Below are 115,343 nucleotides of genomic sequence, written 5' to 3'. Positions count from 1 at the left end.
CAGAACGAGAAGCTGCGCAAGGATCACTACATCGGTACCGTCGAAATGGTGGTGAATTTCTTCACCTACGTCGCCGAAGAAACCCGTGAGTGGCTGGCCAAGCTCGGCGTGCGCTCGCTGGAAGAGCTGATCGGTCGCACCGATCTGCTGGAAATCCTCGAAGGCCAGACCGCCAAGCAAAACCACCTGGACCTGACGCCGCTGTTGGGCAGCGATCACATCCCGGCCGACAAACCGCAGTTCTGTGGGGTTGAGCGCAACCCGCCGTTCGACCAGGGCCTGCTGGCCGAGAAAATGGTCGAGATGGCATCGTCGGCGATCAACGACATGAGCGGCGCCGAGTTCGACCTGGACATCTGCAACTGCGACCGTTCGATCGGTGCGCGGATCTCCGGCGAAATCGCCCGCAAGCACGGCAACCAGGGCATGGCGAAAGCGCCGATCACCTTCCGTTTCAAAGGCACGGCCGGTCAGAGCTTCGGCGTGTGGAACGCTGGCGGTCTGAACATGTACCTCGAAGGCGACGCCAACGACTACGTCGGCAAAGGCATGACCGGTGGCAAGCTGACCATCGTGCCGCCCAAGGGCAGCGTCTACAAAACTCAGGAAAGCGCCATCATCGGCAACACCTGCCTGTACGGCGCCACCGGCGGCAAGCTATTCGCCGCTGGCACCGCGGGCGAGCGTTTCGCCGTGCGTAACTCCGGTGCCCACACCGTCGTGGAAGGCACTGGCGATCACTGCTGCGAGTACATGACCGGTGGTTTCGTCTGCGTACTGGGCAAGACCGGTTACAACTTCGGCTCAGGCATGACCGGTGGTTTCGCCTACGTGCTCGATCAGGACAACACCTTCGTTGACCGGGTCAACCACGAACTGGTGGAAATCCAGCGGATCAGCGGCGAGGCGATGGAAGCCTATCGCAGCCACCTGCAGAACGTGCTGAACGAGTACGTCGCCGAAACCGACAGCGAATGGGGTCGTGAACTCGCCGAAAACCTCGATGACTATCTGCGTCGTTTCTGGCTGGTCAAACCTAAGGCGGCGAGTCTGAAATCTCTGCTCTCCAGTACGCGGGCAAGCCCACAGTGAAGCAGCTGCAAGCTTCAAGCGACAAGCTAGAAGCTTGCGCGGTGAGGCGGATTAATTTGATTTTCTTGCAGCTTGAAGCTTGTAGCTTGAAGCTGTCGTGTACGAGGTTTTGAAGATGGCCGAACGTCTCAATAACGACTTCCAATTCATCGATGTCGGGCGCAAGGATCCGAAGAAGAAACTGTTGCGTCAACGCAAGAAAGAGTTCGTCGAAATCTACGAACCGTTCAAACCCCAGCAGTCGGCCGACCAGGCCCACCGCTGCCTGGGTTGCGGCAACCCGTATTGCGAATGGAAGTGCCCGGTGCACAACTTCATTCCCAACTGGCTGAAGCTGGTAGCCGAGGGCAACATCCTTCAGGCCGCCGAGCTGTCGCACCAGACCAACACCCTGCCGGAAGTCTGTGGCCGGGTTTGCCCGCAGGATCGTCTGTGCGAAGGTGCGTGCACCCTCAACGACGGTTTCGGCGCGGTGACCATTGGTTCGGTCGAGAAGTACATCACCGACACCGCGTTCGCCATGGGCTGGCGCCCGGACATGTCCAAGGTCAAACCGACCGGCAAACGTGTCGCGATCATCGGCGCGGGCCCGGCGGGTCTGGGCTGTGCCGACGTGCTGGTGCGTGGTGGCGTGACGCCGGTGGTGTTCGACAAGAACCCGGAAATCGGCGGTCTGCTGACCTTCGGCATCCCCGAGTTCAAGCTGGAAAAGACCGTGCTGAGCAATCGCCGCGAAGTCTTCACCGGCATGGGCATCGAGTTCCGGCTGAATACCGAAGTCGGCACAGACGTGACCATGGAGCAACTGCTCGGCGAATACGATGCGGTGTTCATGGGCATGGGGACCTACACCTACATGAAGGGTGGTTTTGCCGGTGAAGATCTGCCGGGCGTTTACGACGCGCTGGACTTCCTGATTGCCAACGTCAATCGCAACCTGGGCTTTGAAAAGTCGCCGGAAGATTTCGTCGACATGAAAGGCAAAAAAGTCGTGGTTCTCGGCGGCGGCGACACGGCGATGGACTGCAACCGCACCTCGATCCGCCAGGGCGCCAAGTCGGTGACCTGCGCTTATCGTCGTGACGAAGCGAACATGCCCGGCTCGCGCAAAGAGGTGAAGAACGCCAAGGAAGAAGGCGTGAAATTCCTCTACAACCGCCAGCCGATCGCCATCGTTGGTGAAGACAAGGTCGAGGGCGTGAAAGTGGTCGAGACCCGTCTCGGCGAACCGGACGCCCGTGGCCGTCGCAGCCCCGAGCCGATCCCCGGTTCCGAAGAGATCATCCCGGCCGACGCCGTGGTCATCGCCTTCGGCTTCCGTCCGAGCCCGGCGCCGTGGTTCGAACAGTTCGAAATCCAGACCGACAGCCAGGGCCGCGTCGTTGCGCCTGAGCAAGGCCAGTACAAGCACCAGACCAGCAACCCGAAAATCTTTGCGGGTGGCGACATGGTGCGCGGTTCCGACCTGGTGGTGACAGCGATCTTCGAAGGGCGCAATGCGGCTGAAGGGATCCTCGATTACCTGGGCGTCTAAACCCGTCCGGCTGACTGCAATGCAATACCTGTGGGAGCTGGCTTGCCAGCGATAGCATCACCTTGGTTTACCTGACGAACCGAGTTGTCTGCATCGCTGGCAAGCCAGCTCCCACAGTGTTTTGTTGTGTTGCAAAGTCAGTGTTCCAACGCGATAAATTGACCCGATAGACAAAAGGCTGACCCACATCCGTGCCTTTTGCCTCGCGCTCTGAGAAAATGCCCGCACTTTTTTTCCGGATGCCGACATGACTGCCCTGAAGAACGACCGCTTCCTCCGCGCCCTGCTCAAGCAACCCGTTGACGTCACCCCTGTGTGGATGATGCGCCAGGCCGGTCGCTATCTGCCGGAGTACCGCGCCAGCCGCGCCCACGCCGGCGACTTCATGAGCCTGTGCATGAATCCGCAATTCGCCTGCGAAGTCACGATGCAACCGCTCGACCGCTATCCGCAACTGGACGCGGCGATCCTGTTTTCCGACATCCTCACCATCCCCGACGCCATGGGCCAGGGCCTGTACTTCGAGACCGGTGAAGGTCCGCGCTTCAAGAAAGTCGTCAGCACGATGGCCGACATCGAAGCCCTGCCGATCCCTGATCCGCATAAGGATCTTGGCTATGTGATGGACGCGGTCAGCACCATCCGCCGCGAACTCAACGGCCGCGTACCGCTGATCGGCTTCTCCGGCAGCCCGTGGACCCTGGCGACCTACATGGTCGAAGGCGGTTCGTCGAAGGACTTCCGCAAGACCAAAGCGATGCTCTACGACAACCCGCAAGCCATGCACCTGCTGCTGGACAAACTGGCGCAGTCGGTGACCTCGTACCTCAACGGCCAGATCATGGCCGGTGCGCAAGCGGTGCAGATCTTCGATACCTGGGGCGGCAACCTGTCCGCGGCTGCCTATCAGGAATTTTCCCTGGCCTACATGAAGAAAATCGTCAGCGGCCTGATCCGCGAGAACGATGGCCGCAAGGTGCCGGTGATCCTTTTCACCAAAAACGGCGGCCTGTGGCTGGAGAGCATCGCCGAGGCCGGCGCCGACGCCCTCGGTCTGGACTGGACCTGCGACATCGGCAATGCCCGCGCCCGTGTCGGCGACAAGGTCGCGCTGCAAGGCAACATGGACCCGACCGTGCTCTACGCCAAACCGGAAGCGATCCGCACCGAAGTCGGGCGTATCCTGGCCAGCTACGGCAAGGGCAGCGGGCATGTGTTCAACCTTGGCCACGGCATCACGCCAGAGGTTGACCCGGAACATGCCGGCGCATTTTTGCGCGCGGTGCATGAGCTGTCGGCGCAGTATCACGAGTGATCGCGTGCCAATAAAAAACGCCCGGCAGATGCCGGGCGTTTTTGTTTCCGCGATCGTATGTCGAACGCCGATCAAATGTAGGAGTGAGCCTGCTCGCGATAGCGGTGGGTCAGCCAGCACTTTCAACGACTGACTCACCGCTATCGCGAGCAGGCTCACTCCTACAAGGGTTTTGTATCAGGCTTTGACACCGCCCAGCGGCGGCAACTTCGCCAGCTTCAACGCCACCCCAAGCGCAATCAGCAATAGCACTCCAATAAACAACCCGATTCCGCTCCACCCGCCCAAATGCCAGAACACCCCGCCCGCCGTGCCGGCAATGCTCGACCCGGCGTAATAGCTGAACAGGTACAACGACGATGCCTGGCCCTTGGCCTTGGTCGCGCGGCGGCCGATCCAGCTGCTGGCTACCGAGTGCGCGCCGAAGAAGCCGAAGGTGAAGATCAGCATGCCGACGATGATCAACAGCAGCGGTGCGAACATCGTCAGCGCGAGGCCGACGAACATCAGCGCAATTGTTGCCCAGAGCACTTTGCGCCGCCCCAGTTTGTCCGCCAGTGAACCGATCTTCGCCGAGCTGTAGATTCCTGACAGATACACCACCGAGAGCAAACCGACGTACACCTGATCGAGGTGGTACGGCGCCGCCAGCAGGCGATAGCCGATGTAGTTGAACAGCGTGACGAATGCGCCCATCAGTACGAACGCTTCAAGAAACAGCAGCGGCAGCCCGGCGTCGCGAAAGTGCATGGTGAAACCATCGAGCAGGCTGCGCGGGTGCAGTGAGCGTGAGCGGAAGTTGCGCGACTCGGGAAGGATCTTCCAGAACACTGCCGCCGCAATCAGCGCCAGACCGCCGATCACCAGCATCGCCGTGTGCCAGCTGACGAAGTCGATCAGCACCCCGGTAATCAAGCGTCCGCTCATTCCGCCAATCGCGTTGCCGGCGATGTACAAGCCCATCGCCAGACCGATGTGTTGCGGATGAATCTCTTCACTCAAGTAAGTCATCGCCACTGCCGCCAGGCCACTGAGTGACAGGCCGATCAGGGCGCGCATGATCAGAACGCCGTGCCAGCTCGGCATCATCGCGCTGGCCATGGTGCACAGCGCAGCGGCGAACAAGGCGGCGACCATCACTGGTTTGCGCCCGACCCGATCGGAAATCGGCCCGGTGATCAGCAGACCGAAGGCGAGCATGCCGGTAGCCACCGAAAGGATCAGGCTGCTCTGCGCCGCGTTGATCCCGTATTCATGGGACAGCAGCGGCATCATCGGCTGCACGCAATAGAGCAAGGCGAACGTTGCGAAACCACCGCAGAACAGCGCCAACACCGTGCGCATGAACGCCGCTGTGCCTTTTTCGATAAAAATGTCCTGCAGCTCGGCGATGGCATCGTCCGCTGCAGCAGGCGGGACTTCATGGGCTAATGGCGCAACGGCAGTTTTCACTTCAGACCTCGGGGGAGCACAGCCAGGCAGGCAATGAAAAAATCATATAGCTGGCTAATGTTTCTATCCAATATATTGTTCGACCTGTTTGATAGCTTTAACGACCTGATGAGAAATCCATGGAACTGCGCCATCTACGCTACTTCATCGCCGTCGCCGAAGAACTGCATTTCGGCCGTGCGGCACAGGTGCTCGGCATTTCCCAGCCGCCCCTGAGCCAGCAGATTCAGGCGCTGGAGCAAGAGGTGGGCGCGCGCCTGTTTGAGCGGACCAATCGTCGGGTCGAACTCAGCGAAGCCGGGCGGCTGTTTCTACAGGAGGCGCGGTTGGCGCTGGCGCAGGTCGATAAGGCCGCCGATGTCGCGCGCCGCGCGCAATTGGGTGAACTGGGCGAATTGAAGATCGGTTTCACCTCGTCGGCGCCGTTCAACTCGACGATTCCGCAGGCGATCTTTGCCTTTCGCCAGCGTTTCCCGGCGGTGCATCTGAACCTGCGCGAGATGAGCAGCACCATGGTCGCCGACGCATTGGTCGACGAGTCGATCGAGGTCGGCATCATGCGTCCGCTGGGGTTGCCGGATTCGTTGAGCGTGGTTGAATTGATGCGCGAGCCGTTGGTCGCGGTGCTCAGCTCCACGCATCCATTGGCGCAGGGCTCCGAGCAAGGGCTGTTTCTCTCGGCACTGGCGCTGGAACCGTTCGTGTTCTTTCCGCGCAGTTATGGCAGCGGCTTGTACGCACAGCTATTGAGCCTGGCTCGAGACGCCGGGTTCAGCCCGCACTTCGCCCAAGAGGCGGGGGAGGCGATGACCATCATCGGTCTGGTCGCAGCGGGGTTGGGGGTTTCGGTGCTGCCGGCGTCCTATCAGCGGATGCGCATCGACGGCGTGGTCTACCGACCGTTGCTCGATCCGCAAGCGGTGTCTGCGGTGTGGCTGGTGCAGCGCAAGGATCAGAAATCGCCGATGGCCAAGGCGTTCGTAGATTTGCTCACGCGCAAAGTCGACTCTACGTGAAGGCTTCTGGCCTTTTCGCGAGCAGGCTCGCTCCCACAGGGGAACGCATTCCAAGGTGGGAGCGAGTCTGCTCGCGAAGAGGCCAGAAGCAGCGCCAAAGACATCAGAGCGCTGACTAAGGCAACCGCACCAAATCCCCCTTCAGCGCCACCCGCGTCACAAAAATCCCCGCCCGACACTCGTAGGTATTCAAATCTTTGCGCACACGCTGGTCGTAGTAACTGACGATATTGACCACCGCATTCGCCCCGACCCGCTTGGCATCGGCCTGTAACTTGATCAGGTTCGACTGCAACACCCACTCGCAGGAATGGTGATCGCTCTTGTTGAAACCATTGGTCTTCAGATCACTGACCACGCCGCGCCGCAACAACTGCTGAGTGCCCTTCGGCCCGTTGCCGATCAGGTAGAACTTCACACTGCCATCCAGCCGCCCGGCGCGAATTGCATCCGACAGCACGGTTTCGAAGGGCATGTACATCAGGTTGGTCGCGTGGCTGGCTCCAGGCAGCAGCGTGAAAAGCGCAGCGGCGAGCAGGGCTTTCGCTTGCATGGTCATCTCCTTGACGGTGAAAGGGAGCGGCGAGTGCTTGACGAAGCCTTCTGTCCCGGCAGGCTTGAGTCGAGGCCTGTATGAGCGAGTGTAGATGCTGTTTAGAAGCGATCAGGCCTATGAGGCGTTTTACCTACATTTGCGGTTACGAAGTGTTTTAGTGAGTATTTGTTTTCCTGCGCAAAATCGTTTCTTTTCAGAGAGTGCGATGGATGCCGCTTCGATACCAGCCCAAGGAGGGCAGCGTTCTGATTTGCGATTTCAGAGGTTATGAAGTGCCTGAGATGATCAAGGTCCGACCTGTAGTTGTGATACGCAAACACCGGACAAACAGTATGCTGGTGACGGTCGTGCCACTCAGTACAACTGCGCCGGATTGTTTACTTGATCACCATTTCGAACTCCCCAGCCATCTACAAGGCGCTCGTCCGAGATGTTGGGCAAAATGCGATATGGTCGCTACCGTTAGCCTCTCCCGGCTGGACCGGATCAAAAGCAAAGACCGGACAGGAAAACGTGTCTACCTCATTTCACAACTTGCAACAGAAGAGTTCTGCGCGGTTAAAGCTGCGGTCAGACGGGCGCTTGGGCTGTAGTGGCTTTGAGAGTGGCACTGCAAGGCCAAACGCCAGCCGTTGCCCGGGAGCGGCGATTCGAGCAATACTGAGGCCGTTCCCGCAAGGGGCTTGTGAGACTCTGAGGATCCTGGATACCAGCCATCGCGGAGCCAGACAGGTAAGCGGCGATGACAAGCCAACCTGTTTGTGAAAGGGCGCCGAAAGGCGCCCTTTGTCGTTTCTACAATCCACTCAATCCACGTGCGCCAGATCCCCGCGCAACGCTACGCTCGACACCAGTGTCCCGGCACGGCACTGGAATTTTTCGGTGTCTTTGTACAGGTCGCGCTGGTCGACGCTGGCGATGTTGATCACGGCGTTGGCGTCGGCGTTTTTCGCGGCGTTCTGCAGGGTCGCGAGGGCGGATTGCAGAGCCCAGAAGCAGGCGTCTTCGTCGGATTTGTTCGAGCCGTTGGTCTTGCGGCTGCTGCTCACGGTGTCGAGTTTGCGCACTTGCTTGGGTAGGGTTTCGCCGGCCAGATAGAACTTCACGCTGCCATCGAGCAGGCCGGCGTCGGTGGCGCGTTTGACGCCTTCGCGAAAGCTCAGGTAGGTCGGTTCGTCGGCGCCTTGCTTGATGATGCCGAGGTTGTTGACGGCTTCGATGTCCGGGTTGATCGACAGTTCTTTCAGCACGTTGTCGCGCAGGCGGTTGACCCAGCGGTTGTAGTTACCGTGGATCTTCCCGTCCTTGGCATTGAGGCCGTAGCTGCTGCGGTAGTCGATCTCGAACGAGGTCGGGCTGAACGGAATGTCGACTTCGGCGTGATGGCGACCACGCACGGTGATCGCTGCTTTGATCATGCCCGGGCGCACCGATTGCACCACCCATTGCCGATCGTTGAGCGCGGTGACGATCGCGCGGCTCATCTGTTGCTGGGTGAAGCCCAGGTTCGGCGAGAACTCTTCCTTGGCGTTGTACACCGGTTTGCTGGTGCACCCGCCGAGCACCAGGATCAGTGCCAACAAAGCGGCGATGCGGTGAAACTGAGTCATTCCCTTCACTCCAAACGTCTTGCGGTCAGTGCCAGCGGCGGAAAATCAACGAGGTGTTGACGCCACCAAAAGCGAAATTGTTGTTCATCACGTAGTCGTGATGCATCTGGCGGAATTCGCCGCGCAGGTAATCGAGCTTGCCGCAGTGCGGGTCGACCTCGTCGAGGTTGAACGTGTGCACGTACAGGTCGCGGTTGAGCATTTCGATGCTGAACCACGACTCCAGCGCGCCACAGGCGCCAAGGGTGTGGCCGAGAAAACTTTTCTGCGAGCTGATCGGCATGCGTTCGCCGAACAAACTGCTGGTTGCCAGTGTTTCGGCAATGTCGCCCTGTTCTGTAGCGGTGCCGTGACCATTTACATAACCGATCGCATCCGGCGTCAAACCGGCGTCTTCCAGTGCCAGCTCCATCGCGCGGCGCATGGTCACTTGCTCCGGGCGCGTGGTGTGCTGGCCGTCGGCATTGCTGCCGAAACCGACGATCTCGGCGTGTATGCGCGCGCCACGGGCGAGGGCGTGATCCAGTTCTTCAAGAACCAGCATGCCGCCACCCTCACCGATTACCAGACCGTCGCGGCCCTTGTCGTATGGGCGCGGGCTGGTCTGCGGCGCATCGTTTTTCAGGCTGGTGGCGTAGAGCGCATCGAAGACCATGGCTTCAGTCGGGCACAGCTCTTCGGCGCCGCCGGCGAGCATCAGCGGCAGGCGACCGAACTTGATCGCTTCATAGGCGTAGCCGATGCCTTGGCTCCCGCTGGTGCAGGCGCTGGAGGTCGGGATCAAGCGACCGGTGAGGCCGAAGAAGATGCTGATGTTGGCCGCCGTGGTGTGCGGCATCATCCGCACGTAGGAGTTGGCGTTGAGCCCCTCGGCTACCGAGTTGAGCAACATGTTGCCGAACGCCTTGATCTCATCGGTGCTGCCGGTGGACGAGCCGCACGCGACGCCCATGCGGCCGTCCTTGATCGATTCGTTGCCGAGCAGCCCGGCATCGGCCAGCGCTCTTTCCGAGGCACCGACCGCCAGCCGCGACACCCGGCCCATGCTGCGCAGTTGCTTGCGCGTCCAGTGCGCGGGCACTACGAAGTCGTCGATGGGGCCGGCCAGGCGCGTGTTCAGTTCGCTGAAGCGGTCCCACTCGTGCATGCGACGGATGCCGCTGCGGTTGGCGGCGAAGTGGCCGGCGATGGTGTCCCAGTCGCTGCCCAGCGAGGTGATGCCGGCCATGCCGGTGACGACGACGCGCTTCATCAGCACAAGCCTCCGTTGACCGCCAAAACCTGACGGGTGATGTACGAGGCTTCCGCCGACATCAGGAAATTCACCGCAGCGGCCACCTCTTCCGGGGTGCCCATGCGTTGCGCGGGGATCATTTTCATTAGCTCTTCCACCGGCACGTTTTCATCGAGCATCGCCGTGTCGATCAGGCCCGGGGCGACGCAGTTAACGGTGATTTTGCGCTTGCCCAGCTCGATCGCCAATGCCTTTGCCGCGCCGATCACGCCCGCCTTGGAGGCGCTGTAATTGACCTGGCCACGGTTGCCGATCAGCCCGGAAACCGAAGTGATGCAAACAATCCGCCCAGCGGCGCGGCGGCGAATCATCGGCATCATCACCGGGTGCAGGACGTTGTAGAAACCATCCAGGTTGGTGCGCAGGACCATGTCCCAATCGTCATCGCTCAGCGCGGGGAAGGCGCCGTCACGGGTCAGACCGGCATTGAGCACCACGCCGTAATAGGCGCCATGGGTTTCGACGTCGGCTTCAAGAATGGCTTTGCAGGTTTCGCGCTCGGCCACGTCGAATTGCAGGATGCGTGCATTGCGCCCCAGCGCCTGGATTTCAGTCTGAACGGCTTGCGCTTGCGCCAGGCCGCTACGGCAATGCAGGACGATATCGTGCCCGGCTTGCGCCAGGCGCAGGGCAATGGCGCGGCCGATGCCACGGCTGGAGCCGGTGACCAGTACCGATTCAGTCATCGTTCGACTCCTTGGTTTGTTGCAGATATTGAGTGGCCTGCGGCGGACGAAACACATTCAGCCGCGCACTGGCGTGGATGCCGTCGCCGTGGATATGGCATTCGAACACGCCCATGCCGTTGTCGTCTTCCAGCGAGCGCAGGCCGTGGACGGTCAGTTGACTGCCGGCGGGAAAAGCTTCGACGTTGCACTCGAACTTGCGCGTGCCGAGCAGGAAACCCAGCTCGACCGGATTGCCTTTCTGCCGCGCGTGACAGCCGGCGAACGCGGCGACGCTTTGCGCCATCAGCTCGATACCGACCCATGCCGGCAGGCTGCCGTCGGCGAGGCTGAACAGGCCGTCCGGCTGGACCGTGAGGCGGGTGAAAATCTGCTCATCGTCGAAACGCTCGATCGCGTCGATCAGAATCATGTCGCCGGCATGCGGCAACAGTTCGGCGAGCGGCCAGGGGGTCATGGGGCGTCTCCGATAATCAGGCTGACGTTGTTGCCGCCGAAGGCAAACGAATTGCTCATCAGGTAGCGCGGTGCAATGGACGACAGGCGTGTGCTCGCGGTCACCCAGTTCAGCGCAGGCAGAGCAGGATCGGCCGCGCCGTCCCAGACGTGCGGGGGCAAGGCGTGCTTGTGGTTGTCGACGCTCAGGCTCAGCCAGCAAAACGCCGCTTCCAGCGCGCCGGCAGCGCCGAGGGTGTGGCCGGTCAGCGGCTTGGTCGAGGAGCAGGCGACGCCTTCGGCAAACAGCGCCGCGACCGCCATACTTTCCATGGCGTCGTTGTGCTGGGTCGCCGTGCCGTGCAGGTTGAGATAGTTGATTTGCGCTGCTTGCAGCTGCGCGCGGCTCAGGGCTTTCTGCATAGCTTGCAGGGCGCCGCGACCGCTCGGTTCCGGGGCGGAAATATGGTGCGCATCGGAACTGGCGCCAGCACCGAGCAGCGCGATAGCCGGGCCTGCGCCTGGCTGTCTGCTCATCACGAACAGCACCGCCGCTTCACCGATATTGATGCCATTGCGGTTGGCCGAGAACGGATTGCAACGCTCGTCCGACATCGCTTCCAGTGAGGAAAAACCGTTCAGGGTCAGTTTGCACAGGCTGTCGACACCGCCGCACAGCACGGCGTCGCACAGGCCCAGATCGAGCAGGCGCTGAGCGCTCATCAACGCCCGGGCGCTGGAAGTACACGCAGTGGAAATCACATACGCCGGGCCGCTGAGTTGCAGCCACTCGGCGAGAAAATTCGCCGGGGCACCGAGTTCCTGTTGCCGATAATCGTATTCGGCCGGGAAATGCTGCTCACGGATGTAGTGCGCCAGACCCCGGCTGGCCTCGTCGATGCCCGAGGTGCTGGTGCCGAGCACCACGCCGATGCGCTCGTGGCCGTAAGTCTGGATCGCTTGCTCGATGTCGTCGCGGATCTGCAGCGCGGCTTCGAGCAGCAATTGATTGTTGCGCGTGCTGTGCTCGGCCAGTTCCGCCGGGATCGGCGCCAGCTCACCGGGCACGGCGGCCACCGGCAGCGCGCGCTGCGGCACCCAGGCCGATTCACGGCGCAGGCCCGAGCAATCGCCGGCAAACAGCTTGCGCGCGACTTCATGTTTGTCACGGCCCAGCGCGCAGATCACACCGAGGGCATTCAGATAAGCGGTCATGGCGTGGGATCACCGAGCGGGGAAATGCGATAATGCGGGCCTTGCGGCAGATTCAATTCGAAGCTCAACGGTTGTGCATAATCAATGGTCCAGCGCGCTGGCAGGGAGCGTTGCTCGTCCTGTTGCTGCGCGGCGGGGTAGTTGCGCAGCAGTTCGCCGGACGGGGTCAGGGCGAACAGCAGCGCGGCAAACAATTCCCGCGCCTCGGGGTTCGGCGGCAGCAGACCATCGGCCTGCCACTGGCCGTTGATCAATTGCTGACGGGCTTGCGGGATGCCCAGCGGATCCATCATCGACCAGCGGATGCCCGGGCCTTCGCGCTGGATCACCAACAGCCAGTCCTGACGCTGCCCGGCCTGCTGGCGTTCGATGTGCAGTTGCAGCGGCAGGGGCAAAGTCGGGTTGGCCGCGGGCAGCGGCGCCTGACTGGCGCAGGCACTCAACAACAGCATCACGCCGATCACCAACAGTCGCAGCGCTGCGGTCACTGTAGGAGTGAGCCTGCTCGCGATAGCGATCAAATATTCAACACACAGGTTGGCTGACCCGGCGCTATCGCGAGCAGGCTCACTCCTACAGGATAGAGAGTGCATCAGGAAGTCCCTGCCAATGGCTTGCGCGCCACAACATTGACCAAGGTCTCTTCCCGTTGCCCAAACGGCTTCGGCTTGCGCAACCCCAAGCGCTCCAGCAAACCGAAATCCTTCGACCGGCTCCACCACAGGTACGGGTAAGACACATTGCGCTCGGCGAACTCAAAGCCCTGCTCGCGAATCATCTGCAGATACTGCGCTGCGCTTTTTTGCACGTGCATCGGATGACGGAACAGCCAGCGGATCACCCAGGTATCGATGTAAGCCTCGGTGGACTCGGCGAACAGCAGATAGCCGCCCGGTTTCAGTACGCGATAAAACTCGGCGAGGGCTTTTTCCTGCTCGACCAGGTGATGGAACGTCTGGTGGCAGAACAGCAGGTCGACACTGGCGTCCGGCACATTGAGCTTCGCACAGTCGCTGCCGATCAACTCGACGTCCAGCTCCAGACGTGCCGCTTCAGCAGCACTCAGTTCGAGGCTGTGTCGATCGGCGTCGATACCGATCAGGCGCTGCGGGGCGAAGGTCTGGCGCAGATGAGCGAACGACTTGCCCTGGCCGCATCCGGCGTCGAGCAGCACCGGTTTTTGCGGCAGCGCCTCGGAGAACAAACCCCGCAGATCATTGATCGCCACGCGCAGTACATGGTGCTGCCAGGTGTGGCTGCGCAGGAACCAGAAACCGAAGCGGGTTTCCTCGACGTAGCTGTCGCTCAAGTGGTTCATGTGGCGTCCTTTGCACAGAGTTCGGAAATCATGTTCAGGCGTCTGCGCGCTTCGCTGACGAACGGGTTGCGTTCGTCCCAGGCGTAACCGGCAAGAATCGAGCAGATCATCCGGCGGATATCCGCTTGACCATTTTCATAAAAGATCACGTCCTGAAAGGTGCCGGCGTACCAGCCCTCAACGTAGCAGCGGAAGGTGTCGACGCCGCGCTTGAGCGGCTCGGCAAACTCGCTTTGCCAATCGACCGCTTCACCCTGCAACTGACGGTGCAGCACCGCAGCGGCCATGCTCGCCGAGCGCATGGCGATGGTCACGCCGGAGGAAAACACCGGGTCGAGAAATTCCGCGGCATTGCCGAGCAAGGCAAAACCCGGCCCGTGCAGGGTTTTCACATTCGCCGCATAACCGCCGAGGGTTCGTGCCGGGGTATCCCACACGGCATTGTTCAGTACGCGGGCCAGGCTCGGCGTTTCACTGATGAAGCCGCGCAGGCAGTCGTCCAGATCAGCGTCGCGACCTTCGAAGTGTGCAGCTGCCGCCACCACGCCCACCGAGCAACGGCCATTGCTGAACGGAATCGTCCAGAACCACACGTCGCGGTGTTCAGGGTGGGTGGTGACGAGAATTTTCTCGCGGTCGAAGGCTGGGTTGTCGATGTGATCTTCGACATGCGTGAACACTGCCTGACGCACAGGGAAATTCGACGGTGCCTCGAGATCCAGCAAGCGCGACAACACCCGGCCGTAGCCGCTGGCATCCAGCACGAAATCGGCTTCGACGCGGTACTCGCTGCCGTCCTCGCGACGTACATCAAGCTGTGGTCGGGTTCGCTCGAAATCGACGCTGACGATGGCATCGCCGTAGCGGATTTCCGCACCTTGCAGCGCCGCTTGATCGGCCAGCAGTTTGTCGAAATCGGCGCGCTGCACCTGAAAGGTGGTCGGCTTGCCATCGGTGAAGGTGTCGCTGAAATCGAAGGCGCTGTAGCGCTCGCCCCAGGCGAAGGCGGCGCCGGTCTTGCGCTGGAAACCGGCGGCATTCACCGCGTCGAGCATGCCGGCCTCTTCGACGAAATCCAGACAATGGCTAAGCAGGCTTTCACCAATGGAAAATCGTGGGAAATGCTGGCGTTCGATCACCAGCACATCGTGGCCCTTGCGCTTTAGCAGGGCGGCGGCGATGGCACCGGACGGGCCGGCACCGATGATCACTACCTGACGCGATTGCAGTTCAGCGATTGGCACGGGAACTCCGGGGCAAATGAGAGTTGATAGTCAGTGGTGCGCGGTGCAGACCGATCAGCGCCGGCAACAGCGTTGCGATCAGGCCCATCAGCATCAACGCAAAGTACAGCGCCGGGCTGATCAATTGTTGCTGCAACAGCAGATTGAGAAAAACGATTTCGCTCAGGCCGCGAATGTTCAGCAGCACGCTTTCGCGCCAGCGGCTGGCGCCTGCGAACGAAGCTCCGGCCCAGCCCAGGCCGAGCCAGTTGCCAAGCAGTTTACTGGCAATCGGCAACAGCAGCAGCGCCGCCCATTGCAACGCGTCGAGGCTGGCGAACGCGCTGTGCACATCGATCTGGACGATGCCGAAGGTCAGGATCAACGGAATCGCCAGCAACGTCTGCAAACGGTTCATCCACAGCGCGGGCAATGGCAATACCAACGGCACTTTCAATGCGGCCATGCACAGCAGGTAACCGATGCCGAGAATCAGCGCGTTGAGTTTGTAGTGCTCGGCCATCACCAGCAGCGCAAAGAAGCCGAGGCTGAACGTCAGCGGTCGACGTACACCGAACAGGCGCAGCAGCAACGGCACGCCAGCCAGGGCCAGCGGCAGCAGCAGACTGCTCAGGTGCAGACTGCCCTGAGCGAGGCCGAAGAGCGTCCAGCAGGTCAGGTCGATGAGGATGGCGGTCTGTACCAGGCGGCGCGTCGCGGCGGGCGGGTAATCGATATGGCGCAGATACAGATACAGCACCGGGATCGCGGTAATCGCGAACACCAGCCCGATTGCCAGCGAGCTCAGCCACGCTTGTGCCGGCAACAGCCAACAAGCCGCCGCCAGACCCGCAGCAAAAGGCACAGCGAAACTCGGTACGGCGATCTTCAGGCTTTGCCGATCCAGTTTCAGATCGATGACATCGCTGAGAATGTGTCCTAGCAGCAAGGCAAAACTCAAGCTGTACAGGCTCTTCAACCAGTCTGGTGCGATCAGTTGCGCGCCGCTGAGCTGCCAACTCGGCTCGACCCAAAAGTACATCAACAACGGCAGGCCGAAACTGGCCAGCAGCAACTGACTGACAATCGGGATCAGGCCGAAGTGGCGGCCTACGCGAGTCGCCACGGCGAACAAGGCCAGCGCTAACAGCCAGAAAACCGCGATCATCATGCGTGCGGCTCCGTGGCAGTGTCGCTGTGCGCATGGCGTCCGGCCCACGGCGCCAGCATGAAGCTGAACGCCAGACCGAGGCTCACCGACAGACCGAAGTTACTCACCGCCGGGGTGCTGGACACCGCCAGCAGACCGAACGACAGCCAGGTCGTCACCGCTGCCAGCAAGGTGCCAAGCAGGCTCACTGCCGCGCCGCCGACCTGTTCACGCATGAGAATCGCGTAGTCGACGCTGATCGCCGTCACCAGCAGCAGGCCGAACAGACTGAACAGCGTCAGCGGCTGACCGAGCCAGCCGAGGCTGGCCAGGCTGCACAGCGCCGCCAGCAGTGGCAGGGCGACGATGCGCAGCGCGCCACCGAGGCCGAACGGCAGCATCAGCACCAGCACGATCAGCACGCAGGAGGCGAGCTTGAGTTCGGCGGCGCTGATTTGCGTGGCGGCGAAGACTTCATTCAATTCGCCGAGACGGTCGACCAGTCGCACGCCCGGCAAATCCAGCGCCTGCACCCGCAACAGTGCCGGGTTGTTCAGGCCTTGCAGGCTGGTGATCGCCGCGACGCCATCGTCGGTCGGGCCGAGCCACAGCGTGCGGTACGGCTCGCCGAGCGGGCCGGCCAGTGCGGCATCGATGTCCTCGGCAGGCACGGTCTGCAACTGCTGCAGCTCGGCTTGCAACGCCGCGAGCGGCACGCCGAGGTCGAGCAGTGGCTGCCAGTGCTGCGGCAGTTGATTCAGCGCGGCGCGCACCCGCTCTTGCTGAGTTGGGGGGCTGACCAGTTGATCGAGCGCCAGATAGCCTTGCAGCTTGTCGAGATTGACCAGTTGCTGCAGACGCTCGCTGAGCGCCGCCTGACGTTCGAGCAACTGCTCCTGATTGGCAGCGCGAACGAGGAAAAACTGGCTGGTCGGCTGATAACCGGTGATGCGCGCAATGGTCTGGGCTTCATCGGTCAGCTGTTGCGGTGCGCCGACCCACTGGCGGATGTCGTTCTTGCTTTGCAGCTGCATCAGACCGCCGGCGCAGAAGGCAATCAGCAGCGCCAGCAGCACCGGCGTACGGACGCGTTCGAGCAGTCTTTCGCGCAGCGTGACCAAGCGTTCGGCCAGTTGCAGCGGCCATTGCGCCGGGCGCAGTTCGAGGTTGTTCAGCAATGCCGGCAGCAGGCACACGGCGGATAAATAGGCGCCGAACAATCCGGCCGCGGAGAACACGGCAATCTGCGTCAGCGCCGGGAACGGTGTCCACGCCAGCGCCAGATAGCCGATGGCACTGGTCACCAGGCTCAAGGTCAGCCCGGAAAGCGTCAAACGTAGCGCCGGCCAACTGCGCCACGGCTTCAGGCTCCAGCTCTTGGACAGGTAGTGCAACGGATAATCCACCGCCACGCCGATCAGGCTGGAGCCGAGCACCAGGGTCATCACGTGCATGTGGCCGAACAGCGCGACACACGCAACCGCGCCGAAGAGCATGCCGACCAGCACCGGGACGAACGCCAGCAACACCCGCCAGCGGCGGAACGCGAGCAACAGCAGCAACAGGATGCCAACCGTGGCACCGCCGCCAACCCAGGTCATTTCCCGGGTCGCCTGTTGTTGGCCGTTGGCGGCATACAGCAAGCCGCTGGCGGCCAACAGTTTCACGTCGGACTTCGTCGCTTGGGCGCGACTCTGCGCGAGCAGATCGGCGACTTGCAGCGGCAGGTTCATGTCGAAGGCGTTGCCGCGGGTACGCGCCCGCAGCAGTACCCAGCTCTTGCCGTCGGCGTCGGCGATCAACGCGCCGCTGCCGATGTCCAGTTGCACCGCGCCGTGTTGCGGCTGGCTGTTCTGGATGCGCCCGGTCAGGCCCAGCCAGTCCTCTTGACTCGACACCAGACTGAAACCGCTGAACGGGTCGAACAGCGCTTGAACCCGTTGCTGGATAAACGCGTCGGGATGTTCGATCAGCAATTGCCGATCATCGGCCGAGAGCATCGCCAGCCGCCCTTGCAGCAGTTGCGCGCGCAGGGCCGGCAGATCGGCTTGCAGGTTCCACTGCACGGTCTCGAACAGGCCGCTGGCCTGCCATTGCTCGCCGAGCGTCTGCGCCATGGCCACCGCTTGCTGGCGATCGGCGTGGCCGACCAGCACCAGCATCTCGCGGTTGAGCGGTTCCTGCATGCGCTGTTCGGCGCGCTGTTCGAGGGCGTCAGGCTGAGTGCCGGGCACCAGTTCCATGAGGTTCGCCGACAATGGCGGACCGGCGCGCCACTGCCAGCCGGCCAGCGCAACGACCGCCAGCAGCAGGATCAGGAACAGCCACGGCAGCCTGCGTTCACTCGGCAAAGTCATGTTGCTCCGCGTCGCTCAATGGCTGGTCGGCCGTGCTGTCCTGCATGCGCAGCACCGTGCTGTCGCCTTGGGTTTCCAGCAGTTCGATGGTCTGCACCAGCGCGCCGCCGTCGATGTTGATCTGCTTGAATACTTGCTGGAGCAGCAGCGAACGCGGGGTCAGGGTCAGTTGCCAGCGCTGCGCATCGCCGCTCAGGGCCAGCTCGAAATCCCGTTGCAGGCCGCTGCTGTCACCTTGCAACACGGCAAGGAACAAACGGTTCTGCTCGGCACCGGCGCTCTTGTTCGGCAACAATTGCCAGCCCGCGCCGTCACGCCGGGCGATGCCTTTGGCGCTGATGCGGTAGTCCTGCTGCAACGGGGTCTTCAACAGCCACAGCAAACCGTGATTTTTTGCCAGAACGAAGCTGCCCTTGCTGATCAGCGGCTGGGGCAGGGCGCGCAGGTGTTTTTCCTGAACGAACTGGCCGTGGATGACTTCCGGCTTCGCCAGTTGTGCGCTCAGTTGTTGCAGGTCGAAGGCCTGGGCCAGTGACGAGATGAGCAGCAGCGCCAACGCGCTGAGGCTTTTAACCAGAACGTTCATCGCAGCATCCTTTCTACGGCGTCGGTAAAGACTTTCGGCGACACCAGTTGCATCTCGCGGCGGCTGACTTCGACGGCGACTTGCACCGAGCTGGCGCGGGTCAGGCGCTCACCGGTTTGCAGGTCGGTGATCAGGTAGTGGATCTTCAGACGGTTCTCCCACTCGACCAGGCTGGCGCGCACGTTCAGGCGCTGGCCGAACACCGCGCCACGCACGTAGCGCAGTTGCAGGTCGATCACCGGCCAGGCGTAACCGGACTCGACCATGGCCGCGTAGTTGTGGCCGATCTTGTCCAGCAGCGCACAGCGCGCCACTTCCAGGTATTTGACGTAATGCCCGTGCCAGACCACATGCATGGTGTCGACGTCAAAGAACGGCACGAGGATTTCCGTGTCGGCGTGCAGCACTCCGGCGCTACGCATGCAGCCTCCAGTGTTGCGCGGCAATGCGTTGCAGACACAGGCGAAGTTCGCCTTCCAGCGCGCGGTCTTCGATGACCGGCGGGAAGTCTTTGCTCAGCTCTTCATGCATGGCGGCCAGCGCTGGCGGCAGCGGCCGCGCATCGTCAGCTTGTGCGCGCAACCACACGCCCTGGTTGGCGGCGAGCAAGGTGGCGGCGGCGACCTGTTCGGTCAGCTCCAGCACGCGGATCGCATCGCGGGCGGCGATGGTGCCCATGCTCACCTTGTCCTGGTTGTGGCACTCGGTGGAGCGCGAGAACACGCTGGCCGGCATGGTGTTTTTCAGCGCTTCGGCGGTCCATGCGCTGGTGCCGATCTGCACCGCTTTGAAACCGTGATTGATCATCGCCCGATCCGCTGGAGCGCCGGAAAGGTTGCTCGGCAAGCCATGGTTGTAACGCTCGTCGACCAGCAACGCCAACTGTCGATCAAGCAGATCGGCGACGTTCGCCACCAGATTCTTCAGGCTGTCCATGGCGAAGGCGATGTGCCCGCCGTAGAAGTGCCCGCCGTGCAGCACGCGCTCGGCTTCGGCGTCGATGATCGGGTTGTCGTTGGCGCTGTTCAATTCGGTTTCGATGAACGAACGCAGCCAGTTCAGGCTGTCGGCCAGCACGCCGAGCACGTGCGGGGCGCAGCGCAGCGAGTAGCGGTCCTGCAGGCGATGCAGCGGCGGGGTCGGTGCGTCGATCGCCAGATCCTTGCGCAACCACGCGGCCACCTGCATTTGCCCCGGATGTGGTTTGGCCGCGAACAGCCGCTCATCGAAATGCTCGGGATTGCCTTGCAGCGCCACCACGTTGAGCGCGGTGATGCGCGCGGCCAGTTGCAGCAGATAGTCGGCGCGGGCGAAGGCGAGGCAGGCGAGGCCGGTCATCACCGCAGTGCCGTTCATCAGCGCCAGCGCTTCTTTCGGGCGCAGCACCAAAGGTGTCCAGCCGAGTTCGCGGTGCACATCGGCGGCCTGACGGCGCTCGCCACGCAGCAGCACTTCACGCTCCCCGGACAGCGTTGCGGCGACGTACGACAACGGCGTCAGATCACCGCTGGCGCCGACCGAACCCTCTTCAGGAATCAGCGGCAGAATGTCGTGTTCGAGGAACGCTTGCAGACGCTCGAGCAACTCGACCCGTACCCCCGAAACGCCGTGGCACAGCGACTGCAAACGCGCCGCCAGCACCGCGCGGGTGGCTTGCGCGTCGAGCAGTTTGCCCAGGCCGCAGCCGTGGAAGGTGTAGAGGTGACGCGGCAACGCTTCGACGTGATGCAACGGCACCGCTACTACGCAGGAATCGCCATAACCGGTGGTCACGCCGTAGATGACGCCTTCCTTGTCCAGCAGCGAATCGAGAAACCGCGCGCCTTTGGCGATGCGCTCGCGGTAATCGGCATCGTTCTGCAACTGCACGGGCACCTGACGGTTGGCCAGGGCCAGCACGTCTTCGATGCGCAAGGGGCGTTCGCCGAAGGTTACCGGCTCAGGAATTGGCGTGGTCATCGGTTTTCCAGAAAGGGTAGAAATTGAACCATTGCTGCGGCGCTTCGAGGCAATAGTGACTCAGGCGCTGCGCATAAAGACTGGCCCACTGATGAATGACCTGCTCGCGTTCGCGGCGCGTCCACACCACGGCGTCGGCGAACGGTTCGAGGGTCAGGCGATAGTGGCCGTCGGGTTGTTTCAGGCACATCAAAAGATTGACCGGGCACTTCAACAGGCCGGCCAGCAACCACGGCCCTTGCGGGAATGGCGCCGGGTGGCCGAGAAAGTCGACGGTGACGCTGCGCCCGCCATGCAGCGGCACGCGGTCGCCGGCAATCGCCAGCCACTCGCCGCGCTCCAGCCGTTCGTGCAGTTGCAGCATGATCAACGGGTCGAGTTCGCTGACCTGGATCAGTCGCAGATTGGTCGCCCCGGCCTCGCCGAGCAAACGGTTGAACTGCTCGGCGTGCTTGGTGTGCACCAGCACGTTCATGGTGACCTTTTCGCCGATCTCGGCCAGCGCGCGGCAGACCTCGAGGTTGCCCAGGTGCGCGCCGACCAGCAGCTGACCACGACTGCCGCGCAACTGTTTGCGCAACAACGCCGGGTCGATGATTTCGATCTGCTCGATGCGCAGCTTGCCGTTCCACACGTCGAGCTTGTCGAGCAGCGAATCGGCAAACGTCATGAACTGGCTGAAGACGCGCCAGTGGCTCGGGCGCAGATCGTCGCGCTGGCTCCATTCGGCCAAGCGCTGCTGGTACTGCCAGGCGCTGCGCCGGGCGATGCGGCCGAACAGGAAAAAATACAGCACGATGCCATACAGCAACGGGCTGAGCAGGCGACGGCCAAGGACCTTGGCGGCCACCGCGGTGAATTTCATCAGCAGGAAGCTGCCGCGCTCTTCGCGGTCGGCCCAGTGCTTGTTGTCGGCTTCTTCGCTCATGGTTTGCACCGGCGCCAGAGGATCACCGGCAAGCGCAGCAACATGCCGAAGAACAGCCGCGTGTGCATGCTGGAAATCAGCGCGTTGTCATGGAACAGGCGAAAGTGCGACACCCCGTCCAGCGGGTAATGCACGCTGGTTTGCAGCCAGCGCATCGGCTGATTGCGCCACGCCAGACGCACAAGGATGTCGGAATCGAAATCCATGCGCTTGCCGACTTTCGCCGAGTCGATCACCGCCAGCGTCGGCGCCAGCGGATACACGCGAAAGCCGCACATCGAATCGCGGATCTGCAGCGACAGCGTGTTGATCCACACCATCACATGCGTCAGGTAACGCGCATACAAACGGCCCTTGGGCACGCTTTCATCGAACAGCGGATAACCGCAGATCATCGCCTCGGGATGCGCACGGGATTCGGCGACGAACCGGGCGACATCCTGCAAATCGTGCTGACCGTCGGCGTCGACCTGCAGGACATGGCTGAAGCCCAGCCGCGAAGCTTCGCGCAACCCGGTCATCACCGCGCCGCCCTTGCCTTGATTGGCGGTCAGACGCACCAGAAACACGTCGTCACGCTGGGCCAGGCCATCAAGCACGCGCGCGCAGGAAGGTGCGCTGGCGTCGTCGACCAGAATGCACGGCAGGCCCTGGCCGAGGAGGGCGTCGACCACGGTGCCCACCGCGGTTTCATGGTTATAAACGGGGATTACCGCGCAGGGTTTATGCATGCCTGTTCTCCCCTGACCCACCGCAAACCCTGTGGGAGCGAGCCTGCTCGCGATTGAGTGCGCAGCACTCACCGAAATCAACCATGTTCAACACCCAGCAAGATCCGCCCACTGGAACACGTCGCCGTGTCATTGCGATAAGCAAAATACAACTTGCGCCGCTCGGCATCGAAACGCAGGTGCAGCTGAATTTCATCCCCGGGGCGCACCAGTTGCTGGAATTTCAGCACTTCCATGCCGGCGAACGCACCGTCGAGCTTCAGTAACTGACGGCCGAGATTCAGTGCCCATTCCACCTGCACCACACCGGGCAAAACCGGCGCTTTGGGAAAGTGCCCGCTGAAGTAAGCCAGGTCTGGCGGCACGCTGAGTTGCAAGCTCCACTCACCGCCCGTTTCGACTTGTTCCAGCAGTTCAGGCGCTTTCGGGCGCGGCGCAATCAGCAGGGCGTCGACTTCGGCCTGGGGCAGTTTGCCCTGGCTATTGAGCGGTAACTGCCGCAGCAGCCGCCAGCGCCGCGGCAGGGCAAGCACTTCGCAATGTGTCTTGAGGTGTTCGCGCAGTGACTCGGTCAGACCGCGGCGGCCGTGTTCGCGCAGCGCGAACAGGCCGGCGTCGCTCAGCACCAGCAAAGCACCGAGGGACGCGCGATTTTCCTGCACCACGCCCAGACGTGCTTCGGCGACCCACTCGTGGGCAACCAGGGCCTGTTCGAGCATGGGCAGGGAGATGCGTTTTTCTTCGAGTTTGACGATCCGGTCGAGGCGCCCGAGCAGTTCGAAACGCCCATCAGCCGCGATGCGTGCGGCGTCGGCGCTGTGCTCGACATGCCCGGCCGGCAAATAAGGTGAGGCGATCAGCAGCGCGCCGTCGCTGTCCTGGCTCAGCTCGACGGCGGCGAACGGTTGCCACAATGCGTCGCCCTGACGCCAGGCAATACCGCCGGTTTCGGAGCTGCCGAGAATTTCCGTCGGCCATTGCTGCAAGCGTTGCTCGAGGCTTTGCGCGGCCTCAAGCGGCAGCGCGCCGCCGGAGGAAAATACCCGGCGCACCGCGCTCAGTGCTGGCCAGTCGAGGTTGTCGCCCATGCGCTTGAGCAATGCCGGGCTGGCGACCCAGGCGAAGGCCGGATGTTCGCGGCTGGCGCGCTGCATGTCCTCGGGGAATGCCAGTTGTTTGCGCACGAACGGGCGCCCGGCGCACAGCGGCCATAGTACGCGAAACAGCAAGCCGTAGATGTGCTGGGTGGCAACGCTGCCGATAATGCACGCTTCGCCGAGGTCTGCGCCCCACAATTGCTCCAGCGCCTCGACTTCATTGGCCAGTTGCCGCAGGGTCTTGTCGATGCGCTTGGGTTCGCCGCTGGAGCCCGAGGTGCATAGGCTCAGTCGGCATTGATCGAGATCCAACGCGGCGCCCGGCAAGGGTGGCTGCTGAAGTTGATCGAGTCGGGTATCGCCAGGCTGATCGGTCAGCCACAGGTCGACCTCGTCCGCCCAGCGCTGGCGCGTCTGCCCTTGCAGGTCGGCAGGCAACAGCACGCTGACGCCTGCGCGCCAGGCACCCAGCAGCGCGATGGCCAGTTCGGCGGCATCTTCCAGATGCACGGCCAGATGGCGCACGCCTCGTGCCTGCAGCGCGGCGGCGACGCTCAGCGCCTGCTCGCACAGCGCGGCATGATCAAGTGCCGGTGCGTGGCTGACGGCCCGCAGCGGTTGGGCCTTGAGCAGCAGGTGCTCAAGTTTTATCCAGTTCATGTACGGCCTCTTACCCGTTGTCGTATCAGCCATTCAATGGCAAACATCAGGCCGATCAATCCATAGGAGATCAGGCCGGTGTACAACATCCACCAATCCAGCGGCGCCCACAGGGTCAGGAGCGCGGCGCACAAACCGTTGCAGAAGAAAAACACACTCCAGGCCAGCGTGACCTGGCGCGTATAGCGAATCGCCTCGGGTGGCAGATCCGGCTCACGCAAGCGCGCCAGCCGCTCGACCATCGGCATGCCGAACGTCAGGCTCGAGGCGAACAGCACCAGCATGAAGCCGCTGATCAGCACCGGGTACCAGCGCAGCAATTGCGGGCTGTCGAACAGCGCCAGCAACACGCAAAAGGCGATCGCCACGCCGGCCATCCAGACGCTGCCGGGTTTGCGCTCGCCACTCAGCACCCGCGCCAGCCACAGACTGCCCAACAGCAGGCCGAACTGCCACGGCGCGAAGTGCTCCATGCCGAAATACACCGCAAAGGGGTACAGCAGGCCGCCCAGCAGCAGGCCGAGGCCGATCAATCGGCTCATGCGGCCGGTTGAACCAGACGGTAGACCGCCTCGACCACGTCACCGACGGTGCGCACCGACTTGAATTCTTCGGCGGCGATTTTCTTGCCGGTCTGGCGTTTGATGTGATCGATCAGATCGACCGCGTCGATGCTGTCGATTTCCAGATCCTGATACAGATTGGCGTCCATGCTTACGCGGGCCGGATCGAGCTCGAACAGCTCGACCAGGGCATCGCGCAGGGTGTTGAAAATATCGTCACGAGTTTGCATGGTCCGGTCTCAAGCTGCCTGTCTGGCCGTGACAAAAGCCGCAAGGCTCGCCACGTTGGTGAAATGGTTGCGGGTGTCTTTGGCATCGGCGTCGATCTTGATGCCGTATTTTTTCTGAATGGCCAGGCCCAGTTCCAGCGCGTCGACCGAGTCCAGGCCCAGGCCTTCGCCAAACAGGGTCTGCTCGTCACCGATGTCGTCGGGGGCGATGTCTTCGAGACCGAGGGCATCGATGATCAGCTGTTTGATGTCACGGTGCAGATCGCTCATCTTCGGCGAGCTCCTTAATGAAATAGTCATGCAAATAATCGTTGAGCTTGCGCGAGGCCTGCGGGGCAGGCCCTTGCGCGGCGAAGGTCTGTGGGTCTATATCGGCCCCCACGCGAAAACTGAAGTGCACGCGGCGCTTGGGGATGCGGTACCAGGGTTCGGCTTTGGTCAGGGTAGTCGGGCTGACCTTGATGATCACCGGCGTCACCATTTTCGCACCGCGCAGGGCAATCGCAGCGGCCCCCCGATGAAAGGCCGGCGGCTGCCCCGGCTGGGTGCGCGTGCCTTCGGGAAAAATGATCAGGGTCTGGCCGTTTTGCAGGGATTGGGCGGCGGCGTCGAGCATGTCCATGCTGCCGTCATTGCTGATGTATTCGGTGCTGCGCAGCGGGCCACGGGTGAAGGGGTTTTCCCACAGGCTTTTCTTCACCACGCAATTGGCCTGGCGCACCAGACCGATCAGGAACACCACGTCGATCAGCGACGGGTGATTGGCGATGATCATCTGCCCCGGTCGACCGAGGCGCTCGGCGCCCTGTATTTCATAGGTCAACACACCGGTGCGGGCCATGAAACGCACGAAAAACCAGAACAACCGGCTGACGGTTTTGCGCGCACGATGCCGGTGCGCAAGCGCATCGCCGGGCAGGCAGTTGAGCAATGGAAATACCAGCACGCGCAGGCAGAGGCCGCCCAACCCGAACAGGGCGAAGCTTGCGGCGGTGGCCAGCAAGCGCCAGTAATAGGCGTCGCGGTTTTTCTCGCTCACGGGTTGCGTTGCCAGGTCCATACACGATTTTTCCACGCATGTTGGCAATGGGATTGCTGGCCGAGCAGGGTTCGCAGCAGGTTCAGCGCGTGTGGCCAGTGCGCCTTGGACCGTGTTTGCGGGGCGCTGTTCAAGGTCAGCCGCCAGTCGGTACCCGGCGTGAGCAGCAGCCCGAGCGCATAGGGGAACGGCACGTCATCGACCCACGCCGAATAGGCCGCTGGCGGTTGCTCCTCGGTAATCACCAGCAGCACCGCCGGGGCGCCTTCCGCCAGCAGGGCAGCCGCTTCGAGCATGCCGTGTTCAAGACCGTCGCCAGCGGCGGCGAGGGCGGTCATTTCACTGGTTTCGCCGCGCATGATCGACCACAGACCGATGATCGCGTTGTGCACCGAGAGGCTGAACTGGGTGGGCGACAGCGGCTGTTCATTCGCCAGATCGCAAAGGATGTCGAAGGTGCGCGGGGTTTCGCCGTGGCGCGAGACGAACACCAGCGGCAGATTGTCCCGTCCGTCGGCCAGCGGCCAGCCGACGCTGAAGGCCATCCGCGCCAGGCGGCTCAGGCGGCGGCGCTGCATGGCCGGCAAAAACGACACATCGGGCGCGGCATCACTGCTCTGGAGCACGACCGGTTGCCGGCTCCAGGCCTGCCAGGCGTCCACGCTGTCGAGCCCTGGAGCCCACGCGCGCCATTGGGCGATGTTGAAGTTGATCACGGACATTCATCCCGCCCCTGCGGGCAATTGTTGACGCGTTGAATCGCCCAGGCCGCGGCAGACCTGACGTGGCGCTCGGCGCCGGGTGGCGCGCATTATCCCGGTGCGACGGGTGTGTAGCAAATGCTGGTTACATTTTGCCCAACGAAATGTACCGACCGGTTCGCCGGGACGACTGTCATATGGCCATTATCCTGATTCCCACCTGGGTGTCTGTCGGCCTTATCGGCGATCAGTGGCGGTTATCGCGCTTACTGACCGCGGATTTTTGCACCTCTGGTTGTAGTCCGCGTCCGTGAAGGTAGCGAAGCGAGGTCGCGCGCATCTACACTCGGTCATTCTTTGATACACGGAGGTTTTGTCATGCGGCGCGTGGTGTTCAATCAGAAAGGTGGCGTAGGCAAGTCGAGCATTGCCTGCAATCTGGCGGCGGTCAGCGCCAGCGAGGGTTATCGCACACTGTTGGTCGACCTCGATGCCCAGGCCAACTCCACTCAGTATCTGACCGGGCTGACCGGCGATGACATTCCGATGGGCATCGCCGATTTCTTCAAACAGACCCTGTCCTCCGGGCCGTTTTCAAAAAAGAACCAGGCCGACATCTACGAAACCCCGTTCGACAACCTCCATATCATCACCGCCACCGCCGAACTGGCCGACTTGCAGCCCAAGCTCGAAGCCAAACACAAGATCAACAAGCTGCGTAAATTGCTCGATGAACTGGCCGAAGACTACGACCGAATCTACCTCGACACGCCGCCAGCGTTGAACTTTTACGCGGTATCAGCGCTGATCGCCGCTGATCGGGTGCTGATTCCCTTCGACTGCGACAGTTTTTCCCGTCAGGCCCTGTACGGCCTGATCGCCGAAATCGAAGAACTCAAGGATGACCACAACGAAGGCCTGGAAGTCGAAGGCATCGTGGTCAATCAATTCCAGGCCCGGGCCAGCCTGCCGCAGCAGATCCTCGATGAACTGATTGCCGAAGGTCTGCCGGTGCTGCCGGTGTACCTGTCCAGCTCGGTACGCATGCGTGAATCCCATCAGGCGAGCATGCCGCTGATCCACCTCGACCCACGGCACAAGCTGACCCAGCAGTTCGTCGAACTGCATGACCTGCTCGAAGGCCACTGACCCCCCGAACCGCACGCAATCCCCCCTGTAGGAGTGAGCCTGCTCGCGATTAGGCCGTTACATTCAAAGCTTGTGTTGAATGACACGACGCCATCGCGAGCAGGCTTACTCCTCCACTTGGATCTGTGGTGGGTCAGATCCCCTGGCTGCGCAACCAGGCCATCAACTGCGGCAACGGAAACGCACCACTTTGCCGCGCCACTTCCCTGCCGTTCTTGAACAGAATCAGGCTCGGAATCGAGCGAATCCCCAACTGCGCTGATAACTGCTGATTGGCCTCGCTGTCGAGCTTGGCCAACCGACACTTGCCCGCCAACTGCGCCGCCGCCTGTTCGAACACCGGCGCAAACGACTTGCACGGCCCGCACCAGTCCGCCCAGACATCCACCAGCAGCGGCAGATCGCCCTTGATCTGACTGGCGTAATCGCCTTGCTTGAGTTCGAACGGTTTGCTCGACAACACCGCCGATTTGCAGCGTCCACATTTGGGCTGGTCAGCGAGGCGCTCGGCGGGGATGCGGTTGAGACCGTTGCAGGACGGGCAGGGGATGAGGAGTGACGTGGTCATGAGCGAAATCCTGAAGGGAGCTGATTAGAGGTAGTTTGAGACGTTTGCTCATATTTTCAATCGTGCAGTCTTGTCTGCTATGCCTAGGCTGAAAACGTCACAGGCGAGCCGCCGGTCCGCCCGCCAGTATCGCAACTTGCGATATTTTTGATTTGTGATTAACTCCCCCATAGCAGAATGCGATAAGGATGTTGCATGCATGTGTTTAGTGAAAAACCCATTCGAGAGGCCAAAACACGTTGGCCGCACGCAGCAAACGCTCTGGCCCAGTGGTTTCGGCTGGCAAGCAGGATTTATCCAAGGGATTTCTCGGCAATGAAGTCGATATTTCCCGCAACCGATAAGGTTGGCGAATTCCACGTCTTTGATATCGGCGGAAATAAACTGAGGTTAATTGCTTTTGTCAGTTACCGATCTCAACGGCTCTACATAAAGCACGTAATGGATCACCGCGAATATGATCGCGGCAAATGGAAGGAGGGAGGGGTATGAGCATTTTGATAAAAACGGTCGCTGAGCATTGGGAGTTTGTTTCCCCAGTGGTTCGAAAACCCAAGAGCGAGGACGACTATGACTGCTTGGTAAAGGCAGTCGATGAGCTACTTGAGATTACGGGCGACGATGAGTCGCATCCTTTGATGAGCCTTGTCGATATCATCGGTGACTGGATCGAGGAGTGGGATCACACCCATCACCCCATGGCCCAAGCGAGTGGCGAAGAGGTTCTCGGTTACATGATGCGCGAACACGGCCTGACCCAAAGCGATCTGCCGGGCGTCGGTCCTCAATCCGTCGTTTCGGAAATTCTCAGTGGCAAGCGCAAGCTGAACCTGCGCCAGATTCGCTGGTTGGCTGAGCGCTTCAATGTGCCCATCGACGTGTTTACCTGATTCTGCCTCAGGAAGAACAACTGATCTCCAGATGCTTGCCCCACTCCGGCGGCCGTTCGGCGTAACTCTCCATCCCCGGCTGCTGTTCAAACGGGTTGCTCAGCACTGCATGCAGTCGGCGCACTTCGGCGTAATCGCCTTGCTCGGCCGCGTCGATGGCTTTTTGCGCCAGGTAGTTGCGCAGGATGTACAGCGGATTGACCGCGTGCATCCGGGCGCGGCGCTGCTCTTGATCGGTATCGCCGTCACGAGCGACGCGGGCGATGTAGCGTTCGCCCCAGGCATCGAAACCCTTGATGTCGACGAAATCGTCCCGTAAGCGGGCGATGGCCTGTTCGGCTGATTCTTCACCGAGGCGGCGGAAGAACAGCGTGTAGTCGACCCCGCTGTTCTGCATCAGTTGCAGGAGGTTTTCCAGCAGTTGCTGGTCGTCGTCTTCGGCAGTTGTGAAGCCGAAGCGGCGGCGCATCAGGTCGAGGTAATGAGCCTGAAACAGAGGCAAATACAGGCCCAGGGTTTCGCGCAGGGCTTCGACGCTGATGAACGGCGTCAGAGCCTGGGCGAGGGCGCTGAGGTTCCACTGGCCGACCGGCACCTGATTGCTGAACGAGTAACGGCCCTGATCATCCGAGTGGTTGCAGATGAAGTTGGCGTCGAAATCATCGAGAAAGGCGAACGGGCCGAAGTCGAAGGTGATGCCGAGGATCGACATGTTGTCGGTGTTCATCACGCCGTGGCAGAAGCCGTAGGCCTGCCATTTGGCGATCAGTTCGGCGTTGCGCTCGACGATCTCGCGGAACATCGCCAGATACGGTTCCGGTTGTTCCAGACATTCGGGGAAATGCATCGCCAGAACGTGCTCGCCGAGCTGCTTTTGCTGTTCGGGACGCTTGGTGTAGTAGAAATATTCGAAATGGCCGAAGCGGATATGGCTCGGAGCCAGGCGCAGCACCATCGCCGCGCGTTCCTGTTTCTCCCGCCAGACCGGCGTGTCGGAGCCGATCACGCAGGCTGCGCGCGAGGAAGGAATGTTCAGCGCGTAGAGGGCTTCGGAAGCCAGAAATTCGCGGATCGATGAACGTAGCACCGCACGGCCATCGCCCATGCGCGAAAACGGCGTCTGCCCGGCGCCCTTGAGGTGCAGGTCCCAATGTTCGCCAGCGTTGTTGTAGACCTCGCCGAGCAGCAAACCACGACCGTCACCCAGTTGCGGTGTGTAGCCGCCGAACTGGTGGCCGGAATAAACCATCGCCCGTGGCTCGGCATCGGCCCACAGCTTGTGGCCACCGAACAGTTCGGCAAATTCCTCGGTGTCGGCCGTCGCCGGGGCCAGATCGAGCAGGGCCAGTGCGGCCGGGCTGGCCACTACCAGCCGTGGATTATCGATCGGCTCGGGCAGTACGTGGGCGGAGAAGGCGTCGCCCAGGCGGGCGAAGCGATTGTCGAATATCAGTTCGTCGAGGGCTTTCACGGGCCGGCTCCAGCAGAATGTCCGAGCATTCTGCTGGGACCATAGCGGTTAGTCGAGTTTGCTCGGTGGCGGTTCCGGCAACGGTTTCTCTGCGTCGACGACCGGCGCGATGGTTTTGTTCTCTGGCTCCACCGGCACCATCTTGTATTCCTGGCCCTGAAGGTTTTTCAGATAGACCTCCATCTGCCGGAACGAGATGTTGATGTGCTGCTTCTTGAACTCACGGTTGATGAAGCGGTTGACCTCATCAAGCACCGGGTTGCGGTCGCCGAGGTCGCGCACGTGCATGCGCAGCTCGTGGTCGAGGGTGCTTTCGCCGAAATTGAGGAAGTACACGTGCGGCTCCGGTTCCTTGAGCACGCGCGGGTTCTCCCGGGCGGCCTTGAGCAGCAGTTCCTTGACCAGATCCAGGTCCGAGCCGTAGTCCACGCCGAGTTTCAGTGTGACGCGGGTGATGGTGTCGGTCAGCGACCAGTTGATCAACTGGCCGGTGATGAAGGTTTTGTTCGGGACAATGATGTCCTTGCGGTCGAAGTCGGTGATGGTCGTGGCGCGGATGCGGATCTTGCTCACCGTGCCCGACAGGTTGCCGATGGTGATGGTGTCGCCGATCCGCACCGGGCGTTCGAACAGGATCATGATGCCGGAGATGAAGTTGGCGAAGATCTCTTGCATGCCGAAACCGAGGCCGACCGACAGCGCCGCCACCAGCCATTGCAACTTGTCCCAGCTCACGCCAAGGGTCGACAGGGTCGAGACGAAGCCGACGCCGGCAATCACATACGACAGCAGAGTCGTGGTCGCGTAGGCGCTGCCCTGGGCCAGATCGAGCTTGGACAACACGAACACTTCAAGCAGACCGGGCAAGTTGCGCGCCAGAGCGAAAGTGATGCCGATGATGATCAGCGCGCCGAGCATGTCGCCGATGCTGATCGGCACCATGCTCATGTTGGCGCCGGTACCGCTGGTGTATTCGTAGAGGGTGATGTTGTCGAGGTACGAGAACACCGAAATCAGGTCCGACCAGACCCAGTACAGCGCGGCGATGAAGCCGCCGAGCAGGGCCAGACGGATCAGGCGCAGGGACTGTTCGTTGACCTTTTCGATGTCCAGCGTCGGTTCTTCGATCACCGCTTCGCCGTCGCCGGCCTCTTTCGCCGCTTGCCGTTTGGCCAGCGCGCGCTGGTAAGCCAGGCGTCGTGCGGCAACGCTCAGACCGCGGACGAATGTGGCCTCGATCACCAGCCAGAACATCAGCAGGTACAAGGTGTTGATCAGTCGGTCGCTGAGTTTCAATGCGGTGTAGTAGTAGCCGAAACACACCGCGACAAACAGGGCGATCGGCAGCAGGGTAAACAGCACGCCGACGGCCTTGCGGAACAGCGAAGTGTTTTCGTGGGTCGGGCTGGCAATCAGCAAGCGGCTGAGCAGCCACGCCATCAGGGCGTAGCAGGTCAGCACCACCGGCATGCCGAGCACATCGTCGGCCAGCGCGGCCGGTTGCAGTTCGGCGACGGCAACGATGGTCACCAGCGCCATCACCACCAGACCGAGGCGACGGATCCAGCCCTGGAGGAATTCGACCTGCGGTTTTTCCCAGCGGAAGTGCAATTCAGCCACGCCGCCCGGCGCCAGAATCCGGTAGGCGGTGTAGAACACCAACCACGCCTGACCCATTTGCAGCAGCGCCGCGCCCATGTTGGCGTTCTGCCCGCGCGCGTCGATCTGCAAGGCCAGCCCACACAGCGCCAGCCCCAGCGCCACCGGCATCGCCAGCAGAATGTTGATCAGGATCGCCTGCGGTGTATGCCACTGGCTGTCGCGTTTGAAGTGACCGATGTCCTGGTGGACCTTGTTCAACCGCGCATAAAGATTCTTGCGCCGCCACAGCAACGCGCCGATCAACAGCGCCAGCGGCAGGAACAGCAGCGGTCGCTGAGTCAGGCCGTCGACCAGCTCACTCAGGCTCGATGCCCAGGGCAGGGTGTTGACCTGACGCTCCAGACGCTCCGGCACGCCGCGCATCCATTCGACGTCCAGCGGTTTGTTGCTGGGGATCCAGAACATCTGTTCATCGAGGGTGGCGCGCAGGCTCTGCGCGGTGCTGAGCAATTGCTTCTGGTTGAGCTGCAGAGTGATCGATTCGTTGAGCACGGCGCTCAATTCGCGGTTCAGCCGTTCGAGCAGATCGGCGCGGGTGTTGGCCAGATCCAGCAGGCTCTTGCGCAGTTGCGGGGTGACCTGTTCCGGCGGTTGCGTGGCCAGCAGGTTGTCGACGTAGGTCGCCGGGTTGCTGAGCAATTCGCGCTGCTGGCTGACTTCGAACTGATACAGACGAATATCGGCGATCTGATCGGCCAGATCGCGGTCGACCTTGAGATGCGGCAGCGCCTGTTTTTGTTTATAGAGAATCTTCGACAGCAGCAGGCTGCCCTTGAGCACGTTGATCTGCTCGTCGAGCGCTGAATCGCTCTGGGTCAGGCTGTCGAGTTGCTGTTTGGTCTGCAGGTTCTGCTGGGTGACTTCGTTGAGCCGATCAGTGCTTTTGAGCAGATAGTCGGAAAGTTTGAGGTTGGCCGTACTTTCACTGGCGAGCAGGCTGCTGCCGCCGGCCTTCTGCGCTTCGATCGACTGCTGGGTCACGGTTTCCTGCGACTGCGCCAGACGCTTCTGGTTGATCAGGGTTTGCAGTTCCTGAATCTCGCGGTCGAGGCGGTCGGATTTTTCCGAGAGGAGGTCATGTTGAGCGTTGCCCAGATCCTGCAACTGGCTGTTGCCGGCCAGTTCCTGACGGCGCAGCGGGATCAACGCATTCAGCGCTGCCAGCTCGGCATTCAACTGGTCGCGCTGCTCGGCGCTAACGGTTTTACCCGCATCCTTGCCGGATTTGAGGATGTTGTTGATCTGCTGAATACGCGTCTGGCTGGCAGAGATCTCTGCCTGGGCGCGCTCGGGGCGGGTCTGCGCGGTGATGATCAGACTGTTGGCGTCGGCCAGGGCCTTTTGCAGGTCGCTTTGCTGGGTCGAGCGCTCGGTGAGAATCTGCTCCAGCTGCGGAATCGATTCCTTGGCGAAGCGCTGTGCCACCGGCACCACTGCAGTGGCTTTGAGGCGTGCCAGCTCGCGGGTGTTTTCGATGGTCTGCTTGGGGGCGCTGGCCAGTTGCTGCTTGAGATCGACCAGTTTCTGCTCGTAATCCCGGCGATTGGTCAACTGCGTGAGGGTACTTTGCAGCACGCCCTGCAACGTTTTTTTATCAGCGTCCGGCAGTTTGCTGTCGGCAAGCTTGTCGAGGCTTGCCTGCACGGCATCGCTGGACGGTGGTTCGGCGGCGTACAACGGGCCGACAGTGAGACTCAGGCCCAGCAGGGCCGCGGCGAAAAAGGAGCGCAGGGTAGGCATAGAGACCGGTCAAGCAAGTGAGAGTGAACGCAGTTTAGAGGAAGAGCCCGGGGCCCGGGCGACTTCCTTCGGGGAATCTGACGCCCACTTTGCCGATCTTGTTCCCGTCCATGACCGCCACGGTCCAATGGGTGTTGTTCCACTCCACCTGGTCGCCGACGATGGGCGCGCCACCGACTTTCTGCGCAATGAAGGCGCCCAGGGTCATGTCCGGATCGATGCCCTCGGCCGGTAAGCCATAAAGCGCCGCAACCGCTTTAAGCTGGGCGTCTCCTTCGAGCACGAAGTCGCCGAAAAAGCGCAGATCGAGGCCGCGCTGCGGCGCCTGACTGAACAGTTTTCCGAGCGCGCCGAGGTTGTGTTCATGGCCAATAACACACAGCAAATCATCGACTTCCAGCACCGTACTACCCGACGGATGGAGCAGTTGCTGACCCCGAAACAGGGCTGCGATGCGGGTGCCTTCGGGCATTTTCAGCTCGCGCAGGGGCGAGCCGATGCACCATTTCTCCGCGCCGAGCTTGTAGACGAACAGCTCCCACTCACTGGTGACATGGACTTCCAGTGCCGAGCGGGAAATCGGCGCCGGCTCCGGCGGCACCGTCACCTTCAACAGTTTCGCCACCCACGGCAGGCTCGTGCCTTGCAGCAGCAGCGACACCAGCACGATGAAAAACGCCAGATTGAAATACAGCTGCGCATTCGGCAGCCCGGCCATCAGCGGGAACACCGCGAGAATGATCGGCACCGCGCCACGCAGGCCGACCCAGGAAATAAAGGCTTTTTCGCGACCATGGAAAGCCTTGAACGGCAGCAGGCCGACCATCACCGACAGTGGCCGCGCAAACAGAATCATCCACAGCGCCAGAGCAAGCGCAGGCACGGCGATCGGCAGCAGATCGTGCGGGGTGACCAGCAACCCCAGTACCAGAAACATGCCGATCTGTGCCAGCCAGGCCATGCCGTCGAGCATGTGCAGGATGCCATGACGGCTGCGCACCGGACGGTTGCCGATCACCAGACCGCACAGATAAACGGCGAGGAAGCCGCTGCCGTGCAAGGCATTGGTCAAGGCGAACACCACCAGCCCGCCGGCGATCATCAGAATCGGATACAGACCGGTCGCCAGGTTGATCCGGTTGACCAGTTGCAGCAACACCCAGCCGCCGCCGAGGCCGATCACGCCGCCGATGCCGAATTCGCGGATCAGGTGGGTCAGCAGGCTCCAGTGCAGGCCGGTCTGGCCGCTGGCAAGCATGTCGATCAAGGTGACGGTGAGAAACACCGCCATCGGGTCATTGCTGCCGGATTCGATTTCCAGCGTGGCGCTGACCCGTTCGTTGAGGCCCTTGCCGCCGAGCAGCGAAAACACTGCTGCGGCGTCAGTCGAGCCAACGATGGCGCCGATCAGCAGGCCTTGGATCAGATTCAGGTCAAACAGCCAGGCTGCGGCCATGCCAGTGAGCCCGGTGGTGATCAACACGCCGACAGTGGCCAGCGATAGCGCTGGCCATAACGCCACGCGGAAGCTCGACACCCGTGTGCGTAAACCGCCGTCGAGGAGAATCACCGCCAGCGCGAGGTTGCCGACCAGATAGGCTGTCGGGTAGTTATCGAAAATGATCCCGCCGCCATCGACCCCGGCGGCCATGCCCACCGCGAGAATGATCACCAGAATCGGAATGCCGAGACGCGAAGACAGTGAGCTGACCAGAATGCTTGCGCCTACCAGCAACGCGCCGATCAAGAACAGGCTGTTGATGGTCGTCGCATTCAAAGGCAGTACTCCAGAAGCGTAAAGACGGGCACAAACTGACCATGCAGTCTGCGTGCCAGCGATTCTAACCTGTTGAAATGTGATGCTGTCAAAAAGCTTTTGCAGCGGCGTTGCGGGTTTGGTGTACGGCTCAGGATCGCTGCCCCTCACCCTAGCCCTCTCCCGGAGGGAGAGGGAACTGGCCGTGGCGGATGTGAGAGATCCGCTGACTTGGGATATCGAGTTGTACTCAGGTTTTGAACAGCCCGCAAAACGGCTCCCTCTCCCTCTGGGAGAGGGCTGGGGTGAGGGTGCTCTTGATCCGATGATTAGAGGCTGAATCGCCCAACCATGTTGTTCAGATCCAGCGCCAACCGCGACAACTCATTGCTCGCCGCGCTGGTCTGGTTCGCCCCGGTCGCCGATTGCACCGACAGATCACGAATGTTGACCAGATTGCGATCAACCTCACGCGCCACTTGCGCCTGCTCTTCGGCGGCGCTGGCAATCACCAGGTTGCGCTCGTTGATTTCGACGATGGCGCTGTTGATGGTGTCGAGCGACATACCGGCACCACGGGCGATGTTCAGCGTCGATTCGGCGCGCTCGGTGCTGTTGCGCATCGAGTCGACGGCGTGTTCGGTGCCGCTCTGGATGCTGCCGATCATCCGCTCGATCTCGCTGGTCGACTGCTGCGTGCGATGAGCCAGCGCGCGGACTTCATCGGCAACTACCGCAAAACCACGCCCGGCCTCGCCCGCGCGGGCCGCTTCGATGGCCGCGTTCAGCGCCAGCAGGTTGGTCTGATCCGCGAGGCCGCGAATCACGTCGAGCACCTTGCCGATATCGCGGGACTCATTGGCCAGATCGCCGATCAACGAAGCGGTGCTTTGCACGTCGGCGCTCATGCGTTCGATGGCGCTGACGGTTTCCTGCACCAGATCGCGACCGTCGCCAGCCGATGTGGTGGCATTCTTCGAGGCTTCCGAAGTGCTGACGGCGTTGCGCGCAACTTCTTCGACGGCGCTGGTCATCTCGTTGACCGCGGTGGCCGCCTGTTCGATTTCGTTGTTCTGCTGGGTCAGGCCACGGGCGCTTTCGTCGGTGACGCTGTTCAGCTCTTCGGCGGCAGAGGCAAGTTGGGTGGCCGAGCCGGAGATGCGCTGCAGGGTGTCGCGCAGTTTCGTTTGCATCTTCGCCATCGCCGCCAGCAGACGCCCGGCCTCGTCACTGCCATCGACATGGATCGGCTGGGTCAGGTTGCCTTCGGCGATGGTTTCCGCCGCATCGAGTGCCTTGGCGATCGGCTTGGTGATGCTCACGGTCAGCAGCCACGCGAACAGCATTGTCAGGCCGGAGGCGATCAGCAGCAGGCTGACCACCAGATTGAAAGACATCGAATACTGATCCTTGGCCCCCTGGTCGATGTCGGCGATCTGCTGAGTATTGATGTCCAGCAAGCGTGCCAGCGCGGTGTTCACCGCTTCCGAATTGGACAACAGGTCGGTGTTGAGCAGTTGCTGCAACGCATCGATCTGATTGTTGCGCGAGAGGGTTTTCATCCGCTCTTCGAGCTGGCGGTATTGTCCCAGCAACTGCACATACTGATCGTACGCCGAGCGTTCTTCAGGGCTGGAGATCAGCGGCTCGTAAGCACGTTGCGCCTCGGTGATCTGGCGGTTGCGCATGTCGAACAGCTCGATGGTTTTCTGCTGCACGTCCGCTTCGCGGTTGATCAGCAGGCGATACGACAGAACGCGCAAGCGCAGGGTCAGCTGGGTGAATTCATCCAGCGCCTTGATCGACGGCACACTGGTGTTGGCGATGTCTTCGCCCGCCGAGCGGATCTTGCTCATCTGATTCAAGGCGAAGACGCCGAGAATCAACATCAGGCCGCCGATCAGGGCGAAACCGGTGAACGCCCGGGGGGCGATATTCATATTGCGGAGGGACATGGGCGGATACCGAAAAGGGCCGCATCCATGCGGGTTGAGCTGCTGTATGGCTGACTTATCGGTCATACGACTAAAGTCTTGAGTCGGTGTGCGCATTTGTCGCAGCGGGAACGGGGCGACGAAGTGCAGGAACCAGATCGGCAGAACACAGTCTTTTAAACTCGCGGGAACGGTCAGCCGCCAGGAAAATCAAGGCCTTGCACCGGTTTAACCCTGGCATCTGTGGTGACTTTTCTTTATCGTACGCGCCCTTTGAAAAACGCTTGGAAGATCAAAATGTTGGAAGCATCCCTCAGCCAATTGGAACAGCTCGTCAGCGACCTGGTGCAACAGAACCAGACCCTCGCGCAGACCAACCAGACCCTGTCCACGGAACTGGCCCAGGCCAAGGATGAAAACGAAAGCCTGCAACTGAACCTGATGGAGCAGGAAGAAAAACACGGCGCCACCGCTGCCCGCATCCAGGCACTGGTTGATCGCGTCAATGCCGGCCCTGTCAGCGCATGAACCATGGCACAGCAGGGGTAAAAGTCATCTCCATTCTCGGGGAGGACTATTCGATCAAGGCACCGGCCGGGGAAGAACAGACCCTGCTGGACGCGGCCATGATGCTCAAGGCCGCGCTCGAAGATACCAAGCGCAAATACCCGACCCTGATCGGCGACCGCTTGCTGGTGCTGGCGGCGATGAATCTGTGCTCGCAGCAGATCGAAATGAAGAAGCAGCACCAGGAAGAACTCGACCGTTATCAAGAGCAAGTCAGCGCCACGGTCGACACCATCGCCAAGACCATCAATCAGGGTTGACGGGTCGCCAGAATCTCGTCGCCCCTCAACGGAGCGCTCTGTTCAGGGGCGCTTCAGGCGATGACCAGTTCGCAGTGATATCGACCGCCAGACTCGAAAATGTTTTTTGCAGTTATGGTGCGTTTGCTTCCGTTGAAATCAAACGTTTCGTCCTTGCTGGCAGCCCAAAGCATAGCGTTATGGGGGACAGGTTGCTCAGACACCAGCGTTTCATCTTTCAAAGACACTTCAATTTTGTAGTCGAAATCGCTGGCGGCGAAGTGTTTTGCGGTCACTACCGCGTCGTTTTGACCTCTTCGTAGCGTATCGCCGATTTTTATGTGCAACAGCATGAGGTCAAGAGATTCGCTTTTTGTCGACTTTAGCTTGTCCATATCCGTATCCGTTGTGTGGTTTACCATATGAAGGTTCAAGGATACGCGGCCATTGCTTCGGCGGAACCTGTCAGGTTTTACAGGTGACAGGACAAGCGTTTTATGGGTGTGCAGCAAAGCAACTGGATGTGATCAGGCTGAACTGATGCGTGATCAATCTGGCTCCTGCGCAAGCAAGCCACTCGCACCGGGATCACGCCCAGAGACCCTGTGAGAACGGACTTGCCTGCGAAGAGGAAATAAGCCGCTACGCACGTTCGAGATCAGAACCACTCCTCCCGCATCCCCAGACACGTATCATCCCGCGCCTCGAGCAAGTCCAGTTCATGCTGGCAACCCGGCACTTCCCACGTCAGAAAATACCGCGCGGCCTGCAACTTGCCTTTATAGAAGTCGACGTCTGCCGCATTGCTCCGGGCCAACCCTTCTTCGGCACGAATCGCCTGCTCCAGCCAGCGCCAGCCGATCACCGTGTGCCCGAATACCTTCAGGTACAGCGCCGAGTTCGCCAGACTGCTGTTGACCTTGCCGTGCGCCAGATCGGTGAGCAAACCGAGGGTCACGGTTTGCAGGCGGGCCACGAGTTTTTCCAGCGGCTCACGCAGCGCGGTCAGCGATTCATGCGCGGTTGCACGTTCGCCCGTAGTGGCGATCAGGCGAATCAGTTGTTTCAAGCCTGCGCCGCCGTTCTGCGCCAGTTTGCGCCCGAGCAGATCCAGCGACTGAATGCCATGAGTGCCTTCGTGAATCGGGTTCAAACGGTTGTCGCGGTAGTACTGCTCGACCGGATATTCGCGGGTGTAACCGTGGCCGCCGAGAATCTGGATCGCCAGTTCGTTGGCCTTCAGACAGAACTCCGAGGGCCAGGATTTAACGATCGGCGTCAGCAGATCCAGCAACTCATGGGCCTGTTTGCGCTCGGCTTCGGTTTCAAGCGTGGTGGTGTCATCGAACAGGCGCGCGGCGTACAGACCGAGGTCAAAGGCACCTTCGACGTAGGATTTCTGCGTCAGCAGCATGCGTCTGACATCCGCGTGCTGAATGATCGCCACCGGTGCGGTGGTCGGGTCCTTGCTGTCCGGCACCCGGCCTTGCGGCCGTTCGCGGGCGTACTCCAGCGAATACAGGTAACCGGCGTAACCGAGCATCACCGCACCCATGCCGACGCCGATACGCGCCTCGTTCATCATCTGGAACATGTAGCTCAAGCCCTGATGCGGCTTGCCCACCAGATAGCCGACACACTCGCCTTTATCGCCGAAGTTCAACGCTGTGGACGTGGTGCCCCGCCAGCCCATCTTGTGGAACAGCCCGGCCAGCAGCACGTCATTGCGTTGGCCAAGGCTGCCGTCATCGTTGACCAGAAACTTCGGCACGATGAACAGTGAAATACCTTTAACTCCCGGCGGCGCGTCCGGCAGCTTGGCGAGGACCATGTGCACGATGTTTTCCGACAGCGGATGGTCGCCGCCGGAAATGAAAATCTTGTTGCCCTTGAGGCGATACGTGCCGTCGGACGCAGGCTCGGCTCGCGTGCGAATATCCGACAACGACGAGCCGGCATGCGGCTCCGTCAGGGCCATGGTGCCGAAGAAGCGCCCGTCGATCATCGGCTGCAGAAAGCGTTGCTTCTGCTCCTCGGTGCCAAAGCTTTCGATCAGGTTCGCCGCGCCCATGGTCAGGAACGGGTACGAGGTCGACGCCGCGTTGGCCGACTGAAAATGCGCGAAGCACGCTTGCGACAACAGCGTAGGAAGTTGCATGCCGCCGGCATCGAAACTTCTCGCAGCGTTGAGAAATCCGGCTTCGAGGAAGGCATCCACCGCCGGTTTCACTTCGGGAATCAGAATCGCCCGACCGTCTTCGTAGCGTGGCTCGTTCTCGTCGCCCTTGCGGTTGTGCGGGGCGAAATATTTCTCGGCGATGCTGCGCGCGGTACCGATGGCAGCGTCGAAGGTCTCGCGATTGTGCTCGGCAAAACGTTCACGCCGGGTCAGGCCCTCGGCATCGAGGACTTCGTACAGCTCGAAAGCCAGATTGCGGGAACTGAGCAGCGTCTCGGACATGATGGCTTACCTGAAAAGGAGGTTGGGCCGAGTCTAAGGCGGGGCAATAGAGGCTGAACAGGATGATTGATGGCGGTGATGTTGGAGCCGAGCGCCGACTTAACAAATACACAAACCACAGTGGGAGCTGGCTTGCCAGCGATGACGGCAGGTCAGTCACATTGATGGTGACTGAAAAATCGCTATCGCTGGCAAGCCAGCTCCCACAGGGATTGTTGCTATGCCGGGCACCTATGCGGGCTGCCCGGTTTAACGGTATCAGCCGATGGTCATCAGGCTGGCATTACCGCCCGCTGCTGCGGTGTTTACACTCAACGCCCGCTCGATCACCAGACGCTCCAGCGCAATATTGGTCTCGCCTTGGGACAGGCCCTGAACGCCGACAATCGCGCCAGCGCGCTTGGCGATCTGCTGGCAGACCCCGCGCAACTGGTCGGAGTGGCCGTGATGCAGAACCGCATCGAACACCACTTCGTCCTTGTTCCAGTCGGAAACCAGTTTGATCCGCGCCTGAATCTCCTTCGGCAGGCGTGCGAACAAGGCCTTGCTGATGTCGGACTCCGGCCACACCGCAGAACCGCCCACCGCCAGTACCGCGGCCAGTTGCGTCAGCAGATCACCTTCGACTTCCGCCAGGCACAGCACGTGTTCGCGCGGCAGGATGGCGTAGCTGTTGCGCTCGCCGGTCGGGCCGGCCAGTACGCGGGTGACGCCGCTCTGCGATTGCGCAGCGTACTGCACGCACAGAGTGCTCAGGTCAGCGTATTTGTTGCTCTCAGCCCAGGTTTTCAGCGCGGTCAGCGGTTTGCTCATGGCGTCGCGCAGGCGAACGTCCGGCGCTACAACGGCATCACCGCGAGCGAAGGATTGTTCGATAGCGTCGGTAGGACGTGTCGACAGCAGACGGTACAGGTACAGCGGGCCACCGGCCTTCGGACCCGTCCCCGACAGGCCTTCGCCGCCGAATGGCTGCACGCCGACCACGGCACCGACGATGTTGCGGTTGACGTAGACGTTACCGGCGTTGACGTTGTCGATCACCTTGGCGATGGTCTCGTCGATGCGCGTGTGCACACCCAGCGTCAGTCCGTAACCGGATGCGTTGATCTGACCGATCAGCTGATCCAGCTCTTTGCGCTTGTAGCGCACCACGTGCAGCACTGGCCCGAAGATTTCGCGTTGCAGTTCGTCGAAGCTTTCCAGCTCGATCAAGGTCGGCATGACGAAGGTGCCGCGTTTGACTTCTTCGCTGTCGGCGATCGCCACTTGATACACGGTGCGACCTTTGTCGCGCATGGCCTGGATGTGCTTGTCGATGCCGGCCTTGGCTTCGGCGTCGATCACCGGGCCAATATCCACGGACAGACGCTCAGGGTTGCCGAGACGGCTTTCCGCCATGGCGCCTTTGAGCATTTCGATGACGCGATCAGCGGAATCTTCCTGCAGGCACAAAACCCGCAGCGCCGAGCAACGCTGACCGGCGCTGTCGAAGGCCGACGACACCACGTCGATCACCACTTGTTCGGTGAGTGCCGAGGAGTCGACGATCATCGCGTTCTGGCCACCGGTTTCGGCGATCAGCGGAATCGGACGGCCCTGGCTGTCGAGACGCCCGGCAATGTTGCGTTGCAGCAAGCGCGCGACTTCGGTGGAACCGGTGAACATCACGCCTTTGACGCGCTCATCACCGACCAGACCGGCGCCGACCGTTTCACCGCGACCCGGCAGCAGTTGCAGCACGCCTTCCGGAATCCCGGCTTCAAGCATCAGGCGCACGGCTTGAGCCGCGACCAGCGGAGTCTGTTCGGCCGGTTTGGCCAGTACCGGGTTGCCGGCAGCCAGCGCCGCAGCGACTTGACCACTGAAGATCGCCAGCGGGAAGTTCCACGGGCTGATGCACACCACCGGACCCAGTGGGCGGTGGGCGTCGTTGCTGAAATCGTTGCGTGCCTGCACCGCGTAATAACGCAGGAAGTCGACCGCTTCGCGGACTTCGGCGATGGCGTTGGCGTAGGTCTTGCCGGCTTCGCGAGCGAGCAGGCCCATCAGCGGCTGGATCTCGCCTTCCATCAAGTCAGCGGCACGTTCCAGAATCGCCGCGCGCTCGGCCGGCGGGGTGGCCTGCCAGATCGGTGCGGCGTTGAGAGCGTATTGGATGGCGTTGTCGACGTCCTCGACGGTGGCTTCCTGAACGTGACCGACCACATCGCGATGATCCGACGGGTTCAGCACCGCGGCCGGCGTTTCGTTGCTCGACGCGCAGCCGAGCATCGGTGCGGCTTTCCAGTCGTTGTGTGCCGTGGCGAGCAAGGCGCAGGACAGCGAGGCCAGACGATGTTCGTTGGCCATGTCGATGCCGCTGGAGTTGGCGCGCTCGGCACCGTACAGGTCACGCGGCAGCGGAATGCGCGGGTGCGGCAGGCCGAAACCGCCTTCCACGGTCGCCATCTGCTCGATCTGTGCCACTGGATCGGCAACCAGTTCCTGAATCGAAATCGACTGGTCGGCGATGCGGTTGACGAACGAGGTGTTCGCACCGTTTTCCAGCAAGCGACGCACCAGATACGCCAGCAGCGTTTCGTGTGTGCCGACCGGCGCGTACACGCGGCACGGACGGTTCAGCTTGCCTTCGGCGACTTTGCCGACAACCTGTTCGTAGAGCGGTTCGCCCATGCCGTGCAGGCACTGGAATTCGTACTGGCCCGGGTAATAGTTCTGACCGGCAATGTGGTAAATCGCCGACAGGGTGTGGGCGTTGTGCGTAGCGAACTGCGGGTAGATGGCTTCCGGCACCGACAGCAGTTTGCGTGCGCAGGCGATGTAGGAAACGTCGGTGTACACCTTGCGGGTGTAGACCGGATAGCCTTCCAGGCCTTCAACCTGGGCGCGCTTGATTTCGCTGTCCCAGTAGGCGCCTTTCACCAGGCGGATCATCAGGCGGTGACGGCTGCGGCGTGCCAGATCGATCACGTAGTCGATCACATACGGGCAACGCTTCTGGTACGCCTGAATAACGAAACCGATGCCATTCCAGCCGGTCAGTTGCGGCTCGAAACACAGGCGCTCGAGCAGATCCAGCGACAGTTCGAGACGGTCGGCTTCTTCGGCATCGATGTTCAGGCCGATGTCGTATTGCTTGGCCAGCAGGGTCAGCGACAACAGGCGTGGGTACAGCTCGTCCATCACACGCTCGTACTGCGCGCGGCTATAACGCGGGTGCAGTGCCGACAGCTTGATGGAGATGCCCGGGCCTTCATAAATCCCACGGCCGTGGGAGGCTTTGCCGATCGAGTGAATGGCTTGTTCGTACGACGCCAGGTACTTCTGCGCATCGTGTTCGGTCAGCGCCGCTTCACCGAGCATGTCGTAGGAATAACGGAAACCCTTGGCTTCGAACTTGCTCGCATTGGCCAGGGCTTCGGCGATGGTTTCGCCGGTAACGAACTGCTCGCCCATCAGGCGCATGGCCATGTCGACGCCCTTGCGGATCATCGGCTCGCCGCTCTTGCCGATGATGCGGCTCAGCGACGACGTCAGGCCGGCTTCGTTGTGGGTCGAGACCAGTTTGCCGGTCAGCAGCAGGCCCCAGGTTGCGGCGTTGACGAACAGCGACGGGCTGTTGCCCAGGTGCGGCTGCCAGTTGCCGGTGCTGATCTTGTCGCGGATCAGTGCATCGCGAGTGCCCTTGTCCGGGATACGCAGCAGCGCTTCGGCCAGGCACATCAGCGCCACGCCTTCCTGGGACGACAGGGAAAATTCCTGCAGCAGACCCTGAACAATGCCGGCACGGCCGCCAGCACTTTTCTGGTTACGCAGTTTTTCCGCAATGGTTGCGGCAAGCTTGTTGGTGGCTTCGGCCATCGCTGCCGGCAGACGTGCCTGCTCGATCAGCATCGGCACCACTTCCGGCTCAGGGCGACGGTAAGCGGCGGTGATCGAGGCGCGCAGCACCGATTGCGGCAGGATGCTTTCGGCGAATTCGAGGAAGCACTGGTGGGCGTGATCGGTATGGACTTCACCGGCGTCGTCGGCGTCCTTGGCGGTCAAACCGTTCAGCTCGGTCAGGGTTGCACCACCCTCGAGTTTTTCCAGGTAATTGAAAATTGCCTGCTTGATCAGCCAGTGCGGCGTGCGATCGATCGAGGTTGCGGCAGCCTTCAGGCGTTCGCGGGTCGGGTCGTCGAGTTTGACCCCAAGGGTGGTGGTAGCCATATTTTTATCCTCATGGTTGCCACAGTTGCGTGGCATCAGCTGGCGGCAAGATTAGCCGTGCGTCGAATGAGGTGCAACCGGGTGCAACCCTTTTTTGTCGGAAAAATCCGCAACTCGTCAGGAAATAAATTCCGCGATGAAATCCCTGCTCCTGCTTGGTGCTTTTGCTTCTAGCAAAGGGCCATGACTGCTACAAAAGGGAGCAAAAACAAGGCGATTGTCGGTAATTCCGACTGGGTGCAACTTATTCTCATGAAATTGGTTGCACCTCATTTGATTTGTTGCATAGCATTCGCGCCCAAGGTGCAACCGGATCGAATCCGGTGTACCGGCTGATGGCTTTCCTGGGGAAACATCAGTCATAAATGCGCGGGATCCCGGATCGTCTGCCAAACGTCGTCGTTTGCGTGCGGTTCATCACCGCCGCTACATAAAAACAAAGCCAGGGCGTAACTCAATGAGCGTAAGCAATCCAACCCTGATCACGTTCGTGATCTACATCGCAGCAATGGTGCTGATCGGCTTGATGGCCTATCGCTCCACCAACAACCTTTCTGACTATATTCTCGGTGGTCGCAGCCTCGGCAGCGTCGTCACCGCGCTGTCTGCCGGTGCCTCCGACATGAGCGGCTGGTTGCTCATGGGCCTGCCGGGCGCCATCTACATGTCCGGTCTGTCCGAAAGCTGGATCGCCATCGGTCTGGTCATCGGTGCCTACCTGAACTGGCTGTTCGTTGCCGGCCGTCTGCGTGTACAGACCGAGCACAACGGCGACGCCCTGACCCTGCCGGACTACTTCGCCAGCCGTTTTGAAGACAAGAGCGGCCTGTTGCGGATCATCTCGGCGATCGTGATTCTGGTGTTCTTCACCATTTACTGCGCTTCCGGCATCGTCGCCGGTGCCCGCCTGTTCGAAAGCACTTTCGGCATGTCCTACGAAACGGCGCTGTGGGCCGGTGCGGCGGCAACGATTGCCTACACCTTCATTGGCGGTTTCCTCGCGGTGAGTTGGACCGACACCGTGCAAGCCACGCTGATGATCTTCGCGCTGATCCTTACGCCGATCATCGTCCTGCTGGCCACCGGCGGCGTCGACACCACGTTCCTCGCCATCGAAGCCAAGGATCCAAGCAACTTCGACATGCTTAAAGGCACCACTTTCATCGGCATCATCTCGCTGATGGGCTGGGGTCTGGGTTACTTCGGTCAGCCGCACATCCTCGCGCGTTTCATGGCCGCGGACTCGGTGAAATCGATTGCCAAGGCGCGTCGCATTTCCATGACCTGGATGATCCTGTGCCTGGGCGGCACCGTGGCTGTGGGCTTCTTCGGTATCGCTTACTTCTCGGCGCACCCGGAAGTGGCGAGTGCGGTGACTGAAAACCCTGAGCGCGTGTTCATCGAACTGGCCAAGATCCTCTTCAATCCGTGGGTTGCCGGTGTCCTGCTGTCGGCGATTCTGGCTGCGGTGATGAGTACTTTGAGTTGCCAGTTGCTGGTGTGCTCGAGCGCCCTGACCGAAGACTTCTACAAAACCTTCCTGCGTAAATCCGCCTCCCAGGTGGAACTGGTCTGGGTCGGTCGCGCCATGGTGCTGCTGGTTGCACTCATCGCGATCGCGCTGGCCGCCAACCCGGAAAACCGCGTACTGGGCCTGGTGTCCTACGCCTGGGCTGGTTTCGGTGCCGCGTTCGGCCCGGTAGTGCTGATTTCCGTGATCTGGAAAGACATGACCCGCAACGGCGCGCTGGCCGGCATCATCGTCGGTGCTGTCACCGTGGTGGTGTGGAAGCATTTCGAACTGCTGGGTCTGTACGAAATCATCCCCGGCTTCATCTTCGCCAGCCTGGCGATCTACTTTGTCAGCAAGGCCGGCGAGCCGACTCGCGGCATGGTCGAGCGCTTCCAGGCAGCGGAAAAAGATTTCAATCTGAACAAGTAAGGCGCTGAGCTTCGGCTCACATCAAACGGCCCGTTTCCGAAAGGAGACGGGCCGTTTTTTATTGCCTGTGATTTCTCACATGCATTGGAGAACCCTGTGGGAGCTGGCTTGCCAGCGATAGCGGTGCGTCAGTCAATGATTAAGTTGAATGTGCTGACCTCATCGCTGGCAAGCCAGCTCCCACAGGGTTTTGTGGTGTTTGTTCGGATTTGTCTGTAGTCGGATGTGCCAATTTTCAGAGGTTTTTCGACAATAGAAGTAGGGAAAATCTGATTTTCCCGTCACCCGCTCACCACCCCTTGCCCCTCATGCAGAATCGCCCGCCCTCAAACTGCAGAGAGACATCGGATGTTTGCGCCTGCCAATCAACCGCGTTTCACGTTGACCCTCGAAGGCGCCCGGGATGAGCTCAAAGTGCTTGAGTTCACGGGCAAGGAAGCCATCAGCCAACCCTATCGTTTCGAGCTGGAGCTGGTCTGTGAACGGCCGGATCTCGACCTGGAAAGCCTGCTGCACGGTCAGGCGTTTCTGAGTTTCGATGCACGCGGTGGCGGTATCCACGGTCAGATTGATCAGGTCGGGCAGGGTGATTCCGGGAAACGTCTGACGCGCTATCACGTCAGTCTGGTGCCGCGGCTGGCTTATCTCGGCCACCGCATCAATCAGCGGATTTTTCAGCATCAGACGGTGCCGCAGATTGTTGCGCGGGTGCTCAAGGATCACTCGATCCTGCGCGATGCCTTTGAATTTCGCCTCGGCAGTGAATACCCGGTGCGTGAATATTGCGTGCAGTACGCCGAGAGCGATCTGGCATTCATCCAGCGCTTGTGCGCCGAGGTCGGCATTCATTATCACTTTCAGCACAGCCCGCAGGGCCATCTGCTGGTGTTCGGCGACGATCAGACGGTGTTTGCGCGTTTGCCCGAACCGACGGTGTACCGGCCGGGCAGCGGCATGTCCGCTGGCGCGCCGGCGGTACAGCGCTTCAACGTGCGCGTGCAAACCCGCACCAGCGTCGTCACTCGGCGCGACTACAACTTCGAAAAGCCGCACCTGCAATTGCACAGCCGTGTCGACAGCGAACAGCGGCCGGTGCTGGAGGATTATCACTTCCCCGCCAATTTCACTGACCGGGAAACCGGCAAGCACCTTGCTCAACGGGCGCTGGAACGCCATATCGCCGATTATCGTCAGGCCGAAGGCATCAGCGATGAATCCGCGCTGGTCAGTGGACATTTCCTGAAACTGACCGAGCATCCGCGTCAGGACTGGAATGATCTGTGGTTGCTGACTGCCGTCGAACACCATGGCCGCCAGCCGCAGGTGCTGGAGGAGTCGGTAACCAGCGATGGTGATGGCTTCCAGGGTTACCGTAATACTTTTCTCGCCACGCCGTGGGATGTGTTCTTCCGTCCGGCGCTGGGGCCGGACAAACCGCGCATGCTCGGCTATCAACCCGCTGTGGTGACCGGGCCGAAAGACAGTGAAATCCACTGCGACGAGTACGGTCGGGTCAAGGTGCAACTGGCCTGGGATCGTGACGGTGAACTGAACGAGCATTCCAGTTGCTGGCTGCGCGTTGCCAGCCATTGGGCCCATGATCGTTACGGCAGCGTGTTGATTCCACGCGTCGGCATGGAGGTGCTGGTCGGTTTCATTGATGCCGACGCCGACAAACCTTTGGTGATGGGTTGTCTGCCCAATGCCGCGACGCCGGTGCCGCTGGATCTGCCGGCCGACAAGACCCGCAGCATCTTCCGCAGCCAGAGCAGCCCCGGCGGCGCTGGCTATAACGAACTGCGCATCGAAGACCGCAAAGGCGCCGAGGAAATCTACCTGCGGGCCCAGCGCAACTGGACCCAGCATGTGTTGCACGACCAGCAAGTGCAGGTCGACAACCAGCGCAGCATTGTCGTCACCGGCACCGCCCGGCACGAGCTGAAGGCCGATGAACAGCGCATTACCCACGGCCATCGGCAGACCGAAGTCAGGCAGGACGATCATCTGAGCGTCAGCGGCGAACGGCATATTCGGGTCGGCAGCCAAACCCTCAGCGCCAGCGCTCAATTTCACGTCAGCGCTGGCCAGCAAGTGGTCATCGACGGTGGTGCGAACGCCACGATTCAGGCGGGCGGGCAGTGGATCAACATCGGTCCCGGGGGGATTTTCAGCAGCGTGCCGATCGTCGTCGGTGGCGCGCCGATGGCAGCGCTGAGCGCCGCGCCGGTCGTGCCGGGGTTGCCGGAAAAACTCGCCGCCGCGCCGGCTGCCGTGCTGACCGCCGCACAGATCATGAGCTTCAAAGGCGATGCGCCATTCTGCGAAGAGTGCGAGCGCTGCAAGGACGGTGTCTGTGCAGCCTGATTTGCTGTCACCGGCCGATTGGCTGGCGCACGCGCCGTTGCAGGCCGGCGAGCAATTGTTCGCGGTGTTCAGCCATGCCAGCGCCGCCAAACCGCCCGGGGCCTGGCTCGATGCGGCTAGCCCGCTGTGGGCTGAGACGGTTTATGCCGAGTGGGATGCGGTGATGCCTTGCGTGGGAATTGTCAGCGTCGACAGTGAGTTTTTGCATTGGGTCACCGATACCGAGTCGCGCGATTGGGGTTGGCTGATGGTGTCTTCGGCAAGTCTGGAGGTGCTGATCGAGCATCTTCGAAGCCTGACTCAAGTGCTGATGCCGAACGGCAAAACGGTGTTTTTTCGTTTCTGGGACGGGCGTTATTTATTGCCGCTTTTGCAGTCTGATGAGGTGGATGCACGGCAACTGTTCCCTGTGGTCAGCCGCTCCCTGATCAACGGCCAGGCGCTGCACATCGGTGGCGCGGTGCAGTCCTCGGGCAAGGTCTTTCCTTGGTGGCGGGTGCCGGAATCGGTGCTGGTGCAGGAGGGCAACGCCGTTCGCACGACCAACGCGATGCAGTGGCTGAGCGAAGAAAACCCGGTGATATTTGAAGCCTTTCCCGAGGCCGTTCTGTGCTGCAAGGTCGGGCAGTTTTTTCAGCTTTCAATGTCGGAAGATTCTTCGCAATCGGCGTTGCTGGCGTATTTGCTGGCAGAGCTGGAGTGACATTTCGGGGCAATGGCCTCGGAGATTTCCTTCGAGCTGCGGCGGATTGCATGAACTGGTGGGCGGTGGGTTGCAGGGATAGTCTTTTCGTTGTCACTGCGGGAGTGGTGACAGGGTGTAGGAACCCTTTGGAATTACCGTGCACCAGCCATTACGTTGATTGCGCACGCAAATCGTGTCCGCAACATCTTTCGCGGCGGCTGTGCGCGGGAACGCTTCGGCGTAGCTGAGTTTGGTGGGTTTCTCAGTTTCCTACTCTCGCGTACGGCTGCCACCCAAACCTGTAGGAAGGTCGTTGGCCGCCTCTCTTAAACCTATTGAGGTGCAACTGATATGGCTACGCTTAAACCCGATCCATCGTACGAAAAATCATCCCTCACCCGGACAACCGCTTCATGGCGCTGACCGACAATTGCAGCGACATGCCAACGCTGTTCATCGACACCCACGTCCCCCTCGACATCCTCATGGACGCGGCCAACCACCGCCTGCGCGCCGTGATTCAGGTCCTGGAAAACATGTGCATGCGCGGCTCGGTCGAATGCGACTCCGTCATCCTCAGCGACTTCGCCCGGCTCTGCGTGATTCCGTTGCGTGATGGTTGTGATGTGCTGGATGTGATCGGCTCGCGCTTGCGCTCGATGCCATAAAAGCAAAGCCCCTCACCCTAACCCTCTCCCAGAGGGAGAGGGGACTGATCGAGTTGTCTGGGAGGCGTTCGCTGACCTGCGACTTCAGTGGTGAACTTGGCTTGGCCAGGCTTGGATATTGTTCTTTCAGAAGACTGACCGAAGTGGCTTGGTGATAGTGCCGAACTGCGACTTGCGCTGATCTTCGATTGGCCAAGCCTGAGATCACGCTGATATTTCAGGTCGATGTAACTCGCAAGCTCACCACCGTCAGTCTCCTCTCCCTCCGGGAGAGGGCCAGGGTGAGGGTATGGCTTTTGTCCGCTCGGCCGCCAACCCCTGACTTGCCACGCGGTAAAAGGTAAACTTTGCGCCCTTCGCAGGAGCAGCCATGAATTATCGTCACGCCTTCCATGCCGGCAATCACGCCGATGTGTTCAAACACCTGACCTTGACCCGCCTCATCGCCCTGATGTCGCGCAAGGAGCAGCCGCTTGCCTATCTCGACAGCCACGCCGGCATCGGTCTGTACGACTTGCAGGGCGATCAGGCCAACCGTACCGGCGAGTACCTGGAAGGCATCGCGCGCTTGTGGGATCAACCGGATCTGCCGGCGCTGACCGCTGACTACATGAACGTGCTGCACGAGATGAACCCCGATGGCCAGTTGCGCTATTACCCCGGTTCGCCGGAGCTGGCGCGGCGTCTGACCCGCCCACAGGACCGGGTGATGCTCAATGAGAAGCACCCTGAAGATGGTGTGCTGCTCAAAGACAACATGGCCGGTGATCGCCGGGTGAAAGTGCATCTGGGCGAAGGCTGGCATGTCGCGCGGGCGATGTTGCCGGTGCAGGAAAAGCGTGCGGTGATGTTGATCGATCCGCCGTTTGAACAGCTCGATGAAATGCAGCGCTGCGCAGCGTCGATGAAAGAGGCGATCGGCCGCATGCGCCAGACCGTGGCGGCGATCTGGTACCCGGTCAAGGATCAGCGCGCGTTGCGGCGTTTCTATCAGGACCTGGCCGGCACCGGTGCGCCGAAGTTGTTGCGCGTGGAACTGCTGGTGCATCCGCTGGATACGCCGAACAGCCTGAACGGCTCCGGTCTGGCGATAGCCAATCCGCCGTGGGGGCTGGAGGAAGAATTGCGCGAGTTGCTGCCGTGGTTGTCGAAGAAGCTTGGCCAGACTCAGGGTGGCTGGCAGATGGACTGGCTCATAGCTGAATGAAGCTGCGAGCTACAAGCTACAAGCTACAAGCTACAAGCTACAAGCTACAAGCTACAAGCTACAAGCTGAAGCGAACACAGCACTTGCAGCTTGAAGCTTGCCGCTCGCAGCTTTAGTTAGGCATACACACGCCGGTGCCGCCGATCCCGCAATATCCTTCCGGATTCTTCGCCAGATACTGCTGGTGATACGCCTCGGCAAAATACACGGTCGGCGCCTGGTCGATTTCGGTGCTGATTTCGCCCAGCCCGGCCTTCGCCAGTTCCGCCTGGTACAGCGCTTTGCTTTTCAGTGCGGCGTCCAGTTGCTCGGGAGAGGTTGCGTAGATCACCGAGCGGTACTGCGTGCCGATGTCGTTGCCCTGGCGCATGCCTTGGGTCGGGTTGTGCAGTTCCCAGAACATCGCCAGCAGTTCTTCGTAGCTGACTTTGGCCTTGTCATACACCACCAGCACCACCTCGGCGTGGCCGGTCAGGCCTGAGCAGACTTCTTCGTAAGTCGGGTTCGGCGTGAAGCCGCCAGCGTAGCCGACCACCGTGCTGACCACGCCTTCGCGCTGCCAGAAGCGCCGTTCCGCACCCCAGAAGCAGCCGAGGCCGAAGATGGCGAAGTCGACGTCCTGAAAGAACGGGCCGAGCAGTGGGGTGTCTTCGAAGACGAAATGCTTTTCAGGCAGGGTCATCGCGGTTTCGCGGCCGGGCAGGGCTTGTTCTTTGGTTGGAAGCACGTTTTTGTTCACCAGAATTTCCGAGCGCAGAACCATGATCGTTCCTCTCAGTCAGGTTGGATGTGAAAAGTCAGACCGCCAGTGTGCCCAATGATGCCCGGTTAATCACTACCCAAAATGTACGGGTACTCAACCGCTCTTGTAGGAGTGAGCCTGCTCGCGATAGCGGTGGGTCAGTCAGCAGAGAAGTTACAGACAGACCGCTATCGCGAGCAGGCCCACTCCTGCAAGGGGGCCGCGGTGGATCAGAGGCAAAGCGGCCCGCGCGGATAGCGCTTGAGCGCCGGGATCAGTTCGGCGCCGGGAATCGGCCGGTCGAACAGGTAGCCTTGGCCGACATCGCAGCGGTGACGACGCAGGAATGCCAGTTGCTCGGCGGTCTCGATGCCCTCAGCGACCACCTTGAGTTTCAGGTTGTGGGCCATGGCGATCACCGCTGAGGTGATTTCCATGTCGTCCTGATTGTCGGGGATTTCGTGGATGAAGCTGCGATCGATCTTGATGATGTCGATCGGAAATTTTTTCAGATAGCTGAGCGATGAATAGCCGGTACCGAAGTCGTCCATGGCCAGGGTCAGGCCCAGACGCTTGAGCTGATCGAGCTGCAAGTGCGTGTCTTCAGTGGCCTCCAGCAGCAGGCCTTCGGTCAGTTCCAGCTCGAGCAGATTGGCCGGCAGCGCTTCTTCCTTGAGGATGTTGGCGATGGAGGCGACCAGGTCTGGATCGGAAAACTGCTTGGGTGACAGGTTGATCGCCACTTGCAGATTGCCCAGGCCGGCAGCGGTCAGGGCTTTGCTCATACGGCAGGCCTGACGGGCGATCCATTTGCCGATCGGAATGATCAGGCCAGTCTCTTCGGCGACGCTGATGAATTGATCCGGGCGAATCATCCCGCGTTCCGGGTGATTCCAGCGCAGCAGCGCTTCCATGCCCAGCAGGCGACCGCTGCGCAGGCACAGCTTGGGCTGATAGAACACGTCGAGTTCGTTCTGGGTCAGGGCGCGGCGCAGGTTGTTCTCGACAAACAGTTTGTAACTGGCCTCGGCATTCAGCGCTTCGGTGAACACCTGCAACTGGTGTTTGCCGTTGGCCTTGGCCTTGTGCAGCGCCAGACCGGCGTTACGCATCAGCGTCTGCGGGTCGCGCCCGTGCAGTGGTGCGCAGGCCAGGCCGACCGAGCCGGTGACGCTGATCAACTGGTTATCGACGAACATCGGTTTGTCGAGGGTCAGCAGCAACTGGCTGGCAATCCGCTGCCCCGCTTCGAGGTCGGTATTGTCGAGCAATACGGCAAATTCGTTACTGGCGAAGCGCGCCAGACTGCCGCTCGGGCTGAGGCTGTTGCGCAGGCGTCGGGCCAGGCTGATCAGCAGTTTGTCGCCGGTCTGATGGCCGAGGCTGTCATTGATGCGCTTGAAGTTGTCGATGTCCACCAGCAGCAGGCTGATCGGCGTATCGCTGTCACGGGCGAAGCGCTCGTCGAGGTTGCGGATGAAGGCCGGACGGTTGCCGAGGTTGGTCAGGTTGTCGGTATAAGCCAGGCGCTCGATGCGCTGCTGCGCCAGTTTGGTCTGGGTGATGTCTTCGTAGATGCCGATGTAATGCGTCAGCTCACGGTTGTCGCCGTACACCTTGGAAATCGACAACTGGCCCCAGTACGGTTCGAGATTTTTCCGGCGGCTTTTGAATTCGCCCTGCCAGCTGTTGCTCTGGGCCAGCGCCGAGGGCGCGTCGAACAGCAGTTCGCTGAGGTTTTCCAGTGCCGGCAGTTCCGACAGGCGCTGGCCGTGGACTTCTTCGGTGGTGTACTGGGTGATCGCGGTGAAGCTCGGGTTGACGTACTCGACCACACCGTCGCAGTTGACCAGCAAAAAAGCGTTGGCGCTTTGCTCGACCGCCCGCTGGAACAGGTGCAGGGCGCTGGTGGCGGTGCGGCGGTTGTGGTTGTTGATGACTTGCGCGAACTGATCGGCCAGCTCACCGGCAAACGCGATCTCGTCGGACTGCCAGGCGCGGGTGACGCCAGTCTGCTCCAGACAGAGCACGCCGACCACCTGGCCGTCGACGCGGATGCTTGCGTCGAGCATGGCATTGACGTCACGCGGGCGCAGGGCTTCGGCCATCTCGCGGGTACGCGGATCGCGCATCGCGTTGTGGGCGTCGATGGCGCGGCTGCCATGCAGCGCTTCCAGGTAGTCGGGGAAGTTGCCGATATCGATCACGTCTGGAAGGATGTATTCCTGGGTCGCGCGATGGTAAGCCGAGATCGGCACCAGCAGATTGCCCTCGAGATTCCACAGGCTGGCGCAGTCGATTTCATAGATATCACATGCGCAGCGGGTGATCAGCTCGGCAGCTTCCTGCAAGGAATTGTGCGTGCTGTAGCGCTGACGGGCGAGCAGCAGAATCAGCTCCTGCTGGGCGCGCACGCGCTCCAGATGCTGCAGTTGTTCCTGCTGCGCACGTTGATTGAGTTCAAGGGCGATCTGCAGCCGCGAGTTCTGCGTCTCGAGGTCGACAGAGGGCAGTAGCGGCGGCTCGCTGAATACGTCGTCGACCGCCAGCAGGTAACCGCGCAGCAGATGCCGATTGTGCTGTTTATAGGCTTCACCCAGCTCCAGAATGCTCAGCACCCCTGACGCGGTGTGCAGGGTGTAGCGCACCAGATAATGCGGGCTGACGGTGAGCTGTTGCTGGATCGCATCATGCAATTGATAGCGCGCTTCCGGTTCCATCAGGCTGGCATACGGCGAGCCGACCAGCGCACACAGCTCGACCGCCGGCTGGCCGAACTGGCGTTCGCAGTTGGGATCGAGAAACAACATGGCCCAACTGGCTTCATTCAAGCGCTCGAAACGCAGCATGCCGAGCCGCGAGGGCACAGGCAACTGCGTCACTACCTCGGCCGCCATACGGCTGGCGGCATCGGGTTGGCTCTTCATGAAGGGAACTCGCTTGGAAATATGCTGAACGCGCCGGGCTCGCGCCCTCTTAACTGTTGCCTGCGGCAAGGTTGCATCATTGCGGCCCCGACTGACAAGAGAGATGAAGGCCAAGTGCTATAAGAATATGTCGGCTGGACTGAACATTTCTCCAGCCAGTGCACAAAACTAATGCGCGGAGCATGACAGAGCGCCGTTCCAGAGCGGTTGATGCTCAGCAACGGCGCCCAGTGCACCCACTGATCAGCGTAGGGAAATGACGATTGATTGCAGGCGTTTGCCGTCACGGTCGTGATAGTTGACCTGGATCTGCCTGGCCTCGACCACCAGGTGGGCAAAATTGTCCTCACTGACCACCGTGCTGGTCAGCTCATGCCGATAATCCCCGGCGGCTGTGCGCACCAGTGGCTGATCGAGAATGAACGTCGACGCTTTGGCATACGGCAGCAGTTTGCTGTTGCACAGCGGCGATGACACTACCGTGTGCACCTCGAAGTCCGGGTCTTCGCTGTGGCTCAGGCGCGCGGTCAGCGAACCGTGAACATCACCCGAAATGAACACAACGTTCATGATCCGTCGAGTGCGAATCGTTTCCAGCAGGCGCAGGCGTTGTTCCGGAAAGGCTTTCCAGGCGTCATCGCCATGAAGTTTGCGGTCCGGATAGAACATCACGCTGGTCACCACAAACTTGACCCGCGCTTCGCTGTGGATCAGCCATTTGAGCAGGGCCTGTTCCTGAGCTTCATCGAGAATGCGCCGATCATCGGCCGACAAGTTGCGCCGGGTACGACTGTCCGTCACGAACCATTCGATATCGCCGTCGCTGAACTGATACCAGTAATGCTCAAGCGAAGAGCGATTGATTTCGCCGTTAGTTGTCAGTGGATGTACCGGGCTGTGACTGGCCTGATACAACTCATAGGCCGCCATCGCGTTGCGGAACAAGTCAACGTCGGATTTATTGGCATTGGCCGGCCAGTTATCTTCGATTTCGTGATCGTCAAGAATCATGTAAGTCGAAGTGCCGGACATCAGCCGTTTTATATTAGGTTGCGATAACGCCGCACGGTATTTTCTGAGAATATCCTGATACTCACGATCCGGCGCAATGCGATTCAGATCGTCGACATAGATCTGGTCACCGGTCATCAATACTGCACTGATCGGTGGCTCAATACCCTCGATCACTTGATTGATCGAAGCAAAGATCCGGTCGCCCAGCTGTGGCAGTGAGGCAATCCCCGCGGTCATGCGCAAATAGCGACACGAACCGACAATATAGGCCCGGGGCTGCATCGGCTTGCTGGAGCGGGTACGCAGGCGATAGATCTCGCGCGGCCATTGCAGCGGCAACTCGGCGACGCTGTCCGGTGTATGTACCGGACTCATCGGACTGAACCAGCCGGCCTGATATTCATATTCGGTGTCTGTACTCAAGTTGTTGAGGGCAAACACATGTGACATGTCGCGTGTAGCGCTCAGATGCGCAAAGATACCTTTTGACCAATGTTGTGCACCGGCTGGGCGACAACGTACTGCGGCAAACACTCGCGAATTGTTCTGACGGTCGCCACGCAGGAATACACGTGCATGATTGGTTGTAACGTGGCCGACGATCGGCCCGATAGTTGGTTTTAACATGTCGAATCCATTCGAAGTAACTTGAATTAACTGGGTTTGCTAACTTTTATTAGTTGCGGTGGCTGTGCCTAGGTTAGTTGCGTGCCGGACATAAAAGATCGGTGACAAGCCGACCAGTGCTGTGGCCGATATCAACGCGACTTGTAGGAAAAGGAAGGAAAAGGTTTTTCTTCAGGCAAAAAAAAGCCCCGCCAGATGACGGGGTTGAGGTACGAGCGTGTGGCGCTCGAAAGGGTGCAGCAAGCGGCCCTCCGTTGCCGGAGGGCCGTTTGGATTACAACAGGATGGTGCGGATGTCGCCCAACAGGCTGCCCAGACGCTGGGTGAAGCGCGCGGCAGCGGCGCCGTTGATCACACGGTGATCGTAGGACAGCGACAGTGGCAGCATCAGTTTCGGCTGGAAGGCTTTGCCGTCCCAGACGGGCTGGATGGTTGCCTTGGACACACCGAGGATCGCCACTTCCGGCGCGTTGACGATCGGCGTGAAGCCGGTGCCGCCAATATGGCCGAGGCTGGAAATGGTGAAGCAGGCGCCTTGCATCTCGTCCGAGGACAGCTTCTTGGTGCGGGCTTTTTCAGCCAGCGAAGCCGCTTCGGCTGCCAATTGCAGCAGGCTCTTCTGGTCGACGTTCTTGATCACCGGCACCAGCAGGCCATCCGGAGTGTCGACGGCGAAGCCGATGTTCACGTATTTCTTGCGGATGATCGCTTTGCCGCTTGGCGCCAGCGAACTGTTGAAGTCCGGCAGCTCCTTGAGCAGATGCGCGCAGGTCTTGAGCAGCAGCGGCAGGATGGTCAGCTTGACGCCAGCCTTCTCGGCCACGGCTTTCTGCGCCACACGGAAGGCTTCCAGCTCGGTGATGTCTGCCGAGTCGAATTGCGTGACGTGTGGCACGTTCAGCCAGCTGCGGTGCAGGTTGGCAGCGCCGACTTGCATCAGGCGAGTCATCGGCACTTCTTCGATTTCGCCGAAACGGCTGAAATCGACGACCGGAATCGGCGGGATACCCGCGCCACCGGTTGCGCCAGCAGCAGCGGCCGGTGCTTCCTTGGCCTTCTGCATCATCGCTTTCACATAGGTCTGCACGTCTTCTTTCAGAATACGACCGTGCGGGCCGCTGGCGCCGACAGCGCTCAGCTCGACGCCGAACTCGCGGGCCAGTTGACGCACCGCCGGACCTGCGTGAACTTTCGCGCCTGGCTTGGCCGGTGCGGCAGCTGGAGCGGCAGCAGCAGGTGCGGCAGCAGCGGCAGCAGCGGCAGGTGCCGGAGCGCTCGGTGCTGCAGCGGCCGCCGGAGCTGGAGCTGCAGCAGGCGCAGCGCCTTTGACCTTCAGCTTGAGGATCAGATCGCCGGTACCGACTTCATCATCCAGCTTGATCGAAACGCTTTCGACCACGCCAGCGGCAGGCGATGGAATTTCCATGCTGGCCTTGTCGGATTCCAGGGTGATCAGCGACTGGTCGGCTTCGACGGTGTCGCCGGCCTTGACCAGCACTTCGATGATCTTGGCCTTGCCGGCCGAACCGATGTCCGGCACGTGGATGTCCTGAACGCTGTCGGCGACCGGTGCCGCCGGAGCAGCAGCAGCCGGCGCTGGCGCAGCGGCGGCAGCAGGCGCGGCAGCCTGAGCCGGAGCGGCCGCAGCAGGCGCCGCAGCACCCGCCACTTCCAGGTCCAGAATCAGGTCGCCAGTGCCGACTTCGTCGTTGAGCTTGACGCTGATGGCCTTGACCACGCCGGCGGCAGGCGACGGGATTTCCATGCTCGCCTTGTCGGATTCCAGAGTAATCAGCGATTGATCAGCTTCGACGGTGTCGCCGACCTTGACCTGAATCTCGATGATCTGCGCCTTGCCCGACGAACCAATGTCCGGCACGTGCACTTGCTGTACCGAAGCGGCAGCAGGTGCAGCGGCAGGTGCGGCAGCAGCAGGTGCCGCAGCCGGTTTTTCTTCAGCTTTGGCAGCCGGAGCCGCCGCCGGAGCAGGTGCCGCTTCAGCAGCGCCCTCGACTTCCAGCTCGAGCAGTTCGTCGCCTTCTTTCAGGCGGTCGCCCAGCTTCACTTTCAGGCTTTTGATGACGCCGGCTTTCGGGGCCGGCACTTCCATGCTGGCCTTGTCCGATTCCAGAGTCAGGATGCTCTGGTCGGCTTCGATGCGGTCGCCGACCTTTACAAACAGTTCAATTACTTCACCTTCACCGCTGCCGATGTCAGGTACGCGAATGAGTTCGCTCACAAAATGTCTCCTCAGCAGTCCAGTGGGTTGCGTTTTTCCGGGTCGATGCCGAACTTGACGATGGCCTCAGCCACGACTTTAGGTTCGATATCACCACGGTCAGCCAGTGCTTCCAGGGCTGCCAACACCACGAAATGACGGTCGACTTCGAAGAAATGACGCAGTTTCTTGCGGCTGTCGCTGCGGCCGAAACCGTCGGTGCCCAGGACTTTGAATTCCTTGGACGGTACCCACTGACGGATCTGCTCGGCGAACAGCTTCATGTAGTCGGTAGAGGCGATGACCGGACCTTTACGACCGTTCAGGCATTCTTCGACGTAGCTCAGCTTAGGCTTCTGGCCAGGCTTGAGACGATTGCTGCGCTCTACGGCCAGGCCGTCGCGACGCAGTTCGTTGAAGCTGGTAACGCTCCACACGTCGGCGCCGACGTTGAACTCTTCACGCAGGATCTTTGCCGCTTCACGCACTTCACGCAGGATGGTGCCGGAGCCCATCAGCTGCACGTGGTGCGCCGCGTCGCGGGTGTCTTCCTCGAGCAGGTACATGCCTTTCTTGATGCCTTCTTCGGCACCGGCCGGCATGGCTGGCTGCTGGTACGACTCGTTCATCACGGTGATGTAGTAGAAGATGTCCTGTTGCTCTTCGGTCATCTTCTTCATGCCGTCCTGAATGATCACCGCCAGCTCGTAGCCGTAGGTCGGATCGTAGGTGCGGCAGTTCGGGATGGTCGCGGCCAGCAGGTGGCTGTGACCGTCTTCGTGCTGCAGACCTTCACCATTCAGGGTGGTACGGCCGGCGGTGCCGCCGATCAGGAAGCCACGGGTACGGCTGTCGCCGGCAGCCCAGGCCAGATCGCCAATACGCTGGAAGCCGAACATCGAGTAGAAGATGTAGAACGGCAGCATCGGCTGGTTGTGGCTGGAGTACGAAGTACCGGCGGCGATGAACGAGCTCATGGCGCCTGCTTCGTTGATGCCTTCTTCAAGGATCTGACCTTTCTGGTCTTCCTTGTAGAACATCACCTGGTCTTTATCGACTGGCTCGTAGAGCTGGCCGACGGACGAGTAGATGCCGAGCTGTCGGAACATGCCTTCCATACCGAAGGTACGGGCTTCGTCCGGGATGATCGGCACGATGCGCGGGCCGATTTCCTTGTCCTTGACCAGTTGCGCGAGGATCCGCACGAAGGCCATGGTGGTGGAGATTTCACGGTCGCCGGAACCGTCGAGGATAGCCTTGAGGGTGTCCAGATCCGGGGTCGGTACGCTGAAGCTCTGTGCGCGGCGCTGCGGTACGAAACCGCCCAGTGCGGCGCGACGCTCGGCGAGGTAGCGGGCTTCGGCGCTGTTTGGCTCAGGCTTGAAGAACGGCAGGTTCTCCAGCTCTTCGTCACGGACCGGGATGTCGAAGCGGTCGCGGAACAACTTCAGGCTGTCGACATCGACTTTCTTGGTGTTGTGCGCGGTGTTTTTCGCTTCGCCGGCACCGGTGCCATAACCCTTGATGGTCTTGGCGAGGATGACGGTTGGCTGTTCCTTGTGGTTGACCGCTTCGTGGTACGCCGCGTAGACCTTGTACGGGTCGTGGCCGCCACGGTTGAGCTTCCAGATCTCGTCGTCGGACAGATCGGCAACCATTGCCTTGAGTTCAGGCGTGTTGAAGAAGTGCTCGCGAACGAACGCGCCGTCTTTGGCTTTGTAGTTCTGGTACTCGCCGTCGATGACTTCGTCCATGCGACGCTGCAGGATGCCGTCGACGTCCTTGGCCAGCAGTGGGTCCCAGAAACGGCCCCAGATGACTTTGGTCACGTTCCACTGTGCGCCGCGGAACACGCCTTCGAGTTCCTGAATGATCTTGCCGTTGCCGCGAACCGGGCCGTCGAGGCGCTGCAGGTTGCAGTTGATGACGAAGATCAGGTTGTCCAGCTTCTCGCGGCCGGCCAGGGAGATTGCGCCCAGGGATTCCGGCTCGTCGCACTCGCCGTCGCCCAGGAAGCACCAGACTTTCTGTTTGCCCGGCTGAATGAAACCGCGGTGTTCCAGGTACTTCATGAAACGTGCCTGGTAGATCGCCTGGATCGGGCCCAGACCCATCGATACGGTCGGGAACTGCCAGAAGTCAGGCATCAGCCACGGGTGCGGATAGGACGACAGGCCTTGACCATCGACTTCCTGACGGAAGTTGTTCATCTGGTCTTCGGTGATGCGGCCTTCCATGAAGGCACGGGCGTAAACGCCTGGCGAGGTGTGGCCCTGGAAGTAGATCAGGTCGCCGCCGTGTTCGTCGGTCGGGGCCTGGAAGAAGTAGTTGAAGCCGATGTCATACAGGGTCGCACTGGAAGCGAAGCTGGAGATGTGACCACCCAGGTCAGAATCTTTCAGGTTCGTACGCATTACCATGGCCATCGCGTTCCAGCGTACCAGCGAGCGAATGCGGCGTTCCATGAACAGGTCGCCAGGCATGCGTGCTTCGTGGGTAACGGGAATCGTGTTGCGGTAAGGCGTGGTGATGGCGTAAGGGAGCTGCGAACCGCTGCGGGTCGCCAGTTCACCCATACGGGTCATCAGATAGTGAGCACGGTCTTCGCCTTCTTTGTCGAGAACCGATTCCAGGGCGTCCAGCCATTCCTGGGTTTCGACGGGATCGAGGTCTTGCATGGCTTGCTCCAGGGCGGAAAGGCTTCCAGAATCGGTTGCCTGAGTTTGCGACTGGCCTTGTGGGCAGACGATTTAAAATTCTTGGATTGCCGACAGGTTGTTCCGGCGGCGTGTAGTTTTACTACAAATCTTCCGGCATTTCAGCCTTTCGAATGTATAGACGAGTAGTAAAACTACAGAAGAATGGCTCGTGGCCTCCAACTGCGTTGTGAGAATAATCGTTAAGGTTGGTCTTTTGCCATCCGAAAAAGGTGAAACTTTGATATTCGCTGCCAACGACAATGAAATTTCAGCTATTTCTAACTTTTGTTCGACACTCCGGCGGGTAGCGGCTTTTCGCCAATCACTACAAGCGGCCATTTACACGCCGATCAAGGATAGACCATGACCCTGCCCGTGCTTGCCGAACTGCCCGCCATTCTCCTGCCGTTGGTCAATCGATCCGAGCAGTCGTTCCGTACGGCCGTCGCCACGCTGGATGACGATCACGGTCTGGCGAACTGGACGCCCGAGCGCTGGGCGCAGTTCGCCCGCGTCAGCGCTGCCAGCGAGTTTGTCATTGAACAGAGCATTCGTGACCCTTTGATGTTGCTGTCGCTGGTGCAGTCCGGTGAACTCGACCGGGCGTTTGCGCCGGGCGAACTGTGCACGCAAATTGCTGCTGCGGTAAATGCCGCGCAGAGCGAAGATGAACTCGGCCGCGCCCTGCGCCGCCAGCGCGCCCGGCATCAGGTGCGGATCATCTGGCGTGACCTCACCCGCCAGGCCGATCTGGTGCAGACCTGTCGCGATCTTTCGGACATGGCCGATTCCACCATCGATCAAGCCTGTCAGTGGTTGTACAGCCGTCATTGCGAACAGTTCGGCACGCCTACCGGGCGTCGCAGCGGTCTGCCGCAACAAATGGTCATTCTCGGCATGGGCAAGCTCGGCGCCGTCGAGTTGAACTTGTCGTCGGACATCGACCTGATTTTTGCCTATCCCGAAGGCGGCGAGACCGTCGGGGTGAAGCGCTCGCTGGACAACCAGGAGTTCTTCATCCGTCTCGGCCAACGCTTGATCAAGGCGCTCGACCCGATGACTGTTGACGGCTTCGTGTTCCGTGTCGACATGCGTTTGCGTCCGTACGGTTCGTCCGGCGCGCTGGTGCTGAGCTTCAACGCGCTGGAGCAGTATTACCAGGATCAGGGCCGCGACTGGGAACGCTACGCGATGATCAAGGCGCGGGTGGTGGCCGGCGATCAGGTCGCGGGGGCGCAATTGCTCGACATGCTGCGGCCGTTCGTTTATCGGCGTTATCTGGACTTCTCGGCGATCGAAGCGCTGCGCACCATGAAACAGTTGATCCAGCAGGAAGTGCGGCGCAAGGGCATGGCCGACAACATCAAACTGGGCTCTGGTGGTATCCGCGAGGTCGAGTTCATCGCCCAGGCCTTTCAGTTGATCCACGGCGGGCGCGACCTGAGCCTGCAACAGCGCCCTCTATTAAAGGTGTTGAGCACACTGGAGGGGCAGGGTTATCTGCCACCGGCGGTGGTCAGTGAGCTGCGTGAAGGCTACGAATTCCTGCGTTATACCGAGCATGCGATCCAGGCGATCGCCGACCGCCAGACCCAGATGCTTCCGGACAGCGCACAGGATCAGGCGCGCATTGCCTTCATGCTCGGTTTCGCCGATTGGGACGCTTTCCACGAGAAACTGATGTTCTGGCGCGGCCGGGTGGCCTGGCATTTCGCCCAGGTGATCGCCGATCCCGACGAAGAAGAGGGCGCCGAAAACGAAGTGGTGGTCGGCGGTGAATGGCTGCCACTTTGGGAAGAGGCGCAGGACGAAGAAGCAGCCTGCCGTCAGTTGCAGGAAGCCGGTTTTGCCGATGCGAGCAAAGCCCTGAAAGCCTTGGCCGGGTTACGCAGCAGTCCGCAATTGCGCGCGATGCAGCGTTTGGGGCGAGAGCGACTCGATGCGTTCATTCCGCGTCTGCTCGCACAGGCGGTGGAGCATGACAATCCGGATCTGGTGCTTGAACGGGTGCTGCCGTTGGTCGAGGCGGTGGCTCGGCGTTCGGCTTATCTGGTGCTGCTGACCGAGAACCCCGGTGCCCTGCGGCGTTTGTTGACGCTGTGCGCGGCGAGTCCCTGGATCGCTGAACAGATCACCCGCTTCCCGCTGTTGCTCGACGAGTTGCTGAATGAGGGCCGCCTGTTCAAGCCACCCTTGGCGCCGGAGCTGGCCGCCGAGTTGCGCGAACGGCTGACGCGGATTCCCGAAGACGACCTCGAGCAGCAGATGGAAGCCCTGCGCCATTTCAAACTGGCGCACCGCTTGCGCGTCGCCGCCTCGGAAATCGCCGGCAGCCTGCCGCTGATGAAAGTCAGCGATTACCTGACCTGGCTGGCTGAAGCGATTCTCGAACAGGTACTGGCTCTGGCCTGGCGCCAGACGGTGGCCAAATACGGCACGCCGCTGCGCACCGACGGCACCCCGTGCGACCCCGGCTTCATTATTGTCGGTTATGGCAAGGTCGGCGGTCTGGAACTGGGGCATGGTTCGGATCTGGATCTGGTGTTCATTCACGACGGCGATCCGCAGGCGGAAACCGACGGACCGAAGTCGATTGACGGTGCGCAATTCTTCACGCGGTTGGGGCAGCGGATCATCCATCTGCTGACGGCGCAGACCAACTCCGGCCAGCTTTATGAGGTCGACATGCGGCTGCGGCCCTCCGGTGCGGCGGGGTTGCTGGTCAGCTCGCTCGGCGCTTTCGCGCGCTATCAGGAAAATGAAGCCTGGACCTGGGAACATCAGGCCTTGGTGCGGGCGCGGGTGCTGGTCGGTAGTCAGGATGTCGGTCAGGCGTTCGAGAAAGTCCGCGCGCAGGTATTGGGCAAGGTCCGTGATCTGGCGAAGCTGCAGCAGGAGGTCAGCGAGATGCGCGCGAAGATGCGCGACAACCTCGGCACCAGGAGCACCGCGGCCGGCACGGCGGCCAATGCCTTCGAGGCCACAGCCTCGTTCGACCTCAAGCAGGACGCCGGAGGTATCGTCGATATTGAATTTATGGTGCAATACGCGGCTCTGGCGTGGTCGCAAAGCCACCCGCCGCTGCTGCGCTGGACCGATAACATCCGCATTCTGGAAGAGCTGGAACACGCAGGGCTGATGCCTGCCGAAGATGCCAGCCTGCTGCGCGAGGCCTATAAAGCCTACCGCTCGGCCGCGCACCGGCAGGCCTTGCAAAAGGACGCCGGGGTGATCCCGGGCGACCAGTTTGTCGAAGAGCGCCGACAGGTCATGCGAATCTGGCGTGAGTTGGGGCTAAGCTGAAACGCGCCAGTGCAGCGATGAGTTTCGAATGTGGGAGCGAGCCTGCTCGCGAAGGCGAAGTGTCAGGCGACGTCAATGCTGGATATGCCGGCCCCTTCGCGAGCAGGCTCGCTCCCACAAGGGATCTATCGTGTTCAAGGTTTTGCGGCAAAACGAATAACCCTGTGGGAGCGGGCTTGCCCGCGATAGCGGAGTATCAGACGACAATAATGTTGGATGTGAAGACCCCATCGCGAGCAGGCTCGCTCCCACAGAAGATCTACAGTGTTTGTAGAATTCTCGAGGCGGGGAGGCGTAATTGCCTCCCCGGTTCGTTTTTGGAAAGCACATGAATATTTTGATCGTTGGGCCCAGTTGGGTCGGTGACATGGTGATGGCGCAGACACTGTTTCAGTGTCTCAGGCAGCGCCACCCGCAATGCGCAATCGACGTGCTGGCGCCCGAGTGGAGCCGGCCGATCCTTGAGCGCATGCCCGAAGTGCGCAAGGCCTTGAGTTTTCCGCTCGGCCACGGCGCGCTGGAACTGGCGACGCGTCGGCGCATCGGCAAATCCCTCGCCGGGCAGTACGATCAGGCGATCCTGTTGCCCAACTCGTTGAAGTCGGCGCTGGTGCCGTTTTTTGCCGGCATTCCCAAGCGCACCGGCTGGCGCGGCGAGTTTCGTTACGGCCTGCTCAACGACGTGCGCACGCTGGATAAAGAACGTTATCCGCTGATGATCGAGCGCTTCATGGCCCTGGCCTACGAGCCGAACGCTGAATTGCCGAAACCCTACCCGCGGCCGAGCCTGCAAATCGATCCGCAGACCCGCGAAGCGGCGCTGGCCAAGTTCGGCCTGAGCCTCGACCGCCCGGTGTTGGCCCTGTGCCCCGGCGCCGAGTTCGGCGAATCCAAGCGCTGGCCGTCCGAGCACTACGCCAAGGTCGCCGAAGCGCGCATTCGCGAAGGCTGGCAAGTGTGGCTGTTCGGCTCGAAAAACGATCACGCGGTCGGCGAAGACATCCGCGCGCGTTTGATTCCGGGCCTGCGCGAGGAATCGGTGAATCTCAGTGGTGGTACTTCGCTGGCCGAAGCCATCGACCTGCTGTCGTGTGCCGACTCGGTGGTGTCCAACGACTCCGGCCTGATGCACGTCGCCGCTGCGTTGAACCGCCCGCTGGTCGCCGTCTACGGTTCGACTTCGCCGGGCTTCACCCCGCCGCTGGCCGAGCAGGTCGAAGTGGTGCGCCTGGGCATCGAATGCAGCCCGTGCTTCGACCGTACGTGCCGATTCGGCCATTACAACTGCCTGCGCCAATTGATGCCGGACGCCGTCAACGACGCCTTGCACAAGTTGCACGGCTCCGTGGTCGAGGTTCATTAAGTTGCGGGTACTGTTGATCAAGACTTCATCGCTGGGCGACGTGATTCACGCGTTGCCGGCGCTGACCGACGCGGCCCGGGCGATCCCCGGAATCAAGTTCGACTGGGTGGTGGAGGAAGGCTTCGCCGAGATTCCGACCTGGCACCCGGCGGTCGGCAAAGTGATCCCGGTGGCGATCCGCCGCTGGCGCAAGAATCTGTGGAAGACCCTCACCAGCGGCGAATGGAAGCGCTTCAAGCAAAGCGTGCGCGCCAATAAATACGATCTGGTGATCGACGCTCAAGGCCTGCTGAAAAGTGCCTGGCTGACCCGCTACGTCAAAGCCCCGGTCGCCGGCCTCGATAAAACCTCGGCCCGTGAGCCGCTGGCGGCGCGTTTCTATGATCGCAAACTGGCCGTGGCCCGTGGGCAGCACGCCGTCGAGCGGGTACGGCAACTGTTCGCCATCGCGCTGGGCTATGACCTGCCCAAAGGCCTGGGCGATTATGGCCTCAACGTCGAGCGCCTGGTCGAGCTGCCGCGCAAGAACGCTTTCGTGGTGTTCCTGCATGGCACCACCTGGGACACCAAGCACTGGCCGGAAATCTACTGGCGCGAGCTGACCGAACGGGTCGGCTACCTTGGCGTCGGCGTGAAGCTGCCGTGGGGCAATGAGCAGGAAAAAGCGCGAGCCGAAAGAATCGCCGCTGGCTTCAAACATGCCGAAGTGCTGCCAAAGCTGAATCTGGCCGGCGTCGGCAAAGTCCTTGCCGGCGCGCAAGCCTGCGTCGCAGTGGACACCGGCCTCGGTCATCTGGCCGCGGCGCTGGACGTGCCGACCCTCTCGCTGTTCGGCCCGACCAACCCGGGCCTGACCGGCGCTTACGGCAAACTGCAGATTCACCTGGCCAGCGATTTTCCGTGCGCGCCGTGCATGCAGAAGAAATGTACCTATCAACCGACCGCGCAGGATGCCCGTCAGTTTGACCTCAAGCGTGAACAGCCACTGTGCTTCACGCGTGTAAACCCCGAGCGTGTCGCCAGCCGACTGAGCACGTTGTTAATGGCTGAGGAGCTGCGCTGATGCAATTGGCATTCGTCCTGTACAAATATTTCCCGTTCGGTGGCTTGCAGCGCGACTTCATGCGCATCGCCCTCGAATGCCAGCAGCGCGGCCATCAGATCCGCGTCTACACGCTGATCTGGGAAGGCGACGTGCCGCCGGGCTTCGAAGTGCTGGTAGCGCCGGTCAAGGCATTGTTCAACCATCGCCGCAACGAAAAGCTCAGTGCGTGGATGCAAGCAGATCTTGCCAAGCGTCCGGTCGACAGGCTGATCGGCTTCAACAAGATGCCCGGACTCGACGTCTATTACGCGGCCGACGGCTGCTTCGAAGACAAAGCACAGAATCTGCGCAACTCGCTGTACCGCCGTTGGGGCCGTTACCGCCACTTCGCCGAGTACGAGCGCGCCGTGTTCGCGAAAGACGCGAAAACCGAAGTGCTGATGATTTCCGAAGTGCAGCAGCCGCTGTTCATCAAGCATTACGACACCCCGCTCGAACGCTTCCATCTGCTGCCGCCGGGCATTGCCCAGGACCGTCGACGCCCGGCGAATGCCGATGAAATTCGCGCCGGGTTCCGTGCTGAATTCAATCTCGGGGACGACGAGCTGCTGCTGGTGCAGATCGGTTCCGGCTTCAAGACCAAAGGCGTCGATCGCAGCCTCAAGGCGCTCGCCGCGCTACCCGCGGAACTGAAGAAACGCACCCGGCTGTTTGTAATCGGCCAGGATGACCCCAAGTTATTCCAGATGCAGAGCGCGACGTTGGGCCTTGGCGACAACGTGACGTTCCTCAAGGGCCGCAGCGATATCCCGCGTTTTCTGCTCGGCGCCGACCTGTTGATCCACCCGGCGTACAACGAGAACACCGGCACTGTGCTGCTTGAAGCGCTGGTCGCCGGCCTGCCGGTACTGGTCAGCGCGGTCTGCGGTTATGCCCATTACATCGCCGAGGCCGACGCCGGGCGAGTACTGGACGAACCCTTCGAGCAGACGCAGTTGACGCAATACCTGACTGACATGTTGAGCGACGACGCTGCACGGGCGGCCTGGAGCCGCAATGGTCTGGCCTTCGCCGAGACGGCCGACCTCTACAGCATGCCGCAGCACGCGGCCGATGTGATTCTGGCGGAGCACGCTTAATGAAGTTGATGCTGGCTGAACCGTTCAAAAGCCTTTGGGCCGGACGCGATCCGTTCGCCGAAGTCGAAGGCTTGCAGGGCGAGGTATACCGCGAGCTGGAAGCGCGCCGGACACTGCGCACGGAAGTCGATGGCCACGGATTTTTCGTGAAGATCCACCGTGGCATCGGCTGGGGCGAAATCTTCAAGAACCTGCTGACGGCCAAGCTGCCGGTGCTCGGCGCGGGCCAGGAATGGCAGGCGATTCAGCGTCTGCAGGAAGTCGGCGTGCCAACCATGACCGCTGTCGCCTATGGCGAGAAGGGCAGCAACCCGGCGGATCAGCATTCGTTCATCGTTACCGAAGAACTGGCGCCGACCATCAGCCTGGAAGATTTCAGCATCGACTGGGTCAAGCAGCCGCCCGAGCCAAAACTCAAGCGCGCATTGATTGCCGAGGTCGCACGCATGACCGGCATGATGCACCGTGCCGGCGTCAATCACCGCGATTGCTACATCTGTCACTTCCTGCTGCACACCGATAAACCGGTGACGCCGGAAGATTTCAAGCTGTCGGTGATCGATCTGCACCGCGCGCAGACCCGCACGGCGATTACCCAGCGCTGGCGCAACAAGGATCTGGCGGCGCTGTACTTTTCTGCGCTGGACATCGGCCTGACCCGCCGCGACAAGCTGCGTTTTCTCAAGGACTATTTCCAGCAGCCGCTGCGCCAGATCCTTGCCGAAGAAGCGCCGCTGCTGAACTGGTTGCAAGGCAAGGCCGACAAGCTCTACGCACGCAAACAGCGTTACGGGGATGCGCTCTGATGGCGGGGTGGATTCTGGAGCCGGCCTACAGCGACCTCGCCGAAGATTTCGGCAGTCTCGAAGCGGTGTTTGCCCTGCAAGGTGAGCGCCTGACCCGCGACCCGTTGTCCGAGGTGATTCGCGTGCAGCGCAACGGCGTCAATTACTACGTCAAACGCTACGTCGGCGCCGGTAAAGGCTTGCGCCGTTACCTCGGCAAGCCGCGGGTGAAGATGGAGTGGCAGAACCTCAAGCGCTTCGCCAAGTGGGGCATTCCCACTGCCGAAGTGGTCGCCTGGGGTCTTGAGCGACGCGGTGCAGCGTATGATCGCGGCGCGATGATCACCCGCGAACTGCCGCATACCGAAGACCTCTCTGCGCTTGCCGAACGCAAGGACCCGAAACTCAAGGATCGCGCCTGGGTCGACGGCATCAGTCAGCAACTGGCCGGTTATACCCGGACAATGCACGATCACCGTTTTACCCATAACGATCTGAAATGGCGCAACCTGTTGATTGACGATCAGGCGCACATCTTTCTGATCGACTGCCCCAATGGCGAGTTCTGGCGTGGCTTCTGGCTCAAGTATCGGATCACCAAGGATCTGGCCTGTCTCGACAAGCTCGCCAAATATCACCTGTCGAACACCCAGCGCCTGCGCTTTTACAAGCAGTATCGCCAGTGCGATCGGCTTGATAGCGCCGACAAGAAGCGGATTCGGCACGTGGTGAGATTTTTCGAGGGACGTGAATGACTGATTTTCTGGCCGAAGATGACCGCGCACTGCTGGCGCGTCATGGCCTGGACACTTTTGATGCGCTGTGGGCAAAAGAGCTTGAGGCCGTGGACGAACCCAATACCGCCGGCGGTGGCTGGAGCAGTGTGTTTCGTCTGAATCTGGAGGGGCAGGGGTATTACCTCAAGCGCCAGAGCAACTATCTGACGCGCACGCTGCATGCGCCGTTCGGCGAGCCCAGTTTTGCCCGCGAATTTCGCAACATCAGCCGCTATCGCAAGCTCGGCATACCGGCGCTGCAAGCGGCGTTTTTCGGTGAGCGCAAGGTCAACGGTGAGGTTCGCGCGATTCTGCTGACCCGCGCGCTGGACGGCTGGAACGATCTGGATTCGCTGTTGCAACGCTGGGCGCAACTCGACCGCGCGCAGCAGTCGGCGATCCTGCGTGCCTGCGGGCAGCTGGCGCAGCGCCTGCATGGTGTGCGTCAGGTGCACGGTTGTTTTTATCCCAAGCATATTTTCTTGCGGGCCGTGGGTGACGAATACCAGGCGCAATTGATCGATCTGGAAAAGACCCGGCCGTTGCTGTTTGGCGTGCGCGACCGCATCAAGGATCTGGAGCCGCTGCAGCGCCGTGCGCCGCAGTGGACCGAGGCGCAACTGCGCGAGTTGCTGGCCGCTTATCTGGATCAGCCTGGCGACAGCTCGCTGGTCGACAGCTGGCTTGCCCGGCTGACCGCGCGTCGCACGCACAAGGAGACGCGCTGATGCGATTGTCCGAACTGGCCAATGTAGGGCGTACCCCGGCGCTGCCGCTGACAGTAACGCTGGCCGATGCCGCCGGCAGTGCCGACTTGCAACTGTTGAGTCTGCTGCGGGTATTGCCGGGGCAGCGTTATGTGGGCGCCGGCGTCTGGCGCGGCCGGCCGGTGCTGGCCAAACTGCTGGTTGGCAGCAAGGCCGCGCGGCATTTTCAGCGTGAGCTGCAAGGCGTGCGTCTGCTGGCTGAGCAAGGCATGACCACACCGCTGCTGCTGGCCGATGGGTTGACCAGTGGCGAGGGCGGCTGGCTGCTCTTCGAGTTTCTTGAAAACGCTGAAAGCCTTGGCGACGCCTGGGCGCAAGTCGAGTCCCTGCCGGTTTTAGCTGACGAGCAGTCCGCGGTGCTGGCCGAGGCGCTGGGCGCGATTGGCCAATTGCACGGCAAAGGCCTCTGGCAGGAAGACCTGCACCTGAACAATCTGCTGCGCCATGGCGGCCAGTTGTACTTGATCGACGGCGCCGGTATTCGCGCGGAAACCGCCGGGCAACCGTTGTCGCGGCAAAAGGTTCTGGAAAACCTCGGGGTGTTTTTCGCCCAGTTGCCCAAGACGCTTGAACCGTTCACCGAAGAGTTGCTGGTGTATTACCTGCTGAGCAACAGCGAGCACGCGTTGCCGCTGGAAGCCTTGCAGAAACAGATCGACAAAGTGCGCCGTTGGCGACTGAAGGACTTCCTGCTCAAGGTCGGCCGCGAATGTACGCTGTTCAGCGTACGACGCGGCGCATTCGGCCTGCGGGCGATCCGCCGCGAAGAAGAAGCGGCGATGGTGCCGGTGCTGGAGCAGGCCGATGCATTGCTTGATCAGGGGCATCTCTACAAGACCGGCGGCGCGGCGAGCGTCGGCAAGGTTCAGGTGGGCGAGCGCACGCTGGTGATCAAGCGCTACAACATCAAGGGATTCGCGCACTGGCTCAAGCGCTTCTGGCGGCCGAGCCGTGCGTGGCACTCATGGCGCGAAGGCAATCGCCTGGCGTTTCTCGGGATCGCCACACCCAAACCACTGGCCGTGCTGGAAAAACGCTTTCTTTGGCTGCGCGGTCGCGCCTGTCTGGTGACCGAGTTCCTGCCGGGACCGGACATCATCGAGCGCTTTGCGCCTTATGTCGAAAGTGGCGAAGCCCCCGAGGCGGAACTGCAGGCACTGGATCTGCTGTTCGCGCAATTGATCAGCGAGCGCATCAGTCACGGTGATTTCAAGGGCCACAACGTATTCTGGCAGGAGGATCGCTGGGCATTGATCGATCTGGACTCGATGTGCCAGCACGGCTCTGTCGGCAGTTTCGCGCAGGCTTACGTCCGTGACCGCGCGCGATTCATGCGTAACTGGCCGCAAGGCAGTGCATTGTATCGGGTCATCGATCAGCGGTTACCGAATGAGGTGGCCGATTCATCCTCGGCCAATCGCACAGGGTAATTCCCCTCTCGTTTACGCTATAATCCCGCGCTTTAGCTGTCTCTCGCCTGTGCGGGGATACATCAATTTTTCAAGGCGCATCGCGCCTGTACGCAGACTTAAGAGGCTAGACCCCTGTGGCATTGACGATTCTTGGCCTGTCCGGCGCCCTTAGCCATGACCCTTCAGCAGCCTTGTACATCGACGGCAAGCTGGTGGCGGCGGCTGAGGAAGAGCGCTTCGTACGCGATAAGCATGCAAAGAACCGCATGCCCTACGAGTCGGCGAAGTTCTGTCTGGAACAGGCCGGCATCAAGCCGTCCGATGTTGACGTGGTCGCGATCCCGTTTGCCCCGATCAGCCTCTTCGGCAAGGCCCGCTGGCACTACGCCAAGCGCTACTGGTACGCCCCGGATCGCGCCCTCGATGCGATCCTGATGGGCAACCGCCGCTACAAGCGCTACCGCAACAAGATCGTCTGGTGCCTTGAACAACTGGGTTTCGATCCGAAAAAGATCAAGATCGAGCCGGTCGAGCATCATCTGGCCCACGCCTCCAGCGCTTACCACTGCTCCGGTTTCAAGGAAAAAACCGCGATCCTCGGGATCGATGGCAAGGGCGAGTACGCCACGACTTTCTTCGGCTATGGCGAAAACGGCAAGATCCACAAGATCAAGGAATTCTTCGATCCGGACTCCCTCGGCGGTCTGTACGGGGCGATCACCGAGTTCCTCGGCTTCGAAATGCTCGACGGCGAATTCAAGGTCATGGGCATGGCGCCCTACGGTGATGCCAGCAAGTACGACTTTTCACGTCTGGCCTCGTTCGAGAACGGCGAGCTGGTGATCAACACCGACTACGCCAACGTGATCGGCCTGCGTCGCTACAAGGAGAAGGGCAAAGGCTTTTACTTCTCACCGAAGCTGATCGAATGGCTGGGCCCGAAGCGCGAAGGTGATATCGCTGACGAGCCTTACATCCATTACGCCGCGAGCATGCAAGCGCTGTTCGAGAAGCTGGCGTTGCAGATGATCGACCACTATCTGGGCGACGTGCTCAAGGAAACCGGCAAGCTGGCGTTCGCCGGTGGCTGTGCGTTGAACGTCAAGCTGAACCAGAAAATCATCGCCCGCGACGACATCAAGGAGCTGTTCGTGCAGCCTGCCTCCGGCGATGCCGGCACCGCAGTGGGCGCCGCCGCCTACGTGTCGCATGCCCGTGGCGTACCGGTGGAGAAGATGGAACACGTCTATCTCGGCCCGTCCTACAGCAACGAAGACGTGATCGCCGCGTGCGCCCGTCACGCCAACAAGCCGGCCTGGCGCAAGCTCGACAACATGCCGGAGCAGATCGCCAGAATCATGGTCGACGGCAACCCGGTCGCCTGGTTTCAGGGGCGCATGGAGTTCGGCCCGCGTGCCTTGGGTGGTCGTTCGATCATCGGTTGCCCGAGCGTCGCCGGCGTGGCCGACCGGATCAACCACCAGATCAAGTTCCGCGAGCGCTGGAGGCCTTTCTGCCCGTCGATGCTCGACACCGTTGCGCCGCAGATGATCAAGATCGATCATCCGGCACCGTTCATGACGTTCACCTTCGAAGTCGCTGAAGAGTGGAAAACCCGCGTACCGGAAGTTGTCCACGAAGACGGCACTTCTCGCGCCCAGGTACTCAAACGCGAATACAACCCGCGCTACTACGACATGATGAAGGCGCTGGAAAACCTCACCGGCAACGGTGTATCGCTGAACACCTCGCTCAATCGTCGTGGCGAGCCGATGATCTGTTCGCCGACCGATGCGCTGAACATGTTTTTCGGTTCGGATCTGGAATACCTGATCATGGAAGATATTCTGGTCGTGAAAGAGGGTGTGAAAGGATACGAACTTGACTGAGACACTGATCAGCGTCGTCATTCCGGTCTACAACTACGCGCGAACGCTTTCACGTGCAGTGGAGTCGGTGTTGGCGCAGCTGGACGAGGCGGTGGCGGATTTACTGGTCATTGACGATGGGTCGACGGACGACACGCCTCAGGTCGTCGAACAGCTCTTGCTCAAGCATGGCGGGCGCTTTCGTGCGCTGCGCAAAAGCAATGGTGGATTGTCCTCGGTGCGCAATCTTGGCATCGAGGAAACCACCGGGCAGTTTCTGGTGTTTCTCGATTCCGATGATGAGATGGCGCCCGGCGCATTGGCGGCGCTGTCGCAACACATCACCGGTAACCCGCAAAGCCGGATGGTGATCGGGTCGCATTGGTCAGTGTTCGCTGATGGCAAGCGTAGCTTGCAGGCCGTCAGGCCACTGCCGGCGGCGCCGCGACAGCGGTTGCAGGGTTACTTGCTGGACAAGACCGTGTCTATTTCAAATGGCGCGTGTGCGATGCATCGCAGCGTTTTCGGCCCGGGCAATTATCCTGAGCATCTGCGCAACGTTGAAGACTTGCCGGTATTTGCCCAGGTTCTGGCGCGTTTTCCATGCAGCGTCGTGAACGAACCGTTGGCGCTCATTCACAAGCATGCGGACAGCATGCGCCATGATTTGCGCCAAAGCCTTGCGGCCGGCACCGATCAGGTGGTCAACGAAGTGTTCTCCCGCCGGCGCATGCCTGAACAGATGCAGGATTTGCGTCAGGCATTTCTGGCACAGCGTTGTCTGTCCTTGTTTCGCGATTGCTACTCGCACGGCGAATACCAATTGGCCAAGGACTTCTATTTAAAGGCCTTGCGTGCTGACTGGCGCACGATCAAGCGTTGGTCCTACGCGCGCAAGGCATTGCGATCATTATTTCGGTAAATCGCAGGGAAGAGTGTGTACCTGATTATGGATGAGGTGGCTGGGTGAGGGTTGTGAGCATGAAGATTGGGGCTCAAGTCTCCCGGATCATCGATGGATATCCTGTAGGGCTGGCATTCTTTGGCAGTGTGCTGTTATCGCTGATCGCTGTGTTGGGCACGGCGACGGTGGGGCGTGATGCCGCGCTGTACATCGATATTGCACAACAGGTCACCGAGCTCGGGCCCAATGTGGCGTGGGCTACGTTCGACTGGCCGTGGTTTTCGTTATTGCTCGCCGCCACGCACAGTGTTTTGCGTTTGCCGCTGGAACTGAGTGCATATCTCTGGTGCGGTCTGTTTTTCGCCGGTACCAGCGCGTTGATGGTCGATTGCGTGCGCCAGCGTTCGCCTGATCTGGCGCGGTGGGCCTGCCTTGTCGTGCTGGCGATGCCGGCGGTCAACGCCTTTCGAAACGACATCATCCGCGAATGCGGCTTCTGGTTTTTCTGCACCTTGACGCTCTGGCTCGCGTCGCGCTGGCAATCGCGCGGCGGTTGGCTGTGGGCGGCCGCCATTCATCTGGCGATTGCTGCTGCAGCGCTGTTTCGCCTTGAGGCGCTGCTGCTGGTGCCGGCTCTGGCACTCTGGCAACTGCCCAATCTGTGGACGCCGAACCGTCGCATGCAATTCGTGCAGTTCTCGATTCTGCCGATGGCAGGCCTGCTGTTGGTGGTCGTAACGGGTGTGTTGATGTCGGCGCGGGTCGTGCTTTATCTGGACATGATCGAGCCTCGCGGAGTGTTCGCCTCGTTTCAGATGTTGTGCGATCAGTTCGGCAATTCGCTGATCAACAAATACTCCCGGGACGAAGCTGGCCGTATCATCTTTTTTGGCATCCTGGCGACGATGACTATCTCGTTCGTCAAGTTGATGGGGCCGTTCGCTGTGCCGTTCGTACTGCGCCGCAATTGGGGCGTGCTCGGCACTTACTGGCGCGATTACCGCCCGTTCGCCTGGGCGGCGTTGTTGTATGTGGTGGTGCTGGTGCTGTTTTTCATCAAGCAGCAGTTCATGAACGCCCGCTACTTGAGCTTCCTCAACCTGTTGTTCGTGCCGGTGATGGCGATGGGGCTGGCGGCGTTCGTTCGCCAGTTTCCGCGGCTGGGCAAGGCTCTGGTGGTTCTGGGCTTGCTGATGATGCTGGCGAACGTGGTGTCTACCGGGGCCGGCAAAACGCATTACGTTGCCGCTGGGCGCTGGGCCTCAAGCCACATCGAGCGCGGCGTGCCGACCTACTTCGAAGACGGCCGGATCAGTTATTACGCCGGTCGCGGTTATGTGCTACCCAGCCTGACCCGCGAAGAAGCGATGTCGCCGACGCATGCAGCAAAATTCCGCTATTTCGTGATCGAGGCGAAGGGCGATGAGCCGTGGCTGAAGGAGTGGCTGGCGGCGCATCGGATGCGCGTGCTCGAACACTTCGAGAATCGCAAGGGTGCTGCGATCGTGGTCATCGGACGCTGAGGCTTACACCAGCAACGGCCGCAGGCGCGAGATCAGTGGCGCCTGGCGGTTGCTCGGCAGCGCCTGGCGGTAGCCTTCGATAAAGCTGTCGCCGGCATCGTCGCCGAGCAACCACTGACGGTCTTCCTTGTAGCGCAGCAAGTGCGCGAAGTTGCGCAGGCGTTTGCTGTCACTCAGGGCTCGTTTTTGGCAGCGCAGATCGGCGATGTCGATCAGGCCCAGTTGGTTGTCCGGGGTCAGCACCACATTGCCGAAGTGCAGCGATCGGAAATACACGCCTTTTTCATGCAGCAGGGCGAAGTAGCTGCCCAACTGCTTTCTCAGTGAATCGCCATCCTCGGCAGAGCCTTGTAGCTGGCGCACCGTGCTGCCTTCCAGTGGACTGTAGTAAACACCGTCGCGCTCGATACTCGGGATGCGATAGACCGCGATGACTTGCGGGCAAAGAATGCCGCGTTGCTGAAGCGCCCGGGTGTTGTTGGCAAAGCGCTGCGCGTAGGGGAAGAACAGCGCCGAGCTGAGCAAGCGCTTGCGACGGAACAGTTTGAGCATGCGGCCGTCGGCCAGCCTCAGCACCTTGTCGCCGGAACCGTCGGCCTCCAGAACCTGTGCACCTTTGCGCAGTGCCTCGTAAGTGCTGTGGTCAATCGATTGCATAGCGGGCTCCCCATCGTTAGCGGCGTATCTTAACCGACTTGGTCAAAGGCTGGCGCGCCGTCATGTTTATCGGGGAAAAAAGGCCTGTGATATCATCCCCGCCTCACTGAATTGTGCGGATCACCATGAGCAGTCCTGAACCGAAAGCCCAGTCAACGCTGGCGATCTACTTCCGCCTTTTGGCTTACGTGCGGCCCTATGCCGGTCTCTTTCTCCTCAGCATCGTCGGGTTTCTGATTTTCGCATCGACCCAGCCGATGCTCGCCTACATCCTCAAGTACTTCGTCGACGGGCTGGCCAATCCTGAAGCCAGCCTGTTCCCGGGCAACCCTTATCTGGGCGATTTGCAATTGCTGCAAACCGTGCCGCTGATGATTGTGTTCATCGCCCTGTTGCAGGGCGTGGGTTCGTATCTGGGTAACTTCTTTCTCGCCCGGGTTTCTCTGGGACTGGTGCATGACCTGCGGGTGGTGCTGTTCAACAAACTGCTGGAGTTGCCCAACCGCTTCTTCGACAAGAACAACTCCGGTCATCTGATTTCGCGCATCACCTTCAACGTGACCATGGTCACCGGCGCGGCAACGGACGCGATCAAAGTGGTTATCCGCGAAGGCATGACCGTGATCTTTCTGTTCTGCACGTTGTTGTGGATGAACTGGAAGCTCACCCTGGTGATGGTGGCGATCCTGCCAGTCATCGGCATCATGGTGAACAGCACCAGCAAGAAATTCCGCAAGCAGAGCAAGAAGATCCAGGTGTCGATGGGCAACGTCACGCATGTGGCCTCCGAGACCATCCATGGTTATCGCGTCGTGCGCAGCTTTGGCGGTGAAAGCTATGAGAAGCAACGCTTTCGCGATGCCAGCCAGAGCAATACCGACAAGCAACTGACGATGACCAAGACCGGCGCGGTGTACACGCCGATGCTGCAATTGGTCACGTACAGCGCCATGGCCGTGGTCATGTTCCTCGTGCTTTACCTTCGCGGCGATGCCTCGCCTGGCGATCTGGTGGCCTACATCACCATGGCGGGCCTGTTGCCCAAGCCGATCCGGCAGTTGTCGGAAGTCAGTTCGACGATTCAGAAAGGCGTGGCCGGTGCCGAGAGCATTTTCGAGCAACTGGATGAGCCGGCCGAGGTGGATCAGGGCACCGTCGAGCGCGATCGTCTCGAAGGACGCCTGGAAGTGCGCAACCTCAGCTTCCAGTACCCGGACACCGACAAACCGGTGCTCAACGACATCAGCTTCAGCGTCGAGCCGGGGCAGATGGTTGCGCTGGTCGGGCGTTCGGGCAGCGGCAAGTCGACTCTCGCCGGGTTGATTCCGCGCTTCTACCAGCACGAGCACGGGCAGATTCTGCTCGATGGCGTTGAAGTCCAGGACTTCACCCTGCGCAGCCTGCGCCGCCAGATCGCACTGGTGACCCAGGCCGTGACGCTGTTCAACGACACGGTCACCAACAACATCGCTTACGGCGACCTCGCCGGTGCGCCGCTGGATGAAGTCAAACGTGCGGCTCGCGAGGCTTACGCCGACGAGTTCATTGCCAAGATGCCTCAAGGTTACGAAACCATGGTCGGTGAAAACGGCGTGCTGTTGTCCGGCGGTCAGCGTCAACGCATCGCCATCGCTCGCGCCTTGCTCAAGGATGCGCCGTTGCTGATTCTCGACGAGGCCACTTCGGCCCTCGACACCGAATCGGAGCGGCACATTCAGGCGGCGCTGGATCACGTTGTGCAAAACCGCACCACGCTGGTCATCGCGCACCGCTTGAGTACCATCGAAAAAGCCGACCTGATTCTGGTCATGGACGAAGGGCGAATCGTTGAGCGTGGCTCCCATGTGCAATTGCTTGAGCAAAACGGCTATTACGCGCGACTGCACGCCAAGGAATTCGAAGAAGGTGACGAGCCTCAGCCGACCCACGCGACCGACGTATGCTGACGGTGTTTCGCAGCTTTCGTGAGCGTGGCTGGACCGAGATCGACCGCGACAGCTATGCCCGGGCCTGGCAGCGTTTCGGCGGCAGTTTCGCGACGCATCCCGACGTGGTCGAACGCTTGTCGAGCTTCGTGGATATCGAGTTGCGCTATCTGGGCTGGCTGGTCGGCGGAGAAATCGTCGCCGCCGTGCCGTGCTGGGGCCGGCATGTGGCGTTGTCCAAGGAAGTGCTCAAGCGCGAGGGCAAGCGCGGCTTGCTCGACATGGGCAATGCGGAAATCATTCTGCCAATTGCGGCTGAGGTGGTGGTGCCGGTGCGCCAGCGCATGGCTTACGTGTCGCAGCTCAATGCCACGCAGATCAGCACGTTGAAACCGCAGCCTGAAGGCTTGGCCCTTGCGCGATTGCCGGAAGAGTATTCGAAGAAATTCCGCTACAACCAGCGCCGCGAGCAGCGTCTGCTGGAAGAAGCGGGCGGGTCACTGGTGCCGATGTCCGACTTCACTGCGCAGGAGCAGGCCGCCGCTTACGGCGATCTGTTTCAGCGCCGCTGGGGTTTTGAAGTGCCGGGCAAGGCCGGGCTGGTCGAAGTGTTCAGCTTGTTGCGCGAGTTCATGACCGGCTCGGTGGCGATGCTCGATTCGGCACCGGTGGCCATTCAGGTGTTGTATCGCGTCGAGGCCCCACAGTGGGTTTCGCTGGAGTACATCAACGGTGGCGTCGATCCGCAAAGCCGCGAATTCAGCCCCGGCAGCGTGCTGAGTTTCGTCAACACCCAGCAGGCGTGGGCGGATGCCCAGGCGCTGGGCAAGCCGCTGCGTTATTCGTTCGGCCGTGCCGATCGGGAATACAAGGATCGCTGGTGCCACACGGTGCCGGTCTACAAGGTCTGAATCGATGAGCGCACGCAAGCAGCAACTCCTCAAGGCCCACCGGCGCAACAAGCGCCTGTTCCTGTTCGGCTTTTTGCTGGCGCTGTTGCTGATCGGGGTTCTGGTCAAATGGTGGCTGGTGCCGCTGTTGCTGGTGCTGGCGTGGATCGCTCATGAGGCGTGGTTCGCCGATCATCTGTTCTATCGGCCGTCTGACGACTATCAATACAACTTCCCCCCACAGACCGCGCGGCAAACCGTGAGCGTCGACGGCGGTTTGGTGCGCCTGAGCGAGCCGTTGGCACCGGGCGAGACGCTGGTGCTGGAACTGGAGCTGAAGACGACCTGGCTGGGGCGCTGGCTCGACCCGTATGTTCAGGTCGGTGATGACCGTCAGGAATTCGAGCGCGGAGTGCGTGGCCGGCGCTTCCTCAATCTGTCCGGGCAGGAGATGGCCTTGGCGCAAGGTTCGCTGACCCTGCGCGGCCACCATTGCGTGCCAGGGAGCACGGGTGTGCTGTGGATCATGGTCAACCCCGATTTCAGCCAGCAACGGGTAATGGTCATCGCGCCGCATGCCGATGACGCTGAACTGGCAGCGTTTGGCCTTTACAGCCGTTGCGATGACGTCAGCATCGTCACGTTGACCCAAGGCGAAATCGAGGCCGAAGACTACCAGCGGCTGGGGCTCGATCAAGCCGCAGCGGCGCGCCTGAAGGGGCGTTTGCGCAGCTGGGACAGCCTGGTGATTCCGCTCTGGGGCGGCGTGCCCGCAGAGCGCTGTGTGCAACTGGGTTATTACTGTCTGCAACTGCCGGCGATGGCCGCAGCGCCAACGACAGCGTTCGGCTCGCGCGAATCGCAGGAAAGCGACGTGCGCAGTGTGCGGCGGCACAATCCGTTGCGCCTGCCCGCCGATAGCGACGGTCAGCCGACCTGGGAGAATCTGCTCGGCGATCTGACTGCGCTGCTTGAGCACTATCGACCCGAAGTGCTGGTGACACCGCATCCCGAACTCGATCCGCACAGTGATCATGTCGCGTCGACGCAAGCGTTGCTCGAGGCGGTCAGCCGCAGTCAGTGGAAGCCAAACACGCTGCTGATGTACGCCAACCATCTGCACGACAACGATCGCTGGCCGATGGGCCCTGCAGGTTGCGGTATTGCGCTGCCGCCGGCCATCGAGCCATTGCCGGCCGATCGCTTGTGGAGCCCGCAGCTGTCGGCGCCGGTGCAACTGGACAAGGCCATGGCACTGGCCATGGAGCATGATCTGCAGGGCGCCGAGGTGTTCAAGCGCAAACTGCGCCGCTGCATCCAGCAGGGTCTGGCGGGCCGGCGCTGGCCTGTCACAGGCAGTAACGAGTTTTTCCGCAAGGCTGTGCGGCGTCATGAATTGTTCTGGGTGCGCGACCTTTCAGAATGAGGCGGACGGCGCTTTACCCTGTGGTAATATCGCGCCCCTGTTCATTTTGTATGTGGGTTGCTCCATGAAGTTGTCCATGCCGCGTTTCGATCAAGCCCCGGTCTTGGTAGTCGGCGATGTCATGCTCGACCGCTATTGGCATGGCGGAACCTCACGGATTTCCCCTGAGGCGCCGGTGCCGGTGGTCAAGGTCGAGCAAATCGAAGACCGTCCAGGCGGTGCCGCCAACGTTGCCCTGAACATTGCCGCGCTGGGTGCGCCGGCCTCGCTGGTGGGTGTGACCGGCGACGACGAAGCCGCCGACAGCCTGAGCAACAGTCTCAAGGGGGCGGGCGTACGGGCGCTGTTCCAGCGCATTGCGCACCAGCCGACCATCGTCAAGCTGCGGGTCATGAGCCGGCACCAGCAATTGCTGCGTATCGATTTCGAAGAGCCCTTCGCCACCGATGCTTTGGCCCTGGGCTCGCAGGTCGATGACTTGCTCGAAGGCATCAAGGTGCTGGTACTTTCCGATTACGGTAAAGGCGCGCTGAAAAATCATCAGGCGCTGATCCAGGCCGCCCGCGCGAAGAACATTCCGGTGCTGGCCGATCCGAAAGGCAAGGATTTTTCGATCTATCGTGGTGCCAGCCTGATCACTCCCAATCTCAGCGAATTCGAAGCCATTGTCGGCGGCTGCGCCGATGAGCATGAGCTGGTGAGCAAGGGCGCCACGCTGATGCACGACCTCGAACTCGGTGCGCTGCTGGTGACCCGCGGCGAGCACGGCATGACCCTGCTGCGCCCGGACCAACCGGCGCTGCACCTGCCAGCGCGAGCCCGCGAGGTATTCGACGTCACCGGTGCCGGTGACACGGTGATTTCCACTCTGGCCGCAGCGATTGCCGCCGGTGAAGACCTGCCCCATGCGGTCGCGCTGGCCAATCTGGCCGCCGGCATCGTGGTCGGCAAGCTTGGTACGGCCGCCATCAGTGCCCCGGAACTGCGTCGCGCGATCCAGCGTGAAGAGGGTTCCGAGCGCGGTGTATTGGGCCTTGAGCAATTGCTGCTGGCGGTAGCCGATGCCCGCGCGCACAACGAGACAATCGTTTTCACCAACGGCTGCTTCGACATTCTGCATGCCGGGCATGTGACCTATCTGGAGCAGGCGCGAGCGCAGGGCGATCGTTTGATCGTCGCGGTCAACGACGACGCCTCGGTCAGCCGCCTCAAGGGGCCAGGCCGGCCGATCAACAGTGTGGACCGGCGCATGGCGGTCCTTGCCGGGCTGGGTGCGGTGGACTGGGTGATCAGCTTCTCCGAAGGCACCCCGGAAAACCTGCTGCGCGAAGTCAAGCCGGACGTGTTGGTCAAAGGTGGCGATTACGGCATCGATCAGGTGGTCGGCGCCGATATCGTCAGCGCTTACGGCGGCACCGTGAAGGTGTTGGGACTGGTGGAAAACAGCTCGACGACTGCGATTGTCGAGAAGATCCGCAGTCGCTGACCCGATGAATCTTTACCGTTGTGTACTGCGTGTGAACGGATTTTGCCTTGGGGATCTCACCGTTTCCGTTGAAGTTGGCAGGTTTGAATCCGCTGCGCGTGCCTGCCAATGTCGCGTGGTCAATAACCTATGAAAGTCATGCTCCTGGTGATGGACGAACAGCGGGTCATTCTTGACCGGCTCTACGACATCGTGCAGCAGAACTGTGATGAATGTGTCATCCATCGTTTGACCAAACAGCAGCAGATGAACCTGGGGCCGTTTCTGGCCTCGGTGGAGTATCAGACCTTCGATCGTGTGGTGATTTTCTCCCGTGTCAAACGCCTGGCCCCGCAGTTGCGGGTGCTCAAGTGCATTCCGGGGCTGGTTTTCCTTGAACACGACGCCTATCAGAACTACATGCCGGCCAGTAAATACCGCGGTGTGTATTCGCGGTTGTACCGGCGGCTGCCGAGTTGCCGGGCGCTGGTCTCCGGGGCGGTGGTCGCACGCAAGATGCTCGCCGAGGGCATCGATACGGTGTTCGTCTCCAAGGGTTATGACGAGCAGATGCTGCACAACACCGGCGTCGAGCGCGACATTCCCATCGGTTTTCTCGGCAGCCTGAAAAGCACCGAGTACGCCGAACGCAAGGCCATGCTCGAGTCGCTTTCACGGCGGACCGGAATGCTGGTGACCCGAACGAAGTCCGGTGAGGAATACCTGCAAACCCTCAACCGCATCCGCATTTTCGTCAGTGCCGACATCGGCATGAACGAGTTCATGATCAAGAACTTCGAGGCCATGGCCTGCGGCTGCGTGCTGCTGGCCTGGAGCCAGGGTGAAGAAGACCGCTTGCTCGGTTTCGAAGACATGCACAACACCGTGTTCTATCGCAGCGAAGAAGAAGCGGTGGAGAAGATCAAGCTGCTGCAGGGCGATCCCGAGCTGGCCGAGCGCATTGCCCGCAATGGCCAGGCGTTTGCCGAGAGCCGCTATTCGTTTGCTCGTGTCGGGCAAGCCCTGGCGGCAGAAATCCAGCGCGAAATGCGCCCATGGCAACCACCGTCGGCATTCACGCAATGGTGGGTGAAGGTGCGTTACGGAATGAAGGTGCCGGTCTGAAATGAAGGAGCAACCCATGGCGCTGGATGCGCTGCCTGGTGGCGATCAGGCGGTCTTCGAGGCATTGCCGGCAGAGCTGCGCGCCTGCCTGGGTCGTGCGGCGCGGGTGGTGCTGATCGCCAATAACCCGGCCATCACCGCGGCGGATTTCCAGGCGCTGAACATCGGTGCCGATGACGTCGTGGTCAGCTTCAATACCTGCATCAAGGCAACGCTGCTCAACGAGCAAAGCGTCAATGTCTTCGTGCACGGTTACAACGCCCCGGACGCGTACTTTTTTGGACTGCCCTACGGGCCTCACGTACAGCACATGTTCGAATGCTCGGGCGAACGCTGTTTCAGCATGCTGGTGGGCTGCGCCGCGCCGATGTGCCCGTTGCCGCGCGTGGCCATGTACCGGGATCGCATCCCGCTGCCGCCGCTGTGGCACTATCCGGTTGACCGTCCGGGCGGCAAACGCTATGTCGGGCCATCTACCGGGTTCAATACGCTGGTGCTGTTTGACTGGCTACGGGGCGAGGCCGGCTATGGCTATGAGTTGCTGACCCTGGGTTTTTCCAACGAGGCCGGGAAACTCTGGGGTGGGCACGCCTGGGACTACGAGCGCGACTGGCTGCGCCAATCGAATATCGTCGCCATAGCGCTACAACCGCAGCGCTGGTGGCAAAAGCTGTTTCGACGAAAGTAAGCGACATCGTGTATCCGGATGCCGGCAGGCCCGAACGACTATCAAAAGGTGCTGTTGAGTGTTGAAAATCGCCGTGGCTTTTTTCGGAATCCCGAGAAATTCGCAGATCTGTTTTCCCTCCATTGAACAGAATGTCCTGGCGCAGTTGCCGGCAGGCAGCGAGGTCCAGTGCTTCTACCATCTGTACCAGGTTGATGAAGTGCAGAACGCGCGCTCCGGTGAAAAAGGCGCGCTGACCGCTGACAACTACCAGCCTTTCGAGGCGATGACCGGCACGCTGACGTCGACCGAAGGCGTGCTGGAACGCTGGGATTTTGAACGGGTCAAGTCGCTCGGTGACACCTGGGCCGATGGCTATGCGTCGCTGCGCAATCTGATTTACCAGCTCAATTCGCTGCACACCGTGACTACGATGATCGAAGCCTTCGACCCGGACTTCGTCGTTTACGTGCGCCCGGACAATTTCTTCCACACGGCATTGCCCGGCTACGTGTTCAATCACGCCCAGGCTCGGCGGCACCACGCCTATATTCCTGACTGGCAGTGGTGGGGCGGGCTGAATGATCGATTCGCGGTATGCGGACGCGATACGTACGTTGCGTATGGCAAACGCATCGAGCGGATCTTCGACTTCTGCAAGGCCACCGGCAGAAAACTGCATTCCGAACGCTTGCTCAAATACGCGCTGCAGCAGGCCGGCGCGAAAATCTGCACGCTGCCGACGCAGGCGTCACGGGTACGCATTACCGGTGCCTTCGCCGAAGAGTCGTTCTCGCCCAAGCGCGGCATGGGCAAGCGTGAGAACCGCTACTTTCATTTCTTCGCGACCCTGCGCACCTGGTTTGATCGCCGCCGATAGTTCAGGACTTGGCCGGTTTCTTTTTGCCCAGGCCCACCAGCCGCAGCGCCTTGATGCTCAACTGCTTGAGCCCTGAACGCGGCGCTTTGGCCGGTTGCAGCCCTTGTTGCACCAGCCAGTCCTTCCAGCGAATCCGCTCCTCGCGCACCACCCAGCCTTGCTGAGTGGCAAAGCTCTCGGCCAGATAAAGCCCGCGGGTACTGGCCGGAACCAGCTTGTCGCGCTTGAGCGTGTACAACTCGGCCACTGGCGCGCCGTCCTTGAGCGGCATCAGGTAGAGGTCGGGGCGCTTGCGATCGAGGCGGGCCACCAGTTGATCACCTTCCAGCCGTTCATCGACGTGGAACAGGCTCAGAGACTTGGCTTCCTTGGGCACGTCCAGGCGCAAGTCGTAGATCAATTGCAGGGAAGCGGTCGGCAGGTGCACATAGGCCCGCGGTCGCTCGAGCAGTTGCAGGCTGGCGCAACGCACCGGACGTGCCGAGCCGGACAGCGGCGTCAGGCGAAACGGCAGGGCCTCGCGATAATGCAGAGCCGCCGAGTAAGGGGCTGGTAGCCAAGTGTCGTTGAAACGTCCGCCGAGCCAGCCTTCCGGCGTTTCCAGCAGACACTCCTCAGCAATTTCCTGGATGGCGGTGTGCAGCGGGAGGTTCAGTTCGTGGGCCGGTACGTAACCGGAGATCAATTTCAGCACCACGTCGCCACGATCCTGCCGGCGTTGGCGCACCAGCACCCAAAAATCGCGATTCTGCCAGTGCAGGGTCAGGCGCACCGAGACGCCAAGGTTGGCAAGTTCCAGCGAGAAGTGCTCGGCATCGGCCACGCTCACCGGTTTGCGTCGCTGCAGGGTCTGCGCGAAATTCAGCGGCATGCCGACGCTCTGGTAGCTCAGGCCTTCGGCAGTGGCTTCGACGAACAGCGGCAGGGTCTTGAAGTTGCTCGGGTTCTTGCGGATGAGCGTGCGCGGCATATCGGCTCCTGCTTAAGGCCGCGAAGCGGCGTCAGTGACCACGAAGGACCTGGGCAACGGTCGCAACGTTGTGGGCGAGGTGCAGCGGATTGATCGTGCCGACAATAGCACTGGCTACGCCAGCTTGCGCGAACAGCAACTCGAAACTGGCCCGCACCGGATCCACGCCCGGACTCAGACAGACGTGACCGCTGGCCAAGGCTTTTTTCACCAGAATGGCTTTGCCGTGGGCAGCAGCATAGTCAATGACTGCCTTCTCGTTTTGTTCGTTCAGATTGTAGGTGACCATGGCGCAGTCGCCTTGCTCGAGTGCCTTGAGACCGCCTTCGACGGTTTTGCCGGAAAAGCCGAAGCCGCGAATCTTGCCTTCCGCCTTGAGCGCCCTGAGCGTTGCGTAAACCTCTTCGTGCTCAAGAATCGCCAAGTCGTTACCGTCGGAGTGCACCAGCACCAGATCGATAAAATCGGTTTCCAGACGTTGCAGGCTGCGTTCCACCGACATTCGCGTGTGCGCTGCGCTGAAATCGTGGCGCGACAAGCCGTCGGCAAATTCCTCGCCGACCTTGCTGACGATCACCCAGTCCTGACGCTGGCCGCGCAGCAACGGGCCGAGGCGTTCTTCGCTGCGGCCATAGGCCGGGGCGGTGTCGATCAGGTTGATGCCCAGCTCGCGGGCCTGACGCAGCAGCATGCGCGCCGCATCATCGTCGGGAATCTGAAAGCCGTTGGGGTATTTCACCCCTTGATCGCGGCCGAGTTTGACCGTGCCCAGACCCAGCGGCGAAACCGTCAGGCCCAGGCTGCCCAATGGACGATGTAAATCATGCAGGGTGGCGATGGTCATGGCAGCAATTGCTCCCAGGCCGGGACGCCCAGCGGCGGTTTTGGCAGTGGCGGCAATGGCTCGGTGGCTTGCGGCGCGATACCGTCGCGTTCCAGTGCGGCGATGACGCGATCGGCAAAGTCCGGCGCCAGCGCCAGTTTGGTCGGCCAGCCGACCAGCAATCGGCCCTGTTCGGCGAGAAACGCGTTGTCTGGCCGCGTCAGCCCGGTTTGCAGCGGCTCGGCGCGGTCGACGCGCAGGGTCGCCCATTGCGTGGTGCTGAGGTCGATCCACGGCAGCAACTGAGCAATTTCCTTTTGCGCGGTGGCGATCTGCTCGGCCGGCTCGCGATGCACGCCTTCGCTCTCGGCGATATCGCCACCCATGTACCAGACCCACTGACCATCAGCGGCCGGGTGGGTAGTCACGGTAATACGGGGTTTGGTCCCGCCGCCCAGGCAGTGGGCGTACAGCGGTTTCAGGCCCGGGCCTTTGGCGAGGATCATGTGCAGCGGCCGGCGTTGCATCGCCGGTTGGCTGAGGCCGAGCACTTCGAGCAACTGCGCGGTGCCGGCGCCGGCACTGAGGACGATGCGTTGCGCGTGAATGGCGCGACCGTCGACTTTCAGGCCGACCAGCACGCCATCTTCAAGCAGCGGCTCGATGGATTGCCCGGCGAGCAGGCCATCGCCGGCCAGGTCGGCCAGCCGCTGGATCAGGCTCGGCACGTCGACCACCAGTTCGGCGAGACGGTAAACCTTGCCTTTGAAGCGTTTGTCTCGCAGGGCCGGCGGCAGTTCATCGCCCTTGACCTGATCGACGCGGCCACGCACGGCTTTGCTGGCGAAGAAACTGGTGAGGTTGCCGGCAAGTGTGCCCGGTGACCACAGGTAATGGGCTTCGGACAGCAGGCGCACGCCAGTCAGGTCCAGCTCGCCGTTGCCGGCCAGGGCTTCGCGCCAGCGCCGCGGCATATCAGCGATCGCTTCCGACGCCCCGGTCAACGCGCCGTGCAAGGCATATTTGGCGCCGCCATGAATGATTCCCTGCGACTTCACGCTTTGCCCGCCGCCGAGGCTGGCGCTTTCCACCAGCACGGTCGAAAAACCCTGACGGCGCAGACGCGCGTTCAGCCAGAGGCCGGCGACACCAGCGCCGACAATCAGAACGTCGGTGGAAATAACGGATGGCATGCAGCGACCTCAGGGTATAGAGAAGCTGCAAGTTTCAAGCTTCAAGCTGCAAGCTGCAACCTGAAGCGTCAAATCGGTCGCTTGCGGCTTATTGCTGGAAGCTTGTTGCTGCCCTCAGTGGCCGGCGGTTTTGGAAAACAGCTGGATGACGACCACGCCCAGTACGATCAGCGCCATCCCCAGCATCGCCGGGATATCCAGTTTCTGCCCGTACAGAAACAGCGCTGCGACACTGACCATCACGATGCCCATTCCCGCCCACACGGCGTAGGCCACGCCGACCGGCACGGTGCGTACCACCAGCGTCAGCATCCAGAACGCGATCGCATAGCCGACGATGACCAGAATCAACGGCAGCGGCGTGCTGAAGCCTTTGACGGCTTTCATCGACACGGTGGCGATCACTTCGGCGCAGATTGCGATGGCGAGGTAGGCGTAGGCGTTCATGGTTTCAATCCTCGATAAAATTTTGCTCACTGAGGCGGCATTCTAGGGATTCGCCAGATGCGGTAAAGTCATTACCTATCTGTTCTGTAGATGGGTTGGTAAGCCACATGCAATGGAATCTGGACCAGTTGCGCGTATTTGTAGAGGTCGCCGAACAGCGTTCGTTCTCCGCCGTGGCGCGTCAGCAGCGCAAGGCGCAATCAGCTATCAGCAGCACGATCGCCATGCTCGAAGCTGACTTGGGCGTGAGCCTTTTCGAACGCAGCAGCGGGCGTCAGCCGACGCTCACCGAGGCGGGGGAAGCGTTGCTGGAAGAAGCCCGGGAAGTGCTGCGCCAGTGCGAACGTCTGAACGGCCGCGCCATGGCGATGCTGCGCGGCCAGGAAGCGCAGTTGCGCGTGGCGCAGGATGAGGCGATGCCGTATCAGGCGCTGGTGGAAAGTTTCGGTGAGTTGGCCGAGCAGTTTCCCAGTCTCGAAGTGCAACTGACCAGCGCTGCCCAAGGCGAAGTCGCACACAAACTGGTCGAGCGCCGCGCCGATCTCGGCCTGTTGTTTTATCACGATGAAATTCCCGAAGCGCTCGAACGGCGTGTGCTCGGCAGTGTAGAAATGGTCACGGTGTGCGGCATCCATCATCCATTGGCGTCGCAGCCTTACGTAACCTGCCAACAATTGGCGCAGCACCGGCAATTGCTGATGTCGACACAAACCAGCGTCTACCCCGGCAACGAAGCGGCCAGCCCGCAAGTGTGGCGCGCCGACAGTTTCTATGTGATGTCCGAATGGCTGGTGCGCAACCTTGGCTGGGCCTGGTTGCCGCGCCATGTGGTGCAGTATTCGGCCTATCAAGGGCAAATGGTCGAACTGGCCAGCGAATGGACCCCGCCGGCACTGGTGGTGGAACTGGTCTGGCGCCGTGACGAGCCGCTCGGCCCGGCCGCGCGCTGGCTGGCCGAACGTTTTGCCGTGCACTTGCGCGCGATCGGCGACAAAAGTCGATAAACTCCGCCGCCATGAATAGAACTCTCTACACCGCGCTGTTTTACCTGGGGCTGCCATTGGTGGCGATTCGGCTGTGGCTGCGCGCGCGCAAGGCGCCGGCGTATGCCAAGCGGATTGGCGAACGTTTCTCCTGCAACATGCCGACACTGCAGCCCGGCGGCATTTGGGTTCACGCCGTGTCGGTGGGCGAAAGCATTGCCGCCGCGCCAATGATCCGCGCCTTGCTGCAGCGTTATCCGCAGTTGCCGATCACCGTGACCTGCATGACCGCGACCGGTTCGGAGCGGATTCAGGCCTTGTTCGCCAATGAGCCGCGCATCCAGCATTGCTATCTGCCGTACGACCTGCCGTGCGCGGCGGCGCGCTTTCTGGATCGCGTCCAGCCAAAACTTGCGGTGATCATGGAAACCGAGTTGTGGCCCAATCATATTCACCAATGTGCCAAGCGCGGGATACCGGTGGCGTTGGCCAACGGACGCTTGTCCGAGCGCTCTGCCAAAGGCTACGGCCGCTTCAGCAAACTGACCGCGCCGATGCTCGCCGAAATGAGTTTGTTTGCGGTGCAGACCGAAGCCGAGGCCCAGCGTTTTCGCGATCTGGGCGCGCGGCCGGAAACCGTCGAAGTCACCGGTTCGATCAAGTTCGACCTGACCATCGATCCGCAATTGCTGCAACGCGCCGCCGAATTGCGTAGCCAGTGGCAGGCGCAGGATCGTCCAGTGTGGATCGCCGCCAGCACCCACGAAGGCGAAGACGCAGTGGTGCTCGACGCCCATCGTCGCCTGTTGGCCAATCATCCGGATGCATTGTTGATTCTGGTGCCACGCCACCCCGAACGTTTCAATTCGGTGTTCGACCTGTGTCAGCGCGAAGGTTTCGCCACGGTACGCCGTTCGACCGGCGCCCATGTCGATGCGCAGACCTCGGTACTGCTCGGCGACACCATGGGCGAGCTGCTGTTTCTCTACGCCCTGGCCGACAGCGCCTTCGTCGGCGGCAGTCTGGTGGCCAACGGCGGGCACAATCTGCTCGAGCCGGCAGCGCTGGCGAAACCGGTCATCAGCGGCCCGCACCTGTTCAACTTCCTCGACATCGCCGCGCAACTGCGCGAAGCCGGGGCGCTGGCCGAAGTGGACGATGCTGAGGGGTTGGCGGTCGAAGTGCAGCGTTTGTTCGAATTGCCGCGCGATGCGCAGCGCATGGCCGAGGCCGGGCTGGCGGTGATGCGTCGCAATCAGGGTGCGTTGCAGCGGCTGCTGGAAGGGTTGGACAGGCTGATCAAATAAGCGGGGCGTAAAAAAAGATCGTCCGGGGCATGCCTCGGACGATCTTTTTTCATTCAAGGCCGGGCTTTCAATTGCGCCTCGGCCGCCGACGCCAGATCCGGCGGGAGGAAATCCTTGTCCGGGTTGTAGTCGGCTTTGAGATAGCGCCGCAGGTCTTGCAGGTCCCCCGGGTTCAACGTGCCCGCCGCCTGTTTCAGACGCAGATTGTCGAGGATGTAGTCGTAGCGGGTGTTGTTGTAGTTGCGCACCGAGGTGTACAGCTGACGCTGGGCGTCGAGCACGTCGACGATGTTGCGCGTGCCGACCTGATAACCGATTTCCGTGGCTTCCACCGCGCTCTGGTTGGAGATGATCGACTGGCGGCGCGCCTGCACCTGCTCGACGTCGGTATTCACCGCGCGGTGCAGGTTGCGCGTGTTTTCCACCACCTGACGGCGCAGCGATTCGCGCTGCTGCTCGCTCTGATCGAGTTGTGCGTAGGACTGACGCACTTGCGAACTGGTCAGCCCGCCGCTGTAGATCGGAATGCTCAGTTGCAGGCCCAGGGTGCTCTGTTCGACGTTGCCGCCATAAGGCGCACCGAAGGAGTTCGGGTTGGCAAAGCCCAGCGCGTCGTTATCGCCTTTTTCGTATTTGGCCACGGCATCGAGGGTCGGCAAGTGCCCGGCCTTACGCTGCTTGAGGGTTTGTTCGGCGGAGCTGACCGCGTAGTTGCTGGCGAGCAGATTGAGGTTCTGCCGCGCTGCGGTGTCGACCCAGGATTTTGCGTCGTTCGGCGCCGGCGGCAGAATCGGCAGCGTGTGGACGATGCCCTGAATCGAGTTGTACTGGCGGTTGGTCAGGGTGATCAACGCTTCGAACGCATCATCGACCTGGCGCTGCGCGACGATGCGGTTGGCCCGCGCGGTGTCGTAACTGGCTTGCGATTGCAGCACGTCGGTCTTGTCTGACAGGCCGACATCGAAGCGCTCGTTGGACTGGTCAAGCTGACGCTTGAACGCGGCTTCTTCAGCCTTGGTCGAGGCGAGGTTGTCCTGGCTGCGCAGCACATTGAAATAGCTTTCGGCGGTTTGCAGGATCAGGTTCTGCTCGGTCGCCGAGAGTTGCAGGGCGGCCTGTTCATTGACGTCCTTGGCGGCCTGATACTGGAACCAGCGATCGGCGCGGAACAGCGGCTGGGCGAGGGTCGCCTGATACGAATGAGCGCTGCGATTGGCAATCGCCGAAGGCTGGTCGATCGAGGTGCGCACGTCGGCGACTTCGGCGCCACCGGACAGATTCGGCAGCAAGCCGGCGCGGGCCTGTGGCACCACTTCTTTTTGCGCGCCGTACTGGGCGCGGGCGGCGGCCAGATCGGCATTGTTGTCGACCGCTTCCTGATAGACGCTGACCAGATCGGTTTTGGTCGACAAGGGCGCTTCGGCTGCCCAGGCCATTGCGTTGGACGCACAAGACACGGCCATAGCCAGTGAAAGTTTGCGCAGCATGAGGCGATCCCTAGCATTAATATTATGGAAATAATCCGGGCGCCAAAGGTAAGGCGCGGCCTGCACAGCGTCAAGGCGGGGCAGGGCAAGGCGAGTGTAGTTGCGCAAACGCATCACAACAATCGGCCGAGCCCCTGTATTTATGCCATTGATCATGGCGTTTGCCGCGGTGTTGGCGTTCTTTGCCAGTTGTGTCTAGACTGGCCGGGTTCTTGTCGGGGTGCCTTGCTATGAGGCTGAGATCGAATAATTTCGGATCCCGTTGAACCTGATCAGGTTAGCGCCTGCGTAGGGAACAAGATTTCTCGTCACCCGGCGAGTCCTCTTGTGCTTCGTCCGGGAAATTGTTCGACAATCGAACGCCCCCATGACGAATGCACAGCACCGGTTCTGGTGCGTCCGTGCCTCTCAGGTTCTGCTCCGACAATCCACTGCTGGATGCTGTCTGGAGAGCCCGTGATGACGACAAAAGAAAAAAACGCGATCAACCTCAGTGACTCGGCCAAGGTCGATGAGCAATCGGTCAAGCCGTTCACCCGTTCGCAAAAAGTCTACGTTCAGGGCTCGCGCCCGGACATCCGCGTGCCGATGCGCGAAATCAGCCTGGACGTGACCCCGACCGACTTCGGCGGCGAAATCAACGCGCCGGTCACCGTCTACGACACCTCCGGTCCCTACACCGATCCGAACGTGGTCATCGATGTGCGCAAAGGCTTGGGCGATGTGCGTTCGGCGTGGATCGACGACCGTGGCGACACCGAGCGTCTGCCCGGCCTGAGTTCGAACTTCGGTCAGCAGCGTCTGGCCGATGCCGAGCTGACCAAGCTGCGTTTCGCTCACGTCAACAACCCGCGCCGGGCCAAGGGCGGGGCCAACGTCAGCCAGATGCACTACGCGCGCAAAGGCATTATCACCGCCGAGATGGAATACGTCGCCATCCGCGAAAACATGAAGCTGCAAGAGGCCCGCGCGGCTGGCCTGCTCAAGCAGCAACACGCCGGCCACAGCTTCGGCGCGAGCATCCCGAAAGAAATCACCCCTGAGTTCGTCCGCGAAGAAATCGCCCGCGGCCGCGCAATCATTCCGGCCAACATCAACCACGTCGAACTGGAACCGATGATCATCGGCCGTAACTTTTTGGTGAAGATCAACGGCAACATCGGCAACAGTGCGCTGGGCTCGTCGATCGAAGAAGAAGTGGCGAAACTGACCTGGGGCATTCGCTGGGGCTCGGACACGGTGATGGACTTGTCCACCGGCAAGCACATTCACGAAACCCGCGAGTGGATCATCCGCAACTCGCCGGTGCCGATCGGTACCGTGCCGATCTATCAGGCGCTGGAAAAGGTCAATGGCGTCGCTGAAGACCTGACCTGGGAGTTGTTCCGCGACACGCTGATCGAGCAGGCCGAGCAGGGCGTCGACTACTTCACCATCCATGCCGGCGTACTGCTGCGTTATGTGCCGCTGACTGCCAAGCGCGTGACCGGCATCGTTTCCCGTGGCGGATCGATCATGGCCAAGTGGTGCCTGGCGCACCACAAAGAGAACTTCCTCTACACGCACTTCGACGAAATCTGCGAAATCATGAAGGCCTACGACGTCAGCTTCTCGCTGGGCGATGGCCTGCGTCCGGGCTCGATTGCCGACGCCAACGACGAAGCGCAATTCGGCGAACTGGAAACCCTCGGCGAGCTGACCAAGATCGCCTGGAAGCACGACGTGCAATGCATGATCGAAGGCCCGGGCCACGTGCCGATGCAGTTGATCAAAGAGAACATGGACAAGCAGCTCGAGTGCTGCGACGAGGCGCCGTTCTATACCCTCGGCCCGCTGACCACCGACATCGCCCCGGGTTACGACCACATCACCTCGGGCATCGGTGCAGCGATGATTGGCTGGTTCGGTTGCGCGATGCTCTGCTATGTGACGCCGAAGGAACACTTGGGCCTGCCGAACAAGGATGACGTGAAGACCGGGATCATCACTTACAAGATCGCCGCGCACGCTGCCGATCTCGCGAAAGGCCATCCGGGTGCGCAGATTCGCGACAATGCCTTGAGCAAGGCGCGTTTCGAATTCCGTTGGGAAGACCAGTTCAACCTTGGTCTGGACCCCGACACCGCTCGTTCGTACCACGATGAAACCTTGCCGAAGGACTCGGCCAAGGTCGCGCATTTCTGCTCGATGTGCGGGCCGAAATTCTGCTCGATGAAAATCACCCAGGAAGTCCGCGAATATGCGGCCAACCAGCGCATCGACGCAGTCGACGTGGACGTTGCCAAAGGCCTGGCGGAACAGGCCGAGCGGTTCAAGCAGGAAGGCAGTCAGCTTTATAAAAAAGTGTAAGCGGCAAGCTGCAAGCTGCAAGATAAAAGCAGTTGCGAAACCTGCTTTTTCTTGCAGCTTGTGGCTTGCAACTTGTAGCTATCACTACTGTGAGATTAACCCCCCTTGAGCATTCAACCCGGTACCTATTCTCCCGACCTCGCCGTACCCGCCGACAAGCGTGTCTTCGGCGGTCGCGATCTGTTTTCCCTGTGGTTTTCCCTCGGCATCGGCCTGATGGTCTTGCAGACCGGTGCCTTGCTCGCTCCCGGTCTGGGCCTGTCCGGCTCGCTGCTGGCGATCTTCCTCGGCACGCTGGTCGGCGTGCTGTTGCTGGCCGCTGTCGGCGTGATCGGCAGCGACACTGGCTTGTCGTCGATGGCTGCGCTGAAGCTCAGCCTCGGCAGCAAAGGTGCGAGCCTGCCGGCGCTGCTCAATCTGCTGCAACTGATCGGTTGGGGCTCGTTCGAAATCATCGTCATGCGCGACGCCGCCAGCCTGCTCGGCACCCGCGCGTTCAGCGAAGGTTCGCTGTGGGCCAATCCGATTCTGTGGACGCTGTTTTTCGGTGCGCTGGCGACCTTGCTGGCAGTGAGTGGACCGCTGACGTTTGTGCGGCAGATCCTGCGCAAGTGGGGCATCTGGCTGTTGCTCGCGGCCTGCCTTTGGCTGACCTGGAACCTCTTCGCCAAAGCCGATCTGGCTGCATTGTGGGCGCGCGCCGGCGACGGTTCGATGCCATTTGCCGTGGGCTTCGACATTGCTATCGCGATGCCGCTGTCGTGGCTGCCGCTGATCGCCGATTACTCGCGTTTCGGCAAACGCGCGAAGAACGTCTTCGGCGGCACCGCTGTGGGTTTCTTCATCGGCAACTTATGGCTGATGAGCCTCGGCGTTGCCTACACTCTGGCCTTCGCACCGAGCGGTGAAGTCAACGCGCTGCTGCTGGCACTGGCCGGTGCGGGGCTGGGCATTCCGCTGCTGCTGATCCTGCTGGATGAGTCGGAGAACGCTTTTGCCGACATTCATTCGGCCGCGGTATCGAGCGGGATTTTGTTACGCCTGAAAGTCGAGCATCTGGCGCTGGCCATCGGCGTGATCTGCACGCTGATCGCACTGCTGGCGCCGTTGGCGCAGTACCAGAATTTCCTCTTGCTGATCGGCTCGGTGTTTGCGCCGCTGTTCGGCGTGGTGCTGGTCGATCACTTCATCCTGCGCAAGCGCAGTGCCCAGGTGGCGTCAGCCGCGTTGCGCTGGCCGGCGTTGCTGGCGTGGCTGGGTGGCGTGAGCACTTACCACTTGCTGGCGAATCTGTATCCGGATGTCGGCGCGACCCTGCCGGCGCTGGTGCTGGCAGGGCTGTTGCAACTGGTGCTGGGCCGGGCCTTCAGTTACGGCCGGGAAACAGCTCAGGCTTGAGAATGCCGTTCAGGCGCGGATAAGGAATCTTCAGTTCGACGTGGCCCAGCGCGTAAGGCGCAATGGTGGTCACGTCGTACTTGAGGATCACGCCGCCGTAGGTCAGCGCCACGTTCGGCGTTTTCACGAACGGCCAGTTCGCCACGAATTCCGGCTCCTGATCGAGCTTGGTACTGATCAGCCAGCTGTTGTGCGCAACCTGCGCAGCTTTCCAGAAAGCCTCTTCCTGGCCCGGCAGCAGCATGTCGGACAGGTTCAGCACCTTGTGCTGCTGGCGCGAATAGTTGATGAAACCGCGACCCGGCGTGCCATGGGCACCGCCGGTGTCGAGGTAGCTCGACAGCTCGATGATCACCAAGCCGTCATGCTGCTCGCGTACTTTCGCTTGCAGGTAGCTGCTGTAGCGCGGGCCGGCGCTGGCCAGAAACTGATCGCGATAAGCCGCCAGTGTCGGCGCGACCGGGGCGTTCTTCTCGGTGCGGGTCATCTGCAGCAGGCGTTTTTCGATGATGCCGTCCAGTGCCGGCTCGTCCGGGAACCGCAACGTATCGATGTTCACCAGTGGGCATTCAGGGTTGGCGCAGCCGGGTTTGAGCTGTTCCGAGGCATCGCGTTTGGTTTCCAGCGGCGTACGGTAGTTGGGCTGGAACAGGCTGGCACAGGCGCCCAGAGTCAGGGCGATTGCGGCCACAGAGGCAATTTTGAAAAGCGACATGGGCGTCCTTTCGAAAGCAGGGGAAGGCAAAAAAGTTACCGCTTCGACTCTCAACGAAGCAGTCAGTTCGCCACTAAGCTAATTAGAGTGGGTTTCGCCGTCACCGTCCATCCCGCTGACGGTAAAGGGGCTGCATCAAACGGTGCGGGCGCGTTAGGATGGCGCGAAGTCGAGGTCGCCCGGTCACCCGGCGCAACCTCGTCATGGACTTGTAGTAGAGAGGATGCTCATGACCGATTTTGCCAATGCCATTCCGACCGCCGTCGATATCGTGCGGCGCGAAAAATGCTACGAGGGCTTCTACAAGCTTGATCGTGTGCACCTGCGCCATGAGCTGTTCGCCGGTGGCATGAGCCGCGAGATCAACCGGGAAATTTTTGTTCGCCACGACGCCGTGTGCGTGCTGCCCTACGATCCGCAGCGCGACGAAGTGGTGCTGATCGAGCAGTTTCGCGTCGGCGCCATGGGCAAGGCCGACAATCCGTGGCTGGTCGAACTGGTTGCCGGTCTGATCGACAAGGATGAACAACCGGAAGAAGTTGCTCACCGCGAAGCGCAGGAGGAAGCTGGTCTGGACATCAAGGCGCTGTGGCCGATGACCAAGTATTTCCCCTCGCCGGGTGGCAGCAACGAATTCGTGCATTTGTATCTGGGGCGTTGCAGCACCGAGGGTGTGGGCGGTCTGCATGGCCTGGAAGAAGAGGCAGAAGATATCCGCGTCACGGTCTGGGCTTTTGAAGATGCCTTGCAGGCCGTCCGTGACGGACGCATTGCCAATGCGGCGAGCATCATCGCCTTGCAGTGGCTGGCGCTGAACCGCGCCGAAGTGAGGGGGTTATGGTTGTAAACAAGTTGCGCGATCGTTATCGAGTCGACCTCGTGGGCCTGCAAGCCGCCTGCGAGGCCAACTACGCGCGCCTGATGCGCTTGCTGCCGGACATGCGCAGCGAGCCCGAAGCACGGCGCATCGCCGTGACCCAGGGCGAGCAGATGCTCGGCGTGCTCGCCCTCGAAGTACTGCAGACCTGCCCGTACACCACGACGTTGCAGGTGCGTCAGGAACACAGCCTGCCCTGGCTGCCGGTGCCGCAGCTGGAAGTGCAGGTCTATCACGACGCCCGCATGGCCGAAGTGGTCAGCGCCGAACATGCACGACGCTTTCGCGGCATCTATCCTTACCCGAATGCTTCGATGTACCAGCCGGATGAAAAGGCTCAGCTCAATCTGTTTTTGGGGGAGTGGCTGAGCCATTGCCTGGCGTTGGGGCATGAGTACGAAGTCGTACGCTAGTTGTGAACTGCGTCCGGTTCGCCGGTTTCCTCTTTGCCTGAACCCCCAGCATAATTGCGGCACCTGACCGATTCCGTGCTTTTGCCTTGGGAGAACGCCTTTGCCGAGCGTATCCACGTTGACCACCGCCGATCCGGCGCTGCTGGTGCAGTTGTCCGACAGCCATCTGTTCGCTGAAGCGGACGGTGCGCTGCTGGGCATGAAAACCCGCGAGAGCCTGCAACAGGTCATCGATCTGGTGCTGGGGCAGCAGCCGCAGATCGATCTGCTGCTGGCCACCGGCGATATTTCCCAGGACGGCACGCTGGAGTCGTATCAACAGTTTCGCCAGATGAGCGCGCAGATCGACGCGCCAGCGCGCTGGATTCCCGGCAACCACGATGAACCGGTGATCATGGCGCAGGCAGCGGTGCAAAGTACGCTGCTGGAGCCGGTGGTCGATATCGGCAACTGGCGGGTGACGCTGCTCGACTCAGCCGTGCCGGGATCGGTGCCGGGCTATCTGCAGGACGATCAATTGCAACTGCTGGCCCGCTCGCTGAGCGAAGCGCCGGAGCGCCATCATCTGGTGTGTTTCCACCATCATCCGGTGTCGATTGGCTGCGCGTGGATGGAACCGATCGGCTTGCGCAATCCCGAGGCGTTTTTCGAAGTGCTGGATCGCTTTCCGCAGGTGCGGGCGGTGTTGTGGGGGCATGTGCATCAGGAAATCGACCGCGAGCGCAATGGCGTGCGCTTGCTGGCCTCGCCCTCGACCTGCATCCAGTTCGAGCCGGGCAGTGTGGATTTCAAGGTCGGTGAGCAGGCGCCGGGGTATCGCTGGTTGCGGCTGTGGCCGGATGGGCGGCTGGAAACCGGGGTCGAAAGAGTTACCGACTTCAAGTTCACAGTCGACTACGGCTCCAACGGCTACTGAGCCGACAATCAAAAGCCCCTCATCGGAACGCCGCCCGCCCAGCCCTCCCGAAACGTCGGACCGCCCCGAGGGAGAGGGGGCCGACCGCGGCGTCTTTGGCTATGCATCGACCTGAAACAGCGGTGGCGATTATGGATTCACAGCAAAGCGTTCAGGTCGGTGTAGCTCTCGAATATCCCCCATTCAGTCCCCTCTCCCTCCGGGAGAGGGCTAGGGTGAGGGCGGCTCTTGCGGTCACACCAAATTATCGAGCCCACCCCCAATCCCGGCGCTTCTCCCTGTAAACTCCGCTATCTTTCGCCGACAGCCAGGGAGCTCAAATGTCCGGTTCGATCCTCTATATCCACGGTTTCAACAGCGCGCCGGCCTCGAAGAAGGCCTGTCAGCTGGTAACGGTGATGGAGCGGCTGGGTTTGAGCGAGCAACTGCGGGTGCCGGCCCTGCATCATCATCCGCGCGAAGCCATCGGTCAGTTGCAGCAAGCGATTGCCGAACTGGGCCGGCCGCTGCTGGTGGGAAGTTCGCTCGGCGGCTACTATGCGACTCACCTGGCCGAGCGCCATGGCCTGAAAGCCCTGCTCGTCAACCCGGCGGTCAGCCCGCACCGGATGTTCGACGGCTATCTGGGCCCGCAGAAAAACCTGTATACCGATGAAACCTGGGACCTGACCCACGACCACGTTATGGCGCTGGCCGAACTGGAAGTGCCAGCACCGCAGGATGCGCAGCGCTATCAGGTCTGGTTGCAAACCGGCGACGAAACGCTGGATTATCGCCTCGCCCAGCAGTATTACCGCGCCTGTGCCCTGCGTATCCAGGCCGGCGGCGATCACAGTTTCCAGGGCTTTGCCGGGCAATTGCCGGCATTGCTGAGTTTTGCCGGCATTGGCGCCGATATGTATCAGGCAATCGATTTCACCGCACTGTGAAGTCTTGCCCCTATTCAATGAATGACTGACGACGAGACCCTATGGCCACTCCCAGCGCTAGCTCTTATAACGCCGACGCCATCGAAGTCCTCTCGGGCCTCGACCCGGTGCGCAAACGCCCCGGCATGTACACCGACACCAGTCGGCCGAACCACCTCGCCCAGGAAGTCATCGACAACAGCGTCGACGAAGCCCTGGCCGGCCACGCCAGATCGGTGCAGGTCATCCTGCACGCCGACCACTCGCTGGAAGTCAGCGACGACGGCCGCGGCATGCCGGTCGACATCCACCCGGAAGAGGGCGTGTCAGGCGTCGAACTGATCCTGACCAAGCTGCACGCGGGCGGCAAGTTTTCCAACAAGAATTACCAGTTCTCCGGCGGTCTGCACGGGGTGGGTATTTCTGTGGTCAACGCGCTGTCGACCGAAGTGCGCGTGCGCGTCAAACGCGACGGCAATGAATACCAGATGACCTTCAAGGACGGCTTCAAGGCCTCCGAACTGGAAATCGTCGGCACCGTCGGCAAGCGCAATACCGGCACCAGCGTGTACTTCGCGCCGGACCCGAAATACTTCGATTCACCAAAGTTCTCCATCAGCCGCCTCAAGCATGTACTCAAGGCCAAGGCTGTGCTGTGCCCGGGACTGCTGGTCAGCTTCGAGGACAAAGGCACCGGCGAAAAAGTCGAATGGCATTACGAAGACGGCCTGCGCTCGTATCTGGTCGACGCGGTCAGCGAATTCGAACGTCTGCCCAACGAGCCGTTCTGCGGCGCATTCGCCGGTAATAAGGAAGCGGTCGACTGGGCGCTGTTGTGGCTCCCGGAAGGTGGCGACGCGGTGCAGGAAAGCTACGTCAACCTGATCCCGACGGCGCAGGGCGGCACCCACGTCAACGGTTTGCGTCAGGGCCTGCTCGATGCCATGCGCGAATTCTGCGAATTCCGCAGCCTGCTGCCGCGAGGCGTGAAGCTGGCGCCGGAAGACGTCTGGGAGCGCATCGCTTTTGTCCTGTCGATGAAAATGCAGGAACCGCAATTCTCCGGCCAGACCAAAGAGCGTTTGTCGTCGCGTGAAGCCGCGGCGTTCGTCTCCGGCGTGGTCAAGGACGCGTTCAGCCTGTGGCTCAACGCCAACCCGGAAACCGGTCTGGCCCTGGCTGAACTGGCGATCAACAACGCCGGCCGTCGCCTCAAGGCGAGCAAGAAAGTCGAGCGCAAGCGCGTCACCCAAGGCCCGGCGCTGCCCGGCAAACTGGCCGACTGCGCCGGGCAGGACCCGATGCGTTCCGAGCTGTTTCTGGTCGAAGGTGATTCCGCCGGCGGTTCCGCCAAGCAAGCGCGGGACAAGGAATTCCAGGCGATCCTGCCGTTGCGCGGCAAGATCCTCAACACCTGGGAAGTCGACGGCAGCGAAGTGCTCGCCAGCCAGGAAGTGCACAACATCGCCGTGGCCATTGGCGTCGATCCGGGTGCGGCGGACATGAGCCAGCTGCGCTACGGCAAGATCTGCATCCTCGCCGACGCCGACTCCGACGGTCTGCACATCGCCACGCTGCTTTGCGCGTTGTTCGTCCAGCACTTCCGCCCGCTGGTCGATGCCGGTCACGTCTACGTAGCGATGCCGCCGCTGTACCGCATCGACTTGGGCAAGGAAATCTACTACGCCCTCGACGAGGCCGAGCGCGACGGCATTCTCGATCGTCTGGTCGCCGAGAAGAAACGCGGCAAGCCACAGGTCACCCGATTCAAGGGTCTGGGTGAAATGAATCCGCCGCAACTGCGCGAAACCACCATGGACCCGAACACCCGGCGCCTGGTGCAATTGACGCTCGGCGAAGATTTCGCCGAGACCTCGGAAATGATGGACATGCTGCTGGCGAAAAAACGCGCCGGCGACCGTAAATCCTGGCTCGAATCCAAAGGCAACCTCGCCGAGGTGCTGGCCTGATGCGTTGTGGCTGGGCCCTGGCGTGTGCGTTGCTGCTGAGTGCGATGAGCGTGTCGGCCGAGCCGTTGCAGGAGCTGCGCGTGCTCTCCGAGCATGTCGTTGAGGGCATGCGCGGCGGCAATCTGTCGGGGCTGGCGATGTGCGGCGGTGCACTGTGGGCGGTGTCGGATCGCGATGACGATCAGATCTATCGACTCGATACCGGCGCTCAGGTCTGGCAGGCCGAAGCCAAGCGCATCGACGTGCCGCTGGTGCCGGATACCGGTTTGCCATGGGGATTGCGCTCGCGCAACTGGGCGGCGTCGTTCGTGCGCGGTGGCGATCTGGACTTTGAAGGCATCAGCTGCGACAGCGCGGGCAATCGCTATCTGGTCAGCGAAGGCCATGCGGCGGTTTTGCAGGTCCCCCTCATCGGCCCCGCGAACTGGCTGAAGATTTCACCGTTGATGGTTCGTGAAGCGCGGGCCAGCGGGATGTTGCTGCACTTCAACGCGATTTTCGAAGGTCTGGCGATCAACCCGGCAGGCGATCAGATGTGGCTGGCCGCCGAACGACAAAGCCGCGGCTTGCTGTTGATCAAGCGCCAGCAGACGGTGTGGGATTGCGAGGGTCGCTGCGTGCTGCTCAGCGAGGGCGGCAAAGAGATGCAGCCGCCGCAGTTTCCCCACGCCAGAGCGGTGAATCGCGACTTTTCCGACATCGCGTTGTTCAACGGCAAGCTGTTTACCCTTGAGCGCAACGCGTTCCAGATCTGTCGTCGCGATGCGCAGACCGCCAAGGTCGAACAGTGCTGGTCGTATGCCGCCGAACTCTTGCAGGCCAATCGCCGTTACTCGCAGAACTACGGGCTGGAGGAAGCGTTGATCATCGACGCCGATGGAGCCTGGGTAGGCGTCGACAATAATTTCGGACCGCGTGCCGACGGTGAGGTCCGCCCGATCGTCTGGCGTTTCGCCGCGCCTGATGGCGGCTGGGGTGCCCGGCCATGAGCCAGCAGCCACCGGGCAAACGCGCCGGGCGGGTGCTGATGGTGCTCGCCTGGTGCGCGGCGCTGTTTCTGGCCACGCGTTTTTTCGGCCAGTGGGAACAGCGCCAGCAGAATCCGAACATCGTCGTCACGTCGGAGCAGGGCGAAGGGTTTATCGAAGTGAAACTGGCGAGCAATGCTCAAGGGCATTTCGTCGCCAGCGGCCAGATCAACGGCGAACCAGTGGAGTTCATGCTCGACACCGGTGCGACCGATGTGTCGATCCCGGCGGATCTGGCCAAGCGTTTGAAACTGGAAGAAGGTTTCGGTGTGACCCTGAGCACGGCCAACGGCCTCAGCCAGGGCTACCGAACCAAAATTGCCCGCCTGCAACTGGGCGACATCGTTTTGCGCGACGTTCGCGCACTGGTGGCGCCGGGGCTGCATGGCGATCAGGTGCTGCTCGGCATGAGCGCCCTGAACAGACTTGAATTTACTCAGCGCGGTGGCACCATGCTGCTGCGCCAGACAACGAACCGATGAGGCCCGCATGAGCGACATCCTTGCAGACAGCTTAGACGGCGTAGAACGCCGGTCGCTGGCTGACTTCACCGAAAATGCCTACCTCAACTACTCCATGTACGTGATCATGGACCGCGCGCTGCCGCATATCGGCGACGGCCTGAAACCGGTGCAGCGGCGTATCGTCTACGCCATGAGCGAGCTGGGGCTGGATGCCGATTCCAAGCACAAGAAGTCGGCGCGTACCGTCGGTGACGTGCTCGGCAAGTTCCACCCGCACGGCGACTCGGCGTGCTACGAAGCGATGGTGCTGATGGCCCAGCCGTTCAGCTATCGCTACACGCTGGTCGACGGCCAGGGTAACTGGGGCGCGCCGGATGATCCGAAGTCCTTCGCCGCCATGCGTTACACCGAAGCGCGGCTGTCGCGCTATTCCGAAGTGCTGCTCAGCGAACTGGGCCAGGGCACTGCCGACTGGGGCCCGAACTTTGACGGTACCCTGCAGGAACCGCTGGTGCTGCCGGCGCGCCTGCCGAACATTCTGCTCAACGGCACCACCGGTATCGCCGTCGGCATGGCCACCGACGTACCGCCGCACAACCTGCGCGAAGTCGCCACCGCCTGCGTGCGCCTGCTCGACGAACCGAAAGCCACGGTCGAACAGCTCTGCGAGCATATTCAGGGCCCGGATTATCCGACCGAAGCGGAAATCATCACGCCGCGTGCCGACCTGCTGAAGATGTACGAAACCGGCAAGGGCTCGGTGCGCATGCGCGCCGTGTACCACGTCGAGGACGGCGACATTATCGTCACCGCGCTGCCGCATCAGGTCTCCGGTGCGAAAGTGCTGGAGCAGATCGCCGCGCTGATGCAGGCGAAACCGTCGAAAGCGCCGCAGATCGCTGACTTGCGTGACGAGTCCGACCACGAAAACCCATGCCGCATCGTGATCATCCCGGTCAACAGCCGCGTCGATCACGACGCGCTGATGCAGCACCTGTTCGCCAGCACCGAGCTGGAGTCGACCTACCGGGTCAACGTCAACATCATCGGTCTGGATGGCAAGCCGCAGTTGAAGAACCTGCGCGCGTTGCTGGTCGAGTGGCTGGAATTCCGCGTGCTGACCGTGCGTCGCCGCTTGCAATTCCGCCTCGACAAGGTCGAGCGCCGCCTGCACCTGTTAGACGGTTTGCTGATTGCCTACCTCAACCTGGATGAAGTGATCCACATCATCCGTACCGAGGAGCACCCCAAAGCCAAGCTGATCGAGCGCTTCGCCCTCAGCGAAATCCAGGCGGACTACATTCTCGATACCCGTCTGCGCCAGTTGGCGCGACTGGAAGAAATGAAGCTGCGCGACGAGCAGGACGAACTGCTCAAGGAACAAGCCAAGCTGCAAGCGCTGCTGGGCAGCGAAGCCAAGCTGAAGAAGCTGGTGCGCACCGAACTGCTCAAGGACGCTGAAACCTACGGCGATGACCGTCGTTCACCTATCGTCGAGCGCGCCGAAGCCAAGGCGCTGACCGAGCACGATCTGCTGCCGAACGAGAAAGTCACCGTGGTGCTGTCGGAAAAAGGCTGGGTGCGTTCGGCCAAGGGCCACGACATCGACGCCACTGGCCTGTCGTACAAGGCCGGTGACGGCTTCAAGACTTCGGCAGCGGGGCGTTCCAACCAGTTTGCGGTGTTTATCGACTCGACCGGCCGCAGCTATTCGGTCGCCGCGCACACCTTGCCGTCGGCCCGTGGTCAGGGCGAACCGTTGACCGGTCGTCTGACGCCGCCGCCGGGTGCCTCGTTCGAATGCGTGCTGATGCCTGAAGACGACGCGCTGTACGTGATCGCCTCCGACGCCGGCTACGGCTTCGTGGTCAAGGGCGAAGACCTGCAAGCCAAGAACAAGGCCGGCAAGGCTTTGTTGAGTCTGCCGAACAACGCCAAGGTCATCGCCCCGCGTCCCGTCGCCGACCGTGAACAGAACTGGCTGGCATCGGTCACGACCGAAGGTCGCCTGCTGATCTTCAAAATCAGCGATCTGCCACAATTGGGTAAGGGCAAGGGCAACAAGATCATCGGTATCTCCGGTGAACGTGTCGCCAGCCGCGAGGAATACGTGACGGACATCGCCGTCCTTCCGGAAGGCGCCACCCTGGTGTTGCAGGCCGGCAAGCGTACCCTGTCACTGAAGGCCGATGACCTCGAACACTACAAAGGTGAGCGTGGGCGTCGCGGAAATAAACTGCCGAGGGGCTTTCAGAGGGTCGATGCGCTGCTCGTCGAAAACCTCAATCAGGCGTCCTAGAGAGCTCGATCTACGATTTAACGCGTAGATCGACACTTTGGCGCTGGAGTCGGAACGCATATTCACGGATGATATGGCCTTTCAAGCGCCGGCGTGGCCGAGCGTTCTTCATATTTATTGAGTATTTTCACTGTGGTCAGCCTTGTGGCGGCCACCTGGACGGGATGATGACTGCTCTGCGCCTTCCTCTTTTTTTGTTGCTTGCCGGCGTTCTTGGCCTGGCGGGTTGCAGCGTACACCAGCCGGTGTCGCTGTATCAGCTGGACAGCGGAAGTCCGGCTCAGCCTGCGCAAAGCGCGGGTATGGCAGTTTTACTGGGGCCGGTAGTCGTAGCCGACTACCTGCAGCGAGAGACTTTGCTGCAGCGCCAGCCCGACGGCAGCCTGCAGGCAGCGACGGACGGTCGCTGGGCCGGCAGCCTTTCGTCGGATATCGATCAGTTGCTGATGCGTCAGGTTGCCGGTCATCTGGACAGCCAGCGTGTGGTGCTGGCGCCGGCGACGACCGGTTTCAATCCGGATGTGCAAGTCTTGCTGACCATCACGCGACTGGATTCCGGTGCCAAGCAACCGGCGATTCTCGACGCGCAGTGGCGCTTGATCGACCGTCGCGGTCAGGTGCGCGATAACCGCATCGTTCATCTGCAGGAGCTGCATGCCGGCAGCACCGCGTCGCAGGTGCAGGCCCAGGGCATCCTGCTGCAGCGTCTGGCCGAGCAGTTGTCGGTGGCGCTCAAGCCGTTGGCCAATCAGCCACCGGTGGCCGAAGCACCGCGCAAGCGGGACGCCAAACCGGCGGCACCAGCGGCCGAAGCTGAAAAGCAGCCGAAGATTCCGATGGCATCGCCGATTCGTACGGATATGGAAGTGTTTCGCTTCTAAGCCTGATTCGAGTCAAAACAGAGCCCGCCTTGTGCGGGCTTTGTTGTGTCTGGGGTTTGGTAGACAGGATCAAAAGCCCCTCACCCTAGCCCTCTCCCAGAGGGAGAGGGGACTGACCGAGGTGTCTTGCGTCATACGTCGATCTGAAAGATTTTGGCGATATAGATTCACAGTCAAGCGTTCAGGTCGGCGTCATTCTCGAATATCCCCCAATCAGTTCCCTCTCCCTCTGGGAGAGGGCTAGGGTGAGGGGCTTTTTGAGATGAACAAGACTCTAACAAACGCCACCCACAAAAAAGCCCGCAGACAATCCCTCATCTGCGGGCTTTTCGTATTTCAGGCCGGAAGCTTAAGCCCGGCGCTCATGCATCCGCGCCAGTTGCCGCTCGAGCATCGACGGATACGGTTCCATCAACCGTTCGACGCAGCAAGCACCCTCAGGGCTGGCGATCGGGCGGATCCGTGCACGCTGACGGATCAGCGCATCGTCACTGATCTTGCGCTCGACCAGCAGCAGGTTGCGGCTGTGTTGCGACAGCGCCAGGGCATCCTGCGCCGAATCGGTCAGCAGCAGGTCGATCTGGCTCAGGCCGAACAACTCGTCGCCCAGCGTCAGGCCCAATTGCAATTGCAGGGTGATGCCGCTGTCCGCGACCTCGATCTGCAACTGATGACCGAGTGCGCGCAGCAGTTCGCCGCAGCAGATCGCGTTGGTCAGGTAGTCGTCGCCGCAATCTTCGGTGTGGAACAGCATCAGTGTGCTGCCATCGTTCAGCGTTTCAATCTCGCCCTGATACAGCGAAGCGGCCTGCTCGAGGCAATCACGGTAGCGTTCCTGCAACTCTTCAAGACGCGCACGCGGCAAACGCCGCAGTTGCTCTTGCGAACCGAGCTGCACGGCCAGGACGGCGCTGTGCTGCGGCACGCTCGGCGTGGGCTTGCGCACAAGCGGTTGCGCCGGGGTATCGAGCGATTCGTCGCGCAGATCGGCAAACGCATCATCATCGTCATCGTCCTCGACGGTGCTGACCAGATGGCGCGGTGCAGGCTTCTGTGCGGCCATCGGGCGAGTTTCGTCGAAGCTTGGGTCGCGCAGATTGCGCACCTCGAATTCCGGCTCGTCTTCTTCGTCTTCGAACACCGGCTCCGGCTCCGGTTCCGGCGCGGGCTCCGGGGCGTAGCTGGCGTGCAGTTGCCGCGCCAGATCGCCGATTTCATCCTGACGATCGATCCCCGGCGTGTGTTCGTCGATCCGCCGCAGCCATACGCGCAACTGCAGCAAGGGTGTCGACAGATGCCGGCCCATGCGCAAGCTCAGGGCCAGCGACAGCGCCAGCAGAATCCCGCTGAGAATGCCCATGCTTTGCAGGCTGATGGTCATCGGCTGCTGGAACTGATCCATGTCCAGGCTGATGCGCAGTTGCCCGGCAGTCACGTCCTGGAAGGTGATCTTGCTCTCGTACAAACCTTCGGCTTCGCCCAGCAGGCTGTGCTTGGGGCGTTGACCGGATTCGGCGAGGATACGGTTATCCACGCTGTAGATCGCCGCGTGGGCCACCAGTTTGTTTTTTGTCAGGTTGTTGAGCAGCACATTGAGGCTGAGGATGTCGTTGGACACCAACAGCTCGGTGGCCGAAGTCGCGGTCTGCGTGGTCAGGCTTTCGCCCAGCGCATCGGCCTGCTGGTGCATGGCCTGCTTGAATTGCAGGCCCATCACCGCGGCATAGATCACCAGGGCCAGAGCGACCAGGATCACGTTATGGCTGGCAATGCGCAATGCAATCGGTACACGGCGGTGACGCAGTGCACGGAAGATCAGCAGGAAGAAGTTATCGGTTTTAACAGGCGTGGGCCGGTTCACTGAGCTCGGCTCTTTGTCCGTGAAGTTGACGCGCAGTATAGCGACAGGCCCCAGACCGGCAAAGCGCTGGCGGTGCCCGATGGTCACTGAAAGTGCGTAGAATGCGGTTTTTTTCCAGTTGCGGGGGTGCGCGTTGCGCGAAATCGTCCTGATTAACATCACGGGAGTCGACCGACCGGGTCTGACGGCGGCCATTACCGGTGTTCTGGCCCAGGGTGGCGTGACCATTCTCGACATCGGTCAGGCGGTGATCCACGACACCCTGTCGTTCGGCATCCTGGTTGAAATCCCCGACTCCGAGCAAGGCAAAGCCGTGCTCAAGGACATTCTGTTCAAAGGCTACGAGCTCGACCAGCAGGTGCGCTTCACCCCGGTGTCCGAAGCGGATTACCAGCAATGGGTGGGCAATCAGGGCAAAAAACGCCACATCGTCACGCTGTTGACCCGCAAGGTCACCGCCGAACAACTGCAGGCGGTCAGTTCGATCACTGCCAGATACGGTTTGAATATCGACCACATCGACCGTTTGTCGGGGCGGATGGCGCTGGACACTCCGGCCGATCAGGGCAAGGGCTGCATCGAGTTTTCCGTGCGCGGTGAGGCCGCCGACCCGCAAGCGCTGCGTGCGGAATTCCTCAGCGTTGCTCAGGAATTGAACGTCGACATCGCGTTCCAGGAAGATTCGCTGTTCCGCCGCAACCGGCGTCTGGCCGTGTTCGACATGGACTCGACGCTGATCGAAGCCGAGGTAATCGACGAGCTGGCCAAGGCTGCCGGTGTTGGCGATCGCGTCTCGGAAATCACCGAACGCGCCATGGCCGGGGAACTGGATTTTCGCGCCAGCTTCAAGGAGCGTCTGGCCTTGCTCAAAGGTCTGGACGTCAGCGTGCTCGATTCGATCGGCGCTTCGTTGCGTCTGACCGAAGGCGCGGAAACGCTGTTCGCCGAACTCAAGCGGCTGGGCTACAAAACCGCCATTCTGTCCGGCGGCTTTACCTACTTCGCCAAGCAACTGCAGGCCAAACTCGGCATCGACTACGTGTTCGCCAACGAACTGGAAGTGATCGACGGCAAGTGCACCGGCGTGGCAATCGAACCGATCGTCGATGCCCAGCGCAAGGCCGACCTGCTCAAGGAACTGGCGCACAAGGAAGGTTTGCGCCTGGAGCAGACGATCGCCGTGGGTGACGGCGCGAATGACCTGCCGATGCTGGCGATTGCGGGTTTGGGCGTGGCGTTCCGTGCCAAGCCGCTGGTCAAGCAGTCGGCGAAGCAGGCGATCTCGACGCTTGGTCTGGATGGCGTGCTGTATCTGCTGGGCTTTCGTGATCGTGACGGGCAGGTCTGAGTTTTCCATCGCCTGAATGGGCGCCATCGCTTGCAGGCAAGCTCCCACATTGGATCTTTGACAGTCCCACAATTCCTGTGGGTGCATGAGAACCAATGATGCTCACACAACCCTGTGGGAGCAGCTAGCGCTGCTAGCGATTGCATCGCCGCCGATCTGGCGGCGAGCATTCAAAGTGATTTCCACAACGAGTCAAAATCCTCTTCGCTACCGCCATTCTGCGCGGCTTCCAACGAGCGGTAGGCGAACTGGTTGAAGCTGTGCGTACTGGCCACGCGCCGATCCAGCCCGGCGCGATGCTCTTCGCCGTGGGTGTTGATCAGCACTTTCTGACCTTCCTGGAACGGCAGGCGCGGAGTCAATAGCGTGGCCGGCAAGTCGATTGCGCTGATCTCCGGCAATAGCAAACCGCGTAGATACTGGCTGTGGTCATCCTGTGAACGCACCAGTTGCAGCCCACAAGGCTGGGCATGCGGTGCGACCAGTTCGATGCCCATCTGCGTGCCGCTACCGCGCACCTGGCGGATCCAGCGAATCACCGCAATGCTCCAGCTTTGGCTCGCACTGTCGCGAATGCCGAGCATTTCCCCGGCCTGCAATTGCGCAGGCACTTCATTCGGCCATGCCAGGCAATAACCACCGGGGCTGTGATTGATCACCGGCAAAGCGTAGGTCGGATAATCCGCTGTGGCTTCGCTGCCCTCATCTTCGATCAACTGGTCGTACTGGATTTCTTCGTAGGGCAGATATTCATCATTGCTCTGCGGCGCCGCATCGAAGGCCTGGCTCCAGCTGTCCTTTTCGCCTTTGGCGACCACCTGGCTGAAATTCGCCGGACGCGCTCCGGGGTGCTTGAGCAGTTCGCTGAAGGTGCGTCCGCCACCGAGATAGAAGTGCAGCGCGCTCATGCCTACGCATACGGTCAGATTGCCCTGGCCGGCGGTGCGTTGAAAGCTGCGCTCGGCGGTCTGGCCCCAGGTGGCGTGCAAATGTTGCAGAGTATCGAGGCTGAGCCCGGCAGGGATCGGCAGTGCCGCGGCCGTTGGCTGATTCAGCTGCGCCTCGATGGCGCTCACCAGTGGTTGCGGATCGAAGCTGAGCAGGCTGCTGCGCTGCTCGCTGCGAAACATGCTGCGGTAACGCGGGCCGACATCCAGTTCGGCGCTGATCGCAAACAGACCGGTGTCCGGCCCGGCGGGCTGCAACTTGAGCAGCGCACTCCACGGCTCCAGCGCTTCGCCCAGCCGTGCAATCTGATTCTGGCGCAACTGATTGCACCGGGCGCTGCCCAGCAGCAGCGCGGCGATGTAGGTCTGTTCCGGGCTCAGTTCAGGCGTGAGGCTGGCCAAATCGTCGCGCACGCGTCGGTGTTGCAAATGCAGGTCAACCGCGCTGCGATAGAGCTGATGCAGTTCAAACCACAGCTGCTCCGGCGGCGCGCTGTACAGCTGGGTGGCGCGCAGCAGTTGGCCTTTCAAGGCATGCGCGGCCCGTTGCAGGGCGGTGCTGACCAGGGCTGCGCGCTCCTTGCGGTACTTCGTCGCAATGCGCAGGACGATCTGTATATAGCCGATCGCCAGATGGCCTTGCAGGGCCTGGCACAGATTGCTGATCTTGCGCGAACGCTCGTCGAGCATGATCGCCTGATGCAGAAAGTGCCGCTCCAGATGCTGACAGACGAAATACACCTCGGGCCGCAGCAATTCGAGCAAGGCGAGGCGGTTGTCGCTGGGCGTGAGCAGTTGGTTCAGTTCGCCAAGGCCCTGATACAACTGGCGCGCGGTTTCGCCGATGTTGGCTTTGGGCAGGCTGGCGATCCAGCGCTTGAGGTCGCGCGGGTTCGCTTCGCAAAATGACAGGCGCGGCTGACTTGGAGTCGGGGCACGCAGCCGGAGTGGGGAATTGGTCTGGCTCATGCCAAAAACCATAGCAGCAAATGGCGGGGTGCGGGAGCAGCGCAATGCTGCACCCGCTGCGCTCGAATCAGGCTTTTGGCAGTGCCAGACCCTGGCCCATTTGCACTGGCGAACCGGCCACCAGCTCTTCGGCCCATTTCACTTGATCCGGGCCAAACAGCACAATGGCGGTCGAACCGAGCTTGAAGCGCCCAAGTTCCGCGCCTTTTTCCAGATAAATAGGCGCACGCGCGGCTTCGTCGTAGCGGAAGGTTTTCAGTTCGCGCTTCGGCGGCGTGACCAGGCCGGCCCAGACGGTTTCGATCGACGCAACGATCATCGCGCCGACCAGGACGACGGCCATCGGCCCGCGTTCAGTGTCGAAAATGCACGCTACACGCTCGTTGCGGGCGAACAGTTCCGGCACATTTTCGGCGGTGGTCTGGTTGACCGAGAAGATCCGCCCCGGGATGTAGACCATTTCACGCAGAGTACCGGCCAGCGGCATGTGCACGCGGTGGTAATCCTTCGGCGACAGGTAAATGGTGGCGAAGTCGCCGCCCATGAACGGCGCTGCGTTGGCCGCGTCACCGCCGAGCAGCTCCAGCACGCTGAAACTGTGGCCCTTGGCCTGGAACACGCGACCGTGCTCGATCGGGCCGAGCTGGCTGACCGCACCGTCGGCCGGGCTGAGGATCGCGCCCGGGGTTGGGTCCAGCGGACGCGCGCCGTCTTTCAGGGCGCGGGTGAAGAAGGCGTTGAAGTGTTCGTACGCGGTCAGGTCTTCGACCAGCGCTTGCGACATGTCCACCTGATAGCGCTTGGCGAACCATTGGGTGAAGGCATTCTTGAACCAACGCACGCGGCACTCGGCAATACAGCCGGCCAGGCGCGACAGCAGGTGATGCGGCAGCAGGTACTGGCTGAGGATAAACAGACGCTCTTTCATTGATTTTCCTTGGAAGCTTGAATCTCGACAGGCGTGTCGGGGTGGTTGCCCCATTCGCCCCAGGAACCGGCGTAGCCCTTGACCCGCGGATAACCGAGGGACTTGGCCACCAGATACGTGAAGCCCGACCGGTGATGGGTCTGGCAGTGGGTAATGATTTCTTTGTCTTTGCTGATGCCGAGCTGTTCGAGGATCTGCGGCATGTCGGTGCGGATGCGCAACTGGCGCGCCTTGTCCATGCCGGCAGTCCATTCGAAATTGACCGCACCGGGAATGTGTCCGCCCTTGGCCGCGAGGACTTTTTCACCGGAATACTCCAGCGGGCCGCGCGCATCCCAGATCGCCAGATCGGCAGCGCCGAGGCGGCTTTGCAGGTATTCGCGAGTGGCCGTCGGCCCTTCATGCAGGGTCAGCGCCACCGGGCCACCGACGGCTGGCGGTACCTGAATCGACATCGGCAGACCGTCGGCCAGCCATGCCGGCAGGCCGCCGTCTATATAGTGGTATTTGTCGTGGCCGATGACATCGAGCAACCAGATGAAGCGCCCGGCCCAGCCGCCGCCCTCGTCGTCATACACCACGTACACCGCATCCGGGCGATGGCCGAGCTCACCGAACAATGCTTCCAGGTCGGCTTTCGCCGGCAGCAGGCCCGGCGCTGGCGGCTGGCCGAACTGGGTGCGTTTCGGGTCGACAAAACGTGCGCCGGGCAGGTGACCCTCGGTGTAGCGCGCAGGGCTGGTCAGGTCCACCAGGATCAGTTCCGGGGACTCGAGCCGCGGGAGCAGGTCGCTCGGCTCGATGACGAGCGGCAAGCCAGAGAAGTCAGACATGCGAGGTCTCCAGAGCACAAAGGGGAGGATTGTAGCGCAGCCTCATCGGCCACGGCTGCTAAAGCTGTGCAGGGCTTTTTCGATGCACTGCGCAGTCTTGGCGAAGGCTTGCACGGTGATGTCGGCGAATGGCCCGCCGCCCTGGTCGGCGACGACGATCATGATCACTCGGCCATTGTTGACCAGTGAGCGCAGGAATAGATGTTCGCCACGGAACAGCGTGCGCAGGCTCGCTGGCAACAGCGCGGAAAACTGCGCATTGTTTTCCGGGGTGATCCGCACCTGCGCCTGTTGCGTCAGCAGGCGTTGCAGCACTTTGCTTTGACTGACGACGAAACTCAGCGCGCCGGCCTCCTTCGGCAGGCCGGCAGTTTGCTGCACGCGCAGCGTCGAGTGCGTGCGGTCGGCCATCAGAATCATCACCCGGCGCATGCCGCTGGCCACCAGCGCATTGCGTGCGGCGACGGTCAGGCTCATGGCGTTGGTGAAACGGCTGGGTTCGGCGAGCAGTTCGGCGCATTGCCGACGCCACTGGCCGAGGTCGTCCGACGACGGTGCTGCCGCGGGCAGCATGCCTTCGGGCAAGCGTCGCGTGCCCCACGGCCAGAGCAGCGCAACTG

Annotated in this window: 94 protein-coding genes, 3 pseudogenes and 1 riboswitch (2 of these 98 only partly in view); of the genes and pseudogenes, 47 read left to right on the top strand and 50 right to left on the bottom strand. The window is 61.2% G+C overall.

Annotated elements, in window-relative coordinates:
• The 3 genes from gltB to hemE form a co-directional block, all read left to right on the top strand.
• Positions 1 to 1,092, top strand: the 3' portion of a protein-coding gene (gene gltB / locus BLU24_RS26485; protein ID WP_093105749.1) for a glutamate synthase large subunit. The gene continues 3,354 nt to the left of window position 1, outside the view; the window shows 1,092 of its 4,446 coding nt (coding positions 3,355–4,446); its start codon lies off the left edge, out of view; the stop codon is at positions 1,090 to 1,092.
• Between the two features lie 115 nt (positions 1,093 to 1,207).
• Positions 1,208 to 2,626: an FAD-dependent oxidoreductase gene (locus tag BLU24_RS26480; RefSeq protein ID WP_093106982.1), complete on the top strand. Its 1,419-nt coding sequence runs from the start codon at positions 1,208 to 1,210 to the stop codon at positions 2,624 to 2,626.
• Between the two features lie 247 nt (positions 2,627 to 2,873).
• Complete coding sequence (hemE, locus tag BLU24_RS26475; RefSeq protein ID WP_093105744.1) at positions 2,874 to 3,941, top strand: uroporphyrinogen decarboxylase; 1,068 nt, start codon at positions 2,874 to 2,876, stop codon at positions 3,939 to 3,941.
• Between the two features lie 177 nt (positions 3,942 to 4,118).
• Here hemE and BLU24_RS26470 read toward each other — a convergent pair whose 3' ends face one another.
• Positions 4,119 to 5,393: an MFS transporter gene (locus BLU24_RS26470; RefSeq protein WP_093105739.1), complete on the bottom strand. Its 1,275-nt coding sequence runs from the start codon at positions 5,391 to 5,393 to the stop codon at positions 4,119 to 4,121.
• 119 nt (positions 5,394 to 5,512) lie between these two features.
• On the opposite strand from BLU24_RS26470, the gene BLU24_RS26465 reads away from it, so the two are divergent.
• On the top strand, positions 5,513 to 6,409 hold the full coding sequence (locus tag BLU24_RS26465) for a LysR family transcriptional regulator (protein ID WP_093105734.1): 897 nt from the start codon (positions 5,513 to 5,515) through the stop codon (positions 6,407 to 6,409).
• 115 nt (positions 6,410 to 6,524) lie between these two features.
• On the opposite strand, the gene BLU24_RS26460 is transcribed toward BLU24_RS26465, so the two are convergent.
• Positions 6,525 to 6,962, bottom strand: a complete 438-nt coding sequence (locus BLU24_RS26460; protein WP_093105729.1) for an excinuclease — start codon at positions 6,960 to 6,962, stop codon at positions 6,525 to 6,527.
• Positions 6,963 to 7,174: 212 nt separating this feature from the next.
• On the opposite strand from BLU24_RS26460, the gene BLU24_RS26455 reads away from it, so the two are divergent.
• Entirely contained in the window at positions 7,175 to 7,558 is a 384-nt protein-coding gene (locus BLU24_RS26455) for a type II toxin-antitoxin system PemK/MazF family toxin (protein ID WP_093105725.1), read from the top strand.
• Between the two features lie 213 nt (positions 7,559 to 7,771).
• Here BLU24_RS26455 and BLU24_RS26450 read toward each other — a convergent pair whose 3' ends face one another.
• The 21 genes from BLU24_RS26450 to BLU24_RS26350 all read right to left on the bottom strand — a co-directional run bounded on the left by BLU24_RS26450 (position 7,772) and on the right by BLU24_RS26350 (position 26,768).
• Positions 7,772 to 8,575 carry a hypothetical protein gene (locus tag BLU24_RS26450; protein WP_093105720.1) on the bottom strand — a complete coding sequence of 268 codons (804 nt, stop codon included), beginning with the start codon at positions 8,573 to 8,575 and terminating at the stop codon, positions 7,772 to 7,774.
• A gap of 25 nt (positions 8,576 to 8,600) precedes the next feature.
• Positions 8,601 to 9,827: a beta-ketoacyl-ACP synthase gene (locus BLU24_RS26445; RefSeq protein ID WP_093105715.1), complete on the bottom strand. Its 1,227-nt coding sequence runs from the start codon at positions 9,825 to 9,827 to the stop codon at positions 8,601 to 8,603.
• Entirely contained in the window at positions 9,827 to 10,555 is a 729-nt protein-coding gene (gene fabG / locus BLU24_RS26440; protein ID WP_093105711.1) for a 3-oxoacyl-ACP reductase FabG, read from the bottom strand. Before fabG ends, BLU24_RS26445 begins: the two co-directional genes overlap by 1 nt.
• Entirely contained in the window at positions 10,548 to 11,012 is a 465-nt protein-coding gene (locus BLU24_RS26435) for a hotdog family protein (RefSeq protein WP_090280456.1), read from the bottom strand. Before BLU24_RS26435 ends, fabG begins: the two co-directional genes overlap by 8 nt.
• On the bottom strand, positions 11,009 to 12,205 hold the full coding sequence (locus BLU24_RS26430; protein WP_093105707.1) for a beta-ketoacyl-[acyl-carrier-protein] synthase family protein: 1,197 nt from the start codon (positions 12,203 to 12,205) through the stop codon (positions 11,009 to 11,011). The genes BLU24_RS26435 and BLU24_RS26430 overlap by 4 nt, the downstream gene beginning before the upstream one ends.
• Complete coding sequence (locus tag BLU24_RS26425; protein WP_093106977.1) at positions 12,202 to 12,657, bottom strand: hypothetical protein; 456 nt, start codon at positions 12,655 to 12,657, stop codon at positions 12,202 to 12,204. The genes BLU24_RS26430 and BLU24_RS26425 overlap by 4 nt, the downstream gene beginning before the upstream one ends.
• Positions 12,658 to 12,797: 140 nt before the next feature.
• Entirely contained in the window at positions 12,798 to 13,523 is a 726-nt protein-coding gene (locus BLU24_RS26420; protein WP_093105702.1) for a class I SAM-dependent methyltransferase, read from the bottom strand.
• Positions 13,520 to 14,767, bottom strand: a complete 1,248-nt coding sequence (locus BLU24_RS26415; RefSeq protein WP_093105697.1) for an NAD(P)/FAD-dependent oxidoreductase — start codon at positions 14,765 to 14,767, stop codon at positions 13,520 to 13,522. The genes BLU24_RS26420 and BLU24_RS26415 overlap by 4 nt, the downstream gene beginning before the upstream one ends.
• Entirely contained in the window at positions 14,754 to 15,917 is a 1,164-nt protein-coding gene (locus tag BLU24_RS26410) for a sodium:proton antiporter (protein ID WP_093105692.1), read from the bottom strand. The genes BLU24_RS26415 and BLU24_RS26410 overlap by 14 nt, the downstream gene beginning before the upstream one ends.
• Positions 15,914 to 18,253, bottom strand: coding sequence for an MMPL family transporter (locus BLU24_RS26405; protein WP_093105688.1), 2,340 nt, complete (start codon positions 18,251 to 18,253; stop codon positions 15,914 to 15,916). Before BLU24_RS26405 ends, BLU24_RS26410 begins: the two co-directional genes overlap by 4 nt.
• A complete protein-coding gene (locus tag BLU24_RS26400) occupies positions 18,237 to 18,839 on the bottom strand; it encodes an outer membrane lipoprotein carrier protein LolA (RefSeq protein ID WP_093105684.1) in 603 nt (200 codons plus the stop codon). The genes BLU24_RS26405 and BLU24_RS26400 overlap by 17 nt, the downstream gene beginning before the upstream one ends.
• Complete coding sequence (locus BLU24_RS26395; protein ID WP_093105679.1) at positions 18,836 to 19,261, bottom strand: acyl-CoA thioesterase; 426 nt, start codon at positions 19,259 to 19,261, stop codon at positions 18,836 to 18,838. The genes BLU24_RS26400 and BLU24_RS26395 overlap by 4 nt, the downstream gene beginning before the upstream one ends.
• On the bottom strand, positions 19,254 to 20,798 hold the full coding sequence (locus BLU24_RS26390) for an HAL/PAL/TAL family ammonia-lyase (RefSeq protein WP_093105675.1): 1,545 nt from the start codon (positions 20,796 to 20,798) through the stop codon (positions 19,254 to 19,256). The genes BLU24_RS26395 and BLU24_RS26390 overlap by 8 nt, the downstream gene beginning before the upstream one ends.
• Positions 20,779 to 21,726 (bottom strand): LpxL/LpxP family acyltransferase, encoded by a 948-nt coding sequence (locus BLU24_RS26385; RefSeq protein WP_093105672.1) that lies wholly within the window; start codon positions 21,724 to 21,726, stop codon positions 20,779 to 20,781. The genes BLU24_RS26390 and BLU24_RS26385 overlap by 20 nt, the downstream gene beginning before the upstream one ends.
• The gene (locus tag BLU24_RS26380) at positions 21,723 to 22,457 is read right to left on the bottom strand and encodes a glycosyltransferase family 2 protein (protein ID WP_093105667.1); all 735 of its coding nucleotides are present in this window, start codon (positions 22,455 to 22,457) and stop codon (positions 21,723 to 21,725) included. Before BLU24_RS26380 ends, BLU24_RS26385 begins: the two co-directional genes overlap by 4 nt.
• Positions 22,458 to 22,534: 77 nt before the next feature.
• Positions 22,535 to 24,214, bottom strand: coding sequence for an acyl-CoA synthetase family protein (locus BLU24_RS26375; protein WP_093105661.1), 1,680 nt, complete (start codon positions 24,212 to 24,214; stop codon positions 22,535 to 22,537).
• Positions 24,211 to 24,756, bottom strand: a complete 546-nt coding sequence (locus BLU24_RS26370; protein ID WP_093105657.1) for a hypothetical protein — start codon at positions 24,754 to 24,756, stop codon at positions 24,211 to 24,213. The genes BLU24_RS26375 and BLU24_RS26370 overlap by 4 nt, the downstream gene beginning before the upstream one ends.
• Entirely contained in the window at positions 24,753 to 25,007 is a 255-nt protein-coding gene (locus tag BLU24_RS26365; protein ID WP_065615459.1) for an acyl carrier protein, read from the bottom strand. Before BLU24_RS26365 ends, BLU24_RS26370 begins: the two co-directional genes overlap by 4 nt.
• A 9-nt stretch (positions 25,008 to 25,016) precedes the next feature.
• Positions 25,017 to 25,277, bottom strand: coding sequence for a phosphopantetheine-binding protein (locus BLU24_RS26360; RefSeq protein ID WP_093105654.1), 261 nt, complete (start codon positions 25,275 to 25,277; stop codon positions 25,017 to 25,019).
• Positions 25,258 to 26,067 carry a lysophospholipid acyltransferase family protein gene (locus BLU24_RS26355; protein WP_093105650.1) on the bottom strand — a complete coding sequence of 270 codons (810 nt, stop codon included), beginning with the start codon at positions 26,065 to 26,067 and terminating at the stop codon, positions 25,258 to 25,260. The genes BLU24_RS26360 and BLU24_RS26355 overlap by 20 nt, the downstream gene beginning before the upstream one ends.
• Entirely contained in the window at positions 26,043 to 26,768 is a 726-nt protein-coding gene (locus BLU24_RS26350) for a beta-ketoacyl synthase chain length factor (protein ID WP_093105645.1), read from the bottom strand. The genes BLU24_RS26355 and BLU24_RS26350 overlap by 25 nt, the downstream gene beginning before the upstream one ends.
• A 357-nt stretch (positions 26,769 to 27,125) precedes the next feature.
• Between BLU24_RS26350 and BLU24_RS26345 the strand changes: the two genes are divergently transcribed.
• On the top strand, positions 27,126 to 27,896 hold the full coding sequence (locus tag BLU24_RS26345; protein WP_090280512.1) for a ParA family protein: 771 nt from the start codon (positions 27,126 to 27,128) through the stop codon (positions 27,894 to 27,896).
• Between the two features lie 133 nt (positions 27,897 to 28,029).
• Here BLU24_RS26345 and trxC read toward each other — a convergent pair whose 3' ends face one another.
• Complete coding sequence (trxC, locus tag BLU24_RS26340; protein ID WP_093105640.1) at positions 28,030 to 28,464, bottom strand: thioredoxin TrxC; 435 nt, start codon at positions 28,462 to 28,464, stop codon at positions 28,030 to 28,032.
• A gap of 195 nt (positions 28,465 to 28,659) precedes the next feature.
• Here trxC and BLU24_RS26335 point away from each other — a divergent pair, with 195 nt between their 5' ends.
• Together BLU24_RS26335 and BLU24_RS26330 are read left to right on the top strand one after the other, a co-directional pair.
• On the top strand, positions 28,660 to 28,956 hold the full coding sequence (locus BLU24_RS26335; RefSeq protein WP_093105635.1) for a type II toxin-antitoxin system HigB family toxin: 297 nt from the start codon (positions 28,660 to 28,662) through the stop codon (positions 28,954 to 28,956).
• Positions 28,953 to 29,354, top strand: a complete 402-nt coding sequence (locus BLU24_RS26330) for a helix-turn-helix domain-containing protein (RefSeq protein WP_093105631.1) — start codon at positions 28,953 to 28,955, stop codon at positions 29,352 to 29,354. The genes BLU24_RS26335 and BLU24_RS26330 overlap by 4 nt, the downstream gene beginning before the upstream one ends.
• A 7-nt stretch (positions 29,355 to 29,361) precedes the next feature.
• Here the strand turns inward: BLU24_RS26330 and selO are convergent, their stop codons facing one another.
• The 5 genes and pseudogenes from selO to BLU24_RS28315 form a co-directional block, all read right to left on the bottom strand.
• The gene (gene selO, locus BLU24_RS26325; RefSeq protein WP_093105626.1) at positions 29,362 to 30,825 is read right to left on the bottom strand and encodes a protein adenylyltransferase SelO; all 1,464 of its coding nucleotides are present in this window, start codon (positions 30,823 to 30,825) and stop codon (positions 29,362 to 29,364) included.
• A gap of 48 nt (positions 30,826 to 30,873) precedes the next feature.
• Positions 30,874 to 34,227, bottom strand: coding sequence for a mechanosensitive channel MscK (gene mscK, locus BLU24_RS26320; RefSeq protein WP_093105621.1), 3,354 nt, complete (start codon positions 34,225 to 34,227; stop codon positions 30,874 to 30,876).
• Positions 34,228 to 34,261: 34 nt separating this feature from the next.
• Positions 34,262 to 36,004, bottom strand: a complete 1,743-nt coding sequence (locus tag BLU24_RS26315; protein ID WP_090280529.1) for a potassium/proton antiporter — start codon at positions 36,002 to 36,004, stop codon at positions 34,262 to 34,264.
• Between the two features lie 308 nt (positions 36,005 to 36,312).
• Positions 36,313 to 36,912: pseudogene (locus BLU24_RS28320) on the bottom strand (methyl-accepting chemotaxis protein); the annotation flags it as partial.
• Positions 36,913 to 37,215: 303 nt separating this feature from the next.
• A pseudogene (locus tag BLU24_RS28315) lies at positions 37,216 to 37,872 on the bottom strand (MCP four helix bundle domain-containing protein); the annotation flags it as partial.
• Positions 37,873 to 38,214: 342 nt separating this feature from the next.
• Here BLU24_RS28315 and BLU24_RS26305 point away from each other — a divergent pair.
• Positions 38,215 to 38,445 (top strand): hypothetical protein, encoded by a 231-nt coding sequence (locus tag BLU24_RS26305; RefSeq protein ID WP_007909525.1) that lies wholly within the window; start codon positions 38,215 to 38,217, stop codon positions 38,443 to 38,445.
• Positions 38,442 to 38,744, top strand: a complete 303-nt coding sequence (locus tag BLU24_RS26300; RefSeq protein ID WP_093105618.1) for a cell division protein ZapA — start codon at positions 38,442 to 38,444, stop codon at positions 38,742 to 38,744. Before BLU24_RS26305 ends, BLU24_RS26300 begins: the two co-directional genes overlap by 4 nt.
• A gap of 53 nt (positions 38,745 to 38,797) precedes the next feature.
• Here the strand turns inward: BLU24_RS26300 and BLU24_RS26295 are convergent, their stop codons facing one another.
• The 3 genes from BLU24_RS26295 to putA all read right to left on the bottom strand — a co-directional run bounded on the left by BLU24_RS26295 (position 38,798) and on the right by putA (position 45,396).
• Positions 38,798 to 39,118 (bottom strand): hypothetical protein, encoded by a 321-nt coding sequence (locus BLU24_RS26295; protein ID WP_093105613.1) that lies wholly within the window; start codon positions 39,116 to 39,118, stop codon positions 38,798 to 38,800.
• Positions 39,119 to 39,381: 263 nt separating this feature from the next.
• Entirely contained in the window at positions 39,382 to 41,184 is a 1,803-nt protein-coding gene (locus BLU24_RS26290; protein ID WP_093105608.1) for an acyl-CoA dehydrogenase, read from the bottom strand.
• Positions 41,185 to 41,442: 258 nt separating this feature from the next.
• Complete coding sequence (putA, locus tag BLU24_RS26285; RefSeq protein WP_093105604.1) at positions 41,443 to 45,396, bottom strand: trifunctional transcriptional regulator/proline dehydrogenase/L-glutamate gamma-semialdehyde dehydrogenase; 3,954 nt, start codon at positions 45,394 to 45,396, stop codon at positions 41,443 to 41,445.
• A gap of 457 nt (positions 45,397 to 45,853) precedes the next feature.
• Between putA and putP the strand changes: the two genes are divergently transcribed.
• The 5 genes and pseudogenes from putP to BLU24_RS26260 all read left to right on the top strand — a co-directional run bounded on the left by putP (position 45,854) and on the right by BLU24_RS26260 (position 52,262).
• Positions 45,854 to 47,338 (top strand): sodium/proline symporter PutP, encoded by a 1,485-nt coding sequence (gene putP, locus BLU24_RS26280; RefSeq protein WP_093105600.1) that lies wholly within the window; start codon positions 45,854 to 45,856, stop codon positions 47,336 to 47,338.
• Positions 47,339 to 47,686: 348 nt separating this feature from the next.
• Positions 47,687 to 49,702, top strand: a complete 2,016-nt coding sequence (locus BLU24_RS26275; protein WP_093105595.1) for a type VI secretion system Vgr family protein — start codon at positions 47,687 to 47,689, stop codon at positions 49,700 to 49,702.
• Positions 49,692 to 50,405, top strand: coding sequence for a DUF4123 domain-containing protein (locus BLU24_RS26270; protein ID WP_093105591.1), 714 nt, complete (start codon positions 49,692 to 49,694; stop codon positions 50,403 to 50,405). Before BLU24_RS26275 ends, BLU24_RS26270 begins: the two co-directional genes overlap by 11 nt.
• 333 nt (positions 50,406 to 50,738) lie before the next feature.
• Positions 50,739 to 51,055: pseudogene (locus BLU24_RS26265) on the top strand (hypothetical protein).
• 370 nt (positions 51,056 to 51,425) lie between these two features.
• A complete protein-coding gene (locus BLU24_RS26260) occupies positions 51,426 to 52,262 on the top strand; it encodes a 23S rRNA (adenine(2030)-N(6))-methyltransferase RlmJ (RefSeq protein ID WP_093105586.1) in 837 nt (278 codons plus the stop codon).
• 112 nt (positions 52,263 to 52,374) lie between these two features.
• On the opposite strand, the gene msrA is transcribed toward BLU24_RS26260, so the two are convergent.
• From msrA to aceE, 5 genes are all read right to left on the bottom strand, one after another.
• A complete protein-coding gene (msrA, locus tag BLU24_RS26255) occupies positions 52,375 to 53,025 on the bottom strand; it encodes a peptide-methionine (S)-S-oxide reductase MsrA (protein ID WP_093105583.1) in 651 nt (216 codons plus the stop codon).
• 209 nt (positions 53,026 to 53,234) lie between these two features.
• Positions 53,235 to 55,931 carry a putative bifunctional diguanylate cyclase/phosphodiesterase gene (locus tag BLU24_RS26250; RefSeq protein ID WP_093105579.1) on the bottom strand — a complete coding sequence of 899 codons (2,697 nt, stop codon included), beginning with the start codon at positions 55,929 to 55,931 and terminating at the stop codon, positions 53,235 to 53,237.
• A 243-nt stretch (positions 55,932 to 56,174) separates the two neighbouring features.
• The gene (locus tag BLU24_RS26245) at positions 56,175 to 57,572 is read right to left on the bottom strand and encodes an alkaline phosphatase D family protein (protein WP_093105575.1); all 1,398 of its coding nucleotides are present in this window, start codon (positions 57,570 to 57,572) and stop codon (positions 56,175 to 56,177) included.
• Between the two features lie 274 nt (positions 57,573 to 57,846).
• Positions 57,847 to 59,811 carry a dihydrolipoyllysine-residue acetyltransferase gene (gene aceF / locus BLU24_RS26240; protein ID WP_093105570.1) on the bottom strand — a complete coding sequence of 655 codons (1,965 nt, stop codon included), beginning with the start codon at positions 59,809 to 59,811 and terminating at the stop codon, positions 57,847 to 57,849.
• A gap of 11 nt (positions 59,812 to 59,822) precedes the next feature.
• Entirely contained in the window at positions 59,823 to 62,468 is a 2,646-nt protein-coding gene (gene aceE / locus BLU24_RS26235) for a pyruvate dehydrogenase (acetyl-transferring), homodimeric type (RefSeq protein ID WP_090280595.1), read from the bottom strand.
• Positions 62,469 to 62,852: 384 nt separating this feature from the next.
• Here aceE and glnE point away from each other — a divergent pair, with 384 nt between their 5' ends.
• The 11 genes from glnE (at position 62,853) to BLU24_RS26180 (ending at position 77,374) form a co-directional block, all read left to right on the top strand.
• Complete coding sequence (glnE, locus tag BLU24_RS26230) at positions 62,853 to 65,792, top strand: bifunctional [glutamate--ammonia ligase]-adenylyl-L-tyrosine phosphorylase/[glutamate--ammonia-ligase] adenylyltransferase (protein WP_093105566.1); 2,940 nt, start codon at positions 62,853 to 62,855, stop codon at positions 65,790 to 65,792.
• 328 nt (positions 65,793 to 66,120) lie between these two features.
• Positions 66,121 to 67,155 (top strand): lipopolysaccharide heptosyltransferase II, encoded by a 1,035-nt coding sequence (gene waaF, locus BLU24_RS26225; protein ID WP_090280601.1) that lies wholly within the window; start codon positions 66,121 to 66,123, stop codon positions 67,153 to 67,155.
• Between the two features lies 1 nt (position 67,156).
• Positions 67,157 to 68,218: a lipopolysaccharide heptosyltransferase I gene (gene waaC, locus BLU24_RS26220; RefSeq protein ID WP_093105561.1), complete on the top strand. Its 1,062-nt coding sequence runs from the start codon at positions 67,157 to 67,159 to the stop codon at positions 68,216 to 68,218.
• On the top strand, positions 68,218 to 69,339 hold the full coding sequence (locus BLU24_RS26215) for a glycosyltransferase family 4 protein (protein WP_093105556.1): 1,122 nt from the start codon (positions 68,218 to 68,220) through the stop codon (positions 69,337 to 69,339). Before waaC ends, BLU24_RS26215 begins: the two co-directional genes overlap by 1 nt.
• Positions 69,339 to 70,145 carry a lipopolysaccharide core heptose(I) kinase RfaP gene (gene rfaP / locus BLU24_RS26210; RefSeq protein WP_093105551.1) on the top strand — a complete coding sequence of 269 codons (807 nt, stop codon included), beginning with the start codon at positions 69,339 to 69,341 and terminating at the stop codon, positions 70,143 to 70,145. Before BLU24_RS26215 ends, rfaP begins: the two co-directional genes overlap by 1 nt.
• The gene (locus tag BLU24_RS26205) at positions 70,145 to 70,879 is read left to right on the top strand and encodes a lipopolysaccharide kinase InaA family protein (protein WP_090280612.1); all 735 of its coding nucleotides are present in this window, start codon (positions 70,145 to 70,147) and stop codon (positions 70,877 to 70,879) included. Before rfaP ends, BLU24_RS26205 begins: the two co-directional genes overlap by 1 nt.
• The gene (locus BLU24_RS26200) at positions 70,876 to 71,628 is read left to right on the top strand and encodes a lipopolysaccharide kinase InaA family protein (protein WP_093105547.1); all 753 of its coding nucleotides are present in this window, start codon (positions 70,876 to 70,878) and stop codon (positions 71,626 to 71,628) included. The genes BLU24_RS26205 and BLU24_RS26200 overlap by 4 nt, the downstream gene beginning before the upstream one ends.
• Positions 71,628 to 73,097 (top strand): lipopolysaccharide kinase InaA family protein, encoded by a 1,470-nt coding sequence (locus BLU24_RS26195; protein WP_093105543.1) that lies wholly within the window; start codon positions 71,628 to 71,630, stop codon positions 73,095 to 73,097. Before BLU24_RS26200 ends, BLU24_RS26195 begins: the two co-directional genes overlap by 1 nt.
• Positions 73,098 to 73,213: 116 nt before the next feature.
• Complete coding sequence (locus BLU24_RS26190; RefSeq protein WP_090280623.1) at positions 73,214 to 74,968, top strand: carbamoyltransferase family protein; 1,755 nt, start codon at positions 73,214 to 73,216, stop codon at positions 74,966 to 74,968.
• The gene (locus BLU24_RS26185) at positions 74,961 to 75,869 is read left to right on the top strand and encodes a glycosyltransferase family 2 protein (protein WP_090280625.1); all 909 of its coding nucleotides are present in this window, start codon (positions 74,961 to 74,963) and stop codon (positions 75,867 to 75,869) included. The genes BLU24_RS26190 and BLU24_RS26185 overlap by 8 nt, the downstream gene beginning before the upstream one ends.
• Before the next feature lie 59 nt (positions 75,870 to 75,928).
• A complete protein-coding gene (locus BLU24_RS26180; protein ID WP_093105539.1) occupies positions 75,929 to 77,374 on the top strand; it encodes a hypothetical protein in 1,446 nt (481 codons plus the stop codon).
• Positions 77,375 to 77,377: 3 nt separating this feature from the next.
• Here the strand turns inward: BLU24_RS26180 and BLU24_RS26175 are convergent, their stop codons facing one another.
• Positions 77,378 to 78,031, bottom strand: coding sequence for a toluene tolerance protein (locus BLU24_RS26175; RefSeq protein ID WP_093105535.1), 654 nt, complete (start codon positions 78,029 to 78,031; stop codon positions 77,378 to 77,380).
• 125 nt (positions 78,032 to 78,156) lie between these two features.
• On the opposite strand from BLU24_RS26175, the gene msbA reads away from it, so the two are divergent.
• The 7 genes from msbA (at position 78,157) to BLU24_RS26140 (ending at position 86,409) form a co-directional block, all read left to right on the top strand.
• The gene (gene msbA, locus BLU24_RS26170; RefSeq protein ID WP_093105531.1) at positions 78,157 to 79,977 is read left to right on the top strand and encodes a lipid A export permease/ATP-binding protein MsbA; all 1,821 of its coding nucleotides are present in this window, start codon (positions 78,157 to 78,159) and stop codon (positions 79,975 to 79,977) included.
• Positions 79,971 to 80,867 (top strand): GNAT family N-acetyltransferase, encoded by an 897-nt coding sequence (locus BLU24_RS26165; protein ID WP_093105527.1) that lies wholly within the window; start codon positions 79,971 to 79,973, stop codon positions 80,865 to 80,867. Before msbA ends, BLU24_RS26165 begins: the two co-directional genes overlap by 7 nt.
• A 4-nt stretch (positions 80,868 to 80,871) precedes the next feature.
• Complete coding sequence (locus BLU24_RS26160) at positions 80,872 to 82,272, top strand: PIG-L deacetylase family protein (RefSeq protein WP_093105523.1); 1,401 nt, start codon at positions 80,872 to 80,874, stop codon at positions 82,270 to 82,272.
• 64 nt (positions 82,273 to 82,336) lie between these two features.
• A complete protein-coding gene (gene hldE / locus BLU24_RS26155; RefSeq protein ID WP_093105520.1) occupies positions 82,337 to 83,758 on the top strand; it encodes a bifunctional D-glycero-beta-D-manno-heptose-7-phosphate kinase/D-glycero-beta-D-manno-heptose 1-phosphate adenylyltransferase HldE in 1,422 nt (473 codons plus the stop codon).
• A gap of 129 nt (positions 83,759 to 83,887) precedes the next feature.
• Positions 83,888 to 84,862, top strand: coding sequence for a glycosyltransferase family protein (locus BLU24_RS26150; protein ID WP_090280646.1), 975 nt, complete (start codon positions 83,888 to 83,890; stop codon positions 84,860 to 84,862).
• Position 84,863: 1 nt separating this feature from the next.
• Positions 84,864 to 85,550 (top strand): hypothetical protein, encoded by a 687-nt coding sequence (locus BLU24_RS26145; protein ID WP_093105515.1) that lies wholly within the window; start codon positions 84,864 to 84,866, stop codon positions 85,548 to 85,550.
• A 58-nt stretch (positions 85,551 to 85,608) separates the two neighbouring features.
• Complete coding sequence (locus tag BLU24_RS26140) at positions 85,609 to 86,409, top strand: hypothetical protein (RefSeq protein WP_093105510.1); 801 nt, start codon at positions 85,609 to 85,611, stop codon at positions 86,407 to 86,409.
• Between the two features lies 1 nt (position 86,410).
• On the opposite strand, the gene BLU24_RS26135 is transcribed toward BLU24_RS26140, so the two are convergent.
• From BLU24_RS26135 to BLU24_RS26120, 4 genes are all read right to left on the bottom strand, one after another.
• Positions 86,411 to 87,379, bottom strand: a complete 969-nt coding sequence (locus BLU24_RS26135; protein WP_093105507.1) for a metal ABC transporter ATPase — start codon at positions 87,377 to 87,379, stop codon at positions 86,411 to 86,413.
• Between the two features lie 31 nt (positions 87,380 to 87,410).
• Entirely contained in the window at positions 87,411 to 88,223 is an 813-nt protein-coding gene (locus BLU24_RS26130; protein WP_093105502.1) for an aldo/keto reductase, read from the bottom strand.
• Complete coding sequence (locus tag BLU24_RS26125; protein WP_093105498.1) at positions 88,220 to 89,395, bottom strand: NAD(P)/FAD-dependent oxidoreductase; 1,176 nt, start codon at positions 89,393 to 89,395, stop codon at positions 88,220 to 88,222. Before BLU24_RS26125 ends, BLU24_RS26130 begins: the two co-directional genes overlap by 4 nt.
• Positions 89,396 to 89,509: 114 nt before the next feature.
• Positions 89,510 to 89,842 (bottom strand): DMT family transporter, encoded by a 333-nt coding sequence (locus tag BLU24_RS26120; RefSeq protein ID WP_093105494.1) that lies wholly within the window; start codon positions 89,840 to 89,842, stop codon positions 89,510 to 89,512.
• 107 nt (positions 89,843 to 89,949) lie between these two features.
• On the opposite strand from BLU24_RS26120, the gene BLU24_RS26115 reads away from it, so the two are divergent.
• Together BLU24_RS26115 and waaA are read left to right on the top strand one after the other, a co-directional pair.
• On the top strand, positions 89,950 to 90,846 hold the full coding sequence (locus BLU24_RS26115; protein ID WP_093105490.1) for a LysR family transcriptional regulator: 897 nt from the start codon (positions 89,950 to 89,952) through the stop codon (positions 90,844 to 90,846).
• An 11-nt stretch (positions 90,847 to 90,857) separates the two neighbouring features.
• Positions 90,858 to 92,132: a lipid IV(A) 3-deoxy-D-manno-octulosonic acid transferase gene (gene waaA / locus BLU24_RS26110; protein ID WP_093105486.1), complete on the top strand. Its 1,275-nt coding sequence runs from the start codon at positions 90,858 to 90,860 to the stop codon at positions 92,130 to 92,132.
• 53 nt (positions 92,133 to 92,185) lie between these two features.
• Here waaA and BLU24_RS26105 read toward each other — a convergent pair whose 3' ends face one another.
• A complete protein-coding gene (locus BLU24_RS26105) occupies positions 92,186 to 93,619 on the bottom strand; it encodes a TolC family outer membrane protein (protein WP_093105483.1) in 1,434 nt (477 codons plus the stop codon).
• Between the two features lie 206 nt (positions 93,620 to 93,825).
• Positions 93,826 to 93,931, top strand: a riboswitch (TPP riboswitch).
• Positions 93,932 to 94,078: 147 nt separating this feature from the next.
• Here BLU24_RS26105 and thiC point away from each other — a divergent pair.
• Complete coding sequence (gene thiC / locus BLU24_RS26100) at positions 94,079 to 95,968, top strand: phosphomethylpyrimidine synthase ThiC (RefSeq protein ID WP_093105478.1); 1,890 nt, start codon at positions 94,079 to 94,081, stop codon at positions 95,966 to 95,968.
• A gap of 105 nt (positions 95,969 to 96,073) precedes the next feature.
• Positions 96,074 to 97,366, top strand: a complete 1,293-nt coding sequence (gene cytX / locus BLU24_RS26095; RefSeq protein ID WP_093105475.1) for a putative hydroxymethylpyrimidine transporter CytX — start codon at positions 96,074 to 96,076, stop codon at positions 97,364 to 97,366.
• Here the strand turns inward: cytX and BLU24_RS26090 are convergent.
• Complete coding sequence (locus BLU24_RS26090; protein ID WP_090280681.1) at positions 97,335 to 98,081, bottom strand: RsiV family protein; 747 nt, start codon at positions 98,079 to 98,081, stop codon at positions 97,335 to 97,337. The genes cytX and BLU24_RS26090 overlap by 32 nt on opposite strands.
• A gap of 229 nt (positions 98,082 to 98,310) precedes the next feature.
• On the opposite strand from BLU24_RS26090, the gene BLU24_RS26085 reads away from it, so the two are divergent.
• From BLU24_RS26085 to parC, 8 genes are all read left to right on the top strand, one after another.
• Complete coding sequence (locus BLU24_RS26085) at positions 98,311 to 98,928, top strand: NUDIX domain-containing protein (RefSeq protein WP_093105471.1); 618 nt, start codon at positions 98,311 to 98,313, stop codon at positions 98,926 to 98,928.
• Positions 98,919 to 99,371: a DUF1249 domain-containing protein gene (locus BLU24_RS26080; RefSeq protein ID WP_090280686.1), complete on the top strand. Its 453-nt coding sequence runs from the start codon at positions 98,919 to 98,921 to the stop codon at positions 99,369 to 99,371. The genes BLU24_RS26085 and BLU24_RS26080 overlap by 10 nt, the downstream gene beginning before the upstream one ends.
• A gap of 100 nt (positions 99,372 to 99,471) precedes the next feature.
• Positions 99,472 to 100,287 (top strand): 3',5'-cyclic-AMP phosphodiesterase, encoded by an 816-nt coding sequence (gene cpdA / locus BLU24_RS26075; protein ID WP_090280690.1) that lies wholly within the window; start codon positions 99,472 to 99,474, stop codon positions 100,285 to 100,287.
• A gap of 320 nt (positions 100,288 to 100,607) precedes the next feature.
• Entirely contained in the window at positions 100,608 to 101,216 is a 609-nt protein-coding gene (locus BLU24_RS26070) for a YqiA/YcfP family alpha/beta fold hydrolase (RefSeq protein WP_093105468.1), read from the top strand.
• Between the two features lie 41 nt (positions 101,217 to 101,257).
• Positions 101,258 to 103,165, top strand: a complete 1,908-nt coding sequence (gene parE, locus BLU24_RS26065; protein WP_093105463.1) for a DNA topoisomerase IV subunit B — start codon at positions 101,258 to 101,260, stop codon at positions 103,163 to 103,165.
• Positions 103,165 to 104,154, top strand: coding sequence for an esterase-like activity of phytase family protein (locus BLU24_RS26060; RefSeq protein WP_093105459.1), 990 nt, complete (start codon positions 103,165 to 103,167; stop codon positions 104,152 to 104,154). The genes parE and BLU24_RS26060 overlap by 1 nt, the downstream gene beginning before the upstream one ends.
• On the top strand, positions 104,151 to 104,675 hold the full coding sequence (locus BLU24_RS26055) for a retropepsin-like aspartic protease family protein (RefSeq protein ID WP_093105455.1): 525 nt from the start codon (positions 104,151 to 104,153) through the stop codon (positions 104,673 to 104,675). Before BLU24_RS26060 ends, BLU24_RS26055 begins: the two co-directional genes overlap by 4 nt.
• A 7-nt stretch (positions 104,676 to 104,682) precedes the next feature.
• A complete protein-coding gene (gene parC, locus BLU24_RS26050; protein WP_093105452.1) occupies positions 104,683 to 106,956 on the top strand; it encodes a DNA topoisomerase IV subunit A in 2,274 nt (757 codons plus the stop codon).
• A gap of 62 nt (positions 106,957 to 107,018) precedes the next feature.
• Here the strand turns inward: parC and BLU24_RS27870 are convergent, their stop codons facing one another.
• Positions 107,019 to 107,195, bottom strand: a complete 177-nt coding sequence (locus tag BLU24_RS27870) for a hypothetical protein (RefSeq protein ID WP_172833228.1) — start codon at positions 107,193 to 107,195, stop codon at positions 107,019 to 107,021.
• Between BLU24_RS27870 and BLU24_RS26045 the strand changes: the two genes are divergently transcribed.
• Positions 107,124 to 107,837, top strand: coding sequence for a PqiC family protein (locus BLU24_RS26045; RefSeq protein WP_090280706.1), 714 nt, complete (start codon positions 107,124 to 107,126; stop codon positions 107,835 to 107,837). The genes BLU24_RS27870 and BLU24_RS26045 overlap by 72 nt on opposite strands.
• 349 nt (positions 107,838 to 108,186) lie before the next feature.
• Here the strand turns inward: BLU24_RS26045 and BLU24_RS26040 are convergent, their stop codons facing one another.
• The gene (locus BLU24_RS26040) at positions 108,187 to 109,698 is read right to left on the bottom strand and encodes an AhpA/YtjB family protein (RefSeq protein ID WP_093106973.1); all 1,512 of its coding nucleotides are present in this window, start codon (positions 109,696 to 109,698) and stop codon (positions 108,187 to 108,189) included.
• Between the two features lie 133 nt (positions 109,699 to 109,831).
• On the opposite strand from BLU24_RS26040, the gene serB reads away from it, so the two are divergent.
• Entirely contained in the window at positions 109,832 to 111,046 is a 1,215-nt protein-coding gene (gene serB / locus BLU24_RS26035) for a phosphoserine phosphatase SerB (RefSeq protein WP_093105448.1), read from the top strand.
• 170 nt (positions 111,047 to 111,216) lie between these two features.
• On the opposite strand, the gene BLU24_RS26030 is transcribed toward serB, so the two are convergent.
• The 4 genes from BLU24_RS26030 to BLU24_RS26015 all read right to left on the bottom strand — a co-directional run.
• Complete coding sequence (locus BLU24_RS26030; protein ID WP_093105443.1) at positions 111,217 to 112,962, bottom strand: molecular chaperone; 1,746 nt, start codon at positions 112,960 to 112,962, stop codon at positions 111,217 to 111,219.
• Between the two features lie 67 nt (positions 112,963 to 113,029).
• On the bottom strand, positions 113,030 to 113,890 hold the full coding sequence (asd, locus tag BLU24_RS26025) for an archaetidylserine decarboxylase (protein ID WP_093105439.1): 861 nt from the start codon (positions 113,888 to 113,890) through the stop codon (positions 113,030 to 113,032).
• Positions 113,887 to 114,723 (bottom strand): thiosulfate sulfurtransferase, encoded by an 837-nt coding sequence (gene rhdA / locus BLU24_RS26020; RefSeq protein WP_093105434.1) that lies wholly within the window; start codon positions 114,721 to 114,723, stop codon positions 113,887 to 113,889. Before rhdA ends, asd begins: the two co-directional genes overlap by 4 nt.
• 42 nt (positions 114,724 to 114,765) lie before the next feature.
• A protein-coding gene (locus BLU24_RS26015) for an HDOD domain-containing protein (RefSeq protein WP_093105429.1) crosses the window boundary here: on the bottom strand, positions 114,766 to 115,343 show its end. Its footprint extends 961 nt past the window's final position; 578 of the gene's 1,539 nt are visible here — the last part of the coding sequence; its start codon lies beyond the right edge, outside the window; its stop codon occupies positions 114,766 to 114,768.

Source organism: Pseudomonas sp. Z003-0.4C(8344-21), from assembly GCF_900104975.1.
GTDB lineage: Bacteria > Pseudomonadota > Gammaproteobacteria > Pseudomonadales > Pseudomonadaceae > Aquipseudomonas > Aquipseudomonas granadensis.
This window is presented reverse-complemented; position numbering and strand designations above follow the sequence as displayed.

Excerpts from the sequence above, each read along its gene's own strand:
- BLU24_RS26480 (WP_093106982.1), top strand. The coding sequence starts at position 1,208 with ATGGCCGAACGTCTCAATAACGACTTCCAATTCATCGATGTCGGGCGC.
- hemE (WP_093105744.1), top strand. The coding sequence starts at position 2,874 with ATGACTGCCCTGAAGAACGACCGCTTCCTCCGCGCCCTGCTCAAGCAA.
- BLU24_RS26465 (WP_093105734.1), top strand. The coding sequence starts at position 5,513 with ATGGAACTGCGCCATCTACGCTACTTCATCGCCGTCGCCGAAGAACTG.
- BLU24_RS26460 (WP_093105729.1), bottom strand. The coding sequence starts at position 6,962 with ATGCAAGCGAAAGCCCTGCTCGCCGCTGCGCTTTTCACGCTGCTGCCT.
- BLU24_RS26455 (WP_093105725.1), top strand. The coding sequence starts at position 7,175 with ATGCCGCTTCGATACCAGCCCAAGGAGGGCAGCGTTCTGATTTGCGAT.
- BLU24_RS26450 (WP_093105720.1), bottom strand. The coding sequence starts at position 8,575 with ATGACTCAGTTTCACCGCATCGCCGCTTTGTTGGCACTGATCCTGGTG.
- BLU24_RS26445 (WP_093105715.1), bottom strand. The coding sequence starts at position 9,827 with ATGAAGCGCGTCGTCGTCACCGGCATGGCCGGCATCACCTCGCTGGGC.
- fabG (WP_093105711.1), bottom strand. The coding sequence starts at position 10,555 with ATGACTGAATCGGTACTGGTCACCGGCTCCAGCCGTGGCATCGGCCGC.
- BLU24_RS26435 (WP_090280456.1), bottom strand. The coding sequence starts at position 11,012 with ATGACCCCCTGGCCGCTCGCCGAACTGTTGCCGCATGCCGGCGACATG.
- BLU24_RS26430 (WP_093105707.1), bottom strand. The coding sequence starts at position 12,205 with ATGACCGCTTATCTGAATGCCCTCGGTGTGATCTGCGCGCTGGGCCGT.
- BLU24_RS26425 (WP_093106977.1), bottom strand. The coding sequence starts at position 12,657 with ATGCTGTTGTTGAGTGCCTGCGCCAGTCAGGCGCCGCTGCCCGCGGCC.
- BLU24_RS26420 (WP_093105702.1), bottom strand. The coding sequence starts at position 13,523 with ATGAACCACTTGAGCGACAGCTACGTCGAGGAAACCCGCTTCGGTTTC.
- BLU24_RS26410 (WP_093105692.1), bottom strand. The coding sequence starts at position 15,917 with ATGATGATCGCGGTTTTCTGGCTGTTAGCGCTGGCCTTGTTCGCCGTG.
- BLU24_RS26405 (WP_093105688.1), bottom strand. The coding sequence starts at position 18,253 with ATGACTTTGCCGAGTGAACGCAGGCTGCCGTGGCTGTTCCTGATCCTG.
- BLU24_RS26400 (WP_093105684.1), bottom strand. The coding sequence starts at position 18,839 with ATGAACGTTCTGGTTAAAAGCCTCAGCGCGTTGGCGCTGCTGCTCATC.
- BLU24_RS26395 (WP_093105679.1), bottom strand. The coding sequence starts at position 19,261 with ATGCGTAGCGCCGGAGTGCTGCACGCCGACACGGAAATCCTCGTGCCG.
- BLU24_RS26390 (WP_093105675.1), bottom strand. The coding sequence starts at position 20,798 with ATGACCACGCCAATTCCTGAGCCGGTAACCTTCGGCGAACGCCCCTTG.
- BLU24_RS26385 (WP_093105672.1), bottom strand. The coding sequence starts at position 21,726 with ATGAGCGAAGAAGCCGACAACAAGCACTGGGCCGACCGCGAAGAGCGC.
- BLU24_RS26380 (WP_093105667.1), bottom strand. The coding sequence starts at position 22,457 with ATGCATAAACCCTGCGCGGTAATCCCCGTTTATAACCATGAAACCGCG.
- BLU24_RS26375 (WP_093105661.1), bottom strand. The coding sequence starts at position 24,214 with ATGAACTGGATAAAACTTGAGCACCTGCTGCTCAAGGCCCAACCGCTG.
- BLU24_RS26370 (WP_093105657.1), bottom strand. The coding sequence starts at position 24,756 with ATGAGCCGATTGATCGGCCTCGGCCTGCTGCTGGGCGGCCTGCTGTAC.
- BLU24_RS26365 (WP_065615459.1), bottom strand. The coding sequence starts at position 25,007 with ATGCAAACTCGTGACGATATTTTCAACACCCTGCGCGATGCCCTGGTC.
- BLU24_RS26360 (WP_093105654.1), bottom strand. The coding sequence starts at position 25,277 with ATGAGCGATCTGCACCGTGACATCAAACAGCTGATCATCGATGCCCTC.
- BLU24_RS26355 (WP_093105650.1), bottom strand. The coding sequence starts at position 26,067 with ATGGACCTGGCAACGCAACCCGTGAGCGAGAAAAACCGCGACGCCTAT.
- BLU24_RS26350 (WP_093105645.1), bottom strand. The coding sequence starts at position 26,768 with ATGTCCGTGATCAACTTCAACATCGCCCAATGGCGCGCGTGGGCTCCA.
- BLU24_RS26345 (WP_090280512.1), top strand. The coding sequence starts at position 27,126 with ATGCGGCGCGTGGTGTTCAATCAGAAAGGTGGCGTAGGCAAGTCGAGC.
- trxC (WP_093105640.1), bottom strand. The coding sequence starts at position 28,464 with ATGACCACGTCACTCCTCATCCCCTGCCCGTCCTGCAACGGTCTCAAC.
- BLU24_RS26335 (WP_093105635.1), top strand. The coding sequence starts at position 28,660 with ATGCATGTGTTTAGTGAAAAACCCATTCGAGAGGCCAAAACACGTTGG.
- BLU24_RS26330 (WP_093105631.1), top strand. The coding sequence starts at position 28,953 with ATGAGCATTTTGATAAAAACGGTCGCTGAGCATTGGGAGTTTGTTTCC.
- mscK (WP_093105621.1), bottom strand. The coding sequence starts at position 34,227 with ATGCCTACCCTGCGCTCCTTTTTCGCCGCGGCCCTGCTGGGCCTGAGT.
- BLU24_RS26305 (WP_007909525.1), top strand. The coding sequence starts at position 38,215 with ATGTTGGAAGCATCCCTCAGCCAATTGGAACAGCTCGTCAGCGACCTG.
- BLU24_RS26300 (WP_093105618.1), top strand. The coding sequence starts at position 38,442 with ATGAACCATGGCACAGCAGGGGTAAAAGTCATCTCCATTCTCGGGGAG.
- BLU24_RS26295 (WP_093105613.1), bottom strand. The coding sequence starts at position 39,118 with ATGGACAAGCTAAAGTCGACAAAAAGCGAATCTCTTGACCTCATGCTG.
- BLU24_RS26290 (WP_093105608.1), bottom strand. The coding sequence starts at position 41,184 with ATGTCCGAGACGCTGCTCAGTTCCCGCAATCTGGCTTTCGAGCTGTAC.
- putA (WP_093105604.1), bottom strand. The coding sequence starts at position 45,396 with ATGGCTACCACCACCCTTGGGGTCAAACTCGACGACCCGACCCGCGAA.
- putP (WP_093105600.1), top strand. The coding sequence starts at position 45,854 with ATGAGCGTAAGCAATCCAACCCTGATCACGTTCGTGATCTACATCGCA.
- BLU24_RS26275 (WP_093105595.1), top strand. The coding sequence starts at position 47,687 with ATGTTTGCGCCTGCCAATCAACCGCGTTTCACGTTGACCCTCGAAGGC.
- BLU24_RS26260 (WP_093105586.1), top strand. The coding sequence starts at position 51,426 with ATGAATTATCGTCACGCCTTCCATGCCGGCAATCACGCCGATGTGTTC.
- msrA (WP_093105583.1), bottom strand. The coding sequence starts at position 53,025 with ATGGTTCTGCGCTCGGAAATTCTGGTGAACAAAAACGTGCTTCCAACC.
- BLU24_RS26250 (WP_093105579.1), bottom strand. The coding sequence starts at position 55,931 with ATGAAGAGCCAACCCGATGCCGCCAGCCGTATGGCGGCCGAGGTAGTG.
- BLU24_RS26245 (WP_093105575.1), bottom strand. The coding sequence starts at position 57,572 with ATGTTAAAACCAACTATCGGGCCGATCGTCGGCCACGTTACAACCAAT.
- aceE (WP_090280595.1), bottom strand. The coding sequence starts at position 62,468 with ATGCAAGACCTCGATCCCGTCGAAACCCAGGAATGGCTGGACGCCCTG.
- glnE (WP_093105566.1), top strand. The coding sequence starts at position 62,853 with ATGACCCTGCCCGTGCTTGCCGAACTGCCCGCCATTCTCCTGCCGTTG.
- waaF (WP_090280601.1), top strand. The coding sequence starts at position 66,121 with ATGAATATTTTGATCGTTGGGCCCAGTTGGGTCGGTGACATGGTGATG.
- BLU24_RS26215 (WP_093105556.1), top strand. The coding sequence starts at position 68,218 with ATGCAATTGGCATTCGTCCTGTACAAATATTTCCCGTTCGGTGGCTTG.
- rfaP (WP_093105551.1), top strand. The coding sequence starts at position 69,339 with ATGAAGTTGATGCTGGCTGAACCGTTCAAAAGCCTTTGGGCCGGACGC.
- BLU24_RS26205 (WP_090280612.1), top strand. The coding sequence starts at position 70,145 with ATGGCGGGGTGGATTCTGGAGCCGGCCTACAGCGACCTCGCCGAAGAT.
- BLU24_RS26200 (WP_093105547.1), top strand. The coding sequence starts at position 70,876 with ATGACTGATTTTCTGGCCGAAGATGACCGCGCACTGCTGGCGCGTCAT.
- BLU24_RS26195 (WP_093105543.1), top strand. The coding sequence starts at position 71,628 with ATGCGATTGTCCGAACTGGCCAATGTAGGGCGTACCCCGGCGCTGCCG.
- BLU24_RS26180 (WP_093105539.1), top strand. The coding sequence starts at position 75,929 with ATGAAGATTGGGGCTCAAGTCTCCCGGATCATCGATGGATATCCTGTA.
- BLU24_RS26175 (WP_093105535.1), bottom strand. The coding sequence starts at position 78,031 with ATGCAATCGATTGACCACAGCACTTACGAGGCACTGCGCAAAGGTGCA.
- msbA (WP_093105531.1), top strand. The coding sequence starts at position 78,157 with ATGAGCAGTCCTGAACCGAAAGCCCAGTCAACGCTGGCGATCTACTTC.
- BLU24_RS26165 (WP_093105527.1), top strand. The coding sequence starts at position 79,971 with ATGCTGACGGTGTTTCGCAGCTTTCGTGAGCGTGGCTGGACCGAGATC.
- BLU24_RS26160 (WP_093105523.1), top strand. The coding sequence starts at position 80,872 with ATGAGCGCACGCAAGCAGCAACTCCTCAAGGCCCACCGGCGCAACAAG.
- hldE (WP_093105520.1), top strand. The coding sequence starts at position 82,337 with ATGAAGTTGTCCATGCCGCGTTTCGATCAAGCCCCGGTCTTGGTAGTC.
- BLU24_RS26150 (WP_090280646.1), top strand. The coding sequence starts at position 83,888 with ATGAAAGTCATGCTCCTGGTGATGGACGAACAGCGGGTCATTCTTGAC.
- BLU24_RS26145 (WP_093105515.1), top strand. The coding sequence starts at position 84,864 with ATGAAGGAGCAACCCATGGCGCTGGATGCGCTGCCTGGTGGCGATCAG.
- BLU24_RS26135 (WP_093105507.1), bottom strand. The coding sequence starts at position 87,379 with ATGCCGCGCACGCTCATCCGCAAGAACCCGAGCAACTTCAAGACCCTG.
- BLU24_RS26130 (WP_093105502.1), bottom strand. The coding sequence starts at position 88,223 with ATGACCATCGCCACCCTGCATGATTTACATCGTCCATTGGGCAGCCTG.
- BLU24_RS26125 (WP_093105498.1), bottom strand. The coding sequence starts at position 89,395 with ATGCCATCCGTTATTTCCACCGACGTTCTGATTGTCGGCGCTGGTGTC.
- BLU24_RS26120 (WP_093105494.1), bottom strand. The coding sequence starts at position 89,842 with ATGAACGCCTACGCCTACCTCGCCATCGCAATCTGCGCCGAAGTGATC.
- BLU24_RS26115 (WP_093105490.1), top strand. The coding sequence starts at position 89,950 with ATGCAATGGAATCTGGACCAGTTGCGCGTATTTGTAGAGGTCGCCGAA.
- waaA (WP_093105486.1), top strand. The coding sequence starts at position 90,858 with ATGAATAGAACTCTCTACACCGCGCTGTTTTACCTGGGGCTGCCATTG.
- BLU24_RS26105 (WP_093105483.1), bottom strand. The coding sequence starts at position 93,619 with ATGCTGCGCAAACTTTCACTGGCTATGGCCGTGTCTTGTGCGTCCAAC.
- thiC (WP_093105478.1), top strand. The coding sequence starts at position 94,079 with ATGACGACAAAAGAAAAAAACGCGATCAACCTCAGTGACTCGGCCAAG.
- BLU24_RS26090 (WP_090280681.1), bottom strand. The coding sequence starts at position 98,081 with ATGTCGCTTTTCAAAATTGCCTCTGTGGCCGCAATCGCCCTGACTCTG.
- BLU24_RS26085 (WP_093105471.1), top strand. The coding sequence starts at position 98,311 with ATGACCGATTTTGCCAATGCCATTCCGACCGCCGTCGATATCGTGCGG.
- BLU24_RS26080 (WP_090280686.1), top strand. The coding sequence starts at position 98,919 with ATGGTTGTAAACAAGTTGCGCGATCGTTATCGAGTCGACCTCGTGGGC.
- BLU24_RS26070 (WP_093105468.1), top strand. The coding sequence starts at position 100,608 with ATGTCCGGTTCGATCCTCTATATCCACGGTTTCAACAGCGCGCCGGCC.
- parE (WP_093105463.1), top strand. The coding sequence starts at position 101,258 with ATGGCCACTCCCAGCGCTAGCTCTTATAACGCCGACGCCATCGAAGTC.
- BLU24_RS26060 (WP_093105459.1), top strand. The coding sequence starts at position 103,165 with ATGCGTTGTGGCTGGGCCCTGGCGTGTGCGTTGCTGCTGAGTGCGATG.
- BLU24_RS26055 (WP_093105455.1), top strand. The coding sequence starts at position 104,151 with ATGAGCCAGCAGCCACCGGGCAAACGCGCCGGGCGGGTGCTGATGGTG.
- parC (WP_093105452.1), top strand. The coding sequence starts at position 104,683 with ATGAGCGACATCCTTGCAGACAGCTTAGACGGCGTAGAACGCCGGTCG.
- BLU24_RS26045 (WP_090280706.1), top strand. The coding sequence starts at position 107,124 with ATGACTGCTCTGCGCCTTCCTCTTTTTTTGTTGCTTGCCGGCGTTCTT.
- BLU24_RS26030 (WP_093105443.1), bottom strand. The coding sequence starts at position 112,962 with ATGAGCCAGACCAATTCCCCACTCCGGCTGCGTGCCCCGACTCCAAGT.
- asd (WP_093105439.1), bottom strand. The coding sequence starts at position 113,890 with ATGAAAGAGCGTCTGTTTATCCTCAGCCAGTACCTGCTGCCGCATCAC.
- rhdA (WP_093105434.1), bottom strand. The coding sequence starts at position 114,723 with ATGTCTGACTTCTCTGGCTTGCCGCTCGTCATCGAGCCGAGCGACCTG.